General features: G+C 67.9%; 117 protein-coding genes and 1 tRNA gene (2 of these 118 running past the window's edge). 53 read left to right on the plus strand and 65 right to left on the minus strand.

Translation table 11 applies throughout. The features are described 5' to 3' along the window. Both R5H32_RS09525 and R5H32_RS09530 read right to left on the minus strand, forming a co-directional pair. On the minus strand, positions 1-361 hold the 5' portion of the coding sequence (locus R5H32_RS09525; protein ID WP_318338449.1) for a DUF2182 domain-containing protein. The gene continues 527 nt to the left of window position 1, outside the view; 361 of the gene's 888 nt are visible here — the first part of the coding sequence; the start codon lies at positions 359-361; the stop codon falls past the left edge of the window. Further along, positions 318-965: a DUF1326 domain-containing protein gene (locus tag R5H32_RS09530; protein WP_318338450.1), complete on the minus strand. Its 648-nt coding sequence runs from the start codon at positions 963-965 to the stop codon at positions 318-320. The genes R5H32_RS09525 and R5H32_RS09530 overlap by 44 nt, the downstream gene beginning before the upstream one ends. Positions 966-1,119: 154 nt before the next feature. Between R5H32_RS09530 and R5H32_RS09535 the strand changes: the two genes are divergently transcribed. Both R5H32_RS09535 and R5H32_RS09540 read left to right on the plus strand, forming a co-directional pair. Further along, entirely contained in the window at positions 1,120-1,575 is a 456-nt protein-coding gene (locus R5H32_RS09535) for a lytic transglycosylase domain-containing protein (protein WP_318338451.1), read from the plus strand. Further along, positions 1,575-2,003, plus strand: a complete 429-nt coding sequence (locus R5H32_RS09540; protein ID WP_318338452.1) for a DUF1294 domain-containing protein — start codon at positions 1,575-1,577, stop codon at positions 2,001-2,003. The genes R5H32_RS09535 and R5H32_RS09540 overlap by 1 nt, the downstream gene beginning before the upstream one ends. A gap of 9 nt (positions 2,004-2,012) precedes the next feature. On the opposite strand, the gene R5H32_RS09545 is transcribed toward R5H32_RS09540, so the two are convergent. After that, the gene (locus tag R5H32_RS09545; protein ID WP_318338453.1) at positions 2,013-2,471 is read right to left on the minus strand and encodes an Lrp/AsnC family transcriptional regulator; all 459 of its coding nucleotides are present in this window, start codon (positions 2,469-2,471) and stop codon (positions 2,013-2,015) included. Between the two features lie 139 nt (positions 2,472-2,610). Between R5H32_RS09545 and ald the strand changes: the two genes are divergently transcribed. Continuing rightward, positions 2,611-3,729 (plus strand): alanine dehydrogenase, encoded by a 1,119-nt coding sequence (gene ald / locus R5H32_RS09550; protein WP_318338454.1) that lies wholly within the window; start codon positions 2,611-2,613, stop codon positions 3,727-3,729. 125 nt (positions 3,730-3,854) lie between these two features. Here the strand turns inward: ald and R5H32_RS09555 are convergent, their stop codons facing one another. The 8 genes from R5H32_RS09555 to R5H32_RS09590 all read right to left on the minus strand — a co-directional run bounded on the left by R5H32_RS09555 (position 3,855) and on the right by R5H32_RS09590 (position 9,671). After that, the gene (locus R5H32_RS09555; RefSeq protein WP_318338455.1) at positions 3,855-4,274 is read right to left on the minus strand and encodes a nuclear transport factor 2 family protein; all 420 of its coding nucleotides are present in this window, start codon (positions 4,272-4,274) and stop codon (positions 3,855-3,857) included. 196 nt (positions 4,275-4,470) lie between these two features. Beyond that, complete coding sequence (locus R5H32_RS09560) at positions 4,471-5,238, minus strand: hypothetical protein (protein ID WP_318338456.1); 768 nt, start codon at positions 5,236-5,238, stop codon at positions 4,471-4,473. 27 nt (positions 5,239-5,265) lie between these two features. Further along, complete coding sequence (locus R5H32_RS09565) at positions 5,266-5,781, minus strand: hypothetical protein (protein WP_318338457.1); 516 nt, start codon at positions 5,779-5,781, stop codon at positions 5,266-5,268. Continuing rightward, complete coding sequence (locus R5H32_RS09570; RefSeq protein ID WP_318338458.1) at positions 5,778-5,999, minus strand: hypothetical protein; 222 nt, start codon at positions 5,997-5,999, stop codon at positions 5,778-5,780. Before R5H32_RS09570 ends, R5H32_RS09565 begins: the two co-directional genes overlap by 4 nt. Positions 6,000-6,202: 203 nt before the next feature. After that, the gene (mscL, locus tag R5H32_RS09575) at positions 6,203-6,595 is read right to left on the minus strand and encodes a large conductance mechanosensitive channel protein MscL (protein WP_318338459.1); all 393 of its coding nucleotides are present in this window, start codon (positions 6,593-6,595) and stop codon (positions 6,203-6,205) included. A 283-nt stretch (positions 6,596-6,878) separates the two neighbouring features. Continuing rightward, a complete protein-coding gene (gene trhA / locus R5H32_RS09580) occupies positions 6,879-7,535 on the minus strand; it encodes a PAQR family membrane homeostasis protein TrhA (protein WP_318338460.1) in 657 nt (218 codons plus the stop codon). A gap of 94 nt (positions 7,536-7,629) precedes the next feature. Continuing rightward, positions 7,630-8,880 carry a Xaa-Pro peptidase family protein gene (locus R5H32_RS09585; protein WP_318338461.1) on the minus strand — a complete coding sequence of 417 codons (1,251 nt, stop codon included), beginning with the start codon at positions 8,878-8,880 and terminating at the stop codon, positions 7,630-7,632. Beyond that, positions 8,877-9,671 carry a 2OG-Fe(II) oxygenase gene (locus R5H32_RS09590; RefSeq protein ID WP_318338462.1) on the minus strand — a complete coding sequence of 265 codons (795 nt, stop codon included), beginning with the start codon at positions 9,669-9,671 and terminating at the stop codon, positions 8,877-8,879. Before R5H32_RS09590 ends, R5H32_RS09585 begins: the two co-directional genes overlap by 4 nt. Before the next feature lie 95 nt (positions 9,672-9,766). On the opposite strand from R5H32_RS09590, the gene R5H32_RS09595 reads away from it, so the two are divergent. Continuing rightward, a complete protein-coding gene (locus R5H32_RS09595) occupies positions 9,767-10,651 on the plus strand; it encodes a LysR substrate-binding domain-containing protein (RefSeq protein WP_318338463.1) in 885 nt (294 codons plus the stop codon). Positions 10,652-10,777: 126 nt separating this feature from the next. Here R5H32_RS09595 and R5H32_RS09600 read toward each other — a convergent pair whose 3' ends face one another. Both R5H32_RS09600 and R5H32_RS09605 read right to left on the minus strand, forming a co-directional pair. Further along, complete coding sequence (locus R5H32_RS09600) at positions 10,778-11,095, minus strand: DUF1244 domain-containing protein (RefSeq protein ID WP_318338464.1); 318 nt, start codon at positions 11,093-11,095, stop codon at positions 10,778-10,780. 14 nt (positions 11,096-11,109) lie between these two features. Beyond that, positions 11,110-11,853: an N-formylglutamate amidohydrolase gene (locus R5H32_RS09605; RefSeq protein WP_318338465.1), complete on the minus strand. Its 744-nt coding sequence runs from the start codon at positions 11,851-11,853 to the stop codon at positions 11,110-11,112. 136 nt (positions 11,854-11,989) lie between these two features. On the opposite strand from R5H32_RS09605, the gene pyk reads away from it, so the two are divergent. The 8 genes from pyk to R5H32_RS09645 all read left to right on the plus strand — a co-directional run bounded on the left by pyk (position 11,990) and on the right by R5H32_RS09645 (position 20,957). Beyond that, positions 11,990-13,435: a pyruvate kinase gene (gene pyk, locus R5H32_RS09610; protein ID WP_318338466.1), complete on the plus strand. Its 1,446-nt coding sequence runs from the start codon at positions 11,990-11,992 to the stop codon at positions 13,433-13,435. A 132-nt stretch (positions 13,436-13,567) separates the two neighbouring features. After that, positions 13,568-13,768, plus strand: coding sequence for a 50S ribosomal protein L35 (gene rpmI, locus R5H32_RS09615; protein ID WP_263337345.1), 201 nt, complete (start codon positions 13,568-13,570; stop codon positions 13,766-13,768). Positions 13,769-13,780: 12 nt separating this feature from the next. Further along, positions 13,781-14,143 (plus strand): 50S ribosomal protein L20, encoded by a 363-nt coding sequence (gene rplT / locus R5H32_RS09620; protein ID WP_318338467.1) that lies wholly within the window; start codon positions 13,781-13,783, stop codon positions 14,141-14,143. A 158-nt stretch (positions 14,144-14,301) separates the two neighbouring features. Then, positions 14,302-16,272 (plus strand): acyltransferase family protein, encoded by a 1,971-nt coding sequence (locus R5H32_RS09625; RefSeq protein WP_318338468.1) that lies wholly within the window; start codon positions 14,302-14,304, stop codon positions 16,270-16,272. Between the two features lie 93 nt (positions 16,273-16,365). After that, positions 16,366-17,439, plus strand: a complete 1,074-nt coding sequence (gene pheS, locus R5H32_RS09630) for a phenylalanine--tRNA ligase subunit alpha (protein ID WP_318338469.1) — start codon at positions 16,366-16,368, stop codon at positions 17,437-17,439. Continuing rightward, a complete protein-coding gene (locus R5H32_RS09635; RefSeq protein ID WP_318338470.1) occupies positions 17,436-17,765 on the plus strand; it encodes a hypothetical protein in 330 nt (109 codons plus the stop codon). Before pheS ends, R5H32_RS09635 begins: the two co-directional genes overlap by 4 nt. Positions 17,766-17,769: 4 nt before the next feature. Then, a complete protein-coding gene (gene pheT / locus R5H32_RS09640; protein WP_318338471.1) occupies positions 17,770-20,187 on the plus strand; it encodes a phenylalanine--tRNA ligase subunit beta in 2,418 nt (805 codons plus the stop codon). A 59-nt stretch (positions 20,188-20,246) separates the two neighbouring features. Then, positions 20,247-20,957: an HAD-IA family hydrolase gene (locus tag R5H32_RS09645; protein ID WP_318338472.1), complete on the plus strand. Its 711-nt coding sequence runs from the start codon at positions 20,247-20,249 to the stop codon at positions 20,955-20,957. A gap of 37 nt (positions 20,958-20,994) precedes the next feature. Here R5H32_RS09645 and R5H32_RS09650 read toward each other — a convergent pair whose 3' ends face one another. Continuing rightward, a complete protein-coding gene (locus R5H32_RS09650; protein ID WP_318338473.1) occupies positions 20,995-21,888 on the minus strand; it encodes a LysR family transcriptional regulator in 894 nt (297 codons plus the stop codon). An 86-nt stretch (positions 21,889-21,974) separates the two neighbouring features. Between R5H32_RS09650 and R5H32_RS09655 the strand changes: the two genes are divergently transcribed. Then, positions 21,975-22,634, plus strand: a complete 660-nt coding sequence (locus R5H32_RS09655; protein ID WP_318338474.1) for a class I SAM-dependent methyltransferase — start codon at positions 21,975-21,977, stop codon at positions 22,632-22,634. A 72-nt stretch (positions 22,635-22,706) separates the two neighbouring features. Then, entirely contained in the window at positions 22,707-23,348 is a 642-nt protein-coding gene (locus R5H32_RS09660; RefSeq protein WP_318338475.1) for a phosphoribosyltransferase, read from the plus strand. Between the two features lie 271 nt (positions 23,349-23,619). On the opposite strand, the gene R5H32_RS09665 is transcribed toward R5H32_RS09660, so the two are convergent. The 4 genes from R5H32_RS09665 to R5H32_RS09680 form a co-directional block, all read right to left on the minus strand. Further along, complete coding sequence (locus tag R5H32_RS09665; RefSeq protein ID WP_318338476.1) at positions 23,620-24,486, minus strand: D-amino-acid transaminase; 867 nt, start codon at positions 24,484-24,486, stop codon at positions 23,620-23,622. A gap of 173 nt (positions 24,487-24,659) precedes the next feature. Then, entirely contained in the window at positions 24,660-24,863 is a 204-nt protein-coding gene (locus tag R5H32_RS09670; protein WP_318338477.1) for a DUF378 domain-containing protein, read from the minus strand. Positions 24,864-24,916: 53 nt separating this feature from the next. Continuing rightward, positions 24,917-25,414: a fasciclin domain-containing protein gene (locus R5H32_RS09675; protein ID WP_318338653.1), complete on the minus strand. Its 498-nt coding sequence runs from the start codon at positions 25,412-25,414 to the stop codon at positions 24,917-24,919. A gap of 57 nt (positions 25,415-25,471) precedes the next feature. Then, positions 25,472-25,909 (minus strand): fasciclin domain-containing protein, encoded by a 438-nt coding sequence (locus R5H32_RS09680; RefSeq protein WP_412099012.1) that lies wholly within the window; start codon positions 25,907-25,909, stop codon positions 25,472-25,474. Positions 25,910-26,137: 228 nt separating this feature from the next. On the opposite strand from R5H32_RS09680, the gene R5H32_RS09685 reads away from it, so the two are divergent. Next, on the plus strand, positions 26,138-26,728 hold the full coding sequence (locus R5H32_RS09685; RefSeq protein WP_318338479.1) for an XRE family transcriptional regulator: 591 nt from the start codon (positions 26,138-26,140) through the stop codon (positions 26,726-26,728). A gap of 16 nt (positions 26,729-26,744) precedes the next feature. Here the strand turns inward: R5H32_RS09685 and dgcA are convergent, their stop codons facing one another. Continuing rightward, positions 26,745-27,710, minus strand: a complete 966-nt coding sequence (gene dgcA, locus R5H32_RS09690; protein WP_318338480.1) for an N-acetyl-D-Glu racemase DgcA — start codon at positions 27,708-27,710, stop codon at positions 26,745-26,747. Positions 27,711-27,967: 257 nt separating this feature from the next. Between dgcA and R5H32_RS09695 the strand changes: the two genes are divergently transcribed. Beyond that, entirely contained in the window at positions 27,968-28,924 is a 957-nt protein-coding gene (locus R5H32_RS09695; RefSeq protein WP_318338481.1) for an L-malyl-CoA/beta-methylmalyl-CoA lyase, read from the plus strand. Positions 28,925-28,944: 20 nt separating this feature from the next. On the opposite strand, the gene R5H32_RS09700 is transcribed toward R5H32_RS09695, so the two are convergent. Next, positions 28,945-30,321 carry a hypothetical protein gene (locus R5H32_RS09700; protein WP_318338482.1) on the minus strand — a complete coding sequence of 459 codons (1,377 nt, stop codon included), beginning with the start codon at positions 30,319-30,321 and terminating at the stop codon, positions 28,945-28,947. Positions 30,322-30,396: 75 nt separating this feature from the next. Next, a complete protein-coding gene (locus R5H32_RS09705; RefSeq protein WP_318338483.1) occupies positions 30,397-31,620 on the minus strand; it encodes an MFS transporter in 1,224 nt (407 codons plus the stop codon). Positions 31,621-31,732: 112 nt separating this feature from the next. Here R5H32_RS09705 and R5H32_RS09710 point away from each other — a divergent pair, with 112 nt between their 5' ends. Continuing rightward, on the plus strand, positions 31,733-32,692 hold the full coding sequence (locus R5H32_RS09710; protein WP_318338484.1) for an acetyl-CoA carboxylase carboxyltransferase subunit alpha: 960 nt from the start codon (positions 31,733-31,735) through the stop codon (positions 32,690-32,692). A 99-nt stretch (positions 32,693-32,791) separates the two neighbouring features. Then, positions 32,792-33,358, plus strand: a complete 567-nt coding sequence (locus R5H32_RS09715) for a helix-turn-helix transcriptional regulator (RefSeq protein ID WP_318338485.1) — start codon at positions 32,792-32,794, stop codon at positions 33,356-33,358. 15 nt (positions 33,359-33,373) lie between these two features. Here R5H32_RS09715 and R5H32_RS09720 read toward each other — a convergent pair whose 3' ends face one another. The 3 genes from R5H32_RS09720 to R5H32_RS09730 are packed head-to-tail and all read right to left on the minus strand — an operon-like array spanning position 33,374 to position 35,681. Beyond that, positions 33,374-34,111 (minus strand): lysophospholipid acyltransferase family protein, encoded by a 738-nt coding sequence (locus R5H32_RS09720; protein WP_318338486.1) that lies wholly within the window; start codon positions 34,109-34,111, stop codon positions 33,374-33,376. Beyond that, positions 34,108-35,010 carry a cell division protein FtsX gene (locus tag R5H32_RS09725; RefSeq protein WP_318338487.1) on the minus strand — a complete coding sequence of 301 codons (903 nt, stop codon included), beginning with the start codon at positions 35,008-35,010 and terminating at the stop codon, positions 34,108-34,110. The genes R5H32_RS09720 and R5H32_RS09725 overlap by 4 nt, the downstream gene beginning before the upstream one ends. Continuing rightward, entirely contained in the window at positions 35,010-35,681 is a 672-nt protein-coding gene (locus R5H32_RS09730) for a cell division ATP-binding protein FtsE (protein ID WP_318338654.1), read from the minus strand. The genes R5H32_RS09725 and R5H32_RS09730 overlap by 1 nt, the downstream gene beginning before the upstream one ends. A gap of 207 nt (positions 35,682-35,888) precedes the next feature. On the opposite strand from R5H32_RS09730, the gene R5H32_RS09735 reads away from it, so the two are divergent. Next, complete coding sequence (locus R5H32_RS09735) at positions 35,889-36,917, plus strand: thioredoxin (protein ID WP_412099007.1); 1,029 nt, start codon at positions 35,889-35,891, stop codon at positions 36,915-36,917. Positions 36,918-36,944: 27 nt separating this feature from the next. On the opposite strand, the gene R5H32_RS09740 is transcribed toward R5H32_RS09735, so the two are convergent. Both R5H32_RS09740 and lysA read right to left on the minus strand, forming a co-directional pair. After that, positions 36,945-39,503, minus strand: coding sequence for a TIGR02302 family protein (locus tag R5H32_RS09740; protein ID WP_412099013.1), 2,559 nt, complete (start codon positions 39,501-39,503; stop codon positions 36,945-36,947). A gap of 79 nt (positions 39,504-39,582) precedes the next feature. Further along, positions 39,583-40,848: a diaminopimelate decarboxylase gene (gene lysA, locus R5H32_RS09745; protein WP_318338490.1), complete on the minus strand. Its 1,266-nt coding sequence runs from the start codon at positions 40,846-40,848 to the stop codon at positions 39,583-39,585. A 405-nt stretch (positions 40,849-41,253) separates the two neighbouring features. Here lysA and R5H32_RS09750 point away from each other — a divergent pair, with 405 nt between their 5' ends. Genes R5H32_RS09750 through R5H32_RS09765 form a run of 4 tightly spaced genes read left to right on the plus strand, consistent with a single transcriptional unit; the run spans position 41,254 to position 44,904 of the window. Further along, positions 41,254-41,898, plus strand: coding sequence for a CerR family C-terminal domain-containing protein (locus R5H32_RS09750; protein WP_318338491.1), 645 nt, complete (start codon positions 41,254-41,256; stop codon positions 41,896-41,898). Next, positions 41,895-42,848: an HlyD family secretion protein gene (locus R5H32_RS09755; protein WP_318338492.1), complete on the plus strand. Its 954-nt coding sequence runs from the start codon at positions 41,895-41,897 to the stop codon at positions 42,846-42,848. The genes R5H32_RS09750 and R5H32_RS09755 overlap by 4 nt, the downstream gene beginning before the upstream one ends. Then, positions 42,845-43,771, plus strand: coding sequence for an ABC transporter ATP-binding protein (locus R5H32_RS09760; RefSeq protein WP_318338493.1), 927 nt, complete (start codon positions 42,845-42,847; stop codon positions 43,769-43,771). The genes R5H32_RS09755 and R5H32_RS09760 overlap by 4 nt, the downstream gene beginning before the upstream one ends. Further along, the gene (locus tag R5H32_RS09765; protein WP_318338494.1) at positions 43,768-44,904 is read left to right on the plus strand and encodes an ABC transporter permease; all 1,137 of its coding nucleotides are present in this window, start codon (positions 43,768-43,770) and stop codon (positions 44,902-44,904) included. Before R5H32_RS09760 ends, R5H32_RS09765 begins: the two co-directional genes overlap by 4 nt. 171 nt (positions 44,905-45,075) lie before the next feature. On the opposite strand, the gene R5H32_RS09770 is transcribed toward R5H32_RS09765, so the two are convergent. After that, positions 45,076-46,020 (minus strand): L-threonylcarbamoyladenylate synthase, encoded by a 945-nt coding sequence (locus tag R5H32_RS09770; protein WP_318338495.1) that lies wholly within the window; start codon positions 46,018-46,020, stop codon positions 45,076-45,078. A 129-nt stretch (positions 46,021-46,149) separates the two neighbouring features. Between R5H32_RS09770 and R5H32_RS09775 the strand changes: the two genes are divergently transcribed. The 5 genes from R5H32_RS09775 (at position 46,150) to R5H32_RS09795 (ending at position 50,270) form a co-directional block, all read left to right on the plus strand. Beyond that, positions 46,150-47,841: an acyl-CoA dehydrogenase gene (locus R5H32_RS09775; RefSeq protein ID WP_318338496.1), complete on the plus strand. Its 1,692-nt coding sequence runs from the start codon at positions 46,150-46,152 to the stop codon at positions 47,839-47,841. Further along, positions 47,838-48,899: an MBL fold metallo-hydrolase gene (locus R5H32_RS09780; protein WP_412099008.1), complete on the plus strand. Its 1,062-nt coding sequence runs from the start codon at positions 47,838-47,840 to the stop codon at positions 48,897-48,899. The genes R5H32_RS09775 and R5H32_RS09780 overlap by 4 nt, the downstream gene beginning before the upstream one ends. Further along, entirely contained in the window at positions 48,896-49,348 is a 453-nt protein-coding gene (locus R5H32_RS09785; RefSeq protein WP_318338656.1) for a DUF6173 family protein, read from the plus strand. Before R5H32_RS09780 ends, R5H32_RS09785 begins: the two co-directional genes overlap by 4 nt. Positions 49,349-49,493: 145 nt before the next feature. Beyond that, the gene (locus R5H32_RS09790) at positions 49,494-49,628 is read left to right on the plus strand and encodes an aa3-type cytochrome c oxidase subunit IV (protein WP_318338497.1); all 135 of its coding nucleotides are present in this window, start codon (positions 49,494-49,496) and stop codon (positions 49,626-49,628) included. Positions 49,629-49,643: 15 nt separating this feature from the next. Continuing rightward, a complete protein-coding gene (locus R5H32_RS09795; RefSeq protein ID WP_318338498.1) occupies positions 49,644-50,270 on the plus strand; it encodes a hypothetical protein in 627 nt (208 codons plus the stop codon). A gap of 13 nt (positions 50,271-50,283) precedes the next feature. Here R5H32_RS09795 and R5H32_RS09800 read toward each other — a convergent pair whose 3' ends face one another. Continuing rightward, complete coding sequence (locus R5H32_RS09800; RefSeq protein WP_318338499.1) at positions 50,284-51,339, minus strand: hypothetical protein; 1,056 nt, start codon at positions 51,337-51,339, stop codon at positions 50,284-50,286. A gap of 33 nt (positions 51,340-51,372) precedes the next feature. Then, a complete protein-coding gene (gene greA, locus R5H32_RS09805; RefSeq protein WP_263335469.1) occupies positions 51,373-51,843 on the minus strand; it encodes a transcription elongation factor GreA in 471 nt (156 codons plus the stop codon). A gap of 353 nt (positions 51,844-52,196) precedes the next feature. Between greA and R5H32_RS09810 the strand changes: the two genes are divergently transcribed. The 3 genes from R5H32_RS09810 (at position 52,197) to R5H32_RS09820 (ending at position 56,751) form a co-directional block, all read left to right on the plus strand. Beyond that, the gene (locus tag R5H32_RS09810) at positions 52,197-53,846 is read left to right on the plus strand and encodes an electron transfer flavoprotein-ubiquinone oxidoreductase (protein WP_318338500.1); all 1,650 of its coding nucleotides are present in this window, start codon (positions 52,197-52,199) and stop codon (positions 53,844-53,846) included. 357 nt (positions 53,847-54,203) lie between these two features. Further along, complete coding sequence (locus R5H32_RS09815; protein WP_318338501.1) at positions 54,204-55,913, plus strand: tetratricopeptide repeat protein; 1,710 nt, start codon at positions 54,204-54,206, stop codon at positions 55,911-55,913. Beyond that, entirely contained in the window at positions 55,903-56,751 is an 849-nt protein-coding gene (locus R5H32_RS09820) for a 4-(cytidine 5'-diphospho)-2-C-methyl-D-erythritol kinase (RefSeq protein ID WP_318338502.1), read from the plus strand. The genes R5H32_RS09815 and R5H32_RS09820 overlap by 11 nt, the downstream gene beginning before the upstream one ends. Before the next feature lie 5 nt (positions 56,752-56,756). Here the strand turns inward: R5H32_RS09820 and R5H32_RS09825 are convergent, their stop codons facing one another. The 4 genes from R5H32_RS09825 to ilvD form a co-directional block, all read right to left on the minus strand. Beyond that, positions 56,757-57,131: a hypothetical protein gene (locus R5H32_RS09825; RefSeq protein ID WP_318338503.1), complete on the minus strand. Its 375-nt coding sequence runs from the start codon at positions 57,129-57,131 to the stop codon at positions 56,757-56,759. Positions 57,132-57,141: 10 nt separating this feature from the next. After that, on the minus strand, positions 57,142-57,930 hold the full coding sequence (locus tag R5H32_RS09830; protein WP_318338657.1) for a DUF6478 family protein: 789 nt from the start codon (positions 57,928-57,930) through the stop codon (positions 57,142-57,144). A gap of 83 nt (positions 57,931-58,013) precedes the next feature. Further along, complete coding sequence (locus R5H32_RS09835) at positions 58,014-58,673, minus strand: hypothetical protein (protein WP_318338504.1); 660 nt, start codon at positions 58,671-58,673, stop codon at positions 58,014-58,016. Continuing rightward, entirely contained in the window at positions 58,654-60,387 is a 1,734-nt protein-coding gene (ilvD, locus tag R5H32_RS09840; RefSeq protein WP_318338505.1) for a dihydroxy-acid dehydratase, read from the minus strand. Before ilvD ends, R5H32_RS09835 begins: the two co-directional genes overlap by 20 nt. A gap of 132 nt (positions 60,388-60,519) precedes the next feature. On the opposite strand from ilvD, the gene R5H32_RS09845 reads away from it, so the two are divergent. The 4 genes from R5H32_RS09845 to R5H32_RS09860 all read left to right on the plus strand — a co-directional run bounded on the left by R5H32_RS09845 (position 60,520) and on the right by R5H32_RS09860 (position 64,674). Further along, positions 60,520-61,413 carry a CPBP family intramembrane glutamic endopeptidase gene (locus R5H32_RS09845; protein ID WP_318338506.1) on the plus strand — a complete coding sequence of 298 codons (894 nt, stop codon included), beginning with the start codon at positions 60,520-60,522 and terminating at the stop codon, positions 61,411-61,413. A 75-nt stretch (positions 61,414-61,488) separates the two neighbouring features. Next, entirely contained in the window at positions 61,489-62,406 is a 918-nt protein-coding gene (gene accD / locus R5H32_RS09850) for an acetyl-CoA carboxylase, carboxyltransferase subunit beta (protein WP_318338507.1), read from the plus strand. 86 nt (positions 62,407-62,492) lie between these two features. After that, on the plus strand, positions 62,493-63,767 hold the full coding sequence (locus R5H32_RS09855; RefSeq protein WP_412099009.1) for a bifunctional folylpolyglutamate synthase/dihydrofolate synthase: 1,275 nt from the start codon (positions 62,493-62,495) through the stop codon (positions 63,765-63,767). A gap of 190 nt (positions 63,768-63,957) precedes the next feature. Further along, on the plus strand, positions 63,958-64,674 hold the full coding sequence (locus R5H32_RS09860; RefSeq protein ID WP_318338509.1) for a hypothetical protein: 717 nt from the start codon (positions 63,958-63,960) through the stop codon (positions 64,672-64,674). A 51-nt stretch (positions 64,675-64,725) separates the two neighbouring features. On the opposite strand, the gene R5H32_RS09865 is transcribed toward R5H32_RS09860, so the two are convergent. Continuing rightward, complete coding sequence (locus R5H32_RS09865; protein ID WP_318338510.1) at positions 64,726-65,625, minus strand: bestrophin family protein; 900 nt, start codon at positions 65,623-65,625, stop codon at positions 64,726-64,728. 172 nt (positions 65,626-65,797) lie between these two features. Then, positions 65,798-66,895 (minus strand): cell division protein ZapE, encoded by a 1,098-nt coding sequence (gene zapE, locus R5H32_RS09870; protein ID WP_318338511.1) that lies wholly within the window; start codon positions 66,893-66,895, stop codon positions 65,798-65,800. 159 nt (positions 66,896-67,054) lie between these two features. Here zapE and R5H32_RS09875 point away from each other — a divergent pair, with 159 nt between their 5' ends. Further along, positions 67,055-68,293 (plus strand): MFS transporter, encoded by a 1,239-nt coding sequence (locus R5H32_RS09875; protein WP_318338512.1) that lies wholly within the window; start codon positions 67,055-67,057, stop codon positions 68,291-68,293. 63 nt (positions 68,294-68,356) lie between these two features. Here the strand turns inward: R5H32_RS09875 and R5H32_RS09880 are convergent, their stop codons facing one another. The 9 genes from R5H32_RS09880 to mbfA form a co-directional block, all read right to left on the minus strand. Next, a complete protein-coding gene (locus R5H32_RS09880) occupies positions 68,357-69,268 on the minus strand; it encodes an ornithine cyclodeaminase (protein WP_318338513.1) in 912 nt (303 codons plus the stop codon). Beyond that, positions 69,265-69,888, minus strand: coding sequence for an HAD family phosphatase (locus R5H32_RS09885; RefSeq protein ID WP_318338514.1), 624 nt, complete (start codon positions 69,886-69,888; stop codon positions 69,265-69,267). Before R5H32_RS09885 ends, R5H32_RS09880 begins: the two co-directional genes overlap by 4 nt. Positions 69,889-69,952: 64 nt before the next feature. Then, entirely contained in the window at positions 69,953-70,936 is a 984-nt protein-coding gene (locus R5H32_RS09890) for a DMT family transporter (RefSeq protein ID WP_318338515.1), read from the minus strand. A gap of 54 nt (positions 70,937-70,990) precedes the next feature. Then, a complete protein-coding gene (locus R5H32_RS09895; RefSeq protein ID WP_318338516.1) occupies positions 70,991-71,437 on the minus strand; it encodes a YaiI/YqxD family protein in 447 nt (148 codons plus the stop codon). Continuing rightward, the gene (sthA, locus tag R5H32_RS09900; protein WP_318338517.1) at positions 71,434-72,867 is read right to left on the minus strand and encodes a Si-specific NAD(P)(+) transhydrogenase; all 1,434 of its coding nucleotides are present in this window, start codon (positions 72,865-72,867) and stop codon (positions 71,434-71,436) included. The genes R5H32_RS09895 and sthA overlap by 4 nt, the downstream gene beginning before the upstream one ends. A gap of 3 nt (positions 72,868-72,870) precedes the next feature. After that, entirely contained in the window at positions 72,871-73,704 is an 834-nt protein-coding gene (gene fghA, locus R5H32_RS09905; RefSeq protein WP_318338518.1) for an S-formylglutathione hydrolase, read from the minus strand. A 13-nt stretch (positions 73,705-73,717) separates the two neighbouring features. Continuing rightward, complete coding sequence (locus R5H32_RS09910; RefSeq protein WP_318338519.1) at positions 73,718-74,647, minus strand: AEC family transporter; 930 nt, start codon at positions 74,645-74,647, stop codon at positions 73,718-73,720. Positions 74,648-74,689: 42 nt separating this feature from the next. After that, positions 74,690-75,385: a nitroreductase family protein gene (locus R5H32_RS09915; protein WP_318338520.1), complete on the minus strand. Its 696-nt coding sequence runs from the start codon at positions 75,383-75,385 to the stop codon at positions 74,690-74,692. A gap of 8 nt (positions 75,386-75,393) precedes the next feature. Continuing rightward, positions 75,394-76,371, minus strand: a complete 978-nt coding sequence (gene mbfA / locus R5H32_RS09920; RefSeq protein WP_318338521.1) for an iron exporter MbfA — start codon at positions 76,369-76,371, stop codon at positions 75,394-75,396. A 166-nt stretch (positions 76,372-76,537) separates the two neighbouring features. On the opposite strand from mbfA, the gene R5H32_RS09925 reads away from it, so the two are divergent. Beyond that, positions 76,538-76,720 carry a hypothetical protein gene (locus tag R5H32_RS09925; RefSeq protein WP_318338522.1) on the plus strand — a complete coding sequence of 61 codons (183 nt, stop codon included), beginning with the start codon at positions 76,538-76,540 and terminating at the stop codon, positions 76,718-76,720. 103 nt (positions 76,721-76,823) lie between these two features. Then, the gene (locus R5H32_RS09930; RefSeq protein ID WP_318338523.1) at positions 76,824-77,456 is read left to right on the plus strand and encodes a TetR/AcrR family transcriptional regulator; all 633 of its coding nucleotides are present in this window, start codon (positions 76,824-76,826) and stop codon (positions 77,454-77,456) included. Between the two features lie 208 nt (positions 77,457-77,664). Here R5H32_RS09930 and R5H32_RS09935 read toward each other — a convergent pair whose 3' ends face one another. From R5H32_RS09935 to R5H32_RS09945, 3 genes are all read right to left on the minus strand, one after another. Beyond that, the gene (locus tag R5H32_RS09935) at positions 77,665-78,135 is read right to left on the minus strand and encodes a nucleoside deaminase (RefSeq protein WP_318338524.1); all 471 of its coding nucleotides are present in this window, start codon (positions 78,133-78,135) and stop codon (positions 77,665-77,667) included. A 267-nt stretch (positions 78,136-78,402) separates the two neighbouring features. Continuing rightward, positions 78,403-79,119 (minus strand): NYN domain-containing protein, encoded by a 717-nt coding sequence (locus R5H32_RS09940; RefSeq protein WP_318338525.1) that lies wholly within the window; start codon positions 79,117-79,119, stop codon positions 78,403-78,405. 41 nt (positions 79,120-79,160) lie between these two features. Continuing rightward, on the minus strand, positions 79,161-79,643 hold the full coding sequence (locus R5H32_RS09945) for an N-acetyltransferase (RefSeq protein ID WP_318338526.1): 483 nt from the start codon (positions 79,641-79,643) through the stop codon (positions 79,161-79,163). Between the two features lie 267 nt (positions 79,644-79,910). On the opposite strand from R5H32_RS09945, the gene R5H32_RS09950 reads away from it, so the two are divergent. Continuing rightward, positions 79,911-80,678, plus strand: a complete 768-nt coding sequence (locus R5H32_RS09950) for an ion channel (protein ID WP_318338527.1) — start codon at positions 79,911-79,913, stop codon at positions 80,676-80,678. 144 nt (positions 80,679-80,822) lie between these two features. On the opposite strand, the gene R5H32_RS09955 is transcribed toward R5H32_RS09950, so the two are convergent. Then, positions 80,823-81,950, minus strand: coding sequence for an S-(hydroxymethyl)glutathione dehydrogenase/class III alcohol dehydrogenase (locus tag R5H32_RS09955; protein ID WP_318338528.1), 1,128 nt, complete (start codon positions 81,948-81,950; stop codon positions 80,823-80,825). A 199-nt stretch (positions 81,951-82,149) separates the two neighbouring features. Between R5H32_RS09955 and R5H32_RS09960 the strand changes: the two genes are divergently transcribed. Both R5H32_RS09960 and R5H32_RS09965 read left to right on the plus strand, forming a co-directional pair. Continuing rightward, positions 82,150-83,799, plus strand: coding sequence for a DNA polymerase Y family protein (locus R5H32_RS09960; RefSeq protein WP_318338529.1), 1,650 nt, complete (start codon positions 82,150-82,152; stop codon positions 83,797-83,799). A gap of 62 nt (positions 83,800-83,861) precedes the next feature. Then, complete coding sequence (locus R5H32_RS09965; RefSeq protein WP_318338530.1) at positions 83,862-84,212, plus strand: DUF2794 domain-containing protein; 351 nt, start codon at positions 83,862-83,864, stop codon at positions 84,210-84,212. Positions 84,213-84,290: 78 nt separating this feature from the next. On the opposite strand, the gene R5H32_RS09970 is transcribed toward R5H32_RS09965, so the two are convergent. The 3 genes from R5H32_RS09970 to R5H32_RS09980 all read right to left on the minus strand — a co-directional run bounded on the left by R5H32_RS09970 (position 84,291) and on the right by R5H32_RS09980 (position 86,936). Then, on the minus strand, positions 84,291-85,130 hold the full coding sequence (locus tag R5H32_RS09970) for an NlpC/P60 family protein (RefSeq protein WP_318338531.1): 840 nt from the start codon (positions 85,128-85,130) through the stop codon (positions 84,291-84,293). Further along, the gene (locus R5H32_RS09975; RefSeq protein WP_318338532.1) at positions 85,127-86,512 is read right to left on the minus strand and encodes a leucyl aminopeptidase family protein; all 1,386 of its coding nucleotides are present in this window, start codon (positions 86,510-86,512) and stop codon (positions 85,127-85,129) included. Before R5H32_RS09975 ends, R5H32_RS09970 begins: the two co-directional genes overlap by 4 nt. A gap of 85 nt (positions 86,513-86,597) precedes the next feature. Beyond that, positions 86,598-86,936: a hypothetical protein gene (locus tag R5H32_RS09980; protein ID WP_318338533.1), complete on the minus strand. Its 339-nt coding sequence runs from the start codon at positions 86,934-86,936 to the stop codon at positions 86,598-86,600. A 191-nt stretch (positions 86,937-87,127) separates the two neighbouring features. On the opposite strand from R5H32_RS09980, the gene R5H32_RS09985 reads away from it, so the two are divergent. From R5H32_RS09985 to R5H32_RS10000, 4 genes are all read left to right on the plus strand, one after another. Further along, entirely contained in the window at positions 87,128-87,775 is a 648-nt protein-coding gene (locus tag R5H32_RS09985) for a carbonic anhydrase (protein WP_318338534.1), read from the plus strand. Positions 87,776-87,880: 105 nt separating this feature from the next. Next, on the plus strand, positions 87,881-88,858 hold the full coding sequence (locus tag R5H32_RS09990) for a sodium-dependent bicarbonate transport family permease (RefSeq protein WP_318338535.1): 978 nt from the start codon (positions 87,881-87,883) through the stop codon (positions 88,856-88,858). Between the two features lie 2 nt (positions 88,859-88,860). Beyond that, a complete protein-coding gene (locus R5H32_RS09995) occupies positions 88,861-89,172 on the plus strand; it encodes a DUF3240 family protein (protein WP_318338536.1) in 312 nt (103 codons plus the stop codon). 77 nt (positions 89,173-89,249) lie between these two features. Further along, positions 89,250-89,885, plus strand: a complete 636-nt coding sequence (locus tag R5H32_RS10000; RefSeq protein WP_318338537.1) for a tetratricopeptide repeat protein — start codon at positions 89,250-89,252, stop codon at positions 89,883-89,885. Positions 89,886-90,105: 220 nt separating this feature from the next. Here the strand turns inward: R5H32_RS10000 and R5H32_RS10005 are convergent, their stop codons facing one another. From R5H32_RS10005 to R5H32_RS10030, 6 genes are all read right to left on the minus strand, one after another. Further along, on the minus strand, positions 90,106-90,705 hold the full coding sequence (locus R5H32_RS10005) for a hypothetical protein (protein ID WP_318338538.1): 600 nt from the start codon (positions 90,703-90,705) through the stop codon (positions 90,106-90,108). A gap of 3 nt (positions 90,706-90,708) precedes the next feature. Beyond that, the gene (locus R5H32_RS10010) at positions 90,709-91,731 is read right to left on the minus strand and encodes an aspartate-semialdehyde dehydrogenase (RefSeq protein WP_318338539.1); all 1,023 of its coding nucleotides are present in this window, start codon (positions 91,729-91,731) and stop codon (positions 90,709-90,711) included. A gap of 96 nt (positions 91,732-91,827) precedes the next feature. Beyond that, positions 91,828-93,036, minus strand: coding sequence for a PLP-dependent aspartate aminotransferase family protein (locus R5H32_RS10015; protein ID WP_318338540.1), 1,209 nt, complete (start codon positions 93,034-93,036; stop codon positions 91,828-91,830). Positions 93,037-93,133: 97 nt separating this feature from the next. Next, the gene (locus R5H32_RS10020) at positions 93,134-93,754 is read right to left on the minus strand and encodes a glycosyltransferase family 29 protein (protein ID WP_318338541.1); all 621 of its coding nucleotides are present in this window, start codon (positions 93,752-93,754) and stop codon (positions 93,134-93,136) included. Further along, positions 93,751-94,803 carry a glycosyltransferase family 4 protein gene (locus R5H32_RS10025; protein ID WP_318338542.1) on the minus strand — a complete coding sequence of 351 codons (1,053 nt, stop codon included), beginning with the start codon at positions 94,801-94,803 and terminating at the stop codon, positions 93,751-93,753. The genes R5H32_RS10020 and R5H32_RS10025 overlap by 4 nt, the downstream gene beginning before the upstream one ends. 44 nt (positions 94,804-94,847) lie before the next feature. After that, positions 94,848-96,032 carry an MFS transporter gene (locus R5H32_RS10030; RefSeq protein WP_318338543.1) on the minus strand — a complete coding sequence of 395 codons (1,185 nt, stop codon included), beginning with the start codon at positions 96,030-96,032 and terminating at the stop codon, positions 94,848-94,850. A gap of 99 nt (positions 96,033-96,131) precedes the next feature. On the opposite strand from R5H32_RS10030, the gene thpR reads away from it, so the two are divergent. Then, the gene (gene thpR / locus R5H32_RS10035; protein ID WP_318338544.1) at positions 96,132-96,674 is read left to right on the plus strand and encodes an RNA 2',3'-cyclic phosphodiesterase; all 543 of its coding nucleotides are present in this window, start codon (positions 96,132-96,134) and stop codon (positions 96,672-96,674) included. 73 nt (positions 96,675-96,747) lie between these two features. On the opposite strand, the gene R5H32_RS10040 is transcribed toward thpR, so the two are convergent. Next, a tRNA-Pro gene (locus R5H32_RS10040) sits at positions 96,748-96,824 on the minus strand. A 64-nt stretch (positions 96,825-96,888) separates the two neighbouring features. Further along, positions 96,889-97,854 (minus strand): DMT family transporter, encoded by a 966-nt coding sequence (locus R5H32_RS10045; RefSeq protein ID WP_318338658.1) that lies wholly within the window; start codon positions 97,852-97,854, stop codon positions 96,889-96,891. Between the two features lie 117 nt (positions 97,855-97,971). Here R5H32_RS10045 and R5H32_RS10050 point away from each other — a divergent pair, with 117 nt between their 5' ends. After that, a complete protein-coding gene (locus tag R5H32_RS10050; protein WP_318338545.1) occupies positions 97,972-99,567 on the plus strand; it encodes a Na/Pi symporter in 1,596 nt (531 codons plus the stop codon). 81 nt (positions 99,568-99,648) lie between these two features. Here the strand turns inward: R5H32_RS10050 and leuB are convergent, their stop codons facing one another. Further along, positions 99,649-100,755, minus strand: coding sequence for a 3-isopropylmalate dehydrogenase (gene leuB / locus R5H32_RS10055; RefSeq protein WP_318338546.1), 1,107 nt, complete (start codon positions 100,753-100,755; stop codon positions 99,649-99,651). Between the two features lie 270 nt (positions 100,756-101,025). On the opposite strand from leuB, the gene R5H32_RS10060 reads away from it, so the two are divergent. Further along, a complete protein-coding gene (locus R5H32_RS10060) occupies positions 101,026-101,463 on the plus strand; it encodes a cupin domain-containing protein (protein WP_318338547.1) in 438 nt (145 codons plus the stop codon). A 58-nt stretch (positions 101,464-101,521) separates the two neighbouring features. Here the strand turns inward: R5H32_RS10060 and R5H32_RS10065 are convergent, their stop codons facing one another. The 5 genes from R5H32_RS10065 to leuC form a co-directional block, all read right to left on the minus strand. Then, positions 101,522-102,571, minus strand: coding sequence for an endonuclease/exonuclease/phosphatase family protein (locus tag R5H32_RS10065; RefSeq protein ID WP_318338548.1), 1,050 nt, complete (start codon positions 102,569-102,571; stop codon positions 101,522-101,524). A gap of 38 nt (positions 102,572-102,609) precedes the next feature. Further along, the gene (locus tag R5H32_RS10070) at positions 102,610-103,419 is read right to left on the minus strand and encodes a hypothetical protein (RefSeq protein ID WP_318338549.1); all 810 of its coding nucleotides are present in this window, start codon (positions 103,417-103,419) and stop codon (positions 102,610-102,612) included. A gap of 304 nt (positions 103,420-103,723) precedes the next feature. After that, positions 103,724-104,329, minus strand: coding sequence for a 3-isopropylmalate dehydratase small subunit (gene leuD / locus R5H32_RS10075; protein WP_318338550.1), 606 nt, complete (start codon positions 104,327-104,329; stop codon positions 103,724-103,726). A 48-nt stretch (positions 104,330-104,377) separates the two neighbouring features. Beyond that, positions 104,378-104,905 carry an HdeD family acid-resistance protein gene (locus R5H32_RS10080; RefSeq protein WP_318338551.1) on the minus strand — a complete coding sequence of 176 codons (528 nt, stop codon included), beginning with the start codon at positions 104,903-104,905 and terminating at the stop codon, positions 104,378-104,380. A gap of 27 nt (positions 104,906-104,932) precedes the next feature. Beyond that, the gene (gene leuC / locus R5H32_RS10085; protein WP_318338552.1) at positions 104,933-106,348 is read right to left on the minus strand and encodes a 3-isopropylmalate dehydratase large subunit; all 1,416 of its coding nucleotides are present in this window, start codon (positions 106,346-106,348) and stop codon (positions 104,933-104,935) included. 253 nt (positions 106,349-106,601) lie between these two features. On the opposite strand from leuC, the gene R5H32_RS10090 reads away from it, so the two are divergent. The 5 genes from R5H32_RS10090 to gpmI form a co-directional block, all read left to right on the plus strand. Next, a complete protein-coding gene (locus tag R5H32_RS10090) occupies positions 106,602-107,948 on the plus strand; it encodes a mechanosensitive ion channel family protein (protein ID WP_318338553.1) in 1,347 nt (448 codons plus the stop codon). A gap of 153 nt (positions 107,949-108,101) precedes the next feature. Next, on the plus strand, positions 108,102-108,473 hold the full coding sequence (rsfS, locus tag R5H32_RS10095; protein WP_263335551.1) for a ribosome silencing factor: 372 nt from the start codon (positions 108,102-108,104) through the stop codon (positions 108,471-108,473). Next, entirely contained in the window at positions 108,473-108,943 is a 471-nt protein-coding gene (gene rlmH / locus R5H32_RS10100) for a 23S rRNA (pseudouridine(1915)-N(3))-methyltransferase RlmH (RefSeq protein ID WP_318338554.1), read from the plus strand. The genes rsfS and rlmH overlap by 1 nt, the downstream gene beginning before the upstream one ends. A gap of 60 nt (positions 108,944-109,003) precedes the next feature. Beyond that, entirely contained in the window at positions 109,004-109,579 is a 576-nt protein-coding gene (locus R5H32_RS10105) for a hypothetical protein (RefSeq protein ID WP_318338555.1), read from the plus strand. Positions 109,580-109,700: 121 nt separating this feature from the next. Beyond that, positions 109,701-109,874: the beginning of a 2,3-bisphosphoglycerate-independent phosphoglycerate mutase gene (gene gpmI, locus R5H32_RS10110; RefSeq protein ID WP_318338556.1), read on the plus strand. It continues 1,350 nt past the right edge of the window; 174 of the gene's 1,524 nt are visible here — the first part of the coding sequence; it begins with the start codon at positions 109,701-109,703; its stop codon lies off the right edge, out of view.

Genomic DNA, 109,874 nt, shown 5'->3' on the forward strand with positions numbered 1-109,874 from the left:
TCAGGATCATCGGGAGCGCCGAGGGCAGCATCATCGCGATCATCATCGCCCACCACATCAACGCCATCAGCGCGACGTAGCGCAGGTTCCACCCCGCCGGCCCGGCGAGATTGCGGCCCATCTCCATTCCGGTCTCGGCCTCGAACCGGAGAAGATGCGGAAAGAGCGCCGCCCGGGTCATGTCCCAGGCGGTCATGCCCATACCCGCGCCCCAGAGCACCCAGAGCGCCGCGATGGCGAAGATCAGCCCGAGCGCCGACAGCAGTACCGGCCGCCCGTCCCGCGCCAGCCTCTCGAAGGCGACGAGCATCGCCGCGTCAGGCCGCGCCGCGGATGATCCCCCGCGGCCCATAGGCCGCATGGAACAGCGCGCCGTAGCACTTGTCATGCCCGAAATCGGCCAGCCCCTCGACCTTCACGTTCAGGTCCGCGCTGCCCATCTCGGCTTGCGAGAACTCGAACCCCTCCGGCAGCACGATCCGTGCCCGGTGCGGCTTGCCCGTCACCGGGTTGCGGATCGGCTCGATGTCGAGCCGCAGCATGTCGCCCACCCGGAACGAGCCCTTCCGCGCCGCCATGTCGCAGGAAAAGCTGATCTCCTCAAAGACCGGATCGAACTCCTTCTCCATCGTCGAGCCGTAAATGTTGAACATCGTGGTCGGCTCCTGCTCCTCGCCGCCGAGGATCTTGAACAGCGCCTCGACCTGTTCCGGGCTCGCGCGCTTGTCGATGAAGCCCTGGACCTCGCCCCCGCCCTCGTGCACCGCGCCGGGCCAGCGATACCAGGCCGCGACCACCAGCCCGTCGAGCGGCACATCGCCGAAATGCCCCTTCTCGATCAGATGCGCCTCGACGCCCCGGCAATAGCCCCGGCTCGGCCGCCCGTTGAACTCGCACGGGCAGCCGTAGTCGCAGCTGCACCCGGCGATCTTCGGCCCCCGGATTTCCCAGTCCACATAAGCCATGTCTTGCCCCCCTTTTCAGGCGGCACAGCGGCACGTCCGCGCCGGCGCCGCGCGGGAAACATACACCAAAACGCGCCCCGCGCCCATCCAGCCCCCCGCCCCCTTCCCCCCGCCGCGCCACTCGGCTACCACATCGCGACGGAAGGAGACCCCGATGACAGACCTGCCCCGCCGCGCCGCCCTGGCGCTCCTCCTCGCCGGCCTCGCCGGCTGCGGCTCCCGGCGCCACCGCCACCGGGCCGACGGCCCGCAGGGCAACGCCGAGGTCAACCGCCTGATCTCGAAATACGCCCGCATCTACGACATGCCTGAGGACCTGCTCCACCGCGTCGTGCGGGCCGAAAGTGGCTACAACCCCGAAGCGCGCAACGGCCCCTATTACGGGCTGATGCAGATCCATCCCCAGACCGCCCGCACGATGGGTTACCGCGGCCGCCCCGCGGGGCTGCTCGATGCCGAGACCAACCTGCGCTACGCCGGCAAATACCTGCGCGGCGCCTGGCTCGTCTCGCGCGGCAACCGCGACCGGGCGGTGATGTGGTACCGGAAGGGCTATTACTACGAGGCTAAGCGCATGGGCCTCCTCGAAGAAACCGGCCTGCGCGGTTGATGGGTGCATTCGTGGAATTAGTGCCCTGGATCGTCGGGGTTCTCGGGGTCACGAACGCATTTTCCTACCTCTTGTTCGCCATAGACAAGAAAAGGGCGCGAACCGGCGACTGGCGTATCTCCGAGCAAACTCTGTTGCTCGCCGCGTTTTTCGGTGGCGGCGGCGCGAAACTCGCGCAATACCGATTGCGGCATAAGACCAAAAAAGAACCGTTCCGCACCTGGCTCAACATCGTCGTCGTGCTTCAAATTCTCGTCGGCACAGTGCTTTTCTTCCCGCCCGCCCGAATCGCCACCAGCGAAACTGTCTCAAACCTTCTGATCCGAATTGCCGCCAGCGAAACTTTCTCAAGCCTGCTGATACGAGACGGTCAGGCCCATGAAAGTGGCCGCGTCATGCCACGGCGTTTCGGGCCGGGGAGCGACTGAACGACGACCTCAGACCGGGATCGCCGTCGTCTGCCGCACCGTCCGGAGCGCGAAGGAAGAATGCATCTGCGCGACCCCCGGCAGCCGGGCAAGGAACTGGCGGTGGATGCGGGCGAAATCCTCGGTATCCTCGGCCACGACCTTGAGAAGATAATCCGCCGACCCCGCCATCAGGTGGCATTCGAGGATGTCCGGCACCAGCTTCACCGCCCGCTCGAACTCCTCCAGCACCTCGTCGGCCTGGCCCGAGAGCGTGATCTCGACGAAGACCGTGGTCGGCCGCTTCAGCTTGCGCGCGTTCAGAAGCGCCACGAAGCCGTCGATATAGCCCTCCTCCTCGAGCCGCTGCACCCTCCGGTGACAGGCCGAGGGCGAGAGGTTCACCTGCTCGGACAGCTCGGCATTGGTGATCCGCCCCTGCTTCTGCAGAACCGTCAGGATTCGTCTGTCCGTCGCGTCGAGTTGCATATCCGCGCAAGATCCTTCGAAGAAACTTCATCTTCATCGAATCTATCACGAACAAGGGGTCGAATGACCAGAAAAATGTCAAAGCAATTTCATGCCGCCCGAGCCATCCTTCCGGGCAGGAATATTACGGGAGGACCCCATGAAGATCGGATGCCCCAAGGAGATCAAGCCGCAGGAATTTCGCGTCGGCATGACGCCGAACGCCGCGGGCGAGGCCATCGCGAATGGCCACGAGGTGGTGATCGAGACCGGCGCCGGCCTCGGCGCGGGCTTCGCTGACGCCGACTACACCGCGGTCGGCGCGACGATCCTGCCGGCCGCCGCCGATGTCTTCGCCCAAGCCGACATGATCGTGAAGGTGAAGGAGCCGCAGGCGGGCGAGCGCAAGATGCTGCGCGAGGGCCAGATCCTCTTCACCTACCTCCACCTCGCGCCCGATCCGGAGCAGACCCACGACCTCATCGCCTCCGGTGCCACCTGCATCGCCTACGAGACCGTGACCGACCGCTCGGGCGGCCTGCCGCTCCTCGCGCCGATGTCCGAGGTCGCGGGCCGTCTCGCGCCGCAGGTCGGCGCCTGGACGCTGCAGAAGGCCAATGGCGGCCGCGGCGTGCTGATGGGCGGCGTGCCCGGCGTCGGCCCGGCCAAGGTCATCGTGATCGGCGGCGGCGTCGTCGGCACCCATGCGGCGAAGATCGCGGCCGGCATGGGCGCGGATGTCACCGTGCTCGACCGCTCGCTGCCGCGCCTGCGCTACCTCGACGACGTCTTCGGCGGCACGTTCAAGACCGGCTATTCGTCGGCCGGCCTCCTGGAAGAGCTGCTGCCGCAGGCCGACATGGTGATCGGCGCGGTTCTGATCCCCGGCGCCGCCGCGCCGAAGCTCATCTCGCGCAAGCAGCTTTCGATCATGAAGCCGGGCGCCGCGCTCGTCGACGTCGCCATCGACCAGGGCGGCTGCTTCGAGACATCGCGCGCCACGACCCACCAGGACCCGGTCTACGAGGTCGACGGCATCATGCATTACTGCGTGGCCAACATGCCGGGCGCCGTCGCCCGCACTTCGACGATCGCGCTCGGCAACGCGACGATGCCGTTCATGCTCGCGCTCGCCAACAAGGGCTGGCGCCAGGCCTGCGCCGACGACGTGCATCTCCTGAACGGCCTCAACGTCCACGCCGGCAAGCTCACCTACGCCGCCGTGGGCGAGGCGCTCGGCCTCGAGACGATCACCGCCGAAGCCGCGCTGAAGATCTGACATCGCCGCTCACGCGGCACCAAAGGCCCGCCCCCGGCGGGCCTTTTCGTTTCCTCTCGGGCCGCGCCCTTTCGTCTGACCGGCGCCGGGACCGGAACCGCCGAAACTGGCCAGATCCCGCGCCGTTACTTGGGGGTAATGCGGGCGGCCATCGTATGGCTCACGATCTTCCCGTCCTGCACCGTGAAGGTATCCGCAGCGAACTCGTAGACATTGCTCGGCGACTCGGCATTCCACGTCGTGAAAGCTGTGTTTCCCTCGAACACGAGGGCTTCGGTTTCCATGGACACGTCGGCCTGGGAAAACTCGGCGAAGAAGGCCTCGAAGAAGCCGCGGATTTCCGCGGACCCGCGATAGACCTTGTCGGCCATGATGAGCGTGGCGTCGTCAGCATAGGGCGCGACCGCCTCGTCCACGTCGAGCTGGCCGACACCCCGCAGGTGGCTCATCACGACATCCTTGGTGGATCCGGTATCGGCAAAAACGGGCCCGGTAGCCAGGCCGGCAAGGATGGTGACGACCATCCACAGCTTCTTGTCGCGCATATCGACCTCCTTAGACGAAGCATCCGGCGTCGGGACGCCCAGATGGCATCTGCTTGGGGAAAGCGGAGCGCGAAGGGTAAGAGCAGGCCCGGAAGCGCGCAAGTCTGCCCGCCTGACAATGCGGTGATCGGCGCCACCGCCGATACTGCGCTGGCCGGCTTCGGGTCCGGGTCGGGTCTGGCCGTGGCGTGTTCCGCTAGCGACCGCCGCGCACCGCTTCGCCGGGATGGACGTCTGGCACCAGCTCGCCGTTGCGGATGACCGGTTGCCCGCCGACGATGACATGCGCGAAACCTTCCGACGCGAGGCTGTTCGTCCCGACCTCGTAACCCGCCCTGCCATTCACGGTTTCTGGATCGAAGATCGTGATATCGGCGACCGCGCCCGCCTGGAGACGTCCACGCTTGGCCATCGAAGGAACAAACGGTTCGAGAAACTTCGCCTGCTGGAAGGCTGTCTTGGCGATGATTTGCGGCATGGTCAGGCTGCCGTCATCAATTGCCATCCTAAGGTAGGTGCCGTAGGTTCCGGCGCTGCGCGGGTGGCCAAGACCGGCGCCGAACGGCGCGTCAAAGGGAAGGAAATTTCCATCCGCGTCCACAAGCGGCATGCCGTCGCTTGCGATGATCACGTCCGGGTGAAGCACCGCCGCCAGCATGTCCTTCTGCTTGATATGCTCCATCAGGAAGAAGCCGTCCTGCCGCTCGGCGCGATACTTGTTGAAGGTCTCCTCAGTCAGCGTCTCGCCGGTCTCCACCCACATGAGATCGCTGTAATCCATGCCCGTTCGTTCCTGCCAGCCGGGCGACAGGATCTCGGTTCCCATGAAGGTTGAGCCTTTGACATAGGGAAACGCCTCGCCGAGGATCGTCGCCCCGTTGGCGTTCGCGGCATCGATCATGTCCAGCGCGGCCGGCGTATCAGACAGCGCGTTCGTGGGCACATGGTGCAGAAGCAGCGGCACGTCGTAGGCTTGTGCGAGGGCAATGAACTATTCCTGCCCCAGCACGCCGCTGGGCGCGATATTGCTGAGATAGCGCGGGTGCGTCGTCAGGAAGCTCCCGGTTTCGGCAGCGATCCGTGCCATCCGCGCAATGCCCTCGCTGCGCGCGTTGGGATAGTAGCCGACCATGACGCCGATCCCCACGCCACCGTCCTCAACCCCCTGGCGGACCAGATCGTCGATCGCGTCGAGTTCGTCGTCCGTGGCGAGCTTTATGGACCACTGGTTACCCGTCGCCGCGGCCTTTTCCAGCGCATGGGTCATCATCGGGCTGCCGAGCGGGTCGATCCCGTCCATCAGCAGCAGCCGGGCCCCGGAATGACCGACCGACACGCCATAGTTGGACAGCGAGACCCCGGCCTTGGCGTCGAAATACGCCGAAACCGGCAAGGCACCGCCCTCCAGATCCATCTGCGTCGTTCGACCGTCGAAAATCGAAACCTTCTCGCTGTAGGGATCCTGTCCGTGCGCATGCAGGTCGATGAAACCCGGCGCGGCGATCAACCCGCCGGCGTCAATCTCATCCGCGCCGGTGATGCGTCGCGCGTGACGATGGCGATCTCATTGCCCGTAATGCCGATATTGCGCACCTGGTCCAGCATCGTTTCGGGATCGACCACGCGCGCGCCCACAATGACCAGATCATACTCTTCCTGCCCCGAGGCGGCGCCCGCAAGAAGCGCCATGGACGCCGCTACTGAAATCGCACGGATCATCATCATCCTCCAAATCTGCCAACAATCGCTTCGGCTGCCCGGCGCGAGCCCCGAGCCAATTCTCCTCAAAAAACCCGCAGCAAACGTCACTGCGGCCGCACTTTAGCCGCGTTTTTCGAACCCGCAAAGGCGTGAAGCCCGACGGACAAACGCGGTGCACGCGACGCCGACGGGCACGCAATCACGACAAGCGCCTTGCGTCCTTCCCCTCAGCCCTTCTTCAGCGCGTCGCGGATCTCGGTCAGAAGCTCGATCTCGGTCGGCCCGGACGGCGCCGGCGCCGCCTCCTCGGCCTTCATCACCGCGTCCTTGACCCGGTTGACGCCCTTGACGAGCAGGAACACGACCCAGGCGATGATCAGGAAGTTGATCAGCGCCATGATGAAGTTGCCGTAGCCGAAGACCGCCGCCCCCTCGCCCTCGCCGAGCCGGACGCCGAGGCCGGAAAAGTCGAGCCCGCCGGTGAAGAGCGAGATGATCGGGTTGATCAGGTCCTCGACGACCGAGGTCACGATCGCGGTGAACGCCGCGCCGATGATGATCCCGACGGCCATGTCCATGACATTGCCGCGGGCGATGAACTGCCTGAATTCCTGTAGCATATCCCGTCCCTGCCGATAGGTTTCGCGCCGCGCAAGCCTAGCACGGGAGATGGATCGCAAGGCAAGTCCTGACGCGCTGGCGGCCGCCCCCGTCAGCGGACTCGAGAAGCTCCGCGACCTCGGCCTCCGCCACCTTCTGGAAGGCGCGGCAATACGCGCCGGACGCGATGAACGGGCGCGGTGCCTGAAGGCAGATCACCCTGCCGGCCAAGCTTGCGAACCCCGCCGGCAACACCGGCACGAGGAGCATGATCGCCGCCGGCCCAGCCGCCCTGGGGCGGCTTCAGGCCGCGCCTTGCACGACGTGGACCGTGACGGCCGCGTAGAAGACGAGGCTCGCCGTGAGCACGAAGACGTGCCAGATCGTGTAGTGGAACGGCAACCGGTCGAACAGGTAGAACACGACGCCCGCCATGTAGAGGCCGCCGCCGATCAGGATCAGGATCAGCACCGGCCATGACAGCGCGGCCAGAAAGGAACTCCCGGCGAAGAGCCCCGCCCAGCCCATCGCGATGTAAAGGCAGATCGCCATGCGGTGGAACCGGTCGGGCGCGATGATCTTCAGCCCGATCCCGGCGACGGCCGCGCCCCAGATGCCGGCCAGAAGCCAGGCCCCGTGCCCGCCCGACAGCAGCGTGAAGGGCGTGTAGGTCCCGGCGATCTTGGCGTAGATCGCCGAGTGATCGAGCCGCTTGAGGAGCCCTTCCCAGTCAGGATGGGGAACCAGGTTGTAGAGCGCCGAGCACAGGATCATCGCGATCAGCGTGAGGCCATAGACCGAGACCCCGAAAAGCGCCGTGAAATCGCCGCGCAGAAAGGCGGTGACGGTGATCAGCACCGGGACCGCGATGAGGACGAAGAGAAGGCCGGAGGCATGGATCACCGCATCCGAAAAACGCTCGGCTCGGGAATAATCGTCGCGGGTCTCCAGCAAGGCCATGATGGTCCAAGGATAGCAGATCGCACACCGACGACCTACGCGACCTCGGTAAACACAGCGTGTCAAACGGCGGAAATCGCCACATTCCGTTACGTCACACGTCCTCCCAGGGGAAGCTGTCGAGCCGTTCCGCGCCGGTTTCGGTGATCAGCACCTGGGTTTCGAGCTTGATCGATTCTGTTCCCTTTTCCGCGATCAGGCTTTCGACGCAGAGCACCATGCCGGGCTCGAACCGCCCCGCCATCGCCCGGTTGGTCCAATCGACATGCAGCGGCACCACGGGCCATTCGTCGGCCATGCCGACGCCGTGCAAGGCCAGCGAGTAGCGGTAGTCGATATGCTTTTCCGGGATGCGCCAGCTCTTCTCGTTGAACTCGGCGAAGTCGCGGCCGGGGGCAATGAGGGCGAGGTTGTGCTCGATCTGGTCGAGCGCCGTCCGGTAGAGCCGTCGCTGCGTTTGATTCATCGGCTCATAGCCGCAGACCCAGGACCGCGAGAGATCGGCGCAGTAGCCATAGGGGCCGATCATGTCGGTGTCGAACGAGATCATCTCGCCGGCCTCGACCGGACGGTGCGAGCATTCTTTGTACCAGGGATTGGTGTTCGGTCCCGCGGTCAGGAGCTTCGTCTCCAGCCAGTCGCCACCGGAGCGGGCATTCTCGAAATGCAGATGCGCCCAGAGTTCCTGCTCGGTGACGCCGGGCAGGGAATGTTCGTAGATCCGCGCCATGCCGGCCTCGCAGACCCGGATGGTCCAGCGCATCAGCCGGAGTTCCTCGGGCGACTTGATCGCGCGGGCGGTCTCGGCCAGTTCGGCGCCGTCGACGAGGGCGATCCCGCGCGCCGCGAGCGCGGGCGGCGCGTTGATGTCGAGCTTGTCGGCCGCCAGCCGCATGTTGCCGCCGCCGTGGCTGCGGACGAGATCGGCGATCTCGTCGGCCCAGTCCTCGACGAAGCCCCGGATCTGGTCACCGCGGCTCATGAACATGTAGGTGATCGCGGTCCGCACCTCGTCGATGCCGGGCAGGCCTTGGGCGAGATGCTCGCAGCCCTTGAACTCGAAGAGGATCGCCGGGCCGCCCGCGAGGATCAGTGCGTAGCGCATCGGGTTGTGCGCGGTCCAGACCTGCATGTTCGAGACGTCGAAGGCGTAGCGGATGTTGACCGGGTCATAGAGCAGAAGCCCGGCCACGTCGTGGCGCGCGATCTGGTCGCGCAGCCGCCCGAGGCGGTAGCCACGGGCGGCGTTAAGCACGTCACCGGGGATCGGCGAGACGAGCGGCCGGTTAGAACCCTCGGAATTGAGGTAGGTCGTCTTGCGGGCGTCCTTGAACGGGCCGGTCATGCCGCGCGGCCGTAAAAGCCCCGTTGCTCCTCCTCGGTGAACCGGACGCCGGGGCGCTCGTAGAAGGAAAAGACCGTGATGATGCGCGCGCGCGCGCCCTTGACCGGGGTCACCCGGTGGGCGGTGTTCTTGCCCTTGAAGACGTTGAGCGTGCCGGCGCCGAGGGTGAGCCGCTTCAGCGCCGGGTCGCCGCCCGCGAGGAGCCGCGCCACGCCCTCGTAGTTCGGGTCGTCGTCGCTCCGGAGGTCGGAGCGGTATTCGAACTCGCCGCCCGCCTCGGGTGCCTGCAGGAGAAGCGTCGTGGTGAACTCGGACCGGTCGAAATGCCAGTTGAGCGCCTCGCCCTCGCCGTAAGCCATCGCGTTCACGCGGGCGAGCGGGTCGTCCATCGTGTGAAGCGCGGGCTTGTCCATCGCCGCGGCGAGGAACCGGGCGAAACCGGGCCAGTCGTAGAGCGCCTCGACCACGCCGCCGATCTGGTCGCCGCAGAGCGTGCGGTTGATCGTCTCGAACTCCTTGAGCGCCGGATGGTCGGGGCTGAGGCCGGGCACCTCCTTGCGAAAGTAGATGTTGTGCTTGCGGGCATGGGTGAAGCTTTCGCCGTCGAAGCGCGGGACAAGCGCGGAAACGGCGGTTCCGATCGCCTCGGGCTTGAGGAAGCCCTCGAGGTTGAACATGCCGTCGCGGGCGAGATCGGCGCGGGCGCGGTCGACGAGCGCCTGCCACTCCGGGCTCTCGGGCCGGTCGAGCGGATAACGGTCGAGATCGATGATGTCCTGCATGGTGTCCATGGCGTCCTCCCTGTCGCGCAGAGGCTGGGGCCGAAGCGCCGTTCTTGCAACGGGAGAAATTTTCGCGGAGCATAAGAAAATCTTTCGGAATCGCGATGTCCACCCTGCCGCCCCTCAACGCCCTCCGCGCCTTCGAGACCGCCGCCCGCGCCGGCAGCTTCGTCGCCGCCGGGGCGGAACTCGGCGTCACCTCGGCCGCCGTGAGCCAGCAGGTCCGCGCGCTCGAGGAGCATCTCGGCAAGCAGCTCTTCCTGAGGCAGGGCAACCGGATCACGCTCACCGATGCCGGCCGCGCGATCTATCCCCGGGTCGAGTTCGCGCTGACCGACCTCGCCGCGGTGGCGGCGGAACTCGGCGAGGGGCGGATGCGGGCGCGGCTGGTGCTCTCGGTCATTCCCTCGGTCGCCGAATGGTGGCTCGTCCCGGCCCTCGCCGGGTTCGAGGGGCGGGCCGGGATCGAGATCCGGGTCGAGGAGGATCCGGTGGCCTTCGGCCGCGAGGGCGCCGACCTGCGGCTGACCTACGGCGGCCACGCCTATCCCGACCACCAGACCGAGACCCTGTTCCGCGACCGGATCGCCGCCGTCGCGGCACCGGCGTTCGGGCTGCCCGAGGCGGGGCTCGCGGCGCTCCCCGACGCCGACTTCATCCACACCGACTGGGGCGCCTCCTACGCGACCCAGCCCGCCTGGGCGGCGTGGTTCGCGGCGAAGGGCGACACCCGCCGCCCCGATCCGAGGGCCGGGCTCCGGGTCGGCATGACCGGGCTCGCGCTCGCCGCCGCCCGCGCCGGCCTCGGCGTCGCGCTGGTTCCGGAACGTCTTGCGGGCGTCGAGATCCGCGCGGGGGCGCTCGTCAGGATCGACGCCACCGCGCTGCCGATGTCCTGGGACTACGTGCTGGTCTTTCCGCGCGCCCATGCGCGCCGGCCGCGCCTGAAAGCCCTCGTCGCGCATCTCCACGGCGCCGCCGGAGACTGACCCCGCATCGGCGTTCTTCATTGCCGAAATACCCCCGCCGGAGGCAGGCGGAGCGCCCTTCGCCCCGGCGAAGGGCGCGACAGATGGGATGCGCCCGGAACGGGCGCACTGCCGGATCGCGCCGGATCAGCCGTCCTTCGGCCCGACGTTCTCGCGGAACGCCACCTCGAACGCCGCCTTCTTCTCGTCATCCGCCTCGGTCTGGTGCTCGGCCCGCCACTGGTCGTAAGGCATGCCGTAATAGATCTCGCGCGCCTCGTCCTTGGTCATCGCGACGCCGCGCTCGCTGGCGGCCTCCTGGTACCAGCGGGCGAGGCAGTTGCGGCAGAAGCCCGCGAGGTTCATCAGGTCGATGTTCTGCACATCCGCCCGCTTTTCCATCAGGTGATGGCGCAGCGTCCGGAAGGCGGCGGCCTCGATCTCGATCCGGGTCTTGTCGTCCATGTCGTCCTCCCTGCTTAGAGATCGGTGTCGGCGAGCGCCGCTTCAAGGATCGGCGCGAGCCGGTCGGCCCAGGCGATCTGGCCGTCCTGGTGGCGGATGAGATCGTGGCGGATCTCGATCAGCACGTTGGGCCTTCCGGTCTTCAGCGCGTGGCGGTCGATCGAATCGCCGTCGAGATGACCGCCATAGGGCTCGTTCTCGCCCACGTTCAGGTCCGGCTCGGCCCGCAGCCGCTCGAGCACGGCGAGCGAGAGCTTGGGGTCGAGATGCGAATAGAGGATGCCCACCTGCCAGGGCCGGTCGCCGCGCCCGAAGAGCCGCGGCGTGAAGCTGTGCACCGCGCAGATCACGGTGTCGGCGCGCCGCGCGGCGAGGGTTTCGAGCGCCGCGTGATAGGGCCGGTGGAAGGCGTTCAGGCGCCGCTCGGTCTCCGCCGCGCCGACGTCGCGGTTCACCGGGATCACCGTGCCGTCATAGAGCTTCATCACCAGCGTCGGGTCGTCCTCGCCGCGGTTCGGGTCGATGACGAGCCGCGAGAAATCCGACAGGATCGCCGGCGCATCCAGCCGCTCGGCCAGCCGCCGGGTGACGCCGGCCGCGCCGATGTCGTAGGCGATGTGGCGCTCCATGTCCTCGGGCGCGATGCCCAGGTCGCCGCCGCCGATGCAGGGCGGCACGCGGTTCGTCGCATGGTCGCAGGTCACGAGCCAGCGGGACGGCCGGTCTTCGCCCTCGATCTCGAACGGGTGGTCTGTCATGGAGCCTTCACGTATTCCGGGATGATGTCCTTTAGATCAGCGCGCGGCAAAGCGCCAGTTGCCCGGCGGCGCGATTTGGGCGATAGAGAGGCCGACCCTTGATGATAGCGCAAACGGAAGAGACGACATGGCCCCGATGAGACGCCTCCGCAACGTGAAGATCGTGGCCACGCTCGGCCCCTCGTCGAGCGATTACGAGACGATCCGGGCACTCTTCGAGGCCGGGGCCGACGTGTTCCGACTCAACATGAGCCACGGCAGCCACGAGGAGCAGGCGGCCCGCCACGCGATCATCCGCCGGATCGAGGCCGAAACCGGCCGGCCGATCGCGATCCTCGCCGACCTGCAGGGGCCGAAGCTGCGCGTGGGCACCTTCGCGAAGGGCTCCGAGGAGCTTTCCGAGGGCGCGCGATTCCGCTTCGACCTCGACCCCGCCGAGGGCGACGCGACGCGCGTCTGCCTGCCGCACAAGGAGATCTTCGCCGCGCTCGAACCGGGCGCCTCGCTTCTCGTCAATGACGGCAAGATCCGGCTCAAGGTCGAGGATTGCGGCGCCGATTTCGCCGATTGCACGGTGACGATCGGCGGCACGATCTCCAACCGCAAGGGCGTGAACGTGCCCGACGTGGTGCTGCCGCTCGCGGCGCTGTCGGACAAGGACCGGGCCGACCTGGAGTTCGCCTGCGAACTCGGCGTCGACTGGCTCGCGCTCTCCTTCGTGCAGCGGCCCGAGGATGTCGAGGAGGCGCGCAGCCTCGCGAAGGGGCGCGCAGCGATCCTGTCGAAGATCGAGAAGCCGGCCGCGGTCAAGGCCTATCCGGCGATCCTCGCCGTCTCGGACGGGATCATGGTGGCGCGCGGCGATCTCGGGGTCGAACTGCCGGTCCATTCAGTGCCGCCGATCCAGAAGCAGCTGGTGCGCGGCGCGCGGGCGGCGGCCAAGCCGGTGATCGTCGCGACCCAGATGCTGGAAAGCATGATCGAGAGCCCGATGCCGACCCGCGCCGAGGTCTCCGACGTCGCCACCGCGATCTACGAGGGCGCGGACGCGGTGATGCTCTCGGCCGAGAGCGCCGCGGGCCAGTATCCGGTCGAGGCGGTGACGACGATGGACAACGTCGCCAAATCGGTCGAGAGCGATCCGACCTACCGCCAGGTGATCGAGGCCTCGCGCCGGGTGGAGCGGACGAGCATCGCCGACGGCATCGTCGCGGCGGCGCGCGAGATCGCCGAGGCGACCGATATCCACGCGATCTGCTGCTTCAGCCAGTCGGGCCGGACCGCGAGCCTCGTCGCCCGCGAGCGGCCGAACGTTCCGATCATCGCGCTCTCGCCGGTGACCGAGACGCTGCGGCGGCTCTGCCTGACCTGGGGCGTGCACTGCGTCGTGACCGACGAGATCGAGCGCTTCAAGATGGCCGTGGTCAGCGCCGCGCGGGCGGCGCGCGAATTCGGCTTCGCCACCGAGACGGACCAGATCGTGGTGACCGCGGGCGTGCCCTTCAACGTGAAGGGCACCACCAACATCCTGCGCGTCGCGCCCTGCGACGAGCGGCTGATCTTCCGCACCGACCCGGAGTGAGACCCGGCCTCGGGGTGGCGGCAGGGCTTGCCAATCTGCCCGAGGCGGCTTATAGGGCGCCACTCGAATACCCCGCGAGGCCGGCCAAGTGGCATTGCCGAGTCGCGCGTTCACTCTGACGAGGAGATGGAAATGCCCAAGATGAAGACCAAATCGGCCGCGAAGAAGCGGTTCAAGATGACGGCCTCGGGCCGCGTCAAGGCTGGTGTCGCAGGCAAGCGTCACGGCATGATCAAGCGCTCGACGGACTTCATCCGCAAGGCGACCGGCACGATGCTGCTGGCCGACGCGGATGCGAAGATCGTCAAGAAATACATGCCGTACAACCGCTGAGGAGAGTGACCCATGTCCCGCGTTAAATCCGGCGTCGTCACCCACGCCCGCCACCGCAAGGTGATCAAGAAGGCGAAAGGCTACTACTCCGCCCGTTCGCGCAACTTCCGCACCGCCACCCAGGCCGTCGACAAGGCGCAACAGTACGCCACCCGCGACCGCAAGGCCCGCAAGCGCAATTTCCGCGCGCTGTGGATCCAGCGGATCAACGCCGCGGTCCGGGCGATCGACGCCGAAATGACCTATTCGCGTTTCGTCAACGCGCTCGGCCTGGCCGGGATCGAGGTGGACCGCAAGGTGCTCGCCGATCTCGCCGTGCATGAGCCGGCGGCGTTCGAGGCCATCGTCGGAAAGGCGAAGGCCGCGCTCGCGTAAACTCTCTCTCCAGAGGGACAGTGTGAACCCCGCGAATGGCCAGAACGGCCGTCGCGGGGTTTTTAATTTCTGAACCGTTGTCCCGGCGACTGATATTGATCTAACCTCAAGGCACAAGGCCGCGCCACGTGCGCTGCGATGCGGCAAGCCGGTGACCGATGAGTAGATTTGGGTACCGACGCGATATCGACGGGCTGCGGATGCTCGCCATCGTGCCGGTGGTTCTGTACCACGCGGGCGTCCCCGGCTTCGGCGGCGGCTTCGTCGGCGTCGATGTCTTCTTCGTCATCTCGGGCTTTCTCATCACCGGGATTCTACGGCGTGAGATCGAGGACGGCCGCTACTCCATCACAGCCTTCTACGAACGACGGGTCCGGCGCATCGTCCCGGCGCTGATTGTCATCATCTTCGCATGCCTCGTCGCGGGCTTCGTGTTTCTTCTGCCGCGCCAATTCGACGATCTCGCGAAGAGCGCGCTCGCGACGCTTCTCTTCGCGTCAAACGTCTGGTTCTACGTCCAGTCGGCCGATTACTTCGCCCCGGCCGCCGAAACGCAGATGCTGCTGCATACCTGGTCTCTGGCGGTGGAAGAACAGTTCTACATCATCTTTCCGCTGCTGATGTGGTGGCTGATGTCAAGGACGCGCAGGGCGCTCGGCCTTATCGTCCTTCTCTGCGGCGCCTCATTCCTGTTGTCCGTTTTCCTGACCCACACGCGACCCACTGCGAGTTTCTATCTGATGCCCGGCCGCTTCTGGGAGCTTGGAGTCGGTGCCGCACTCGCCTTGATGGCACCGCAACGGCGGGCGCCCCCCCTGTTGCGCGAAGCCGCGGCTGCGATCGGCTGCGCGATGATTGCGATCTCGGTTGCGCTTTACTCCGACCAGACGCCGTTTCCGGGTGTGGCCGCGATGCTGCCCTGCCTCGGGGCCGCGCTCATCATTTGGGCCGGTGGGCTGGGGACGACACGGGCAGGCCGGCTCTTGTCCGCGCCTCTGCCGGTCGGGATAGGCCTGATTTCGTACTCTCTTTATCTCTGGCACTGGCCGGTTCTCGTGCTGTTCTGGCTCCGCTTCGGATCAAGCGATCTGCCGCCTGCAGCCACTGCCGCGGCGGTTGCCATCGCGACGGGCGCAGCCTGGGCAAGCTGGCGTTTCGTCGAGAGGCCGTTCCGGCGGCGCGGGCGCGTGGCGGCGACCCGCGCACGCGTCTTCGGTGTGGCCGGGCTGGCGAGCGCGGTTCTGGGCGTCGCCTCTTTGGCCATCGTGGCGATGCAGGGGCTGCCGGGCAGGCTGCCCGAGGCGGTTCAGCGCGTTCTCGCGGTCGCGGATGAAGAGATAACCGGCTCCGAAAACTGCGCCACCGAACGCACCGCCGGCATTCTCTGCGATCTCGGCCTTCCCACTCCGGGTCGGCAGGACGTGCTGCTGTGGGGCGATTCCCATGCCGGGGCGCTCTCGCACGGGCTCGACCGGCTGTTGCGCGACGAGGGGCGGTCCGGCGCGCTTGCCTATCGGCTTGCCTGTCCACCGATCCTCGGCGTCGAACGGCTCGACGGCGGATTCGTGAAGGGCTGTATCGAGTTCAACGACCGGGTGATCGCCGAGCTCCGGTCGCGCAGCGACCTTCAAACCGTCATCCTTTACAGCCGCTGGCGGCTCAATTCAGAGGGTCGCGGCGCATGGCCCCGCGCGCTCCTGCGGGAGGAGGGGCACGTCGACAAGAGCGGTGGCGAGGCGGCCAATTTCGCGGTCTTCGAGGCCGCCTTCACACGGACAATCGCGGCGATTACGGCAACCGGCCGCAGGATCATCGTCATCGAGGGGACGCCGGAATTGGTGAGCGAACTGCCCGTCGTGATCGCAAGGAATATGATGAGCGGCACGCCGATGCCGGACATGCCTGACGCCGCGAACGTCCATGCCCTGAACGAACGGACGAACCGCGTGATCGAGGCGACCGCAGAGCTCGGCGACGTGACGGTGCTCGATCCGGTGCCGATCCTCTGCGATCCGGTCTGCCGGATCGCGGTCGATGGCATTCCCCTATACTTCGACAGTGATCATCTGAGTTCCCAGGGGGCCGACTTCCTTGCGCCGCGCCTCCTGGGCGAAGCTCTCCACAACTGAGATCGCGGCGCCGGCGGCCCGCCGACGTCACCGAAACTTGTCGGCCCCGCGCGGATGCGCTAGCTACGGCGCAAGTTTCGGAGTGGGAAGCGAATGGACGAGCTGAAGCAGAAGTATCTTGGCGCCATCACGGATGCCGCCGACGAACAGGCGCTTGAAGACCTGCGCATCGCCGCTTTGGGCAAGAAGGGCGAGATCTCGCTGAAGATGCGCGAGCTTGGCCAGATGGACCCCGCCGTGCGGCAGGCCGCCGGGGCGGCGCTCAATCGGCTCAAGGACGAGATCGACGCGGCGCTCCGCGCGAAGAAGGCGGCGCTGGCGGATGCGGCCCTCGACGAGCGGCTGAAGGCCGAATGGCTCGACGTGACGCTGCCGGGGCGGCCGCGGCGGATGGGGACGATCCATCCGGTGAGCCAGGTGACCGAGGAAGTCACCGCGATCTTCGCCGACATGGGCTTTGCCGTGGCCGAAGGCCCGCAGATCGAGTCGGACTGGTACAATTTCGACGCGCTCAACATCCCGCCCGAGCATCCCGCGCGGCAGGAGCATGACACGTTCTTCATGGCCCGCGCGGAAGGCGACGACCGGCCGCCGCATGTCTTGCGCACCCATACCTCGCCGGTGCAGATCCGGGCGATGCAGACCCATGGCGCGCCCTTGCGGGTGATCGCACCGGGCCGGGTCTACCGGATGGACATGGACCAGACCCACACGCCGATGTTCCACCAGGTCGAGGGGCTGGCGATCGACCGCGACCTGTCGATGGCGAACCTGAAATGGGTTCTGGAGGAGTTCTGCCGCGCCTTCTTCGAGGTGGATCAGGTCGAACTGCGCTTCCGCGCCTCGCATTTCCCCTTCACCGAACCCTCGGCCGAGGTCGATATCCGCTGCTCCTGGGAGGGCGGACAGCTGAAGATCGGCGAGGGCGACGGCTGGATGGAGATTCTGGGCTCCGGCATGGTGCATCCGAAGGTGCTGGCCGCCGGCGGGATCGACCCGAACGAATGGCAGGGCTTTGCCTTCGGGCTCGGCATCGACCGGCTGGCGATGCTGAAATACGGGATCCCGGATCTGCGGGCGTTCTTCGAGAGCGATCTCAGGTGGCTCAGGCATTACGGGTTTGCGAGCCTCGACCTGCCGACGGTGCATGGGGGGTTGAGCAGGTGAGCTATACATTTGCAGACATACGCGACCTTCTACGGCGCGCGTCGACTAAGCCCCACGACCTGCTGGCGGACGTGCCGGATGTTGCCAATACACATGACTTAGCAAAGAAGCTCATATCGTTGGAATACTTGGTCTCCCAAGCTGTGGTCGTCGATGGTTACGGAATCGATCTGACAGAAAAGGGCAGGCAGCTACTTTCTGAGCTCAAGGAAATGCCGGTTGGAACTGGCCTTCTCATGTACTCAATTGAGAAGGCTTCAAACGAAACGACCTCCATCGAGTTGCGACCAGAAGTTAGAAACCTCATCCAGGTATGGGCGGAGTAGACCAATGAAATTCACCCTCTCCTGGCTGAAAAAGCATCTCGACACCGCGGCCTCGCTCTCCGAGATCACCGAGGCGCTCACCGATCTCGGGCTCGAGGTCGAGGAGGTCGTGGACCCGGCCGAACGGCTGGGCGCGTTCCGCATCTGCCGCGTGATCGAGGCGGTGCAGCATCCGAATGCCGACAAGCTGCGGCTCTGCCGCGTCGCCACCTACCCGGACGGCCCCGGCGGCCGGATGGAGGAGGTGCAGGTGGTCTGCGGCGCGCCGAATGCGCGGACTGGGCTTTACGGTGTCTTCGCGCCCGTCGGCACCCATGTGCCGGGCACCGGGGTGGACCTCAAGCCGGGCGTGATCCGGGGCGTCGAGAGTAACGGGATGCTCTGTTCGGAGCGGGAACTGATGCTCTCGGACGACCACGAGGGCATCATCGACCTGCCCGAGGATGCCGAGCTTGGCGCGCGCTACATCGACTGGAAGGGTCTCAACGACCCGATGATCTACATCAAGATCACCCCGAACCGGCCCGATGCCCTGGGCGTGCGCGGGATCGCGCGCGACCTCGCGGCGCGGGGGCTCGGGCGGCTCAAGCCGCAGGTGGTGGAGCCGGTCGCGGGCAGCTTCAAGAGCCCGATCGGCGTGACGATCGACGACGGTCTCAAAGCGAAGGGCTGCCCCCTCTTCGCCGGGCGGGTGATCCGCGGCGTGAAGAACGGGCCGAGCCCGGAATGGCTGCAGCGGCTCCTCTTGGAAACCGGGCACCGGCCGATCTCGGCGCTGGTGGACATCACCAACTACTTCACCTTCGACCAGAACCGGCCGCTGCACGTCTTCGACGCCGACAAGGTGAAGGGGGACTTGCGGATCCATCCCGCGACGGGCGGCGAGGAACTGGAAGCCTTGGACGAGAAGACCTACCGCTTCCAGCCGGGGATGATGGTGATCTCGGACGACGAGGGGCCGGAGAGCATCGCCGGCGTGATGGGCGGGGCGCCGACCGGCGTGACCGAGGAAACCGTCAACGTCTTCCTTGAAAGCGCCTACTGGGACCCGATCACCATCGCGACGACGGGCCGGGCGCTGCGCATCCATTCCGACGCCCGCTACCGGTTCGAGCGCGGCGTGGACCCGGCGTTCACCCTGCCGGGGCTCGAGATGGCGACCCGGATGATCCTGGAGCTTTGCGGCGGCGAGGCCTCGGACGTGGTGATGGACGGCGCGGTGCCGGACACGGCGCGGGCCTACCGCTTCGATCCGAAGCGGGTGGTCAGCCTCGTCGGCATGGACATTCCCGAGGGCGCGCAGCGGGGCACGCTGGAGGCCCTCGGCTTCACGCTGGACGGCGGGATGGCGAGCCCGCCGTCGTGGCGGCCGGACATCCTCGGCGAGGCCGATCTCGTGGAGGAGGTGGCGCGGATCGCGTCGCTGACGAAGCTCGAGGGCAAGCCGATGCGGCGGGCGCGGCCCGGCGTGCCGAAGCCGGTGCTGACACCGATGCAGATGCGCGAGAAGGCGGCGCGGCGGATGCTCGCCGGGCTCGGCTACAACGAATGCGTGACCTATTCCTTCATCGACGCCGAGGCCGCGACCTTGTTCGGCGGCGGCACCGAGGCGACGCGGGTGGAGAACCCGATCTCCTCGGAGATGACGCATATGCGGCCCGATCTTCTGCCGGGGCTGCTGGCGGCGGCGGCGCGCAACCAGGCGCGGGGCTTTGCGGATCTGGCGCTCTTCGAGGTCGGGCCGGCGTTTGCCGGCGGCGAGCCGGGGGAACAGTCGCTTCATGCGACCGGGCTTCTGGTCGGCGCCTCGGCGGCGCGCGATCCCTATGGCTCGCGCCGGGCGGTCGATCTTTACGACGCCAAGGCGGATGCGGAGGCGGTGCTGTCGGTCCTCGGCGCGCCGGCGCGGATGCAGGTCAGCCGCAAGGTGGCGGGCTGGTGGCATCCGGGACGCGCGGGCGTGATGGGGCTTGGCCCGAACGCTTTGTGCGCCTTCGGCGAGGTGCATCCGAAGGTGCTGAAGGCGATGGGCGTGAAGGGCCCGGCGGTCGCCTTCACGGTCTTCGTCGAGAAGGTGCCGTTCCCGAAGGCGAAATCCGCGACGCGGGCGGCGCTGGGGATCTCCGACCTGCAGGCGGTGGAGCGCGACTTCGCCTTCGTCGTCGACAAGGGGGTCGAGGCGCTGACGCTCGTGAACGCCGCGCAGGGCGCCGACAAGGCGCTGATCGAGGCGGTGTCGGTCTTCGACCAGTTCACCGGCGAGAAGGCCGAGGCGCAGATGGGCGCGGGCAAGAAGTCGCTCGCGATTTCGGTGCGCCTGCAGCCACGCGACAGGACCCTCACCGACGAGGAGATCGAGGCGGTTTCCGCGAAGATCGTCGAGAAGGTCGCCAAGGCCACGGGCGGGGTGCTCCGGGGCTGATTCCGGATTGTCCGTCCCGGTCGCCGGTGCGATCCTGCACCAGCGACCGGGAGGGTGGCATGCAGGTCAGGGCGCTTCTCTTCGATATCGGCGGCACGGTGTTCGACTGGCACACGCCGATTGTTACGACCTTGCGGCGGCACAGGGAGTTCGCGGGTCTCGATCATGCGGCATTCGCGCGCGCCTGCCGGGCGGCATTCCTCGACGAAGCGGGGGCCGCGGCCGAGGGCGTCTCCGGCCGGCGCGGCTCTGACGAGATGCTCGCGGGCGTGATGGACACCCTTCTGGCGCGATCCGGCCTGGTGCCGGACGCCACGGTGCGGCGCGATCTCCACCATGCGTGGCGGAGGATGCCGGCCTGGCGCGGCGCCCGAGACGGCCTTCGCGCGCTGCGCCTGACATACCCGGTCCTGCCGCTGACGATCCTCAGCTGGCCGATGGCCGCCGGTTCGTCGCGGGTGAGTGGCCTCGAATGGGACGGGTTTCTCTGCTGCGAGATGATCGGCAGCTACAAGCCCGATCCGAACTGCTACGCCCGTGCGGCGGAGATCGTCGACTGCCGCCCCGAGGAGATCGCCATGGTGGCCGCGCATCCGAGCGATCTGCGCGCGGCGAGGCTGTGCGGATATCGCACCGTCTACGTCTTGCCGCAGATCGAGGATCCGGGCGAGGACTACCACGCGGACGGGCTTGGGGACGAGTTCGATCTGGTCGCCTCGGATTTCGGCGATCTCGCCACCAGGCTGTCGCCGGGCGCTTGGCGCGGCTGATACGCGCTGTTCGTGCGATGCGATGGCGGGCGCGCCTTCAGGTTGCCTGCCCCAGAAAATCCGCGAGAAGGTCGAAGACCAGCCGGATGCGCCGGCTGGTGTGGAGCTCGCGGTGGGTGGCGAGCCAGATCGGGAAGACGATCGGCGGCAGTTCGGGCAGGATCCGCTCCATGCCGGGATCGCGGCGGGCAAGCTCGTCCCACATCGGCGCGATGCCGAAACCCTGGCGCGCGAGTTCCCAGGCGACGATGCCGTTTTCCGAGCCGATGCGGAAATTCGCGGTCGTCAGCGGCATACCGAGTGGCTTGAGGTAGTCGAGCATCCGTTCATTGTCGCCGAAGCCCACGAAATCGTGCCGGGCGAGGTCGGCGAGACTCTGCGGCCTTCCGCGCGCGTCGAGATAGGATCGGGCGGCGTAGAAATGCGCCTCGGCCTCGCGCACGAGGCGGGCGACGAGGTCGGGTTGCTCGGGGCGGACATGGCGGATCGCGATATCGGCCTCGCGCCGCATGAGATCGCGGATGTCGTCGGCGGCGACCACGTCGATCTCGAGCCGCGGCGCGGCCTCCCTGAGGCGCTTCAGCGCGGCCGGGAGGACATAGGCCGACATGCCCTCGCTCGCGGTGATCCGCACCCTGCCCTCGATCGCCTGCGACTGTCCCGCGGCGGCGAGCGCCACGCGGTTCGCGGCCTCGCCCATCGCGCGGACATGGGCCAGAAGCTCACGCCCCGCGCCGGTCAGCTGCAGCGAGCGGCCGATGCGTTCGAAGAGGAGGAGGCCGAGATCGTCCTCGAGTGCCGCCACCTGGCGGCCGAGCGTCGGCTGGGTGAGGCCGAGAACCCGCGCGGCGGCCGAAAGCGAGCCCTCCTCGGCGGTGGCGAGGAAGGCGCGGACATGGTTCCAGTCGAAGCGGTCGGGACGGTCATTCATGCGTATATGTATAAGCGAACTGCGTATTTCGGCAATTCCCCGATGGGAAACGCATGGGTATATCTTTGCGGCAAAGGAGACACGACATGCAGACAGCCGCGAAGTTCTGGGATGGCATCGCCGAGAAATATGCGAAGTCGCCCATCCGGGACATGGAGTCCTACACCTACACGCTGGAGCGGACCCGCTCCTACCTCTCGCCGGACGACCGGGTGCTGGAGCTTGGCTGCGGCACCGGCTCGACCGCGCTTCTTCTGGCGCCGCGCGTCGGCGAGATCACGGCGAGCGACGTCTCGCCGGCGATGATCGCGGTCGGGCGGCGGAAGGCCGCGGCGGAGGGAGTCACGAACATCCGCTTCACCGCCGCCGATGTGCTCGACGAGGCGCCGGGCGAGGGGCTATATGACGCGGTTCTCGCCTTCAACCTCCTGCATCTCCTGCCCGATCCGGAGCGGGCCCTGCGCCGGGTCGCCGCGCGTCTGAAGCCGGGCGGGCTTTTCATCTCGAAGACGATCTGCCTGCCGGAACCGGGCTCGGGCTGGACGCGGGAACGGCTGGTCCTGACGCTGATGCGGGGGGCGCTGCCGGTCATGCAGCTTTTGGGCAAGGCGCCCTTTGTGCGGATCACGCGGATCGCCGAGCTGGAGGCGATGGTGACGGCGGCCGGGTTCAAGATCATCGAGACCGGCAACCATCCCGCCCAGCCGCCGCGCCGCTACATCGTGGCGCGGAAGGTGGCGGGCTGACCGGGGCGCCGCGCTTGGCCGGGGCGGGCGGTTCTGGCAGACTGGGGCGGTTCCGATCGGAAGGAGGGCCGCATGTTCACCGACCGCGTCGAGGCCGGGCGGAAGCTGGCCGACGAGATCGAGGCGCTGGCGCCGGAAAAGCCGGTCGTGCTGGCGCTGCCGAGGGGCGGCGTGCCGGTGGCGGCGGAGATCGCGGCGCGGCTCGGCGCGGCCCTGGGGCTGATCCTCGTGCGCAAGATCGGCGTGCCGGGGCACGAGGAGCTGGCGGCGGGTGCCGTGGCCGAAGGCGGCGCGCCGGTCTTCAACCCCGATGTGCTGGCGTCGATCCGGCGGGGACCGGAGGATTTCACCGATGCCGTCGCGGCCAAGCGGCGCGAGATGGCGGAGCGGCGGCGGATCTATCTTGGCGACCGGCCCGAGCCCGACCTCGCGGGCGCGACGGCGATCGTCGTCGATGACGGCATCGCCACCGGCGCGACGCTTCGGGCCGCGCTCGGGGCGCTGAGGGCGGCGGGGCCGGCGGCGATCGTGCTCGCCGTGCCGGTGGCGCCGGAGGAGGCGCTGGCGGAGTTCGCCAAGCTCGCCGACCGGGTGATCTGCCTTCAGACGCCGCGCCCCTTCATCGCCGTCGGCGCGCATTACCGCGCCTTCCCGCAGGTGGCGGACGCCGAGGTCGTGGCGCTGCTCGATGCCGCCGACCGGGGCGGCGGCTAGCGCGGACGGGCCAAGGTACGGCCCATGTCCCGCACCGGGTCTCCGATCCCGGGGAATCATGCAGCCATACGGCGACCGCGCGTTTCCTCCGCGACATTGAGCCGGGAGCCAAGCTTCAAGCCCGAGACGGCGGCGAGGTGATGCAAGCGTGTGATCGTCGAGGGTCCGCGGACCGGGCCGAAGACGCCATGCTCGCCGCTTCCGAGCCCGGCGGATGGGGCAACCGTGGTCGCCTTCCGGCGGGCCGCCCCGGTCGCCGCGCGCCCCCGGCTCAGATCGCCGCCTTGCGGCTTTCCTCCAGATAGATCTCCCGAAGCCGCCGCGTCACCGGCCCCGGCTCGCCGGACCCGAGCGCCACGCCGTCGATCTCCACGACCGGCATCACGAAGGCCGAGGCCGAGGTCACGAAGGCCTCGTCCGCCGCCTGCGCCTCGGCGACGGTGAAGGCCCGCTCCTCGACCACCATCTGCGCCTCGCGCGCAAACCGCAGGATCGCGGCGCGGGTGATGCCGTGCAGGATGTCCTCGCTCAGCTGCCGGGTGACGATCTTGCCGCCTTTGACGATATAGGCGTTGTTCGAGGTGCCCTCGGTCACCACGCCCTCGTCCTCGACGAACCAGGCATCGTCGCAGCCCGCCTTCTTCGCCATCATCTTGCCGATCGAGGGGTAGAGAAGCTGCACCGTCTTGATGTCGCGCCGGCCCCAGCGGATGTCGGGGATCGAGATCACCTTCATGCCGACCTTCGCCGCCGGGTTGTCCGCAAGGCCGGGCTTCGACTGCGTGAAGAGCACGATCCCCGCCTTCACCTGGTCCGGGTCCGGGAAGGCGAAATCGCGGTCGCCGGGATTGCCGCGCGTGACCTGCAGATAGACGAGCCCGTCCTCGATCCCGTTCCGTGCCACCAGCTCGCGGTGGATCGCCAGCAGCTCCTCGTCCGTCACCGGCTGGCGCATGTCGAGAAGCGCCAGCGACCGGTGCAGCCGCTCGGCATGGCCCGCGAAGTCGATCAGCTTGCCGCCGAGGACGCTCGTCACCTCATAGACCGCGTCGGCCATCAGGAATCCGCGGTCGAAGATCGAGATCTTCGCTTCCTCTTCGGGCAGATACTCCCCGTTCACATAGACGGTACGGCTCATCGCGGCGCTCCTCTCGGCTGTCGCCCCTCTCATCGGGCCTCGGCACCGTTACGTCAAGCGGTTCGCCCCGGGCAGAGGCCGCTTGCGCGCCGAAACCGACTGCCCGCCTCACATGAGTCCGGCGCGGCCCATCACTGGACCGCGCCGGACCGCCTGTCCTGGCGCTGAGAGGATCAGGCGCGCAGGGTCGCCACCATCCACGCTGCACTAGCCTGATACACACCGGACAGGCCTACTAGTAAGTAAACGAGGCGCGACAGCAGGCTGCCGTCCCCCATGATCGCGGCGACTGGATCGAAATTCGCAAGGCCGACAAAGCCCCAGTTCAAGGCACCTATGATGACGAAACCGAGTGTGATGCGGTTGAGAACGGACATGTCGTGTCTTTCATGCTTCCGATGCCCGGCCGCACGGGCCGGGCGCTGTCAGGTCAGTTCGGTGGCAGCAGGACGGAGTCGATGACGTGGACGACGCCGTTGGTCGCCATCACATCCACGCCCGTCACGTTGGCGTCGTTGACGCGAACGCCATCGCGCGCGTCGACCCGCAGCGAACCGCCCTGGACGGTCGCGACGTCGAGGCGCTGGCCCGCGATCTGGCTCGAGGTCACGTTGCCGGGCACGACATGGTAGGTGAGAACCGACACGAGCTTATCCTTGTTCTCCGGCTTCAGCAGGTCATCGACCGTGCCGGCCGGCAGCGCGGCGAAGGCCGCGTTCGTCGGCGCAAAGACCGTGAAGGGTCCGTCGCCCCTCAGCGTCTCTTCCAGCCCCGCCGCCCGGATGGCGGCAACCAGTGTCGAGAAATCCTCGTTGGTAGCCGCGACCGTGACCACGTCCGGCCCGCTGCTCTGCGTCGTCGCGCAGGCGGAAATCATTGCGATTGCCGTCGCCGCAACGAGGGCGCGCAAGGCATTGCGTCTCATCATCATGTCCTCTCCTTCCGTGAGGTAAGGAGGGGGCGCACCGCCCCCTCCGATTGGGGGTCACATCGGCGGCAGGATGACCTTGTCGATGACGTGGATGACCCCGTTCGTGGCTTCGACATCGGCGGCCGTGACGCTCGCGTCGTTCACCTTTACGCCGCCGTCGGTCATGATGGTCACGTCGGCACCATTGACGGTTGCTGCCTGCATGCCGTTCGTCAGGTCGGTCGACATCACCTTGCCCGGCACGACGTGGTAGGTCAGAACGGCGGCCAGCTTGTCCTTGTTCTCGGGCTTGAGGAGGTCTTCGACCGTGCCCTCGGGAAGCGCCGCGAAGGCCTCGTCGGTCGGCGCGAAGACCGTGAACGGCCCCTCGCCCTTGAGGGTGTCGACCAGGTCGGCGGCCGTCAGCGCCGCCGCGAGCGTGCCGAAGTCACCGGCCGCGACCGCCGTATCGACGATATCGACGGTTTCGGATAGCGCCGGCATGGCGGTCATGGTCAAGGCCGCAGCCAGCGAGATCGCGGGCAGAAAAGGCTTACGGAATTTCATGGTTCATCCTTTCGTATCGAGCCGCCTCGGGACTTGATTGGAACGGCGACGGATATTTTAATGACACGACAAAGTTTGTCGCGTCACGCACTTTTGCGTGATATGCACAATTATTTAACTATGCGAAAATACCGGCAGGTGTATTTTCGTGAGACGCAAAGAGGGAGCAGGAAAATGCTGTCCGAAACGCTGAATGACCGGCTGGAAGCCTACCGAATCGGTCAGAAGGTCCGGGGTCTGAGGACGGCGAAGGGGCTGGGGCTGGAGCAGCTCGGCGAACATTCCGGGCTCTCGGCCGGGATGCTCTCGCGCATCGAGCGGGGACAGCTCTTTCCGACGCTGCCGACGCTGATGCGCATCGCATTGGTCTTCGGCGTCGGCCTGGAGCATTTCTTCGCCGAAGGTGAAGTCGTGCCGATCGTCGAGATCGTGCGCCAGAAGGACCGGCTGCGGCTACCCAACACGCCCACGGGCGAGCCGACCTTCCACTTCGAAAGCCTCGACTTCCCCGTCACCGATCGCCGGATGGAGGCCTATCTGGCAGAGTTCCCGCCCGGCGCCCCGGCGTCCGCGCCCCATTCCCATGCCGGCGTCGAGATCGTCTACGTGATGAGCGGCAGCCTCGGCATCGACATCCACGGCTCGGTGCGCCGGCTCGATGCCGGCGATTCGATCTATTTCGAGTCGGAGTTCGAGCACAGCTATCTCTGCCTCGGCGACGCGCCCTGCCGCGCGCTCACCACCGTCACGACGGAGCCGTCCTAGGGGCGCTGACCCCGTCTCAGCCCCAGAGCGCCGCGACCGGCGGCATGAGCACGGAGCCCTCGTAGTCCAGCCCCGGGTCGCGGTCCCGCGCGAGCAGGAGCGGTCCGTCGAGATCGACGAACGCCGCCCCCTCCGCCACCACCGCCGCCGGCGCCATCGCGAGCGATGAGCCGACCATGCAGCCGACCATGATCCCGAATCCCGCCGCCCGCGCCGCCTCCCTCAGCGCCAGCGCCTCGGTCAGCCCGCCGGTCTTGTCGAGCTTGATGTTCACCAGGTCATAGCGGCCCCTGAGCGCGGCGAGCGAGGCACGGTCGTGGCAGCTCTCGTCGGCGCAGACCGGCACCGGCCGGGCGATCTCGGCGAGCATCGCGTCATCGCCGGCGGGCAAGGGCTGCTCGACCAGCACCACCCCGAGCCGGAGGAGATGCGGCGCGAGCTCCGCGTAAAGCTCCGCCGTCCAGCCCTCGTTGGCATCGACGATGATCCGCGCCGCCGGCGCGCCCGTCCGGACCGCTTCGAGCCGCGCCATGTCGCCCTCGCCGCCAAGCTTGATCTTCAGGACCGGCCGCTGCGCGGCCCGCGCCGCCGCCGCCCGCATCCGCTCCGGCGTATCGAGCGAGAGCGTGAAGGCGGTGACCATCGCCCCCGGCGCGGCGCAGCCCGCGATCTCCCAGGCCCGGCGGCCCGCGCGCTTCGCCTCCCAGTCCCAGAGCGCGCAATCGACCGCATTGCGCGCCGCGCCGGGCGGCAGCGCCGCCTGCAACGCCGCCCGGCCGATGCCCTCGGGCAGGCTCGCGATCTGGTCCGCCACGCTCGCGACGCTCTCGCCGTAGCGGGCGTAGGGCACGCATTCGCCGCGGCCGGACACGCCGTCGCGGCTGACGGTCGCGGTCAGCACCCGCGCCTCGGTCTTCGACCCGCGCGAGATGGTGAAGACCTCCGCCAGCGGGAAGGTGTCCTCGGTCAGGCTCAGCGTCATGGGCGGTCTCCGGAACGGCCCCGGACCGGCTCCGGGGCCCTTTGTGTCGCGCCGCCCCGGCCCGCCGTCAAGCCGGTCCGGCGGCGGCGCGCGTCGGTACGGCATCTGTACGCGGGCGGTACGCGGGGCATACGGACATCACACCCGTGGCCCCCCGCGAATTTCTGCACCTGCAAAAGCATGCTTGCGCAGCGCAGCGCAATATTCTATCCGAACACATAGACTTCACGAAACTTCCTTGCCGAAGGATTTTGCCGATGAGCTTCCGCCTCCAGCCCGCCGCCCCTGCCCGCCCGAACCGCTGCCAGCTCTTCGGCCCCGGCTCGCGTCCGGCGATCTTCGAGAAGATGGCGGGCTCGGCGGCTGACGTGATCAACCTCGACCTGGAGGATTCGGTCGCCCCCGACGACAAGCCCGAGGCGCGGAAGAACATCATCCAGGCGATCGGCGACGTGGACTGGGGAAACAAGTATCTCAGCGTCCGGATCAACGGTCTCGACACGCCCTACTGGTACCGCGACGTCGTTGATCTTCTTGAACAATCCGGCGACCGGCTCGACCAGATCATGATCCCCAAGGTGGGCTGCGCCGCCGATGTCTACGCGGTCGACGCGCTGGTGACGGCGATCGAGGCGGCGAAGGGCCGCAGGAAGCGTATCTCGCTGGAAGTCATCATCGAATCGGCCGCCGGCATCGCCCATGTCGAGGCGATCGCGGCCTCCTCGCCGCGGCTTCAGGCGATGAGCCTCGGCGCTGCCGACTTCGCCGCCTCGATGGGGATGCAGACCACCGGGATCGGCGGCACGCAGGAGAACTACTACATGGTCCGCGAGGGCCAGAAGCACTGGTCCGATCCCTGGCACTGGGCCCAGGCGGCCATTGTCGCGGCCTGCCGCACCCACGGCGTTCTGCCGGTCGACGGCCCCTTCGGCGACTTCTCCGACGACGAGGGCTTCCGCGCCCAGGCGCGGCGCTCGGCGACGCTCGGCATGGTCGGGAAATGGGCGATCCACCCCAGGCAGGTGGCTCTCTGCAACGAGGTCTTCACGCCTTCCGAGGCCCAGGTGACCGAGGCGCGCGAGATCCTCGCCGCGATGGAAAAGGCCAAGTCCGAGGGCGCCGGGGCCACCGTCTACAAGGGCCGGCTGGTCGACATCGCCTCGATCAAGCAGGCAGAGGTGATCGTGCGTCAGGCCGAGATGATCGCGGGCTGAGCCAGTGGCGGCGGGCCCGGTCACACCCTGACCTTGACCTTCCCCATCATGTCGCCCGAGCGCGCGATCCGCTCCACGATCTCCACTTCTACCCGGATTTCAGTCACGCCCAGCCGACCGAGCGCAGAGGCCACCGACGACCGGAGCGCATCGGCAAGCCGCACACGGTCCGCAGATCCTCTCGGCACGACACGCACGAGCAGCCAGTCCGGCGCGGCGCTGTACTGATATTCGGTCACGTCGGGGTTCTGGGCGATGGCGATATGGATGACGAGCGGCGGCACGCGGACCGGCTCGCCATCCGCCGCCCGGAAGGCGATGACGTCCTCGGTTCGACCGCCGATCTCGGCCAGCACCGGGAATGGCCGCCCGCAGGGGCAGGAAAGCGGGCTCTGTGTGATCAGGTCCGTCAGCTCGTAGCGGATGATCGGCTGCACGAACTTGTGCAGGTTGGTCAGCAGAACCCGGTGTCCGGGCGCGCCGGGGGGAACCGGATCGTTGTTCTCGTCAACGATCTCGATGATCGACATGTCGGCGAAATGGTGAAGCCCTTCGTGCCGCTCGCAGTCGGCGGCGATGGTGATCTGCTCGGCCGCCCCGTAATGGTTGAAGGGCGTCACCCCCCAGGCCCGCCGCGCGCGGTCGACCCGCTCTTCCCCAAGCATTTCGCTGAAGGTCGCGACCATGTCCGGGGCGATCTTAAGTCGGCCTTCGATCTGCTCGATCGCCAAAAGGCTGATGACGGACGCGTAGCCCATCAGCAGTTCCGGCTGGTAGTCGTTCAGCCCCCTGACGATCTCGTCAAGCGGCGCTGTTGCGTCCAGCAGCAGGAGGTTGCGCAGACCCAGCCGCATGCTCTGCCCCAGCCGCGACGTCGGATGGCTCGGCTTGTCGGCCTTGATGGAGGCCAGCCGCTTATGGCTGAGTTCGAAGGGCGACACGCCGAACATCTCCGCCCAGCGCAAAGCGGCGGCGATCACGACCTGCCATTCGGCCCGGTCATAGACGAAGATCCCCCGCAGCCCGCTCGACCCGCTGGTGGACGCGATGCGGTACTCACCAAGGAAATACTCTTCCCCGGGATCGGTGGCGATCTGACGCTCCAGATCGGCAAGCCTTAGCCGGGGATCGGTGACCCACTGGTCGAAGTTCTCCATCATCTCGCGTTTGCCGGTGATCGGCAGGTCCCGCAGCGAGAATGCGCCGGACAGGTCCAGATGCGAGCACAAATCGCGGTAATAGGGTGAATGCGTGGCGGCATGGCGCACGACCAGCCTGAGTCTATCCTCCTGATATGCCGCCAGATCCGCGGCCGTACCCCTCTCGATCCTCTGGAACAGCCGATGGAGCCTGAAGGCGCCGGCGAGATCCCGGAGTTCCTTGAACGGATGTCGCATGACCCATTTCCCCCCTGCCCGGAATTGCACCTGAGAGCACGCTAACAGACACGGCTTTTACGGGGATGAGCGCGATCAATCGCGAAGTCCCATCGCCGTCAGGCGAGGGCGCGTTCGCATGAGAACGGTAAGAACGATGGCGAGGTTCACGAGGTTCCAGCCGATGCCGTTGACGAAGGCCATCCGGTAGGATCCGGTGAGGTCGTAGATCCAGCCCGACATCCAGCCGCCGAGCGCCATGCCGACGATCGTCGCCATCATCACGAAGCCGACCCGCGCACCGGCTTCCTTCGCAGGGAGGTATTCCCTCACGATGACCGCGTAGGAGGGCACGATGCCGCCCTGCGCGAGTCCGAATACGAGGCTGACGACATAGAGCGGTGTGAGTCCCGCGGAGGGGAGGTAGAGCACGAGCGCGATCGCCTGCAGCGCCGAACCGACAAGAAGCGTGCGCACCCCGCCAAGGACATCAGCCATCAAACCCGAGACGAGTCGCGAGGCGACGCCGCCGAGGAGCATCAGCGACAGCATCTCGGCCCCGATCGCGGCGCCGAAGCCGAGATCGACACAGTAGGCGACGATGTGGACCTGCGGCATCGACATCGCCACGCAGCAGCCGACGCCCGCGATCGCAAGAAGCCATTGCAGCGCCCGGGGCGACAGCCCGGTCGTCGCGGCGCGCTCGGCGGCAATGCGGGTCGTGTGCTCTGCCATGTCTTCCGGCAGGCGGCGACGGAGCAGGAGCGCGAGCGGTATGACCACCGCGAGCGTTAGCACCGCCAGCACGAGATAGACCGCGCGCCAGCCCTGCGTCTCAAGCAGGCCGGAAAGCGCCACCGGCCAGATCGCACCGGAAAGGTAGTTGCTGCTCGCCACGAGCGCGACGGCGATACCGCGGCGCCTGAGGAACCATTGCGAGACATCCGCGATCAGCGGCCCGAAGCTCGCCGCCGAGCCGAAGCCGACGAGGAAATGCACCGCCGAGAGCGCGGCCATCGAGCCGCTCGCCGCCGCCAGCGCGTAGCCCGCCGCGATCAGCAGCGCCGATGCGACCAGCGCGGCGGCCATTCCGAAGCGGTCGACCGCGCGGCCGATCTGGTAGTTCCCAAGCGCGAATCCCACCATCGTCAGCGTGTAGGGCAGCGCGGCGGCTGCCCGGTCGGTGCCGAACTCCGCCTCGACCGCCGGCATGACGAGGATCACCGCCCACATGCCCACGTTGCCCACCACACCCGCCAGCAGCGCGATGGCGAGGCGGGTCCAGGAAGCGCGGCTGTCGAGGGCGATCGGGACGGACATGATGGGCGCGACGCTAAGGCCGCCCCTCGCGCTTGTCCACGCGGGAACGCATGGAGTTGCATAAGCCGGCGCCTGTCGGCATATAGACCGCTGACCCTTGAGAGAGAGCGCCATGAACTACCTCGAATTCGAAAAGCCGCTGGCCGAGATCGAAGGCAAGGCCGAGGAACTTCGGGCGCTCGCCCGCAAGAACGAAGGAATGGACGTCTCCAAGGAGGCCGCCGCGCTCGACAAGAAGTCGGCGGACCTCTTGAAGGATCTCTACAAGAATCTCGATCCCTGGCGGAAATGCCAGGTCGCGCGCCACCCCGACCGGCCGCATTGCAAGGACTACATCGACACGCTCTTCACCGAGTTCACGACGCTCGCCGGCGACCGCAACTTCGCCGATGACCACGCGGTGATGGGCGGCCTCGCACGGTTCGACGACCAGCCGGTGGTGGTGATCGGGCAGGAGAAGGGCTCCGACACCAAGACCCGGATCGAGCGCAATTTCGGCATGGCCCGGCCCGAGGGCTACCGCAAGGCGATCCGCCTGATGGACCTCGCCGACCGCTTCCGGCTGCCGGTGATCACGCTCGTCGACACGCCCGGCGCCTATCCCGGCAAGGGCGCGGAGGAGCGCGGCCAGTCCGAGGCGATCGCTCGTTCGACCCAGAAATGCCTGGAAATCGGCGTGCCGCTGATCTCTGTCGTGATCGGCGAGGGCGGTTCGGGCGGGGCGGTGGCCTTCGCCACGGCGAACCGGGTCGCGATGCTGGAGCATTCCATCTATTCGGTGATCACGCCCGAGGGCTGCGCCTCGATCCTGTGGAAGGACGCCGAGCGGATGCGCGAGGCGGCGAACGCGCTGCGGCTGACGGCACAGGATCTCCTGAAGCTCGGCGTGATCGACCGGATCATTCCCGAGCCGCTCGGCGGCGCCCAGCGCCAGCGCGACGAGGCGATCCGGAGCGTCGGCACCGCGATCGGCGCGATGCTCAAGGAGCTCGGCGACATGAAACCGGCAGAACTCGTGAAGGACCGGCGCGAGAAGTTCCTCAAGATGGGCTCGAAGGGTCTGACGGCCTGAGCCCGGCGACGGACGGACAATCCCGCTCGGCGAGGCCGTGTCACGATATCCGTGAGGCCGGAAACATGGTATCATGCAGATGCCATGAAAGGAGGAACGATGCGACGTCCTCTCCTCTTCGCCTGCCTAGCGGGTGCGCTATACGCAACCCTTTTCACAGTCGAGCATATCCGTGCGCCCGATCCGTTCGATCCGGTGACCCTGGCCGCCGACATCGCCGAACTGCTCTTGCTGATCGGCGCTGTCGCCTTCACAGCGAACATGCTGGTCGAGGCGCGCGACATGCGTCTGGAGCGCGCCGCGCTGATGGAGGGGCTGGTGCGGGCGCGGCGCGACAGCGAGCACTGGCGCAAGACGGTGCGGGCGCATGTCGAAGGGCTGTCGCGGGCCATTGCCACGCAGTTCAGCGCATGGGATCTGACCTCGGCCGAGGTCGACGTCGCGGGGCTCATGCTCAAGGGCTTGTCGCACAAGGAGATCGCGGCGCTTCGCGACAGCACCGTCGCTACCGTCCGCCAGCACGCGGCGAGCGTCTACCGCAAGTCGAACCTCACCAACCGCACCCAGCTCATCGCGTTCTTCCTCGAAGACCTGCTGATGCCCGATACCAGTGCCGACAGCGCCCCACCGAACGTCTCGATTCTGCGGCAGCCGAAGCTCGACTGACCCGCCGGTAGCCGCCTATCGGCGGCCGGATGGAAACCCGGCCTCGGCCATCAGGCGATTCGAGGCGCCTTCGATCTCGGGTTCGATCCGTTCCATGAAGGCCTCGACCGGCAGCCCGGCCGGAATCCGCGGCAGGAACTCGACAACGGCAAGGCCGGGCTTGCGCAGCAGGCCGTGGCGCGGCCAGAAGACGCCGACATTGGTGGCGGCGGGCACGCAATCCTGCCCGAGCTGCGAATAAAGTACGCCGACCCCGACCTTGTATGGCTTGGCCGCGCCGGCCGCGACGCGGGTGCCCTGGGGATAGATGATGATCTGGCCGGGCCAGGCGATGCCCGCCTGCACCGCGGCGACCATCATCTTGATCGCCTTGCCGCGCTTGCCGCGATCGACCGGGATGCAGCCGAGCTTCTTGGCGTACCAGCCGACGATCGGCGCCCAGAGCAGTTCCTTCTTCATGATGAATTTCGGCCGCGGCAGCACCGAGACCATCAGGATGATGTCGAAAAAGCTCTGGTGCTTGGCACCGATCAGCACCTCGTCCGAGGGAACCTCGCCGCGGATTTCCGATTTCAGCCCGACCAGCACGGCGGCCGAGGTGCGGACCCAGCGGCAATAGGAATGGACCGCGTCGAAGACCGCCTCGCGGCGCAGCATCACGAACGGGGTCCAGAAGAGCGCGAAAAGCGCCATCGCGAGGTACATCTGGACGATGAAGATCACCGACAGCAGGTATTGCAGCGCCAGCCTCATTGCACCTCCCGAAGCATCCGGAACGCCGCGGCGCGCGTCGCCCAGAAGGCCACGATAGCCGCCACGGGCGGAATTGCCAGCGGCCAGAGCCACTGGGCACCCGAGAAGCCGAGCCCGGTGAGGAACCCGCCCGCCTCGGATGCCGCGGGCAGGAGCGCCACCGCCGCCATGCCCGGCAGCGTGCCGGCGAGGGCTCCGAAAAAGGCGCGGAGCGTGAACCGGCGCACGAAGGCGCGGCCGATGTAGGCGTCGCGCGCGCCGATCAGCCGCAGCACGCGGATCACCTGCCGGTTCGCGGCGAGCGCGGCCTGCGCGGCGAGCGTAACCATAGCCGCCATCCCGGCGCCGGTCAGGCCGAGCGCTAGAAATCCCAGCGCCCGGATCCACCCCGCCGCCTCCACCAGCGGCTTGCGCCAGCGCATGTGGTCGTCGAGCGTCGCGCCGGGCGCCTCTGCCTTGAGCCGCAGCGACAGCCCCTCGGCGTCGAAACCGCCGGCCGTCTCGGTCACCTCGATGAGCTGCGGGATGGGCAGGCTCTCGACCGGCAGATCGGGGCCGAACCACGGAGCGAGCAGCGCCCGCGTCTCGGCCGGTTCGATGGCGCGGGCGTCCGCGACGCCAGGTGTCGTGGCAAGAATGTCGAGCACCTGACGGGTCTGCGCTTCCATCCGCTCCTGCGGCGCCGTGATCCGCACCGTGGCGCTTTGCGAAAGCGCGCCGGACCAGCGCTCCGCCAGCCGGCCGGTGGCGAGCGTCAGCGCCAGCGCGAAGACCGCGAGCAGCGCCATCGCGGCGGCGGCAAGCACGGTCAGCCAGGCTGCCGAACCCGAGGGGGGAACCACCTGGGCGGAGCGGGAGTCGCCGGTCAGGAGCGCCGCGACGCGGTTGAGACGGACCATCACAGCTCGGCCCCCGCCAGCAGCAATCGCCGGTCCTTGATTCTCAGGACGCGGGCCGAGACCTGCGGCTTCGCGGCACGGATGAGGTTGAGATCATGGGTCGCGACGACGATCGTCTTGCCCATCCGGTTCAGCTCCACCAGAAGCGACAGCAGGCGCAGCGACATCTCCCAGTCGAGATTGCCGGTCGGCTCGTCCGCGAGCAGCACGTCGGGCGACATGATCACCGCGCGGGCCAGCGCCGCGCGCTGGCGCTCGCCGCCGGAAAGCGCGGGCGGCAGGCTCTTGAGCCGCCCTGTCAGCCCGACCCAGGCGATGAGCTCGCGCAGTTCGTTCGGATCGGCCTCGCGGTCCGAGACGGTCAGCGGCAGGGCGACGTTGTCGGCCAGCGGCAGATGGTCGAGAAACTGGCAGTCCTGATGGACGACTCCGATCCGCTGGCGCAGGCGGGCGATATCGTCGCGCGACATCGCGTCGAGCTCCTGGCCGAAGAGCGCGATCCGCCCGGCGACCGGCGCCAGTTCGCCGTAGCACAGCTTTAGGAAGGTGGACTTGCCCGCGCCCGAGGGTCCGGTGAGGAAGTGGAACGACCCCGGCGCGAGGCTCAGCGTGACCTCCGACAGGAGCGGTCCGCCGCCATATCCATGTGCCACGTTCTCGAATTCGATCACCGCCTGCCCCTGTTCGCTCATGGCAGTTGTGCCATGCCCCGCATCTGATTTTACGTTCCGCGCCACTTGTGCTTGGACGATGTGCCGTTGCTTGCTACAACAGGCTCATAACAATGGCCAGAACGGCCTTGCACGGGAAATGCGGCGGGTGAAACGGGTAGGATCGACATGCGGCTGACGTGCCCCAGTTGCGGCGCTCAATACGAAGTGGACGAAAGCGCCATCCCTGAATCGGGACGTGACGTCCAATGCTCGAATTGCGGCCATGCGTGGTTTCAGGTCTCGGCCGAAAGGCTGAAAGCCGAAGCCGAAGGCCAGACCGCCGCTGCCGCGGCGCCGACCGAAAGTGCCGCGGAGCCCGAGACCGATCCGACCACCGTAGCCGAGCCGGTCGCCGAGACCGAAATCGAAGAAAGCCCCGCCCTAGCGGCGCATGACGAGCCCGAAGCCGCCGGGTCTGAAACGGAACCATCGTTTTCCGGGGATCCGCTGGACGACGCTGGACCAGAGACGTCGCCGGCTTCCGAAACCTCCGACCGCGAAACCGAGCTTGTCAGGGCGGCGCTGGCTGGCGCGGCCGATGACGAGGTCCGTCGCGCTCCGCCGGCCGGGGCAGAGGAGCCGACGGCCGAGGAGCCTGAGGATTCGCCCGCGATGCGCATGGCCGCCGACCGGCGGCGCATCCTCGACGACGCGGTCCGCAACGTTCTGCGCGAGGAAGCCGAGCGCGAGGAAATGGCGCGGCAGTCCGAAGGCTCCGCTGTCGAGCCCCATCACGGCCCCGCCACCTCCGCCGCGCCTGCCGAGGCCCACGTCCCGCCGCGAATCGAGCAAACCGCCGAGCGGATGGCGCGGATGCGCGGCGATGACGACGACGCCGATGACGATGCGCTCGTCTCCCGCGCTTCGCGGCGCGAGCTTCTGCCGGATATCGAGGCGATCAACTCGACGCTCCGCGCCACCTCCGAGCGCGGCGACGAACCGGCCTCGATCGACGCGCCCGAAACCCTGCGACGCCGCCGCTCGGGCTTCCGGCTCGGGTTTTCCACGGCGCTCTTCGCGGCACTCCTGCTGATGTTTCTCTACGTCGCCGCGCCGCCCCTTGCACAGAGCGTGCCGTCGCTGGAACCCGCGCTATCGAGCTATGTCGCCGGGGTCGATTCCGCGCGGATCTGGCTCGATACCCAGATCCAGTCGCTGACCGCATCCCTGCAGCGGAACCCCGAGGGCAGCTGACCCCCGGGCGCCCCGGCGCCGGCCGGTTCAGAACCGGTCGAGAAGACGTTTCAGATAGTCGAGTTCGTCGGCCGGGCGGGTCTGATCGCCCGAGCGGCGACGGATCTCGTCGAGAAGGTCGCGCGCGCGGCGGTAGATATCCGTGCCCTGCAGCATGTTCTCGTCGGTGCCAATACGGCCCGACTGCCCGGCCATACGGCCGAGAGGATCGCGCGGCATCTGCTGGTTCGCATCGCCGAACGCCTCGCCCTGATTGCCGGGCTGACCCGGCTGGTTCTGCGCCAGCGCCTCGCCGAGGTTGCGCAACCCCTCGCGCAGGTTCTCGATCGCCTCGGCCTGGCGGTCGATCGCCTCGGGCAGGTCGCCGCGCCGCAGCGCCTCTTCGGCCCCGTCCATCGCGCGCCCGGCCTCGTCAAGGGCGCGCCGCGCCGCCTCGCGCTCATCGGAGGGAGAGCCGGGCAGGTTGCCCTCCTGCTGGCGCAGGGCGTCGCGTAGAGACCGCTGGCGCTCGGCAAGGCTGCGCTCGCCACTCGGGCCCTCGCCGGTCCCGTCGGGCGTCTGGCCGTCCTGACCCTGCTGCGCCTGGCCTTCGCCCGGCTGGCCGTTCTGGCCCTGCTGGCCTTGCTGACCCTGCTGCCCCTGCTGGTCGCCGAACTGCTGCTGCAGGTCCCGGAACGCCTCGTCCGACAGGCCCTGCTGGTCACGAAGCGTCTGGCGCAGGTTCTCCATCGCCTGACCGCCCGGCCCCTGCTGCCCCTCGCCGTTCTGACCCTCGGTGACGCGCAGGTTCTCCATCATCCGGCTGAGCTGGTCGAGCAGCTCCTGCGCCTCGGCCATGCGGCCTTCCTCCATCAGCCGCTGGATCTCGTCCATCATCTGCTGAAGCTGGTCGCCGGTGATCTGCTGGTTGTTCTGGGCCTGCTGGCTCGGCTCGTCCGCGCCCTGCCGCTCCATGTTCTCGGCCAGCTTGCGGATGTAGTCGTTCGTCGCCTGCCGGAGCTCGTCCATCAGGCGCTGGATCTCCTCGGGCGAGGCACCGCGGCGGATCGCCTCCGAGAGCCGTTTCTGGGCCTGGTGCATCCGTTCGAGCGCATCGGCGAGCCCGCCGTCCTCGATCAGCTCGGCGATCTCCCAGAGCGCCTCGGCAAGCTCGTCGCGCATGGCCTCGCTAAGCGGCCCCTGGACAAGCGCCGCATCGAGCCGGCGCATCGCGACACGGATCATCAGGTAGGCGCGTTCGTTGCGCAGCAGGCCCTCGGGGCGGTGGGTCAGCGCATGCAGGATCTGGCTGACGCGGCGGGCGTTGTCGCGGGTCCAGAGCAGGTCGCGGCGCAACTCGATCATCGCGGCGGCGACCGGATCGAAGAACCGCCGCCCCGGCAGCACCAGCGCCTCGGTCTCGCTCGTGCCGGTCTGGTCGCGGCCATCGACGACCTCGAAGGTCATCTTCACCGGCAGGTTGGCCCACGCATGCTTGGAGGCATCCTCGACCAGCGCCTCGGCGAATTCGGCGCGGCTTCCGGTGATCGGCATCGGCAGGTCGTAGATCAGCACCTCGCGCGGTTCGGGATCGGGGCCGAGCCCGTGACGGCGGTCGACAGCGCCGAGATCCAGCTCGATCAGAGCGCGCCCCGCCGTAACGGCGTAATCGTCGCTCGCGGTGAAGGGCTGCGACATCGTGCCGTCGGCCTCGCGCATGACCTTGCCGGTGATCGCCACCGTGGGTGGAGCATCTGGCAGCACCGTCAGCCGCCATTCCCGCCCGCCCGAGCCGGTGATTGCGAGGCGGCCGCTTTGCACCGCCTCGAAGTCGATCGCGCGGACGCTCGCGGTATCGACCGGAGCTTCGCCCGTCTCGGGCGACGGTGCGCGGCCCGAGACGGTTTCCTCGACGCCGAGATCGCTGGCCGCGCCGTATAGGCGCAGCGTGACGCGGCTGCCTTCCGGCAGCTCGATTGTCCCGGCGTCGATGGTGTTGAGATAGAGGCTCGGACGCCCGGTATAGGCGGGCGGCTCGGCCCAGGCTTCCCACGAGGGGCCGCCGGCAGCCATCGCCTCGCCGCCCGGCGCGGCGAGCCCCGGCACCTCGGCGATCCGCCAGAGCGACCCGAAGAGGAGTGCTGCGACGAAGGCGGTAAGCGCGGCGTAACGCAAGGCAAAGGGATCGCGGGCGGCGACGCGCAGGTCCGGCGCGGCGGCGCGGGCGGTTGCGGCGCGGGCGGCCATGCGGGCGATATGGGCGCGCCAGACGGTGCGCGACCCGTCATCCTCTGTGCCGAGCGCCAGGGCATCGCCAAGCGCCGAGATCGGGCGCCCCGGCAGGGTCAGGTCGAGCCGCGCCAGCGCCTCGGCGCGGGTGGGCCAGCGGAACTTCAGGATGCCGCGCAGCAGCGCCCAGCCGAGCCCGCCGAGCGCGATCACGCCGCCGATCCACAGCGCCTCGACCGGCAGCGTCTCGTGCAGGCCGAAGGCCAGCGCGGCGATGAGCGTGAAGAGGATGGTCCAGACCGGCCAGAAGCCGCGGGTGATGCGTTCGGCCACCATTCCGGCCCGCGTCAGGCGCACGGGCCATCTGAGGTGCCTCAGCACCTCGTGCGGAAGGGGCTTGATCCTGGTCACACCGGCCGCCGGTCTCCGTTCCGCCCCGACCGCGCGGACATGCGCGTCAGAGCCACGAAGGGAGAGTATCGCGGTTTATCATCTCGTCATAGGTCGGACGGGCGCGAATTACGGCGAATTGATCCCCGTTCACCAGAACCTCGGGAATGAGCGGGCGCATGTTGTATTCCGAGGCCATCGCGGCACCATAGGCGCCGGCAGACCGGAAAGCGATGAGGTCGCCGGCCTTCAGCGGCGGCAGCTGGCGCTGCTTGGCGAAAGTGTCGCCGGTCTCGCAGACCGGGCCGACGATGTCGTAGGGCTTGGTCTCGGTGCCGGGCGCCGGCTCGATCACCGGGACGATGTCGTGATGCGCGCCGTACATCGAAGGTCGCACGAGATCGTTCATCGCCGCGTCGACGATGAGGAACTCGCGTTCCTCGCCGGACTTCACGTAGATCACCTCGCTGACCAGGAGCCCGGCGTTGCCGGAGATGAGCCGCCCCGGCTCGATCTCGATCTCGCAGCCGAGATCGCCAACGGTGCGCTTGATCACCGCGCCGTAGTCGAGAGGCAACGGCGGCGCCGCGTTCGACCGCTCATAGGGGATTCCGAGCCCGCCGCCGAGGTCGAGCCGGCGGATGTCGTGGCCGTCGGCACGGAGCAGCTTCGTCAGCTCGGCGACCTTGAGATAGGCCTGCTCGAACGGCTCCAGGTCGACAAGTTGGCTGCCGATATGGACGTCGATGCCGACCACCTCGATCCCCGTCAGCGCCGCCGCCTCGGCATAGACCGCGCGGGCGCGGCTGATCGGGATGCCGAACTTGTTTTCCTTCTTGCCGGTGGCGATCTTCTCGTGCGTCTTCGCATCGACATCCGGGTTCACCCGGATCGTGATCGGGGCGCGCAAGCCGAGCGAGGTCGCGACCTCGTTCAGGGCCAGAAGCTCCGGCTCGCTCTCGACGTTGAACTGGCGGATGCCGCCTTCGAGCGCGGTCCGCATGTCGGTCCGGGTCTTGCCGACGCCGGAAAAGACGATGCGTTCGCCCGGCACGCCGGCGGCCTTTGCCTTGAGGTATTCGCCGACCGAGACGACATCCATCCCGGCGCCGAGCCCGGCAAGCGTGCGGATCACCGCAAGGTTGGCATTCGACTTCATCGCGAAGCAGACGAGATGCGGCAGCGGCGACAGCGCCTCCTCGAAGAGCTTGTAGTGCCTTGTCAGCGTCGCGGTCGAATAGACGTAGAACGGCGTGCCGACCGCGGCCGCGATCTCGGCAATCGCCACGTCCTCGGCATGAAGCGCGCCGTCGCGATAGAGGAAATGGTCCATGTCAGAAGCGCCTTACGCTGCGTCCATCCGTTCGCGCCGATGTAGAGCATCGCGGGGGGCAAGGAAAGCCATTCTCCGGCGGGGCCGGGGTCGGCGGATCGGCTTTGCGGTTGCTGGGGGGCAGCGCGCCGAAAGTCGGGCAGTGCCCGACCGCGGGTGGGCGCCGCGCGGCCCGAGGTCTGCGCTTTATCCCGACGTTTCGCCGTTCCGGTGATCCACGCGGGACGGCGACGAAGCGCCCGCCCGGGGGGCGGTCGGGCGCTGCCCGGCGGCGCGCGTTCCGCGCGCCTTGGTTCCGGGCGTGTGCATAGTTCCAAAACGGAGTCTCTGCTGCTCATGCTGTTTCAAATTGAGTTTAATCAAACGATTGATTAAACTCAATCAAGCGACTCACCCGTGGCCCCCATGACCGATGCCCCCAAAGTTCCCGAAGGCACCGCCGCCGACCTCCTCGCGGCCGCCCTGCACCTTTTCGGCCACAAGGGCTTCGCGGCCACCTCGACGCGCGAGATCGCCGCGCGGGCGGGCACCAACGTCGCCTCGATCGCCTATCACTTCGGCTCCAAGGAGGGCCTCCGGACCGCTTGCGGCGCCGAGGTGGCACGCCGCATCGGCACCGTCATCGCCGCCGCCACTTCGGCCACACCGGGCAGCGCCGAACAGGCCGCCCGGCAGATGGAGGCGATCCTGCGTGCCATGGTCGGCTTCGTCGCCGGCGCGCGCGAGGCCGAGGACGTCATCACCTTCATGCTGCGCGAGGTGGCCGAGGACGGCGCGGTGCTCGACGCCGTCTATGGCGCGATGATCGAACCGATGCACCGCCGCTTCTGCGCGCTCTGGGCCGCCGCCACAGGACGGGAACCGGAAAGCGAGGCGACACGGCTCATGGTCTTTTCGCTTGTGGGGCAGGTTCTCTATTTCCGCATCGGCCGCCCGGTCGTCACCCGGCGCATGGGTTGGGACCGGCTTGGCCCCGCCGAGGCCACGCGGATCGGCGACCTCCTCGCCGCCAATCTCCATTCGCTCATCGCAAGGGAGCGCCTGCCATGACCGCCTTCATCTGCACCGTACCGCTCCTCTCAGCTCTCTTCTCCGTCTGCGCACCGCCGCCCCCCTTCGCCACCGGCTATGTCGAGGGCGAATACGTCCTGATCACCCCGGTGGCGACCGCACAGATCGAGGCCTTGAACGTTGCCCGCGGCGACCGGGTCGAGCCCGGCGCGGTACTGGCGGAGATGGAGCGCCGCGACGCCGAGATCGCGCTGGCGGAGGCTCGGGCTGCGCTGGCGCAGGCGGAGAGCCAGCTCGCCAACCTCCGCGAGGGCCGCCGGCCGGAGGAGATACGCGTCATCGAGGCCACGCTCGCCTCGGCCCGGGCGCAGGCCGAGGAGGCCGACCGCGCCGCGGACCGGCTCCGGAGCCTCGCGCAACGGGGTGCCACCACCGCGACGCAGGCCGATGACGCCGCCACCGCTGCGACCGTCGCCCGCGCCCGCGTGGCCGAGGCCGAGGCCAGTCTCGCCGTCGCCCGACTGCCCGCCCGGCCGCAGGAGATCGCCGCCGCCGAGGCCGCGGTGAAGGGCGCGACGGCGGCACGGGCGCGGGCCGAATGGAACCTCTCGAAACGCCGGCTCATCGCGCCCGCGGCGGGCAGCGTCTTCGACGTGATCCGCACGCCGGGCGAGCTTGCCGGCCCCTCGGCGCCGGTCCTCTCCATGCTGCCCGACGGCGCGGTCAAGCTCAGGCTTTATGTCCCCGAGGCGCAGATCTCGGCGATCGCCCAGGGCTCCACGCTCGCGGTCAATTGCGACGGCTGCGCGCCCGGCCTTGCCGCCACCGTCACCTTCATCTCCGACGCGCCGGAGTTCACCCCGCCGGTGATCTACTCGCTCGAGAACCGCCAGAAGCTCGTCTACCTGATCGAGGCCACGCCCGAGGACGCGCCCGGCCTGAAGCCGGGCCAGATCGTCGACGTTCGCCTGCCCGGAGCCGAAGGGTGAACGGCGAAGCCGCCATCGAGGTCCGCGGCCTGACCAAGCGCTACGGCGGGCGGGCGGTCGTGGACGACGTCTCGCTCACCGTAAGGAAGGGCGAGATCGCGGGCTTCCTCGGCCCCAACGGTTCGGGCAAGACGACGACGATCCGGCTCATGTGCGGGCTCCTGACGCCCGATTCCGGCGAGGGCCATGTCCTCGGCCACGACATCCGTCGCGCCGGACGGGCGATCAAGCGCGAGGTCGGCTACATGACGCAGCGGTTCTCCTTCTACGAGGACCTGACGATCGAGGAGAACCTCAACTTCGTCGCCGGTCTCTACGGTCTCAAGCCGGCGCGGAAGCACGTCGCCGACACGCTCGCCGGCCTCGGGCTGACCGCGCGCCGCCACCAGCTCGCCGGGGCGCTGTCGGGCGGCTGGAAGCAGCGTCTCGCGCTCGCCGCCTGCATCATGCACGCCCCGAAGCTCCTGATGCTCGACGAGCCCACCGCCGGGGTCGACCCCAAGGCGCGGCGCGAGTTCTGGGACGAGATCCACCGGCTCGCCGCCGACGGGCTCACGGTGCTGGTCTCGACCCACTACATGGACGAGGCCGAACGCTGCCACCGGATCAACTACATCTCCGCGGGCCGGCTCGTCGCCAAGGGCACCGTCGCCGAGGTGGTGCGCGATGCGGGCCTGACGACGGTGGTCCTCGAAGGCGAGGCCCTGGCGGAGGCGGCGCGGCGGCTTCGCGGCGCAGCTGGCGTCGATCAGGTCGCGCCCTTCGGCGCGACGCTGCATGTCGTCGGCCGCGACGGCGCTTCCTTGCGCGCCTCCGCCGAACGGGTCGCGGCCGAGACCGGCAGCCGGATGAGCGCGGCCGAGACGAGCCTCGAGGACGTCTTCATCCAGTTGATGGGCGATGCGAAGGATACCGGGCGATGAGCCGCTATTTCTCCCTCGGCCGGCTGATCGCGCTCCTTGCCAAGGAGGTGATCCAGATGCGGCGCGACCGGATCACCTTCGCGATGATGCTGGGCATTCCCCTGATCCAGCTCGTGCTCTTCGGCTTCGCGATCAACTCCGATCCGAAGGGCCTGCCGGCGGCGCTGGTGGCGCCGACGCAGGACCGCTACACCCGCGCCATGGTCACGGCGCTGGAGCTGACGGGCTATTACCGCTTCACCCACCCCGCCGCCTCCGCCGCCGAGGCCGAGGCGCTGATCACGCGGGGCGAGGTTGCCTTCGTCGTCACCGTGCCGTCGGATTTCGGCCGCCGGGTGGAACGCGGCGACCATCCGCAGATCCTGATCGAGGCCGACGCCACCGATCCCTCGGTCGCGTCCGGCGCGATCTCCACCCTCGGCACGGTCGCGGCCGAGGCCCTTTTGCGCGAGAGCGGTGGCGAGGCCGCCGCCGCCGAGGCCTCGGCCGCCGGAATCGAGGTCGTCGTGCACGAACGCTACAACCCCGAGGGCATCACCCAGTACAACATCGTGCCGGGGCTCCTCGGCGTGATCCTGCAGATGACGATGGTGATGATGACCTCGATGGCGCTGACGCGCGAGATCGAGCGCGGGACGATGGAGAACCTCCTGTCGATGCCGGCAACGCCGCTGGAGATCATGCTCGGCAAGGTGCTGCCCTATCTCGGGGTGGGGGCGGTGCAGGTCACGGTCGTCCTCGTCGCGGCAAAGCTGATCTTCGACGTGCCCTTCGTCGGGGCGTTGCCGCTTCTGCTCCTCGGGGTATTCGTCTTCGTCGCGGCACTGGTGATCCTCGGCTACCTCATCTCCACCGCCTCGCGGACGCAGATGCAGGCGATGCAGCTCACGTTCTTCTTCTTCCTGCCGTCGCTCCTCCTGTCGGGTTTCATGTTCCCCTACCGCGGAATGCCGCACTGGGCGCAGGTGCTAGGCGAGATATTCCCGCTCACGCATTTCCTGAGGCTGATCCGCGCGGTGATGTTGAAAGGGGCCGACCATGCCGGCGTCGCACAGCCGATGGCGGCGCTCATCCTCTTCGTTCTCGGCCTCTCGGCGCTGGCGCTGATGCGGTTCCGCAGGACGCTCGACTAGCCCACAATCCGGTATGAGAAGACACACCAAGGTCCAGCGCCTCCCCTTTCCCTCGTGGGGAGGGGATGGGGGTGGCCCCCCCCTCCCTCTCCCTCCCCCACGAGGGGGGAGGGAAGCGCCCGGCGCCATCCGGTATGCCCGGATCAAGTCATGTTTCCAATAGCAGAACCGCTACCCCCGCGGCGCGGCGGCGCGGCGCAGGCGGTCGTTGATCGCGCGCCCGAGCCCCTTTTCCGGCACCGGCGAGACCGCGATCGCGCCCTTTGCCCGCGCATCCGCCTCGCGCAGATAGTGAAAGAGGTTCGCCGCCGCCTCGACCAGATCGCCATTCGGCGACAGATTGAGATCGGCCACCGCCGCCTCGGGCCCGAAGCCGAGCCAGAACTCCCCGGGTTCCGGTCGCGTCACCTCGAGCCGCACCCGAGCCGAGGGCGCGTAATGCGAGGCGAGCTGGCCCGGCGCGGAGGGCTTTGCGGCATCTCCCCCGGTCGCGAGCGGGCGACCAAGGCAGGCTTCAAGCGCCTCGGCCGGGATGCCCCCCGGGCGCAGGATCACCGGTTCGCCCGCCAGCCCGAGAATCGTCGATTCGAGCCCGACCTCGCAATGGCCACCATCGACCACGGCGGCGATCCGGCCCTGAAGCCCCGCCAGCACATGCTCCGCCCGCGTCGGGCTGACCCGGCCGGAGGGATTGGCCGAGGGCGCCGCAACCGGCCCGCCGAAGGCGCGCAGAAGCTGCTGCGCCACCGGATGCGCCGGCACCCGGATCGCGACCGAGGACAGGTCGGCGGTGACGAGCGGCGAGAGCCGCGCCGAGGGGCGGAGCGGCACGACCAGCGTCAAGGGCCCCGGCCAGAAGGCCGAGGCGACGCGCTCGGCCACGTCGTCAAAGACCCCGACCGCGTGGGCGGCGTCGAGATCGGGCAAATGCACGATCAAAGGATTGAAGCGCGGCCGCCCCTTGGCTTCGAAGATCCGCGCCACCGCGATGTCTGAGCGCGCATCGCCACCGAGCCCATAGACCGTCTCGGTCGGAAAGGCGACCAGTTCCTCGGCCTTGAGGAAGCGCGCGGCGCGGGCAAGTCCGTCGGGCGTCGGGGCAAGGATCTCTGTCACGGCCTCTCGCGCCTTTCGTGACGCAGCGTTCAGGTTGAAGGGGGCTGACGTTGCGGCAATCATGCGCCCCGAACCAAGGACATACGCGCCGCGGCCGGACTTGCCAAGCCGCGGGATCAGGAGTGCCCCATGCCCTACCGCTCGCCCGTCGCCGATATTCGCTTCATCCTCGACCATGTCGTGCCGCTGGCGCCCATCGCCGCCACCGCCCGCTTCGGCGAGGCGACGGGCGATCTCGCCGAGGCAATCCTGACCGAGGCGGCGAAGCTTTGCGACACCGCCCTCGCCCCGGTGCAGCGGGCGGGCGACCTGGCGCCGGCGCGGCTCGAGAACGGCACGGTCCGGACCTCTCCGGGCTACGCCGAGACCTATGCGGCGATCCGCGAGGGCGGCTGGGTCTCGGTCTCGGCTCCGGCCGAGCATGGCGGGATGGGCTTGCCGCAGACACTCAACATGGCGATCCATGACATGATGTCGGGGGCCTGTCTCTCGCTGCAGCTCCTGCCCCTCATGACACAGGGCCAGATCGAGGCGCTCGACCACCATGCAAGCGATGCGCTGAAGGCGCTCTACTTGCCGAAGCTCGTCTCCGGCGAATGGGCCGGCACGATGAACCTGACCGAGGCGCAGGCGGGCAGCGATGTCGGCGCGCTCCGGACCAAGGCCGAGCCGAACGGCGATGGCACCTATGCCGTCACCGGCCAGAAGATCTTCATCTCCTGGGGCGACAACGACTTCACCGGCAATGTCTGCCACCTCGTCCTCGCCCGCCTGCCCGGCGCGGTCGCGGGCACCAAGGGGATCAGCCTCTTCCTCGTGCCGAAATACCTCCCCGACGCCGACGGCAATCCGGGCGCGGCGAACGCCGTCAAGGTCGTCAGCCTCGAACACAAGATGGGCCTCCACGGCTCGCCCACCTGCGTGATGTCCTACGAGGGCGCGACCGGCTGGCTCGTCGGCGAGGAGCACCGGGGCATGGCGGCGATGTTCACCATGATGAACAACGCCCGGCTCGGCGTCGCGATGCAGGGGATCGGCGTCGCCGAGGCCGCCTGCCAGGCCGCGACCGACTACGCCGCCGAGCGCCAGCAGTTCGGCCCGATCATAGAACACGCCGACGTGCGCCGGATGCTGGGCGAGATGCGCGCCGACACCTTCGCCGCACGGTCGATCGCGCTCGCCTGCGCGCAGGCGAGCGACATGGGCACCGCGACCGACGAGGCGGACTGGGCCGCGCGGGCCGCGTTCCTCACCCCGATCGCCAAGGCCTTCGGCACCGCGACCGGGATCCGCGTCGCGGAGACCGCGATGCAGGTTCACGGCGGCATGGGCTTCATCGAAGAGACGGGCGTGGCGCAGTTCTACCGCGACGTCCGCGTGACCGCGATCTACGAGGGCACGAACGGCATCCAGGCGATGGACCTCGTCGGCCGCAAGCTCGCCGATGGCGGCGAGGTGGCCTTCCGGCTGCTCGAGGAGATCGAGGCCGGCGCCGAAGCCGCCCGCGGCGATCAACCCGACCTTGCCGGCGCGGTCTGGGCGGCCGCCGAGACGCTGCGCGAGGCGACCGAGTGGATGGTCGGGCGCGAGGGCGCGGACCGCAATGCCGGCGCGACCGCCTACCTTGAGGCCTTCGCCCGCGTGCTCGGCGCGCATTACCACCTGAAGGCGGCGATGGCCGAGGGCGGGGCCGGTCCGCGCGCGGCGCTCGCCCGGTTCTACATCGGCAGCCGCCTGCCGCTCTACGCCGCGCATCTCGCCGCGGCGCGTGACGGTGCCGATGCGGTCCTTGCGCTGACACCAGAGGCGCTGACCTCGTGACCGCGATTCCCGCCATCGCGACTGACGGCATCCGCTACCCCTTCGACCGCGCGCCCGGAACGGGCGAGGCGGTCGAGGTGGCCGAGGGCGTCCTCTGGCTGCGGCTGCCGCTGCCGATGGCGCTCGATCACGTCAACATCTACGCGCTCGACGACGGCAACGGCTGGACGCTCGTCGATACCGGGCTCGACACCCGCCGCACCCGCGCGGCGATGGAGGCCGCGCTCGCCGGCCCGCTGAAAGGCAAGCCGGTCCGACGGGTCGTGGTGACGCATTACCACCCCGACCATGTCGGCCTCGCCGGCTGGTTCCAGGCGCGGGGGGCGGAGCTTCTGACCACCCGGACCTCCTGGCTCTTCGCGCGGATGCTGACGCTCGACGAACATCCGGTCCCGGTGGCCGAGACGCTCGATTTCTGGCGCGCCGCCGGGATGGCCCCCGACCTCTTCGCGGCCCGCGCCGCCGAACGGCCGTTCAACTTCTGCGATGTCGTGGCGCCCCTGCCGCTGGGCTATACCCGGATTGCCGAGGGCCAGCGGCTGAGGATGGGCGGGCGCGACTGGATCGTCCGCATCGGCCACGGCCATGCGCCCGACCACGCCACCTTCTGGGAGGTTGACGGCGATCTCGTCATCGGCGGCGACCAGCTCCTGCCGTCGATCTCGGCCAATCTCGGCGTCTACGCCTCTGAGCCCGGCGCCGACCCGGTCGCCGAGTGGATCGCGAGCTGCGAGGCCTTCCGCCCCCATGCCCGCGCGGACCAGCTCGTCCTGCCCGGCCACAAGCTGCCCTTCACCGGCCTGCCCACACGGCTCACCCAGATGATCGAGAACCATACCGGCGCGCTTGCCCGGCTTCAGGCGCATCTCGCCACGCCGCGAACCGCCGCCGAGTGCTTTTCCCCGCTCTTCAAGCGCCCCATCGGCGAGGGTGAATACGGGCTCGCGCTGGTTGAAGCGGTGGCGCATCTGAACCATCTTCTGCATGCGGGCCTTGCGGTGCGCGCGAAACGCGAAGACGGAGCCTGGCTGTGGCAGACCACGAACCCACCGACATGATCCATACCTCGGCCGAGGTTCACGAAGCCTCCGCCCTTCCCTGCGCGAGGGTCGTGCACACCGCGCCGGACGCGCCGAAGACGGCCGAACTGGAGCCCCTGCCCCATAGCGTCGCCTCCCAGCCGATCGAGGACAAGAGCCCGGCCCAGTGGGCCTATGAACGGCTGATCCTGTACATCAAGAATTTCGAGGCCCAGCTCGACAACGAGCACGAGGTGGCGATGGGCTTCACCGGCGGCGATGCCGGGGTGCTCCGGATCGAAGGGATCGGCTATTTCGACCCCGACATCGTGACCTTCTACGGCCGCGACGATGCGGGCAGCCGCAACCAGCTGATCCAGCATGTGAGCCAGCTGAACGTCATGCTGCGGGCCCTGCCCAAGGCTCCGGAGGTCGAGGAACCGCGCCGGATCGGCTTCCGGCTGGCCGCCGATCTCGACCGCAAGTGAAACGGCCGCCGCCCGGAGCAAAAAAATCCATACGGATTTTTTCCAAGAAAATTGGAATTTTCTTGGCCCCAGCATTATGGGTAAGGCGTGACAGGCCGCGTTGAATCGGCTATTCGGGCCAAGACGCGAACGCAGGAGCGACGAAATGGCCGAACACAAGCCCGGAACCATGGATATCCGGACCCAGGAAAAGACCTTCGACGGCTTCGTCCGCTTCGTTACCTGGGGGGCCGTGATCTCGATCCTCGTGCTGGTCTTCCTCGCGCTCGCAAACGCCTGATTCCGCCGCCTCCGGATGCGCCGGTCAGCCCTCGCCCTCATTCTGCCGATTGCCCTCGCGGCCTGTGGCGCCGAACCCGTCTGGGCTCCGGACGAGGCGGTGACGCGCGCCCGCTTCATCTCGGGCCAGCCGCCCTCGATCACGCTTTATACGGTCGTGCGCAAGAACGGCGGAACGGGTGAGCATTCGGGCCTCCTGATCGACGCGAGCCAGCGGGTGATGTTCGATCCGGCCGGCACCTGGCACCACCCCTGGGTGCCCGAGCGCAACGACCTGCACTACGGCATCACCGAGAAGATGCGGAAGTTCTACATCGACTACCACGCGCGCGAGACCTACGACGTGATCGAGTACCGCGTCCCGGTCAGCCCCGAAGTGGCCGAGATGGCGCTCCGCCGGGCCGAATCCTACGGCGCGGTCAACAAGGCCTTCTGCGGCAATTCGGTGAGCGACATCCTGACCGGCCTGCCGGGCTTCGAGACCATCCCGCGGACCTTCTTTCCCAACAAGGTCATGCAGGCCTTCGCCGAGCTTCCCGGCGCGACGATGAAGGTGCACCACGACGGCGACCCGGACAACAATTCCGGCGTCCTCCTGGTGCAGGCGAAATCGACCGTGGAAATCCAGAACATCAACAACTGAGCCCCGGCCGGGCTCAGTCGAAGATTCCGGTCACCCGGCCGAGCAGCATGAACGCGCGCGCGGTCCGGGTCTCGGCCAGGGCCGTGATCTCGGCATCGCTCGCGTTCTTCTCGAATTCGGTGACGGTCCGGTCGAACTGGCGCAGGAAGTGGTGCGCCGCGTCGCGAAAGATCGTGTCCTGCCGCATCCGCCCCGCGGTCAGGGCAAGGCTCGACCGGTCGCGCACACCTCCGAGGCCGGCGATGGCGCGGCCGCGCTCGCCTTGCGCGAAGCGGCGCCAGGTCTCTGGTCGCGGCTGCTCGGGCACGAGGTCGTCCATGTAGATACCGTCCTGGCTCAGGAGCGTCAGGACGTCCTGCGCGGCACGGATCAGCTTGGCGAGCCCGCGATCATCGAGCGCCCGGCGCAGCGCCCGGAATCCCTCCTTATCGTTCGGGCCTTCCGGGAAGTTCATCGCCCGAACGAAATCCGCGACCGAGACCGGGGCCGCGAGCGCCTCGGCTGGCGTGCCGAGCGCCAGCGCCGGCTGATCGTCCGCCGCGGCGGCAGGCTTCGGCGTGCGAAGCGCCGCCTTGCGGTCGACCGCAGGCTCGGGCGCGCGCCCGTCGCGGCTCGAGGCGAAGGTGGCCACCGCGCCCTCCGGCTGGCGCGTGGTTGTCACGATCTCTTCCAGCCGCCGCTCGCCCGCGCCGCGCGCGATCCCGCCGGCCTGGACCTGGCTGACATAGGTCTGGCGCATCGCATCGACCGCCGCCTGAAGCCGCTGCGTCTCGGAGCGCATCTGGCGCGCGGTCCTGAGCGAGATCGCGGCGATCCAGATTAGCGCGATCGGCAGGAAGATCGCGACCAGCACCATGATCGAGCCAAGCGCGCCACCCGAGCCCGCCGTTTCGCCGGCGAACAGGTAGAAGCCGCCCACCAGGGCCAGCCAGACCAGGCTGAGCGCCCCCGCCACGATGTCGCCGGGCGCGATGCCGCGATCCGACTGGAGCCGCGAGTAGATCCCGAAATCGGCGGGGGCATCGGCCGGAGACTCGGTCCCCGCCGTGCTATGCTGCTCTTCTGACATCTGGTGTCCCTCCGCGTCCCGCCCGGGCCCCGATCAGACGTAGCGGATGCTCAGGACTTCGTAGCTCTTCTCGCCGCCGGGCGTGCGCACCTCGACGCTGTCACCGGCGTCCTTGCCGATCAGAGCGCGCGCGAGCGGCGAACGGATATTGAGAAGGCCGCGCTCGATATCGGCCTCGGCCTCGCCGACGATCTGATAGGTCCGCTCCTCGTCGCTGTCCTCGTCGACGAGCGTCACCGTGGCGCCGAACTTGATCGCACCCGAGAGCTTCGCCGGGTCGATGACCTCGGCGCGGCTGAGAATCGCCTCAAGCTCCTTGATCCGCCCCTCGACGAAGCTCTGGCGTTCACGGGCGGCGTGGTATTCGGCGTTCTCCGACAGGTCGCCATGCTCGCGCGCCTCGGCAATGGCCTTGATCACGGCGGGGCGCTCCACCGTCTTCAGGGCCTTCAACTCCTGGTCGAGCGCGGCATGCCCCGCGCGGGTCATCGGTATCTTTTCCATCTTCGCCCGTAATAGAACAATGGCCAACAAAGCCGGCGCGCTGCGCAACACTAAGCTGTAAACCCGGTTCGCCGCCGTAAAGTCAATAGCCGGGCGCCGACCCGTCGGAAAGGCAGCGAGAAAACGCGGCGGGTGCGCGGGCCGGATCTGGCCCGAACCCGACGGCGGCGGCGCGAATCCTGCCGCTTTTGGCGCGTTTCCCAATGCGCAGGCGCACTATTGTCGGCGCCGAACGGCAGGGCGGACGGCGCGCGGATTCTGCGCGGCGTCATTGTTGCGTCATGCCACTCGGTAAGCTAACGATCTTGCGCGACGGATGAGGCGCTCAGGCAGGCGCAGGGAAAGGAACAGGAATGGCCCAGATCGAACGGGAATCGATGGAATATGACGTGGTGATTGTGGGTGCCGGCCCGGCAGGGCTTTCGGCCGCGATCCGCCTCAAGCAGCTTGACGCCGACCTCAATGTCGTCGTGCTGGAAAAAGGCTCCGAGGTCGGCGCGCATATCCTGTCAGGTGCGGTTCTCGATCCCGTGGGCCTCGACGCGCTCATTCCCGACTGGAAGGAGAAGGGCGCGCCGATCAAGACCGAGGTCAAGGCGGACAACTTCTACATGCTCGGCGAGGCCGGCAAGATCCGCATCCCGAACTGGCCGATGCCGCCCCTGATGAACAACCACGGCAAGTACATCGTCTCGATGGCCAATGTCTGCCGCTGGATGGCCGAGCAGGCCGAGGGCCTCGGCGTAGAGATCTTCCCGGGCTTCGCGGCCTCCGAACTCGTCTACGGCGAGAACGGCGAGGTGAAGGGCGTCGTCGCGGGCGTGATGGGGTTGAATTCGGACGGCACGCCGGGCCCGAACTTCGAGCCGGGCATGGAGCTTCACGGCAAGTACGTCTTCCTTTCCGAAGGCGTGCGCGGCTCGCTCGCCAAGGAGATCATCGCCAGGTACGACCTTTCGAAGGGCCATTGCCCGCAGAAGTTCGGCATCGGCATGAAGGAAATCTGGGAGATCGACCCGGCCAAGCACCGCGAGGGCACGGTCACCCACACGATGGGCTGGCCGCTCGGCAAGAACGCCGGCGGCGGGTCGTTCATCTACCACCTTGAAAACAACCAGGTCTATGTCGGCTTCGTGGTGCACCTGAACTACCAGAACCCGCACCTCTATCCCTACATGGAGTTCCAGCGCTTCAAGCACCACCCGATGGTCGCGGAGCTTCTGAAGGGCGGCAAGCGCGTGGCCTACGGCGCCCGCGCGATCTCCGAGGGCGGCTGGCAGTCGATCCCGAAGGTCGTGGCGCCGGGCGTGGCGCTTCTGGGCTGCTCGGCCGGCCTCGTGAACGTGCCGCGGATCAAGGGCAACCACAACGCGATGCTCTCGGGCATGGCCGCGGCCGAAGCGGCCCACGAGGCGATCAAGGCCGGGCGCGCGGGCGACGAGCTTGCCGCCTACGAGACCGAGCTGCGCAGCGGCCCGATCGCGAAGGACCTCAAGAAGGTGCGCAACGTGAAGCCGATGTGGTCGCGCTGGGGGATGATCCCGTCGCTGGTATTCGGCGGCTTCGACATGTGGACCAACAACCTCTTCGGCGTCTCGCTCTTCGGCACGCTGAAGCACGGCAAGACCGACGCGGCCGCGACCGGCGAGGCGTCGAAATTCCCGGTGATCGACTACCCGAAACCCGACGGGGTTCTCTCGTTCGACCGGCTCACCAACGTCTCCTTCTCCTTCACCAACCACGAGGAGAGCCAGCCGGCGCATCTGAAGCTCAAGGACCCCTCGGTTCCGGTCTCGGTCAACCTGCCGAAATTCGCAGAGCCGGCGCAGCGCTATTGCCCGGCGGGCGTCTACGAGATCGTCGAGAAGGACGGCAAGCCGGAATTCGTGATCAACTTCCAGAACTGCGTCCACTGCAAGACCTGCGACATCAAGGACCCGAGCCAGAACATCAACTGGACGACGCCGCAGGGTGGCGACGGCCCGAACTACCCGAACATGTGACCACCAACTCCCGCCGCCGGAACGGCGCCGCCGTCGTCGGGAAGCATCCCGACGGGCGTCAACGTCCCGGCGGTGTCGACCGACATTTCCAAGCTCGCCGGCCGAACGTATCGGCCGGAGTTGCTTGGCCGGTCGGTGTCGGCCTCGACGCCGTTTCGCACGCCGAGTGATTCGCCCGAATCGTCCTTGTCGGCCGACGCGCGCCGCGTGCGGGCGCCGGACCGAGCGAAACGCCGCCGCGTCACTGCAATGGCAATCGAAACGACATAATCCCTGTCCGATTATGGCAATCCAGCCGTTGCCTTGAGCGTCGCGGGCCACTACTTTCTCGTGACGATCGTCCGGAAGGAGACCCACGTGCCTCTTGCGCGCCCCCTGCCCCTCGTCATCGCCTTTGCCATCAGCTTCGGTGCCACTCAGCCGGCCTTCGCGGCGGATGGCGTGGCGGGCCCGTACCTAGCCGGTCGGATCGCCAGCCGGGTGTCGGACTATGAGGCGGCGGCGGAGTATTTCAACCGGGCTCTGCTCTCGGATCCGACGGATTCCGGGCTGCTCGAGAACGCGATGGTTGCCCAGATCGGGCGCGGAGCAATCGACAAGGCGCTGCCGATGGCGCAGCGGCTCGACGAGGCCGGCATGCCGAACCAGATCGGCGACCTTGTGGTCCTGGCCGATCTCGCCCGAAACGGGCAGTTCGAGGCCGCCCTGGACGAGCTCGATGGCGGCCGGAGCGGCGGCCCGCTGGTGGACGGGCTGTTCCGCGCCTGGTCACTGGTCGGCATGGGCCGGATGGCCGATGCGACGGCGGCTTTCGACGCGGTCGCGGGCAACGAGGGCTCGCGCGCGTTCGGCCTCTATCACAAGGCGCTGGCGCTCGCCTCGGTGGGCGATTTCGAGGGGGCCGACCACATCTTCTCCGGCGAGGCCGACGGCCCGCTGCGCGCCACCCGCCGCGGCGTCATCGCCCATGCCCAGGTTCTCAGCCAGCTTGAGCGCAATGCCGACGCAGTCGATCTAATCGACGCGATCTATGCCGAGACAAGCGATCCTTCCTTCTTCGCGCTGCGCGATGAGCTCGCGGCCGGCAAGCCGGTCTCCTTCACGGTGATCCGCAACGCCACCGACGGCCTGGCCGAGGTATTTTATACCGTGGCGAGTGCTCTCAACACCGAGGCGGCCGACGTGAACACGCTGGCCTTCGCCCGCCTCGCCGAGTTCCTCGCACCGGACCAGTCGGAATCGGTACTGCTCTGCGCCTCGATCCTCGAGGCCCAGGGCCAGTTCGCGCTGGCGAACGAGGCGTTCAACCGCATCTCGCGAGACGATCCCGCCTATGTTGCGGCCGAACTCGGCCGCGCCGACGCGCTGATCGCGGGCGATCGGACCGATGCCGCGATCGAGGTGCTGCAACAGCTCAGCCGCGACCATGCCGATCGCATCGACATCTGGGCCGCGCTCGGCGACACGCTGCGCCGCCAGGAACGCTTCGGCGAGGCGGCCGCCGCCTATGACAAGGCCGTGGCTCTGTTCACCGCCGACGATCCCGCCCAGTGGGTGATCTACTACACCCGCGGCATCGCCTACGAGCGCGAGAAGGAATGGCCGAAGGCCGAGGCCGATTTCCGCAAGGCGCTGGCGCTCAATCCCGACCATCCCTCGGTTCTGAACTATCTCGGCTACTCCTATCTCGAGATGAACACCAATCTCGACGAGGCGATGTCGATGATCGAACGCGCGCTGGCCCGGCAGCCCGACAGCGGCGCGATCACCGACAGCCTCGGCTGGGCGCTCTACCGGCTTGGCCGCTACGACGAGGCGGTCGGCCACATGGAGAACGCGGTCGAGCTGATGCCGCTCGACGCCGTGGTCAACGACCATCTCGGTGACGTCTACTGGGCGGTCGGACGCAAGCGCGAGGCCGAGTTCCAGTGGAAGCGCGCGCTTTCGCTCGAACCCGCGACCGAGGACGAGGCCCAGCGCATCCGCCGCAAGATCGAGGTCGGGCTCGACATCGTGCTGCAAGAGGAAGGCGCCGACCCGCTCAAGCTCACCAAGAATGGCGATTGAGTCCTTCGCCGCGGCGAAGGTCAATCTCGCGCTGCATGTCACCGGCCGGCGGGACGACGGCTACCACCTGCTCGACAGCCTCGTGGTATTCGCCGGCACCGGCGACTTTATCCGCGTCGCCGCGGACGAGACCCTCGGGCTGACGATCACCGGCCCAGAGTGCGCCGCGCTCGGGGCCGGAGCGGAAAACCTCGTGCTTCGCGCGGCGCGCGCCTTCGGCACCGAACGCGGCGCGGCGATCGAGCTCGACAAGCGGCTGCCGGTTGCCTCGGGCATCGGCGGCGGTTCGGCCGATGCGGCGGCGACTCTGACCGCGCTCTCCCGCCTCTGGAACCTGCCGCTGCCGGCACCCGACGCGGTGCTCGCGCTCGGCGCCGACGTGCCGGTCTGCCTCGCCGGCAGGCCGGCGCGGATGCGCGGCATCGGCGAGCGGCTAGACCCGGTCGGGGGACTGCCCGAGGGGCTGGCGCTCGTGCTTGTCAATCCCCGTGTCGCCGTACCCACGCCCGCCGTCTTTGCCGCGCTGGAGCGGCGGGACAATCCGCCAATGGCCGAGATGCCCAAGGGCTGCGATGCGCCCGGATTCGCGCACTGGCTCACGGCCCAGCGCAACGATCTCGAAACGCCCGCCATCGCCATTGCGCCGGTGATCGCGGAGGTTCTGGCCGCGCTTCGCGCCTGCGATTGCCTGATGTCGCGGATGTCGGGATCGGGTGCCACCTGCTTCGGCCTTTACGCAGACCTTGCCGCGGCCGAACATGCCGCGCACCGGATCGGCGCGGAAAGACCCGGCTGGTGGACCAAAGCCGCGCCGGTGCTACCCGCGCCGGCAGCCTGAACGGTTCAGCCGGTGGTCTCGACGCAGTGCCGCCGGAACGCTTTCTTCAGGAGATCGAGTTCTGCCCTGAGCAGGTCGAGTTCGGCGCGGATATCGTCCTCGATCGCGACGCCCGCGATGATCGTGAACTGGCCAAGCCGGGCGCCGGTCGCGGCGTCCTGCACGAGGAAGGTCTGCACCCCGTCGGACAACTCCGCAACCGGGATCGGCACCGACACCATCCAGGTGCCGGCCTGCGCCGCCACGACGGCGGTGACCCCGTCGAGCTGGCGCTCCCGGTGCCAGATCTCGATCCGCGGCGGGGTCGGGCCGGAACCCTTCAGCTCCGCCTCCCAGCGACCGGCGCTGATCCGTCCGCCGCTCAGAACGGCTTGCGTCATCGTCCCACCCTCACATTTCGGCCCGCGGGCGCCGGCTCAGCGTCACGTCGCGCAGCACGAACTGGTTCATCTCCGGTTTCTCGAAGATCAGGTCGATCCAGGCCCGCTCCAGCCGCTTCTCGTTCATCTTCGTGTAGGCGAGATCGAATTCCGCCACCATCGCGCGCTCACCGGGCGACACCCCCTGCACCATCTGCTCGGTGTTGGGCCCGTGCTTCAGGTTCAGCCGCACGAAGATCTTCCGGGGGGTCTCCACCTCAACGGCGGCTTCCAACCGGACGATGTGGTGAAGCGTCAGCCCCTCGACCGCCGCCGGCGGCAACTCGATCACCAGCGACAGAAACGATCCCTCGAACCCGAGCACGTCCAGCTTCAGCCCGTAGGGCGGAAGATCCGCACCGCCGGCGTTCCGGATCTGGCGCAGCGCCACCTCGCGGGCCGGGCAATCGTGAAAGACCGTTGCCTCCGATCCGAACGCGCTGCGCGGCTCGGCCGGGGCGATGCCGCCCGGTGTTACGGGAGCGCGCCAGATCTCCGGCCGCCAGGCCCAGTCGCTCATAGGCGGACGGCGGATCGCCCGCGCGCCGCTCTCCGCCTGCGCCAGCCGCCCGTCGACCACCCGCAGCAGCCGGTCGAGTTCGCTCCGAATCTGGCGGGCCGGGCCGCGCAGGCGCCGCAGCACCGAGAAATCCGCCGTCTCCGCACGCGACGCGATGCGCTGCCAGCGTTGCAGCGTGCGCCTGAAGAGCACTTGCTCCAACAGCCTGTCGTAGATCCGGGTCATCGCCTGCGTGGCCATCGTCAACTTGTAGTTTCGGTGAAGCTGCTCTTCTTATCGTTGTGTTTGCGGCACGGGGCAACCCTGCCCGACCCCGCGACGGTTCAGGAGGCCGGATCGGCAGCGGTCGCGCCCGTCGACGCGTTGACCGACTGCATTTGCGCGACAAAACCTTCGAGGATCTGGCGCTTTTCTTCCGCCGACAGCGGCCGGTCCTGAAGGCTGAGCGCCGAGAGCGTCACGATCCGTCCCTTGAGGGCGAGAATCGCACGCCAGTATTCCGGCTCGACCGCACGGCCCTCCGCCGCCGAGACATCGCGGAGCCGAAGATAGAGAACCTCGCCCGCGGTCGTTGCCTCCTCCACCGTCACCGTCTCCGCCTTGCCCGAGCGGCTGAGCGCGGCGCGGCCGGGGTCAGACCGGAAGAAGGCGGCGAGCCCCTCGAAGCTCTCTGCCATCGGCGCCGAAAGCGGCGCGCCGGGCAGGACCGAGGCCGTCAGCACCGCCGGCCGCGCCGGCTGTGCCACGGCCCGCGATCCGGAGATCGCGGCACAGGTGCCAAGAAGTACGAAGGCGCCCTCGGCCCCGTCGCGGCTGACACTCCTGTCGATGCAGTAGCCGGACGGCCCGGCCACCGTCACCTCGCCACCGGCGACGATGATCGCGCGGCTCGCGCCGCCGAAGCCTCCCTTCGCGCAGGCCGCGAGCCCGAGGCAGGCGGCCAGCGCGAGAGCGGTTCTGGTCTTACTGGTCCATGTAGACATGACGCTCGGCCTTGGCGCCGGGATGCGTCACCGCGCCCTTGCGCGCGCCGCCGACGAGCTGAGCGTATTTCCAGAGCGCGCCGGTGGCATATTGCGTCTCGCGCGGGCCTGTCCACGCGGCCTTGCGGCTCGCCAGCTCCTCGTCGGAGAGCGCAACCGACAATTCGCCGGTGATCGCGTTCAGCGTGATCATGTCGCCGTCCTTGAGAAGCGCGATGGGCCCGCCATGCGCAGCCTCGGGACCGACATGACCGACACAGAAGCCGCGCGTGGCGCCCGAGAAGCGGCCATCGGTGATCAGCGCCACCTTCTTGCCCATGCCCTGGCCGGACAGCGCCGCCGTGGTCGCCAGCATCTCGCGCATCCCCGGCCCACCCGCCGGACCCTCGTTGCGAATGACGATGACCTCGCCCTCCTTGTAGGCGCGCGCCTTCACCGCCTCGAACGCATCCTCCTCGCATTCGAAGACCCGCGCCGGGCCGGTGAAGACCTGCTCTTCCGGCTTCATGCCCGCGACCTTCACGATGGCGCCGTCCGGCGCGAGGTTGCCCTTCAGGCCGACGACGCCGCCGGTCTTGGTGATCGGGCTCGCCGAGGGATAGATCACGCGGCCATCGGCCTCGCGGGTGATGAGGTCAAGCTCCTCGCCCATCGTCTTGCCGCTCGCGGTGATGCAATCCTCGTGGATCATGCCGGCCTTGCGCAATTCCTTCATCACCACCGGCACGCCGCCCACCTCGTAGAGGTCCTTGGCGACGAACTGGCCGCCGGGCTTGAGGTCGACGAAATAGGGCGTGTCGTGGAAGATGTCGCAGACATCGAAGAGGTCGAAGTCGATCCCGGCCTCATGCGCGATCGCCGGCAGGTGTAGGCCCGCATTCGTGGACCCGCCGGTGCAGGCCACGACCCGCGCCGCGTTCTCCAGCGCCTTGCGCGTCACCACGTCGCGTGCACGGATGTTCTTCTCGATCAGGTTCATCACCGCCTCGCCCGAGGCCATGCCGTATTCGTCGCGGCTTTCGTAAGGCGCGGGCGCACCCGAGGAGTTGAGGAGCGCAAGCCCGATCGCCTCGGAAACGCAAGCCATCGTGTTCGCCGTGAACTGGCCGCCGCACGCGCCCGCCGAGGGGCAGGCCACGCGCTCAAGCACCGCGAGCTCGGCATCCGAGTAGTTGCCGGCCTGGTGCTTGCCGACCGCCTCGAACACGTCCTGAACGGTCACGTCCTGGCCATTTAGCCGGCCCGGCAGGATCGAGCCGCCATAGATGAAGACCGACGGCACGTTGAGCCGCACCATCGCCATCATCATCCCCGGCAAGCTCTTGTCGCAGCCGGCAAGCCCCACCAGCGCGTCATAGCAATGGCCGCGCATCGTCAGCTCGACCGAATCCGTGATCGCCTCGCGCGAGGCGAGCGAGGAGCGCATGCCCTCATGCCCCATCGCGATCCCGTCGGTGACGGTGATCGTGGTGAACTCGCGCGGGGTGCCGCCGCCGACCTTCACGCCCTGTTTTACCGCCTGCGCCTGACGGTTCAGCGCGATGTTGCACGGCGCCGCCTCGTTCCAGCAGGTGGCCACGCCCACCCAGGGCTGGTGGATCTCCTGCTCGGAGATGCCCATCGCGTAGAAGTAGGACCGGTGCGGCGCCCGCGCGGGCCCTTCGGTCACATGGCGGCTGGGCAGTGCGGACTTGTCGAAACGGCGGTTCTTCATGGGCTGGCCTCCCGTCAAATGTCGGCCCTGCAATAGGCGAGCGCGGCGCGGGACACAAGGAGCCCGCGCGCGGGCGGGCGCCGATTCCGCCGATTGTGGGCGCCGCCGACAGCGGCTAGCCTCGCGGGAACCATGATCCGCGCCTACGCTCCCCATGAGGACTATGTCGCGCCCGCCCGCCGACGGCCGGCGCTCTGGCGGCTCTTGCCCGCATCAGCGCTGATCGCGGCCCTCTACCTCGCGCCGATCCTCGGCCTGAGCGCGTGGCTCACCGGGCAATTCGGCCAACCGATCGCCGACGCGATCGTGCAGCGCATGCTGACGGGCGAGACGCCGGGCGGGATGCTCATGCTCCTTTGGTCGTTCCTCGGCCTCGCGCTCGGCCCAGTGGCCGCAGTCCGCCTGCTCCATCGCCGGACTGCAGGCACGCTGATCGGACCCTCTCTGGAACGCGCGATGCGTGACTTCGCCCGCGTCCTTCTACCCATCCTCGCGCTTGAGATCCTGCTTCTTCCCGTCGCGCTCCTCGGCCTCGAGGTCCGCCCCGGCCTTGGCCTGCTGGCCTTCCTCGGCTACCTCCCGTTCGCGCTTCCCGGCATCCTGATCCAGACCGGGGCTGAGGAGCTGGTGTTCCGCGGCTACCTCCAGCAGCAGCTCGCTGCGCGCTTCCGCTCGCCCCTTATCTGGATCGGCATCCCCTCTGCACTCTTTGCGTGGGGCCACTACCTGCCCGAGGACTTCGGCCCGAACGCCGGGCTGGTCGCGCTCTGGGCCGCGGTCTTCGGCATCCTCGCCGCCGACCTCACGGCGCGCACCGGCAATCTCGGCGCGGCCCTCGGCTTCCACGCCGCCAACAACATCTCGGCGCTTCTCATCGTCGGGCTCGCCGGCAATCTCGACGGGCTCGCACTCTGGGCGGTGGTCTTCGACCCGGCCGACCCCGACGCCGCGCGCCCCGCGCTCCTGCTCGATTTCGCGGCGATGGCGATCGCCTGGCTGGTCGCCCGCCTCAGCCTTCGGGTCTGATTGCAATTCCCGCGCGCCCGGACTATCTGGAGGGCTTGACCGGCGCCCCGCCGACCCGAGCCCAAGGCAGATGCGATGAACTGGATCACCAACTACGTCCGGCCGACGATCAATTCGCTGTTCTCGCGGCGCGAAGTGCCCGACAACCTGTGGACCAAGTGCCCCGAATGCGGGACCATGCTGTTCCACCGCGAGCTGACCGAGAACCTCAACGTCTGCACCAACTGCGACCACCACCTCGCGATCAGCCCCCGCGACCGCTTCGCCACGCTGTTCGACGGCGGCATCTTCAGCGAAGTGAAGGTGCCCGAACCGATCGCCGACCCGCTGCATTTCCGCGACCAGAAGAAATACCCCGACCGCCTCAAGTCCGCCCAGAAGGCGACCGGCGAGAAGGAGGCGATGCTGGTCGCCGAGGGCGAGATCGGCCGCACGCCGATCGTCGCCGCCGCGCAGGACTTCGCCTTCATGGGCGGCTCGATGTCGATGTATGTCGGCAACGCGATCATCGCCGGCGCCGAACGCGCGGTGAAGCTGAAGCGCCCCTTCGTGCTCTTCTCCGCCGCCGGCGGTGCGCGAATGCAGGAGGGCATCCTCGGCCTCATGCAGATGCCGCGCACCACGATCGCGGTCGAGATGCTGAAGGACGCGGGCCTTCCCTACATCGTTGTCCTGACCCACCCGACCACCGGCGGCGTCACCGCCTCCTACGCGATGCTCGGCGACGTCCAGATCGCCGAGCCGAACGCGCTGATCGGCTTCGCAGGCGCCCGCGTCATCGAACAGACGATCCGCGAGAAGCTGCCTGAGGGCTTCCAGCGGTCCGAATACCTCCTCGACCACGGCATGCTCGACCGCGTCACCCACCGCAAGAAGCTGAAGGACGAACTCACGGGGATCCTCAGGATGCTCACCCGCCAGCCCCCCGCGGTGAAGGGCGACCTGCCGAAGCCCGAGGCGAAGCCGGCCCCGAGCAGCGTCGCCGCGAAGTAACCTTCATCTTGCCGGAAATATCCTCGGGGGGTCCGGGGGGCAGACAGCCCCCCGCTCCGACGCCCGACCCCAGCGCCAGCGAGGCCATGATGTCCCAAGGTTCCGACCTGATTCTTGCGCGCATGTTCGCGCTGCATCCCAAGATCATCGACCTGACGCTCGACCGGGTCTGGCGCCTCCTCGAAGCCCTCGACCATCCCGAACGCAAGCTGCCGCCGGTGATCCACATCGCCGGCACCAACGGCAAGGGCTCGACCCAGGCGATGATCCGCGCGGGGCTCGAAGCGATGGGCGACACGGTCCACGCCTATACTTCGCCGCATCTCGCCCGCTTCCACGAACGCATCCGGCTCGCGGGCGAGCTCATCTCCGAAGACCACCTGACCGAGATCCTCGCCGAATGCGAAGACGCGAACGGTGGCATCCCGATCACCTATTTCGAGATCACGACCTGCGCCGCCCTTCTCGCCTTCGCGCGCACCCGGGCCGACTGGACGCTGCTCGAGGTCGGCCTCGGTGGCCGCCTTGACGCGACAAACGTCGTCGATCAGCCGCGGCTCTCGATCATCACCCCGGTCTCGATCGACCACCAGCAGTACCTCGGCGAGACGCTGCCCGAGATCGCCGGCGAGAAGGCCGGCGTGATCAAGCGTGGTGTGCCGTGCGTCGTCGGCCCGCAGGAGCCCGAGGGCCTCGCGGTGATCGAGGCGAAGGCCGCCCGCCTCGGCGCGCCGCTCCTCGCCCACGGCCAGCACTGGAATGTCTGGGAGGAACGCGGCCGGCTGATCTTCCAGGACGAGAACGGCCTTCTCGACCTGCCGCTGCCGAACCTGCCCGGCCCGCACCAGATCGACAATGCCGGAGCGGCGCTCGCGGCCCTGCGCCATCTCGGCGCGACCGAGGCCGCCTGCGAGGCCGCGGTGACGAAGGCCTACTGGCCCGCCCGGATGCAGCGCCTCGGCCACGGCCCGCTCGTCGATGCGGCGGGGGCTTGCGAGCTCTGGCTCGACGGCGGCCACAACCCGGCGGGCGGCATCGCCGTCGCCGCCACCCTCGCGCGGCTTCCGGCGAAGCCCACCCACATGATCCTCGGCATGCTCAACACCAAGGACATCGCGGGCTACCTGCGCCCGATCGCCGCCGCCGCGAAGACGCTGACCGCCGTCTCGATCCCCGGCGAGGCCAACACGCTGACGGCTGAACAGACGCAGGAGGCCGCCGCCAGGGCCGGGATCGAGGCCGGCACCGCCGAGACCGTGCTGGCCGCCGTGCAGGCGATCGCCGCGAAGGATCCGGGCGCCCGGATCCTGATCTGCGGCTCGCTCTACCTCGCCGGGGGCGTGCTGAGGGAAAACGGCTGAGGCGGCCGGGCGGCCCGGTCAAGCGAGCGTTCGGTCAATGCCCCGTCATCACTGACGGGGCATCAGGGGCTTGACAGATCGCGCCGCTCGCGCCCTGATATATAGAACGTCAGCCTATTCTCCCATGTCGTGTGCCCACCGCAGAAGAACGGCACTCGGCCCGCAGGTTCTCACAAGGTCGGCTTTTGGGTTGCGTTTCGTCATCCTCCTCCTCGGCGTCGTCCTGGTGTCCCTTTCCGCGGCACGCGCGGACACCATCAGAAACGGGACCGACACCCTGGTGACGCTCGGAACGCGCACTTTCGATCTGCGCGAAAGGTCAGCAACTCTGGATCTGCAGGTTGAGAACGAATTCGTCTCCCTCTCCGACGTCAACTGGATCGACGATCTGACACGCACCGATCCAAATCTGCACTCCACGGTCATCCACATTAAAGATCAGACGAGCATGAATCGCGGCGCCGAACCGTATTGGGCTCCGAATGAAACGTCACGCTTTCATCCAGATCCGACGCTGCCGCCGATCTTTCATCTCGATAATTACGAGGTCGGCTGGCTGGGCCAGCATGCGGCGCCCGTGCGCGGTGACATCCTCATCTATCCCAGACAAGATCCGAAACGCTTCTTCGCGCTTTGTGGTTTCGATCGTGAAGATGCCGGCCCAATATTTTGTTCGGTAAATTTTCGCTACGGTCCAGATCGAAATCTCTTGGTTACGACACGCATCTACCGGGTGACGGCGCCGCTGAACGACTTCGCCGAGATCGCGGCGCGGGTCGAGGCGCTGGTGAGATGTCTCGACGTCACCGAGGCACTTCGCGCGGGCGAGACGATCCCGAGAATCCCCAACCTCGTGCCCGCCGATCTCGCGGCGGGCGGTCGGTGCCGGTTGATGCCGTCGAGTTGAACCTCCGGACCGGTATCGCAAGCCGCGCCGATAGCGCAGCCCCGCGGCACGTCAGCTGAGGACGCCGTCCACCGGGCGCAAAGGTTCCGGCGGCTCGCGGCCGAGCGCCTCGGCGGCGGCGATCTCGATCACCCGGCACATCGCTTCGAGGGGCAGGCCGTTCGCGGCGTCGCGGAACGGGTGTTCGAGCTCGTCACTGACCGCGTTGAGGCCGAAGAAGACATAGGCGACAGCGGCCGCCACGGCGGGCGCGAAGCCGCCCGCGTTCTCGATCAGGGCGAAGGGCAGGATCAGGCAATAGAGGTAGCTCGTGCGGAGCACGAGCAGCGAATAGACGAAGGGGATCGGTGCCGAGGCGAGCCGCTCACAGCCCGCCTGCGCGAGCGCGATCCCCGAGAGCCGCTCGGCGAGCGCGCGCTGCCCCATGGCGGAGAGCCGCCCGGCCTCGGCCTCGGCGCGCAGGACGGCCGCGATGGCGCGCAGCGCCGCGTCGGGCGGGTTGCGGCGGCTGGCATGGTCGGGGGCGGCGGGATCCCAAGCGGCGGCGGCAGCGATGGCGTCGGTGCCGCGCAGCCAGCCGCGGTGGAGATGGGCGAAACCGGCGAGGCCCTCCATGACCGCCGCGCGCGCGGGTCCCGCCCCGAGGAACAGTTGCGTCTCGCGGCCGAGGCTCCGGGCATCGGCGATGAGCTGGCCCCAGAGCTTGCGCGCCTCCCACCAGCGGTCATAGGCGGCGTTGTTGCGGAAACCGAGGAACAGCGACAGCGCCACCCCGAACACGCCCATCGCCGGGATCGAGACATGCGGCAGCGCGACAAGTTGGCGGTCGACGAGGAGCACGCCAAGGGCGAAGAGCGCGAAGGCCAGGATACGGCCGGCGATCTTCGGCACGATCGAGCCCTGCATGACGAGGAGAAGCTGGATGAGGCTCGGCGTGTCGCGGACGATCATCAAGGCCCTCCGGGGCGCGGCGGTTGCGGACGGCCCTTGGTGCCGCGGCGCGAGCGGAGCCGCGCGCACGAAGGCGACATCGCGGCGGCGGCGACCGGCGTTCCGGGGGCGGCCGTCCGGACGGGCGTCGAGCCCGCCCGGACGGCGCTGCCGCGGGACATACCCGGCCGGGCTACTCCGCCGCCCGGCCGAGCCCCCAGTCCGCGCCCTGAATCTCCCTGAGCCGGCTCGCGGTGCGCTCGAACTCGAAGGCGCCCTCGCCCTCCACATAGAGCCGTTCCGGCGTGTCGGCGGCCGAGGCGACGAGCCGCACCTTGGCCTCGTAGAGCGCGTCGATCAGCGTCACGAAGCGCTTGGCCTCGTTGTAGTTCTCGGCCGAAAGATGGGGGATGTCGTCGAGGATCAGCACCCTGACCGCATTGGCGAGCGCGAGGTAGTCGGCGGGCCCGAGCGGCCGGCCGCAGAGCTCCCAAAACGAGGCCCGCGCCACCCCGGCATGGTAGTCCTTCAGAACAAGGTCGCGGCCCTTGATCCGGAGCCGCAGTTCGGCATCGGCACCTCCGCCGGTGAGCTCGGTCCAGATCCGCGCGATCGCCGCGGCGGCCTCGGGCCCGGCGGGGGTGAAGTAGACCTGCGCCCCTTCCAGCCGGTGCTGGCGGTAATCGGTCTCGCTCTCGATCTCGCGCACCTCCATCCGGGTCTTGAGGAGCGCGATGAACGGCAGGAAGAGCGGCCGGTTGAGCCCGTCCTTGTAAAGGTCGTCCGGCACCCGGTTCGAGGTCGTCACCACGGTCACGCCGCGGTCGAAGAGCATCTGGAAGAGCCGGCCGACGATCATCGCGTCGGCGATGTCGGTGATCTGCATCTCGTCGAAGGAGAGAAGCCGCAGGTTCTCGGCGATTTCCTCGGCGACGGGCAGGATCGCGTCGTCGACACCGGTCTTGCGGACCTCGTGGAGGCGCGACTGCACCTCCTGCATGAAGGCGTGGAAATGCACCCGCCGTTTCGCCGTGATCGCGACATTTTCGTGAAAAAGGTCCATGAGCATCGACTTGCCGCGCCCGACCCCGCCCCAGAGATAGAGGCCCTTCACCCCCTCGGCGGGTTTCGCGAAGAGCCCGGCGAGGAGCCCCTTCTTGCGCCCGGTCGTCGATTCCAGCGCCGCGCGGATGCGCTGCAGTTCGGGCAGGAGCGCGCGTTGGGCGGCATCCTGGCGCAAGGCGCCCGAATGGGTCATCCGGTCGTAGATCTCGGTCAGAGTCTCGCTCATGGGGATTCGATAGCCTGCAAGCCGCGCCCTGAAAAGCCCACTTGGCCGGTCCGCGCTGCGCGGACACCTTCACGCGGCGGAATTGTCGCGATCACAATTCTCGATTTGACCGCGCGGGTTGGCTCGGTCAGGGTCGCCCCGCGCCGAACAGGAGCCGCCATGACGCCCACCCCTCGCCTGATCACGCCGGTACTGATCGCCGGCCTGCTGATCCTCCTGGTCTCGAACGCGATCCGCTCGAGCTTCGGGGTGTTCCAGATCCCCGTCGCCACCGAGTTTGGCTGGCCGCGGTCCGAGTTCAGCTTCGCCATCGCGGTCCAGAACCTTGCCTGGGGGATCGGCGCGCCGCTGTTCGGCGCGATCGCCGAGCGGTTCGGCGACCGCAAGGCGGTGATCCTCGGCGCGCTCTGCTACGCGGCAGGGCTGGTCCTCTCGGCGCGGGCGGTCAGCCCGGAGGCCCATCAGATGCTCGAGATTCTCGTCGGCTTCGGCATCGCCGGGACCGGTTTCGGCGTCGTCCTCGCGGTGGTCGGCCGCGCCGCCTCGGACGAGAACCGCTCACTCGCGCTCGGGCTTGCCACGGCGGCGGGATCGCTCGGCCAGGTGCTCTCGGCGCCGGTGGCCGAGATCCTGCTGTCGCACTTTCCGTGGCAGACGGTGTTCCTGATCTTCGCGGCTGCAATCCTCTCGGTGATCGCGGTGCTGCCGCTGATGCGGGCGCCGGAGCGGTCGGTGACACCGGGTGCCGACGTTTCCATGACCGCAGCCCTGCGCCAGGCGTTCCGCGATCCGAGCTTCACGCTGATCTTCCTCGGCTTCTTTTCCTGCGGCTACCAACTCGGGTTCATGGTCGCGCATTTCCCGGCGATGGTGACCGAGATGTGCGGGCCGATCTCGCCGGCGAGCCCGCTCGCGGCGATCGGCATCACCTCGACCTCGGCGCTCGGCGCGGCGGCGATCGCGCTGATCGGGATCGCCAATATCGCGGGTACGCTGACCGCGGGCTGGCTCGGGCGGATCTACCCGAAGAAATACGTCCTCGCCGGGGTCTACGCCGGACGGACGCTCTTCGCAGCACTCTTCATCCTGTTCCCGATCACGCCGCTGACGGTGGTGCTGTTCTCGCTCGGCATGGGGGCGCTCTGGCTTGCCACGGTGCCGCTGACCTCGGGGCTTGTCGGCCACATCTACAGGCTGCGCTACATGGGCACGCTCTACGGCATCGTGTTCCTGTCGCACCAGATCGGGTCCTTCATGGGCGTCTGGCTCGGCGGAAGGTTCTACGACACCTACGGCGACTACACGCTGGTCTGGTGGGTCGGAGTGGCGGTGGGCGCATTCTCGGCGATCGTGCATCTGCCGGTCCGGGAGCGGCGCATGGTGGCCCTGCCGGCGTGAGCGCGTCGAGGCCGGGGGCGCTGCCCCCGGACCCCCGGAGTATTTCCGGACAGAAAGTGAGAGTTAGGTCTGCGCGGCGTCGAGGACGTAGCGGGCGGTCATCAGGTCGAGATGGGCGCCGCCGCCGTTCTTCGAGAGCGTGATCTCGTCGTCGGATCTTCGGGTGAAGGCGCCGGAGGCGAGGTCGTAGAAATCGGCAACGACATCGGCCTCGGTGATCGCGCCCTCGGCGATCGGCACCATCAGTTCGCCGATATGGTTGATCGTCGTGGCACGCGCGTCGACGAAGACGCGGGCACGGGCGAGGGTCTCGCTGTCGGCCTCGCGCATGTCGGGGCGGTAGGCGCCGATCAGGTCGAGATGGGTGCCGGGTTTCAGCCAGGCGCCGCGGATCATCGGTTCGGTCGCCATCGTCGCGGTGGCGATCACGTCGGCCTTGCGCACCGCCGCCTCGAGGTCGAGTTCCGGGGTGGCGCCGGTCGCATCGGCGAAGGCGCGGGCGCTTTTCTCCGACCGGGTCCAGACGTGGAAGCGCGCCTTCGGGAAGGCGGCGGAATAGGCTTCGACCATCGAGGCGGCGACGGTGCCTGCGCCGACGATCAGGAAGGTCTCGGCATCCGGCCGCGCCAGGTGCCGCGCCGCGAGGAGGCTGTCGGCGGCGGTCTTCCACTTGGTAACGAGGCCGAAGTCGATATAGGCCTCGGGCAGCCCGGTCGCGTCGGCGAAGAGCGCCACGACGCCATTGAGATTGGGCAGGTCGAGACGGTGGTTCTCGGGGTAGATCGTCGCGGCCTTGACCGCGAGCCCCATGCCGTCGATCCAGGCCGAACGGGTCAGCAAAGTGTCGGCGCCGCGTCGGAGCACCGTATCGCCGACCTCGGCCTTCGGAAGCAGGTGGCCGGCTTCCAGTGCCTCGGTCAGCTTGATCCAGTCGAGCTTCGCCTCGACCTCGGGTCCGATGATCGCGATCGTCATGCCGCCTCCTCCTCGTTCAGCAATCCCAGTGTGACGAGCCGGGCGGCGAAGCCCGCCGGCCCGTCGAAATGATGCACCTGCCAGCCGCGCCTCCGCGCCGCCTCGATGTTTTCCGCGCGGTCGTCGGCGAAGAGCAGCTGGCCGGGCGCGATGCCGCTGTCTTCCTCGACGATCGCGTAGATCCTGGGATCGGGCTTGGTGACCTTGAGCCGGCCCGAGACGTAGAGCCGGTCGAACTCGGCCAGGAACGGGTAGTGCGGCACGGCGTGGGCGAAGGTGTCGTCGCCGAAATTCGTGAGCGCAAAGACCGGCACGCCGCGCGCCTTCAGCGCCCGCAGGAGCCGCACCGACTGCGGGATCGCGGGCGAGGCCATGTCGAGCCAGTTGTCGTGCCAGAGCCGGATCTTGTCCGTCCATTCCGGATGACGCGCCGCCCAGTCGTAGATCGTGGCGCGGAACGGCGCGCCGGCGTCGACCGCCTCGTTCATCGCGTGAAGGTCGATCTCGGCGAACATGCGCGTGCGATCGCCGGGCGACATCACGGTGTCGTAGAACCGTTCCGGCTGCCACTGGATCAGCACGTTGCCGATATCGAAGACCACCGCCTCGGGCCGGGTCATCCGCGCCTCCTCGTTTCGTGATGCCGCCGACACTAGCGGGCCGTGCGTGAAAGGGAAGCCCCGCTCATCGCAAAGGTGGCGGCCGGCGCACCGCGATCCGTCGCCGCGCCATGGCTTCGCGCAGGAACATGTAAAGCCCGCCGCCGAGGATCAACGCGATCCCCGCCCAAGCCATGCCGTCGGGCCACTCGCCAAAGACGACAGCGCCCCAGAAAACGGCGAGCGGCATCGCGACATATTCGAATGGCGCGATCAGCGCCGCCTCGGCCAGCCGGTAGGCCTGGCTGACCAGAAGCGCGGCCAGTCCATTTGCCACACCGAGCGCGACAAGGACCAGCCAGTCAGAACCCTGCGGCCAGACCCATTCGCGAAACAGGAAGGCTATCGGGCCGCTACCGCCATCGGCGAGCCGGCCATCACCGAAGGCCAGGCCCATTGCCGACGAGACCAGGATGAAAACGAGCTGGATGTAGACTGCCATCGTGATCGCGCGCTCGGTGCCGCCGATCTTCCGTGTCAGGATGGCGAGCATCGCATAGGCCGCCGCGGCCGCGATCGGCAGGATCGCGGCAGGCTGAAACGCCGCGCTGCCGGGCCGCAGCATCACGACGACACCGGCAAGGCCAGCGATGACCGCAACCCAACTCCGCGCACCGGCCCTCTCGCCCAGAAGGACGACCGAGAGGACGGTGATCAGGAGCGGGCTGATGAAGAAGATCGCCACCGCGTCGGCGAGCGGCAGCACGGCGAGGCCGGCGAAGAACGCGCTGTTGGCGACGACCACGCAGAGCCCGCGCAAGCCGTGCATTCCGAGCCGCCGGGTCCGGAGCATCCGGTAGCCGCCACCGAGCGGCACGATCACGCCGAGCAGCATCGCCAGCGCGACGAGGGAGCGCACCAGAACCACCTGGTGGAGCGCGTAATCGCCGCTCAGGAACTTGATCGTCATGTCGTTGATCGAGAACAGGACCATCGCGCCGATGACGCAGGCGATGCCCATTACCCGAAGCTCGGTCTGACGGGCTGTATCGGTTTCGGCAAGGCTCATGATCCCATCTCGCCGGCGCGGCCGCGTCCTGTCTCGCCTACCCGCGACATCGCCCTAGCGCGCGGCGGCGCGCATCACCCGGTCGAGCGCGTCGAGAAAGCGCGAGCGGTCCTGTTTCGAGAAGGCCCGCCCGCCGCCCTGCCGGAACGGGTCGGCGGCGCGCAGGTCGGCCATCAGGTCGCGGGTGGCGAGCACGTTGCCGATATTGGCCTCGGTCAGCGCCTCGCCGTTGTGCTTGAGGACCCGCGCGCCGGCGGCCACGCATTTCGCCGCGAGGGGAATGTCGCCGGTCACGACGACATCGCCTTTCCCGGCGCGTTCGGCGATCCACTTGTCGGCCTCGTCGGGGCCTTCGGTGACGAAGACCGTCTCCACCAGCGGATGCGCCGAGGGCCGGATTCCGCCGTTGCAGACCATGTAGACCCGCGCGCCGAGCCTTTCGGCGACGCGCAGGCATTCCTCCTTCACCGGGCAGGCATCGGCATCGACGTAGAGGCTCACGGCTTGGCCTTCGCCTTCGCCCGCGGCACCTTGTATTCCTCGGGGATCGGCATCCGGTTGAAGGCGTCGAGCCCGGCGATGCGGTAGGCCTCGGCGAGGGTGGGGTAGTTGAAGGTGTTCTCGACGAAATAGTCGACGGTGCCCTTCAGGTTCAGCACGGCCTGCGCGATGTGAATGAGCTCCGTCGCGCCCTCGCCGACGATCTGCACCCCGAGGAGCCGCCGCGTCTTGAGGCTGACGAGCATCTTCAGCATCCCGTGCTCGAGCCCCATGATGTGCCCGCGCGAGGTTTCGCGGAACCGCGCGATGCCGACCTCGTAGGGGATGCCGCGGCCCTGCGCCTCTTCCTCGGACATGCCGCAGGTGGAAATCTCCGGCACCGAGTAGATCCCGTAGGGGAACCACGGGCTTTCCGGCAGCGTCGGCGTCTCGAGCGCGTGGCAGGCCGCGACCCGGCCCTGCTGGAGCGAGGTGGAGGCCAAAGACGGGTGGCCGATCACGTCGCCGGCGGCGTAGATATGCGGCACCGCGGTCTGGTAGGTCTTGCGATCCACCGTCAGCCTGCCGCGATGGTCGGTCTCGAGCCCGACCGCCGCGAGGTTCAGCGCGTCGGTCGCGCCGTTCCGCCCGGCGGCGTAAAGCAGCATCTCGGTCCGGACATGGCGGCCATTGGCGAGGCTTACCTCGACATGGGTGCCCGCATCCTCGATCTTCTCGATCGCCGATCCGAGCCGCAGGTCGAGACCGTTTTCGCGCACCTGATGGGTGAATTCCTGGATCGTGTAGCGGTCGATGAAGTCGAGGAAGGTCTCGCGCGGCTCGATCAGCGTCACGCGCACGTCGAGTGCCGTGAACATCGTCGCGTATTCGACCCCGATCACGCCCGCGCCGATGACGCAGAGCGAGCGCGGCAACTGGCCGAGTTCGAGGAACTCGTCGCTGTCCACCACGGTCCGCCCGTTGAAGGGCACATCCTTCGGCCGGTAGGTCTTGGTGCCGGTGGAGATCAGGAACTTGTCGGCCGTGAGTTGCACCGTCTCGCCGGCCTGGGTCGCCACCTCGATCTCGTGCGGGCCGATGAACTTCGCCGAGCCGAGCAGCGTCTCGACATGGTTGCGGTTGAACTGGTGCTCCAGCACGTCGACCTCGTAGTCGAGCGTCTTGTGCAGCCGGTTCTTGAGGTCGTCGGAACTGATGTCGTCCTTCACCCGGTAGGAGCGGCCGTAGAACGACCGCTCGCGCCAGCCCGAAAGATTCAGCACCGTCTCGCGCAGGGTCTTGGACGGGATCGTGCCGGTATGGACCGAGACGCCGCCAAGGCGGTCCTTGCGGTCGATGACCAGCACCTTGCGCTTGAGCTTGCCGGCCTGGATCGCCGCCGCCTTCCCGGCCGGACCGGAGCCGATGATGATCAGATCGTACTGCGACATGGCTCAGTTCCCGTAGAGCGCCTCGGCATGGAAGGCGATGTGGTCGTGCATGAAGCTCGAGACGAAGAAGTAGCTGTGGTCATAACCCGGCTGCATCCGGAACGTGCCGTTCTGGCGCCGTTCCATCATCGCCTGCGCCAGCGCCTCGGGCTTCAGCAGTTCGAGGAACTGGTCCTTGGATCCCTGGTCGATCAGCACCGGCCCGTCGAAGCCTAGCCGCTTCATCAGGAGCGTCGAATCGTGCGGCGCCCAGAGACTCTCGTCGGCGCCGAGATAGGCGGTGAGCTGCTTCCGGCCCCAGTCCGACTGGGTCGGATTGGCGATCGGCGCGAAGGCCGAGACCGAGCGGAACCGCCCCGGCAGCCGCATCGCCATCGTCAGCGCGCCATGCCCGCCCATCGAATGGCCGGTGATCGCCTGGCGATCCTCGGCGATGGCGAAGTTCGCGGTGATGATGTTGGGCAGTTCCTCGGTGACGTAGTCCCACATCCGGAAATGCGGCGCCCAGGGTTTCTCGGTCGCGTTGACGTAGAAGCCCGCGCCCTTGCCGAGGTCATAGGCCTCGTCGTCGGCCACGCCCTCGCCGCGGGGGGAGGTGTCGGGGAAGACGAGCGCGATGCCGGCCTCGGCGGCCCAGGCCTGCGCGCCGGCCTTCACCATCGCGTTCTCGTGGGTGCAGGTCAGGCCCGAGAGGTACCAAAGCACCGGCACCGGCCCCTCCGCCGCCTGTTCGGGCAGGAAGAGGCCAAAGGTCATGTCGCAGCGGCAGGCGTCGGAGGCGTGGCTGTAGACCCCCTGGATGCCGCCGTGGCACTTGTTTTCCGATACCGTCTGCATGGGTCTTCCTTTCTTACCCGCCGGTGATCCAGCCGATCACCAGTGAAACCGTCACGATGCTTGCCATCGTGGAAATCAGGATCGAGGCCGAGACGCGCTGCGGCGCGACCCCGTAGTGGCGGGCGAGGATGTAGACATTCCCCGCCACCGGCAAGGCCGCCGCCGCGATCATCACCCCCGCCGCCTCGGGATCCACCCCGAAGACGAGAAGCGCCGCGACGGCCACCGCCAAGGGATGCAGTACCAGCTTCGCGGTGGAAAGCCAGACCGCAACAGACATCCTTTCGGCCGTTTTGGACACGAGCGATGCGCCGATCGCGAAAAGTGCGCAAGGCGTGGCCGCGGCGCCGAGGAGCGTCAGGAACTCCTCGACCGGCGCGGGCAGCGGCAGATGCGCGGCGGAAAAGGCGATGCCCGCCGCCATCGAGACGATCATCGGGTTCTTCATCAGGCCAAGCGCCAGCACGCCCCCGATGCGCGGCGAGACCTTGCCCTCGCGCGAGGCGGTGATGATCAGGGTGATCAGGCTCGAGAAGACGATGAGGTCGATCGCAAGCACCATGAGCACCGGCCCCGCCGCCTTCGGCCCGAGGATCGCGGTCAGCATGGGCACGCCGAGAAAGCCGGTATTGCCGATCACCGCGCACTGCGCCTCGACCGCGGCCTCGGTCACCGGCCGGCCGCGGGCCCGCGCGACGAGCGTGGCGAGGAGGTAGACCGCGAGGCAGCCGGAAAGATAGGCGGCCGCGAACCGCGCGTCGAAGATGTCCGCCAGGGGCAGGGTCGCGGCGAAGCGGAACAGCATCGCCGAGAGCGCGAAGTAGAAGACGAAGCGCGTCAGCCACTCGCTCGCGGCCTCGGGAAAGACCCGCAAGCGCCCGGCGGCCCAGCCAAGGCCGATCAGCGCGAAGAAGGGCAAGGTCTTGAGAAAGATCGCAAGCATCGCCTTCGCGCCTAGCACGGGCTGCGAACGGTCGCCAGCACCTCAGCCGCGCCGCACAGTCAGGATCCCGGCGAGCGGCTTCTTGATCTTTGCCGCCGCCGGCACCGTCGCCTCCGCCGCCGGATGGCCGACCGCGAGGATCATCACCGGCTTCTCGCTCTCCGGCCGGTCGCAGAGCGCGTTGAGGAACCGCATCGGGTTGGGCGTGTGGGTCAGCGCCGAGAGCCCGGCATGGTGCAGTGCCGCGATCAGGAGGCCGGTGGCGATGCCGACGCTTTCGGGAACGTAGTAGTTCTTGTAGCGCTCGCCCTCCTTCGTCACGCCGTACCGCTGCGCGAAGACGACGATCAGCCAGGGCGCGATCTCCAGATGCGGCTTGGAGGCGCCGGTGCCGATCGGCTCCAGCGCCTTCAGCCATTCCTCGCCGCCACCGCCGGCGTAGAAGCTCTCCTCCTCGGCCTCGGCGGCGGCGCGGATCTCGGCCTTCATCGCCGGGTCGGCGATGGCGACGAAATGCCAGGGCTGGTGATTGGCCCCCGAGGGCGCGGTGCCGGCGGCAGCGACACAAGCCGCGATCACCGCCTCGGGCACCGGATCGGGGCGGAAGTCGCGCACGGTGTGGCGCTTGGCCATGTAGGCGCGAAACGCCTCGGCCGCCTTCAGCGCCTCGGCCTCCGGCAATTCCACCCGGTCCGGGAGCGGCAGGGGCTCGTAGCGAAGCTGGTCCTTGGAATACATCGCGCGCCCTATCCGCCGCCGATCAGTACGCCCGCCGCGAAGACCAGCGCGCCGCCAAGCACGACCTGGAAGGTCGCGCGAAAGAACGGCGTCTCCATGTAGCGGTTCTGGATCCAGACGATCGCCCAGAGCTCGACGAAGACCACGGCGATGGCGATGAAGGTCGCGGTCCAGAAATCCGGGATCAGGTAAGGCAGCGCATGGCCGAGCCCCCCGAGGGCGGTCATCACCCCCGAGGCGACGCCGCGCTTCCACGGCGCGCCGCGCCCGGACAGGACGCCGTCGTCATGCACGGCCTCGGTGAAACCCATCGAGATGCCGGCGCCGACCGAGGCGGCGAGACCGACGAGCAGCGTGGTGTGCGGGTCATGGGTCGCGAAGGCCGTGGCGAAGATCGGCGCGAGGGTGGAGACCGAGCCGTCCATCAGCCCGGCCAGCCCCGGCTGCACCCAGGTCAGCAGGAACTGCCGGTGCGCGGCGCGGTCCTCCTCGCCCCGCGCCTCTTCATCGAGATGCGTCTCGGCAAGGTCGCCCGCCTTCTTCTCGTGCTTGGCCTCGGCGGCCGCGAGATCGCCAAGGAGCTTGCGCGTCTCGGCATCCTGCGTCGAGGCGGCGGCGCGGCGGTAGAAGGCCTCGGCCTCGCGCTCCATCGCCTCGGCTTCGGTCCGCATCCGCTCGAGCCCGAGGTTTTCCACCAGCCAGACCGGCCGTCGGGCGTAGAACCCCGCCACATGCTCGCGGCGAATGAGCGGGATGACCTCGCCGAACCGCGCGCGGTGGCGCTCGATCAGCCAGTGGCGGTGCTTGTCTTCCTCGCGCGCCATCGCCTCGAATATCTCGGCCGAGGCCGGATAGTCGGTGCGCAGCCGCTCGGCATAGGTCCGGTAGATCCGCGCATCGTCCTCCTCCGACGAGATCGCGAGCGCGAGCACTTCCTGCTCGCTCAGGTCCGAGAATCTGCGGCGGTTGGCGAGGCCGGGGATCATGACACACTCCTCTGGAACGTGAACAACCTAGGCGGGGCCGGCGGGGGCGGCAAGACGGGGCGTTTTGCATGTACTGAACGGTTTGGTTCATTTAATTCTTGAAAAACTGTACACATCAGTTTAGAAAGTACCCACGAAACGAAACCGTTCAGTTCGGAAAGATTCGATGTCCCGTTTCCGCCCCGCACTTACCGCCTTCGCCTTTGTCCTGACGGCCACGCCCGGCCTCGCCTTCGGCGTCTCCGTAGACCTGCCGCGGCTCGACTTCCCGACCGCACCGGCCGAGACCACGCGCGGCTGCGCAACCGTCACGGCGCCCTTCGGCACGTCCTGCGTTCAAGGCGGCTGATGCAACGCTTCGACGGCGCGACGGGCGATCCCGCCCGTCGCACTCCTCCCCGCCTTGCCGCCGCGATGCGGCGCGGTCTATCATCCGGGCCCGGAGGAGAAGAATGGTAGCGACACCCGAAGCCGTGACCGTCAAGCGCGGGCGCAAGTTCGACCAGGTGCTTGAAGGCGCCCGGAAGGTTTTTCTGCGCGACGGGTTCGATGGCGCGAGCGTCGATGACATCGCCGCCGAGGCGGGCGTTTCCAAGGCCACGCTCTACAGCTACTTCCCCGACAAGCGGATCCTGTTCATCGAGGTCGCCAAAGGCGAATGCCACCGCCAGCAGCAGGAGGCCGAGGCGCTCGCCAACCTCACTGCGCCGCCGGAATGCGTCCTGCCCGAAGCCGCACGGCGGATCATCGACTTCTCGGTCTCGGAGATCGGCCGCGCCGTCTTCCGCATCTGCATCGCCGAGGCCGAGCGCTTTCCCGAGCTTGGCCGCCAGTTCTACGAAAGCGGCCCGGCACGGGTGCGCGAGCGTCTCGCGGCCTATTTCAACGGCGCGGTGGCGCGCGGCGAACTCGCGATCGAGGACGTCTATCTCGCCGCCGACCAGTTCGCCGAACTTTGCAAGGCCGATATTTTTACCCTGGTGAGCTTCGGCATCAAACGCGACTTCACACAGGCCGACCGCGAGCGTGTCGCGAAAGGTGCGGTGGAGATGTTCCTCGCCCGCTACGGCGTAAAGCGACCCTAGTGCGCGCGGAGGTCCTGGTCGCGCCGATCCGAACTTGGCAGATCCCGAGAACCGGATCGGAACCTTGGATCATGTGCATGATCGACCGGCGGCGAGCGGTGTCCTTGATCTCGCGACAACCGCCGTAACGACTCCATAGGACTGGACTTGACGTCGCCGCCAAGTCGACGGCCGAAGAATCAAGATTGGTCCTTTATGCCGGAGGCCGTCACCAGAAGCCCTTGTGATCCTTCACGATCTCTTCTTCAAGCTCAGGGAAAGGGCCACGGATGGCAACCTGGCGCTGTCCGGCCGCAAGGACCTGATGACAGCTCAGATCGAGAGTCAGATTCTCCGGATTGTCTCCGGTCAGCTCTGCCAACCGCTTTTCGCTGAGCCCGTAGACCACGGTGCCGATGCCGGCCCAGTAACAGGCCCCGGCGCACATGCAGCACGGCTCGACCGAGGTCACAAGCGTGCACTGTTCAAGAAATGCCGGGTCATATTGCTGCGCGGCCGCGCGGGCCACGTTCGCCTCCGCGTGACCAACGCCGCGGTCCCGTCCGTAGGTGTTGCCCGAAGAAAGCAGCACGTCGCCCTTCGGCCCGACCAGAAGCGCCCCGAAGGGATGATTTCCGCTGGCCCGGCTCTCGCGGGCAATCTGGACGGCGAGACGCAGGTATTCGGTGTCGCTCCTCATGGCTGCCTCCCTGAATACCGATCCGCAACCGCATGCAGCGGCTGTCGCAAGGGGTATTTTCAGCGAGCGTCTGGAAGTTGTCCAGACATCGGCATCGAGTTCATGGCCATGATGCGCAGCCAAAAGGCCGGGCTGCGTCCGATCGCTCCGGCAGCCGATCGGGATGCTCGACCGCCCGCCCGCGCGGCTCGATGCAGGCGGATCACGACCGCGACGCCCTCATCCATCGTGCCAACATCATGAACGGCAGATGGATCTCGGCAGGCCCTAGTCCACCCGCCGAACGTACACGTGGTTGCCCTCGCGCTTGGTCTCGAAGCGCTTGAGATCGGCAACGAGGTCGGAGAGCTTGCGCTTGCCGTAGGTCCGGGTGTCGAAATCGGGATTGTCGGCGGTGATGCGCTGGCCGATGAGGCCGAGGAGGTACCAGTCGTCCTCCTGGTCGATCTTGTCCATCGCCCTGACGATCAGGTCGATCGCCTCGATCGGCGGCCGCTTGGCCTCCGACTTCGGTGCGGCGGCGCCCTTCGCCGGCGGCTCCTCCTCGACGATGTTCTCGATGAAGACGAAGCGGTTGCAGACGTTGCGGAGCGCCTCCGGCGTCTTCGCCTCGCCGATGCCGATAACCTCGAGCCCGTCCTCGCGGATCCGGCTCGCGAGCCGCGTGAAGTCGCTGTCGGACGAGACCAGAACGAAGCCGTCGAACTTGCCGGCATGGAGGATGTCCATCGCGTCGATCACGAGGCCGATGTCGCTCGCGTTCTTGCCCTTGGTATTGGCGGATTGCTGGTGGGTGACGAGGCCCAGCGCCCGCGCCTTCTCCTTCCAGCCGCCGAGCTGGGGATTGGACCAGTCGCCATAGACGCGGCGCAGGGCCGGCTCGCCGTAGGCGGTGATCTCCTTCAGGATCGCCTCGGCATGGCGGGCGACGACGTTGTCGGCATCGATCAGGACGGCCAGAAGCGGAATCTCGGCGCGGGCCATCAGAACTGCCTTTCGGGGGAATGTGTCATCGCGGCACCCTGTCACAACTCGCGGTACATCACCAGCGCATCGACATAACCGTCGCGTGGATGCAGGAAGGCGCCGGGCAGGCGCCCGACGGTGGCAAAGCCCGCGCCCTCCCAGATCGCGATTGCACGGGTGTTGGTCGCGACGACGAAGTTGAACTGCATCGCCCGGAAGCCCCGCCGGCGGGCCTCCTCGAGCGAATGCTGCAGCAGCGCACGCGCGACGCCGCCGCCTCGGGCCGCCGGGGCCGTGCAGTAGCCGGCGTTGCACACATGTGCGCCGCCTCCCTTCTGGTTCGGCTTGAGATACGATGTGCCGACCACCTGCCCCTCGGCCTCGGCGACGAAGTTGACCGCTCCGGGCGGGCGCCAGTAGGCGAAGGCGCCCTCGCGCCCGCCGGCCGGGTCGGCGGTGAAGGTATCGCCCGCCTCGATCGCGGGCCGCAGGATCGCCCAGATGGCGTCGTCGTCGGCTGGGGTAGCTGGTCTGATGTGCATCTGTCCGGGCTCATGACTAGGCGCTTCCATGATCGACCGCCCGGTGCGCGGCCGCAAGGGCTCCTCCGCGCGCCGATCCCGGAACCGGCGACACGTCGCGCCGGTCCGGGGCGCGGGCGAAGCGGTCGGCAATCGCACGTCACCGCATGGATCTTCGGCAGCGACATCAAAGGATTTCCGTGACCCGGACTCCGGGTTCTGTACTGTGTACCGACGGGCAGGTCGCGGGTGCGCTGGTACAGCCTGACCCGGCAAGGAGAACGCAGCATGGAGCAGCTGAAGGCCCGCGTGATCGAACTCTACACTGGCCAGTCGCCGGCCGCGCGGCGGCTGCGCTACGGCCTGATCCTGTTCGACCTCGCCACCGTCGTGTATTTCATCATCACGGTCCCGCTGCCCGCGACGCCGTTGCTGCGTGCGGTCAACATGGCGCTTGCGCTTGTAATCGCGGTCGATTTCTTCTTCAGGTTCTGGATCTCCGACAACCGCTGGCGCCACCTTGGGCGCATCTATGTGCTCGCCGATCTTGTGGTGCTTCTGTCGCTGCTCCTCGACCCGCTGCTGCACCTCGACCTCACCTTCCTGCGGATCCTGCGCGGCATCCGGCTGGGCCGGTCGGAATACCTGCTGCGGGACTTGCGGCGCGATTGGCGGTTCTTCCGCGAACACGAGGATGCGTTGGTGGCCTCACTCAACCTGATCATCTTCGTCTTCGTGACGACCTCGGCGGTTTTCGTGTTTTTCGCAAATCGCGGCGGTTCCGCGGCCTATGTGGATTCGCTCTACTACACGGTCACCACCCTGACCACGACCGGCTATGGCGACCTGACTCCGGACACACCGGTGGAAAAGCTGGCGGCGGTTGCGATCATGGTGATCGGGGTCTCGCTGTTCCTGCGCCTTGCCGGCGCGGTCTTTAAGCCGTCGCGCGTACATCACCCCTGCCCGAGTTGCGGGCTGACGCGGCATGACCCGGACGCGGTTCATTGCAAGCATTGCGGCGACTTGCTGAAGATCGAGACGCACGGCGGGTGAGGCGCGGTTGCCGAAGGCGAGTCGACTTGGCAGCGCGGGTCGGCCTTGAGATCAAGGCCCGGCGACAGTGCATCGCCATATGCTGAGGCGGGGCATTCGGTGCCCCGCCTTCGCATCATGGCTGACCGGGACGGTGCAGCGGCCTCAGTAGACCACGACCGAGCGGATCGACTCGCCCGCATGCATCAGGTCGAAGCCCTTGTTGATCTCGTCGAGCTTGAGCTGGTGGGTGATCATCGAGTCGATCTCGATCTTGCCCTCCATGTACCAGTCGACGATCTTCGGCACGTCCGTCCGGCCCCGCGCGCCGCCGAAGGCGGTGCCTTTCCAGACCCGCCCGGTGACGAGCTGGAACGGCCGCGTCTCGATCACAGCGCCTGCCGGGGCGACGCCGATGATGATCGACTGGCCCCAGCCGCGATGGGTGCATTCGAGCGCGTCGCGCATCACCTTCACGTTGCCGGTGCAGTCGAACGAGTAATCCGCGCCGCCGATCTGGTCGAACGGGGTCTTGGTGATGTTGACGATCTCCTGGACGACGTTCTCGCAGTCCTTCGGGTTGACGAAATGGGTCATCCCGAACTTCTCGGCCATCTCCTTCTTGCCCGGGTTGAGGTCGACACCGATGATCTTGTCGGCGCCCGCGAGCCGCAGGCCCTGGATCACGTTGAGACCGATGCCGCCGAGGCCGAACACCGCAGCCGTCGCGCCGATCTCCACCTTGGCGGTGTTGATCACCGCGCCGATGCCGGTGGTCACGCCGCAGCCGATGTAGCAGATCTTGTCGAAGGGCGCGTCCTCGCGCACCTTGGCGAGCGCGATCTCGGGCAGGACCGTGTAGTTCGAGAAGGTCGAGCAGCCCATGTAATGCAGGATCGGGTCGCCATCGAGCGTCGAGAAGCGCGAGGTTCCGTCCGGCATCACGCCCTGTCCCTGCGTCGCCCGGATCGAGGTGCAGAGGTTCGTCTTCTGGGAAAGACAGGACGGGCAGGCCCGGCATTCCGGCGTGTAGAGCGGAATGACGTGATCGCCCTTCTTCAGGCTGGTGACGCCGGGGCCGACATCGACGACGATGCCCGCGCCCTCATGGCCGAGGATCGCCGGGAAGAGCCCCTCCGGGTCGGCGCCCGAGAGCGTGAATTCGTCGGTGTGGCAGATGCCGGTGGCCTTGATTTCCACCAGGACCTCGCCAGCCTTCGGCCCGGCGAGGTTCACTTCCATTATTTCCAATGGTTTTCCGGCCTGAACGGCCACGGCGGCACGAGTCTTCATCGTCTCCACTCCCTGATTTGCGTTGCCGGACCATCGGCGAAAGTCCGGTTTGACGCAAGGGTAAGCAAGTCGGCGGCGGCTGCCGCGCCGCCGCGCGACGTCGTTTGGCACTCAGGCGACGTCTTGTCCGGCCGGACGGACTCGACTCGCCGCCGCAGGCTGGCTATTTTGGAACATATAAAGAACATTTGCTGCCCCCATGGTCCAACGCCGGATTCTCTCGCTCTGGTTTCCCCGCCTCGGCGCCGAACGGTTCGTGCGCCAGATGCGCGGCATGCCGGTCCCGGCCTTCGCCGTCGTCGGCGAGGAGGCGAACCGCCAGGTCCTGATCTCGCTCACCGCCGCCGCCGAGGCCGAGGGGCTCTATCGCGGCCAGCCCCTGCGCGATGCGCTGGCGATGCACCCGGCGCTTGTCACCCGGTTCCGCAATCCCCGCGCCGAGGCGCAGTTCCTCACCGCGCTCCGCCGCTGGGCCGGCAAGTTCAGCCCCTGGGTCGCCGAGGAGCCGCCCGAGGGGCTGGTGATCGACCTGTCCGGCGCGGCGCATCTCTTCGGCGGCGAGGAGGGCGTGCTGGGCGCGGTGGCGGAGGATTGCGCCGGGCTCGGCCTGACGGTCGAGGCCGGTATCGCCGACACGGTGGGCGCGGCCTGGGCGCTCGCGCGCCATGCCGGGCGCGAGGCGGCGCCGGTCAGGAACGGCGACGCCATCGACCAGGAGGCACGGGCGACACGGTCACGCTCGGCCAAGCGGCACTGGATCCGCGGCGGTCCGGCGCCGGTGGCGGAGATGCCGCCGGTGCCGCAGGCCCGAATCTCGCCCCCCGGCCAGCTCCGCCAGAGCCTCGCGCCGCTGCCCATGGCCGCGCTCCGCATCGACGACGACACGGTCAATGGCCTCGCCCGGCTCGGGCTGCGCCATGTCGGCGACATCATGGGGATGCCGCGCGCCGCGCTGTCGCGGCGCTTCGGCCTCGGCCTCATCCGCCGGCTCGACCAGGCGTTGGGGGTCGAGACCGAGCCGGTCTCGCCCGCCCGCGCGCCCTTGCATTTCGCTGTGCGGCTGACGCTGCCCGACCCGATCGGGCTGGCGGAGGACATCATGGCCGGGATCGACCGGCTCTTGCCCGCGCTCGCGGCGCGGCTCCGCGACAAGGGCCGGGGCGCGCGGCGGGTGCGGCTGCAGCTGTTCCGCGCCGACCAGTCGATGCAGGAGATCGAGCTCGGCCTCGCCCGGCCCTCGGCCGATCCCGGCCGGCTCCGCCCGCTCCTGATGCTGAAGCTCGACGAGGTCGACCCCGGCTTCGGCATCGACATGCTGCGGCTCGAGGCGCATGTGACCGAGCCGGTCCATGCCCGCCAGGTCCGCGGCCCCAATGATCCCGGCGATGCGCCGGGGCGCAGCGCCGCCGAAACCGCGCTCGACGACTTGATCTCGAAGCTCGGGGCGCGGGTGGGGATGGAGGCGATCACCCGGCTCGCGCCGGCCGACAGCCACATCCCGGAGAAATCGGCGAAGGTCCTGCCCGCCGCCTGGTCGGAGCCCGCCGGCGACTGGCCGCCGCCCCGCACCCCGCGGCCGCTGGTGATCTTCCGCCCCGAGCCGCTCACCGCGCCCGAGGATCCAATGCCGCCCGCGCGGTTCCGCTGGCGCCGCCGCGACCTCGTCACCGCCGCGGCCACCGGGCCGGAGCGGATCGCGCCGGAATGGTGGCTCGACGAGCCCGACTGGCGCTCGGGCACGCGCGACTACTGGCGGGTGGAGGTGGAGACGGGCGAGCGGCTCTGGCTGTTCTTCGCCCATGGCGGCGCGGTCTCGGGCGGCTGGTACTGTCAGGGCACATTCCGCTGAGCGCGCGGCGCCGAAGCGCCGGCAGGCTTGATTTGTTGCCAAACGAATGTAACATTTCTCTTATGACGGTCCAGACGCCGACCCCGTTCCGCGCCTCCCCTTCCCCGCCCGAGCAGGTTTCATTTGATCGTCTGGAGCTTGGCCATATCCTCGGTCTCTATGGGCGCATGGTGGCGGCGGGCGAGTGGCGCGACTACGCGCTGTCCTTCCTGCGCGACATGGCGGTGTTCTCGGTCTTCCGTCGCGCCGCGGAGTTCCCGATCTACCGGATCGAGAAGCATCCACGGCTCAGGGGCCGCCAGGGCATGTATTCGGTCATCGGCATGGACGGGCAGGTTCTGAAGCGCGGCCATGAACTGCCCGTGGTGCTTCGGGTGCTCGAACGCAAGCTGATCCGTCCCGTGGACGATTGACCCCGGCGCGCGGGTGGCGGCTGAGAGAGCCTCCGGCGGGGATATTTTCGGCAAGATGAAAGCAATGGGCGCACCCGGTCAGCGGCGGGCCGCGAGCCGTTTCACCGTGCTGGGGCGGCCGTCGCCCTGACGCGCGATGCGGGCGATCGCCTCGGCGATCCCCTCGCGGGCCACCGCCATGTGGAAGGCATTTGCGTGGATGAGGTGGGTTTCGCTGACCGCCATCGCGACATGGCCCTTCCAGAAAAAGAGGTCGCCGCGCCGGTATCCGGCATTCTCGGGCAGCGGCGCGCCGAGGGCCGCCTCCTGAAGGTCGCTGTCGCCCGGGCAGGCGATGCCGCAGGCGAGAAGCGCGGCCTGGACAAGGCCCGAGCAGTCGATCCCGGACCGCGAGTTGCCCCCCCAGAGATAGGGGGTGCCGGTCAGGCTTTCCGCCACGCCGGCAGGGTCGTCCGCCCAGTCGCCGAGCGGTTTAAGATGCATCCGCGGCACGAAGAGCCCCTCGGCGGTCTCGAGGAAAGCGGGGCGCTCGGCCGTGACGGTCAGCCGCGCGCCGAGCGTGAGGTTTGCCACCTCGGGCCGCTTGATGTCGGGTTCGCGGTAGAGATGGGTCGCGGGGGCCGAAACCCAGTGGGTCGCGGCGCGGTCGGCGCCGATCACCGGCTCGGCAAGGTAGCCGCAGTAGCCGTCCTTCTCGGCCTGGACGAAGGCGACGCCGTCTTGCCGGTCGAGGACCAGCACCCGTTCGCCCATCAGCACCTGGCGGTCGCGCGGCCCGTCCGGCCGGGCGAGGAGGTCGGCGAGCGGTGCCGCGATCCGCGCCCAGTCGCCCGAAACGTAGCGGTCGGCCGCAACCTGGCCTTCGAGCGCGACATGCGCGACGCGGCCGTTCGCCGGGGTGAGGCGGCGGTCGCTCACAGCCCGAGCACTCCGGGCAGCGCCTCCAGGAGCGCCCGCGCGCCCTGGCCGACGCCGCCCTTGGGCCGCGCCGGTTCGGCCTTAGGTTGCCAGCCGTAGATGTCGAAATGCGCGTAGCGGGGCGTTTCCGTGACGAAGCGCCGGAGAAAGAGCGCGGCCGTGATCGATCCGGCCATGCCACCTGCGGGCGCATTGTCGAGATCCGCGATGCCGGGCTCTATCATGGTCTCGTAGGGTTCCCAGAACGGCAGGCGCCATAGGGGATCCGCGACTTTCGCACCCGCCGCCGACAGCGCCGCCGCGACGCCTTCATCGTCGCAGAAGTAGGGTGCCAGGTCGGGGCCCACCGCCACCCGGGCCGCGCCGGTGAGAGTCGCCATCGAGACCATCAGATCGGGCTTCTCCTCGTCGGCGAGCGCCAGCGCATCGGCAAGGACAAGCCTCCCCTCTGCGTCGGTGTTGTTGATCTCGACGGTGAGGCCCTTGCGGCTTTCGAGAATATCCTGCGGCCGGAAGGCATTGCCGCCGACCGCGTTCTCCACCGCCGGAACCAGCACCCGGAGCCGGAGCTTCAACCCGAGCGCCATGATCATGTGGGCGAGCCCCATCACGGTCGCCGCGCCGCCCATGTCCTTCTTCATCAGCCCCATCGACGCGGCCGGCTTGATGTCGAGCCCGCCGGTGTCGAAGCAGACCCCCTTGCCGACGAGCGTCAGCCGCGGCCCCGCCTCGCCCCAGTTGAGGTCCAGTAGCCGCGGCGCGCGGTCCGAGGCGCGGCCCACCGCATGGATCATCGGGAAGCCCTGCGCGAGAAGATCGTCGCCGCGGATCACCCGGATCTCGGCGCAGAAGCGCTGGCCGAGCGCGGTGAAGGCATTCTCGAGTTCCGCCGGCCCCATGTCGGCGGCGGGCGTGTTGATCAGGTCGCGGGTCAGCGCCTCGCCCTCGGCGATCGCGAGAAGCCGCGCGGCGTCGACACCCGCCGGCGCCTTCAGCCGCGCGCCCGGCGCCTTCGCGGATTTGTAGCGCGCGAAGCGATAGGTCGCGAGCAGCCAGCCGAGCGCGGCCTCTTCGGCCTCCCGGGGATCGAGGTCGCCTTCGAGATGCCAGTCACCGGCCGGCAGGTCGGCGACCGCGCGCGCGATCTGGAACCGCCCGCGCCGCCGCGCGGCCGCGTTGCCCCGGCCGAGCACCGCGCCCGCCGGCGCCCCGTCGGCGCCCGGCAGGAGATGGAACTGGCCAAGCGCCCCGGTGAAGCCCAGCGCATCGAGCCAGGCACGTTCCGCGTCGCCGCGCGCGGCGATGAACGCGGCGGCTTCCGCCGCCTCCACCAGGTGGAGAGGACGCGATGAGGCGGCGGGATCGGCGAAGGAAAACGGCATTCGGGCCTCGAAGCTGGTGCCCCGCCAGACTAGCCGCCTCCGCGGCGCCCGCAAGGGGCGCCGCGGGGGCGGGTGCCGATCACGCTCAGACCGTCAGGTCGCGCAGGTCGCAGACCGCGTTCAGCGAACGGTCGCCGATCCGGATCAGCCGCGCCAGCGTCGCCGCCTGCGCGGCATTGTCGCCCGCCTCCGTCGCCCGCACGACATCGTCGGCGACACGCGCGAAGCTCGGCATGCCGATCTGTTCGGCCACCTTGATCAGGAGCCGCGCGCTGCGCGTAAGCTGCGCGGTGCGGCCCTCATCGACGAACCGCTGCATCTCGGTCAGCCGCGCGTTCAGTTCTTCCATCGCCCGGCCGAGAACCCGTTCGGCCCCCACCTCTCCCAGTTCGGCATACAGCGCCACGAGGCAGTCGGGATCCACCCTGACTCCTTCCTCGTGGTGCAAAACTGCAAGTTTCGTCACCCTTCACCCTCCGATGTCACGCCCCACGCGTGCGCTCAACGTGCGACCGGTCCCTCAAGAATTTCTTGATGCGGCTCCGAAAAAAGTCTCGAATTCGAAACGCCTCGCGGCTATCCCGGAACACGTCGCAATTCACGAGGCGAGGACAAATGCAAAACGCGAAACCGCTGCCCTCCTACCTGGTGCATCGTTACCACGGCTGGAAAGCCACCACCTGGTCCGAGAACCGCGCCTGGTACCGCCGTCTTGCCGATGAAGGCCAGCGCCCGCGCGCGATGGTCATCTCGTGCTGCGACAGCCGCGTACACGTCACCTCGATCTTCGGCGCCGACCAGGGCGAGTTCTTCATCCACCGCAACATCGCAAACCTGGTGCCGCCGTACAATCCGGACGGCGAATATCACGGCACCTCTGCCGCCGTGGAATACGCGGTCGCGACGCTCAAGGTCGCCCATGTGATCATCGTCGGCCATTCGCTCTGCGGCGGCGTCAAGGGATGCCATGACATGTGCACCGGCCACGCGCCTGCCCTCGAGGAGAAGACCAGCTTCGTGGGTCGCTGGATGGATATCCTGCGTCCTGGCTACGAGCGGGTGAAGGACCTGCCCGAGGCCGAGCGCCTGCGCGCCCTTGAAAAGGAGGCCGTGCTGGTCAGCCTCGAGAACCTGATGACCTTCCCCTTCGTGCGCTCCGCGGTCGAGGAAGGCGAGATGACGCTGCACGGGCTCTGGAACGACATCGGAGAAGGTACGCTCGAGCAGTACGATCCGACAACCCACAGGTTCGTTCCGATCTGACGCACGGAGCCTGCGGCCGGACTTTATTTCGAACCGGCCGCGCCTTGCCCCTTGTGTTGGACGCCTTTCCGTCTATCTACGCCCGAGTTTCAAACGGGGGTGGTGGTGGACGCGATTCTTTCGGTCATGGGACAGAACCTGCTGTCCCCGATCATCCTGAGCTTCGCGCTCGGTCTTGCCGCGGCGCTCGCAAGGTCCAGCCTCTCGGTTCCCGAGGCCGCCGCGAAGGCGCTGTCGATCTACCTTCTCTTCGCGATCGGCTTCAAGGGCGGCGCCAGCGTCGCCGCGCACGGGCTTGACGCGCGCCTCGCGCTCGCGCTCGTCGCCGGGATCGGCCTCAGCTTCGCGATCCCGGTCGTGGCCTTCACGCTCCTGCGCAGCCTGACCCGGATGTCGCGCGTGGATGCCGCGGCCGTCGCCGGCCATTACGGCTCCATCTCGATTGTCACCTTCGTCTCGGCGACCGCGATCCTGACCAGCCGCGCCATCGACTACGAGGGCTACATGGTCGCCGTCGCCGCCGCGATGGAGGCGCCCGCCATCGTCGCAGCACTCTGGCTCGCCGCGCGCGGCGGCTCGGGTGTGAAGATGGATGCCGAGCTCTGGCGCGAGGTGCTGCTGAACGGTTCCATCGTGCTTCTCATCGGCGCCTTCCTGATCGGCGCGGTGACGGGCGAGCGCGGCCTGGCCGAGATCGAAAGCTTCATCGTCTCGCCGTTCAAGGGCGTGCTCTGCCTCTTCCTGCTCGACATGGGGCTCGTCGCGGGGCGCGGGCTGAAACAGTCGCGCGGGCTGCTCTCGGCCGGCGCGCTGGCCTTCGCCGGGCTGATGCCGCTCATCGGCGCGGCGATGGCGCTGCCGGTGGCGCTGATGCTCGACTTCTCGGCCGGCGGCACCGCGCTGATGATGACGCTCGCGGCCTCGGCCTCCTACATCGCGGTGCCGGCCGCGATGCGGGTGGCTCTGCCCGAAGCCAATCCCTCGATCTACCTGACGCTGTCCTTGGGCGTCACATTCCCCTTCAACCTCGCGCTCGGCATCCCGCTCTACGTCGCGATCGCCGGGCTTGTCACCGGAGGCTGACCATGCAGACCCATCAGGCAAAGCGCGTCGAGATCATCATCGAGGCCCCGCTCGAACACCGGCTGACCGACGCCATCGTCGCGGCCGGCGTCACCGGCTTCACGATCCTGCCGGTGCTCGGCGGTTCCGGCCGTTCCGGGCAGTGGAGCCGCGACGGTCAGGTCTCGCTCGCGGGCGGCATGGTCGCGGTGGTCTGCATCGTCCGCCCCGAGCGGGTGGAAACGCTCCTCGACGCCGCATTCAAGGTGGTCGAGCGCCATATCGGCGTCGTTTCCGTCAGCGATTGCGAAGTGCTGCGCGCCGAGCGTTTCTGAACCCTCCCGGTGCCCGCAACGTGACCCTCCGTGTCCGCGCGCCGTGCTAGACTGCGGCGCGACAGGAGGCTCTTGGCATGTACAGATCCCGCCCTGCGCTCCTCGCGGCAGGCATCTCGGTGGCCATGATCCTGCCGCCGGACCCGGTTTTCGGGGGCCACCGCTACGGCCACGGATACGTTTACGACTTTGGCGGCTATTACCTCTATGAGCGGCCCCGCCCCGCGCCGCGCATCGTCCCTCCGAGCTATTCCCGCGCCCTCTCCCTGTTCCAGCTGCGCGATTATGACGCCGCCCGGCGTGAGCTTCGCGCCCTCGTCGACACCGAGCCGGTCGATGCGGACGCCTGGGACCTCCTTGGCCTCGCGAGCCAAAGGCTACGCGACTATGGCGGCGCCGAAAACTATTACGCCGAAGCGCTCAGGCTTGATCCCGGCCATCGCGGCGCGTTGCAGCATCAGGGCGAACTCTACATTACCCAGCGCCGCTACGAGGCGGCCAAGGCCAATCTCGCGCGGCTCGACGAGCTTTGCGGCGGCTGCGCCGAACAGGACGAACTCGACCGCGCGCTGGTCCGCGCCGGCCAGTCCACGGAAAGCGGGCCGCTGCTCAGGGCGCCGGGCGACGCCGCGGCCGGCGTGCGGCGCCTGCGGGTGCCGGAGGCGCCGGCTGACGGACCAAGGCGCCTCACGGCGCCGGGCGGCGGTTCGTGACGCGACGCCGTCAGGCCACCAGCCTCCAGCTTTGGCCGCGCGTCGAAGCCCGCACATGGCCGACGCAGAGACTGGCCCTCTGGCGGCCCGAGCACCCGCTTCAGCGTGCCGCTGAGAAAGTCGCGGCCCCGCCAACAGCGAGCCAGAAATTCTGTACAGTTCGGGCCGAGAATAGGCGATGCACCATCGGGAAATGGATGCCCGATCGCCGCGGTCCTGCTCAGAAGGCGCTGCGCAGGCCGACAACCACCCCGTTGGACGAGGCGCCGGGCCCGATGAGACCGTAGCCGTCCGAACGATGATGCAGGCGCAGGAACACGCTCCTGTCGGCCTCGCCGTCCAGATCGTGCGCAAGCTCGAAATGCCAGTAGATCAGGTTCTGCACGGCTTCGCCGTCGCCGCGCTGCGCTTCGAAGGCCGGCACCTTGGAGGCATGCGACGGGCCGATGCCGAAGGCGAAGCTGTCGATCACCCAAAGGAAAGGCCTTTTTGTCTCCAGGCGGGCGACAACCGGCAGGTTGAACTCCCAGTGGCTCTGGAGGTTGAAGTGGCGGACCACTTGCGGCTCAAGCCAGAAGGAAAACTCGCCCATACGGGTCGAAAGCGGGTCGAAGAGACGGAAATGCGCCGCCACGCCCACGAGGCCGGGCTCCTGGTACTTGGCGTTCCACGGGGTGAAGACCACTTCTTCCCAGGGGTTGTCGGTAAGGATGCCGCCGAAGACGCTGAGCTCACGCCGCGTCTCCGCCTGTGCCGGCTGTTCCCCTGCGATCAGACCCAGCGCAACCAGCAGTATGGCGGTGCGCAAGGTCAGTCGCATGTGTCACCCCTTCTTCAGGCAGCGGTTGCCGAGCGTCTCGGCGATCTGAACCGCATTCAGCGCCGCGCCCTTGCGCAGGTTGTCCGAGACGCACCAGAGATTCAACCCATTGTCGATGGTCGAATCCTGACGGATCCTGCTGATGAAGGTCGCATAGTCGCCCACGCATTCCACCGGCGTGACGTAGCCGCCCGGCTCGCGCTTGTCGACGACCATGACGCCGGGCGCCTCGCGCAGGATGTCGCGCGCCTCGTCCTCGTCGAGGAAGTCCTCGAACTCGATGTTCACCGATTCCGAGTGACCGACGAAGACCGGGACGCGGACGCAGGTCGCGGTGACCTTGATCGTCTTGTCGAGGATCTTCTTGGTCTCGGCGACCATCTTCCACTCTTCCTTGGTCTGGCCGTCCTCGAGGAAGACGTCGATATGGGGAATGACGTTGAAGGCGATCTGCTTGGTGAACTTCTTCGGCGCCACTTCCTGGCCCGGCACATACATGCCCTTGGTCTGGTCCCAGAGTTCGTCGATGCCTTCCTTGCCCGCGCCCGACACCGACTGGTAGGTCGAGACGACGACGCGCTTGATCCTGGCGCGGTCATGCAGCGGCTTCAGCGCCACCACCATCTGCGCGGTGGAGCAGTTGGGGTTCGCGATGATGTTCTTGTTCTTGTACATCTCCACCGCGTCCGGGTTGACCTCCGGCACGACCAGCGGGATTTCCGGGTCGTAGCGGTAGAGCGAGGAGTTGTCGATCACGACGCAGCCCTGCGAGGCCGCGATCGGGGCATACTTCTTCGTCGCCTCCGAGCCGATGGCAAAGAGCGCGATATCCCAGCCGGTGAAGTCGAAACCCTCGATGTCCTTGGTCTTCACGGTCTTGTCGCCGAACGAGACTTCGGTGCCGAGCGACCTGCGCGAGGCAAGTGCGGCGATCTCGTCGACGGGGAATTCCCGCTCGGCGAGGATGTTCAGCATTTCGCGGCCCACATTCCCCGTGGCGCCGGCGACAACGACCTTGTAGCCCATTGGGGTCTCCTAACGTTAAGGACGAGGCCCCTTAGCCGATTGCGTCCCTCAGTTAAAGGCCCCGCCGCGCCGCAGCGTGGAAAAAACACCGTCGGATCACAGCACCCGCGCCAGATCGGCGATCAGGTCCTCGGCATCCTCGAGCCCGACCGAGAGCCGGAACACACCGTCGCCGGCAAAGGCGCGGTAGCTCTCCCGTGCGGCGCCCGCGAGCCGGAACGAGCTTTCCATCAGGCCGTCGGTCTCCATCCAGAAGATAAGGCTCCGGTGGTGGCCGAGCGAGACCGCGTAATGGATGATCTCGAGCCGGTCGATGAAGTCCTGCGCCAGCGCCCGGCCCCGGGCCGCGTCGCCGACCTGGAACGAGATCATGCCCGACGTGTTGGTCATCTGCCGCCGAGCGAGTTCGGCCTGGGGATGCGAGGCGAGGCCAGGGTAGATGACGCGGGTCACAGAGGGGCGGGTTTCCAGCCATTCGGCGATCCGGCGCGCGTTCCGCTCATGCGCCTGCATCCGCAGGGGCAGCGTCGCCATGCCCCGTGCGATCAGCCAGGCGTTGAAGGGCGAGAGGATCCCGCCGTGATGGATCGCCGCCTCGGCCCTGAGCTTAGCGACAAGCTCGTTGCTGCCCGCCACCGCGCCTCCCACCGCGTCGCCGTGGCCGCCGATATACTTCGTCACCGAATGCATGACGAGGTCGACGCCGAGCCCCCGGCTGTCCTGCCCCAGAGGCGAGGCGAAGGTCGCGTCGCAGGAGAGAAGCGCCCCGGCATCATGGGCGAGCCGCGCCACCGCCGCGAGGTCGGTCAGCCTTCCGATCGGGTTCACCGGCGTTTCGGTATGGACGAGCTTCGTCTCCGGTCGGATCGCCGCCGCCACCGCGTCGAGGTCGGACATGTCGGCCAGCGTCACCGCGATGCCTAGCCGGGGCAGCGTGTCGCGCGCAAGCTCCGCGACCCCGGCATAGGAGACATCCGAGACGACCGCGTGATCGCCGGCCGAGAGGAATGTCAGGAAGATCGCCGTCGCGGCGGCCATGCCAGAGGCGAGGCAGAGGCAGTCCTCGGTCCCCTCGAGCGCCGCGATCTTGCGCTCCAGCATCGCGACGGTGGGATTGCCCCAGCGGGTATAGAGGAACCCGGCGTCGTCGCGGAGGTCATGGGCGGAAAAGCCGGCCACCTGATCGGTCACGAATGTCGAGGACATGTGCAGCGGCGGCGCCGAGGCGCCGGTCGCGGGGTCAGGTCCCTCGCCCGCATGGATGGCGGTGGTGTTCGGGCCGAGCGATGTGTTGCGATGGTCCATGGCGATCCTCTCCGGTTCTCCCGAAGCCTCGCCGCGATTTCCCGTCCGCGCTTCCCCGATTGCGACATGCGCAGGGCGATTCCCGAGCGCCGCCCGCTCAGACCCCGGCCTGGCTCACCCGGTCGTCCTCGGTCATGAGCCGCTCGACGAAAGCCTTCTCGGCAGCGAAGTCATGCGGCACCTGGTCGGCGCGGCGCGATCCGGTGAGCGAGAGCGAGGCGAAAAAATCGAAGCCGTGAAGGCGCAACGAGGCGAGCCCGCTCGCCGCCAGCAGGTCGATCATCATCGCCCCGGTGGTCGGCGGCGCGCCGAGCCGGTCGCGCAGCGCCACCCAGTCGCCGAGCGGATGCAGGTAGAAGCCGGGAGACGTCGCCACGCTCCACGGCAGGCGCTTGCGCTTGTGCGACATCCAGAGGATGCGGCTTGCGCCGATGCGCTGCAGATCCTCGGCGCCGATCGAGGTGGCGAGCGCCAGCCAGTCGGTGCGCCGCCCGTGCGTGCGCGAGGCCGGCATCGGCGCCCGGTTGATGCGGATCACCAGATCGGCGGCGTCGATCTCGAACCCCTCGTCGCGCTCCGCGAGCGAGCGGGCATTGCCGACGAGCGCCACGCGTTTGCCGTCAAGCTCTGCGAAGAGGTCGGCTCGCGTCACCGACAGCGCCGAGAGCGGCGCCTCGCGCCGGAGCGTCCGCGCGAGGTAGAAGCCCGCCCGGCTCACCAGCTTTCTCCTGCCAGAAGCCGCCGGTAGAGCGCGACGATGGACGCCGCCTCGTCCTCGATCCGAAACGTTTCCCGCACCCGCGCAAGCGAGGCAGCGCCGGCTTTCGCCCGCATCTCCGCATCATCGAGGAACGGCGCCATCGCCGCCGCGAGCGCCGGAATGTCGCCGGGCGGTACCAGCGCGCCGGTCTCCTCCGTCACGATCTCCTCGAAGGCGCCGACACGGGTCGCCACCACCGGTACGGCGCAGGCCATCGCCTCGATCGGCGTGAGGCCGAAGCCCTCCCAGCGTTGCGGCGCAACATAGAGGTCAAGCACCCTGTACCAGTCGGCAATCTCGTGGACCGGCACTTCCGGCAGGAAGCGGATACGATCGGCGAGGCCGGCCGCCGCGACCTTCTCCTTCAGCCCGGTCAGAAAGCCGTCATGTCCCTCGGTCGCCCGCCCCATCACCAGCGCGGTGACCCTCGGTCTGTCGGGCAGGAGCGCCAGCACCGCCTCGACGAAGGCGTCGGTCCCCTTCTGCGCCCGGATCCGGCCGTAGCAGCCGAGGATCACCTGATCATCGGGCAGGCCGAGCCTGCGCCTCAGCGCGGCGCGGTCCTCCGGCGGCGAGAACGCCTCGGTGTCGATCCCGTGCAGGATCACCTCTGCCTTGCGTTCGAGATAGGCGGCCGTCTTCCGCGAGGTGGCGATCACCCCGTCCATCCGGCCGATGAGCCAGCGGGTATAGCCGGTGTGCTTGCGCTGCGAGGCGGAGGTGAAGAGCAGTCTCAGCCGGCGCCGGAAAAGGCTACGCAGAATCAGTCCCAGCAGCATCTCGGTATTGCGCCGCGCATGCCAGACCCGGAGACGGTCGCGCGGCATGAGGAAAAGCCGCGACAGGGCGACATGCGGCACATGAGGGGGCAGGCCCGGCCCGGTCGCGGCGATGCCGATCATCTTCGCCTGCAACGGCACCAGCCGCACGATCGTCGCCGTCACCCCCGATAGCCGCCGCTTCAGGTTCGGTGCGATCACCTCGATGTCGTGGATGTCGGGGGCCATGTGCTCTCCTTCGCGGGATGGTTAGCCCATGGGGCGCAGCATTTCTAGCCCGTCGCGTCGCGGCTGAAGAGGTAGAGAACGAGGCCGATGAGCAATGGCACGAGGAAGAAGAGAAAAAGCGCGGCGAAGGGCGCCTCTGGGCTCGCGGCGCCCGCCTCCATCGCCTGGTGGAACCGGCCACTGGTGAATTGCAGGATCCCGGCGCCGCCGATCCCGAACATGTTGAGGAAAGTCACGCCGCGCCCGACGAGATGGGGCGGAAAGAAGCTCCGCCCATGCGCCATGATCGCCGGGAAGGAGGAGCCGAAGAAGCCAATGGCGGCGAGAAGTGCGGTCGCCGCCCAGAACCCCGCGCCGGGCGCGAAGGCGAGGACCCCGAGCGCCACGGCCCCGGCTGCATTGCCCCAGAAGACCACCCATTTCCGCGTGCCGAAGATCCGGTCGAGCGGCCCGTAGGCGAAGTTCCCCGCGACCATGGCGAGCGCCATGACGAGCGTCACCCGCCCGATCGCGAGCGCGTCCGCGCCGAAGACCTCGGCGAGATAGGGCCCCGCCCAAAGCCCCCTTATCGCCGCGGCCGGCGCATAGGCGACCGCCATCAGGGGTAGAATTGCCCAGAGGCCGGGAATGCGGAGGAGATCGACGACCGATCCGCGCCCGGTTTCCGGCGGCGCCACCCTTTCGGGATCGCGCACGAAGACCCAAAGCGCCAGCGCCACCGCGACCGTCACCGCGGCGAGCCCTGTGAGCGCCGGCCGCCAGCCGATCTGCTCGACGAGCCAGGCCAAGGGCGCCGCCCCGGCGATGTTGCCGAGCGAGCCCACGCCGATGATCGCGCCCGCAAGCGTGCCGAAGACGGCCGGCCGGTAGATGCGCGCGAAGATGTAGTAGGAAGCCATCAGGACCGGCGAGCAGCCGATACCGATCAACGCCATCGCGAGATGCACCGCCCCCGGCCCTTGCGCGAACGCGAAGACGAGCGCCCCGCCGCCGCCGCCAAGGCCGAGCAGGACCGAGGCCGTGGCCCTCGGCCCGATCCGGTCGAGCGCCGCGCCCACCGGCATCTGCATCACCGCGAAGACGAGAAACCAGATTCCCGAGGAGAGCGCGAGATCCCCCGGCGCCGCGCCGATCTCGGCGCCGAGCACGGGTGCCAGCACCGCGAGGAATGCGCGGTAGAACTGGCTCAGCACGTAGCCCGCCACCAGAAAGATGAGCCCTGCCCGCATGTTGCCCCGTTCTGCCCCGATGGCCGCGACCCTGCGGCAGAAACCGCGCCTGCGCAAGGCTGGTCTTGGATCGGCCCGCCCGCCGTCCTACAAGGCCCCATGCGCGCGTTTCTCGCCATTCCCCTGCCCGAGAGCGTCATCGACGCGCTCGAGGATCTGCAGGCCGACCTGCCGTTCGGCCGTATCGTGCTTCCCGAGAACCTGCATCTCACGCTGGCCTTTCTTGGCGAGGAGCCCGACGAGGTGATCGAGGCGGTGCATGAGGCGCTGCTGCCGTTCCGCGCTTCCGGCTTCGAACTGGAACTCGCGGGGCTCGGCACGTTCGGCGGCCGTGAGCCGGCAAGCCTGCACATCGCGGCCACCCGCAGCCCGGCCCTGCGCGACCTTCATGCACGGCTCCGCAACCGGCTCCACGGCGCGGGCCTGATGCTGCCGCGCGAACGCTTCGCGCCGCATGTGACGCTTGCCCGGTTCCGCCGCAACATACCCGACGCCGGCCGCCAAAGGCTCGGCGCCTTCATTGCGGCACGAGGCGAGACCCGCCTCGCCCCCTTCCCGGTCACGCATTTCTCGCTTTACCGCTCGACCCTCGGCACCGATGCGCCGGTCTATGACGAGCTTGCCCGCTACATGCTGGATTGAGGACGCCCGATCGCGGCGGCGACGAACAGGCGCAGGTGCCTGAAATCCGTTCTTTCCGGGAATGTCGCGAAATTGGTCGGAGCGAGAGGATTCGAACCTCCGACCCCCTGCTCCCGAAGCAGGTGCGCTACCAGGCTGCGCTACGCTCCGACCGTGCCGCGGGGGTTACCGATTCCCGCGGCGTTTGGCAAGGGAGAAAGGAGAGGATTTCGGTTCAGCCTGCGCGCTTCCGCCGCGCCAGGATCAGACGCTGCAGAAGGCCCGGCCGCAATGTCGTCACCGCCTCGTCACGACCCCGTGTCTCGAGGACCGGCTTGTGCCGCGAGGCGCCGGTGCGGCTCTCGCGGAATACGATGTAGAGACCCGAGCCGATGATTATCGCGGCACCGATCACGGTGGCACTGTCGAGGCGCTCATCGAACAGCAGGTAGCCATAGCCGGTCGCCCAGATGATCTGCGAATACTGCATCGGCGCCACCACGACGGCCTCGGCGGCGCGATAGGCCAGGATCAGCAGCCAGGAGGCGCCGATCCCGAACACCGAGATCACCGCCATGAGCCCGAGATGCGTAACCGGCATTGGCACGTATACGAAGGGAAGCGCGAGGCCCATCGCGACGAAACTGCCGATGAGCGGGTACATCAGGAGCACGATGGAACGTTCGTCCTTGCCGACCTTGCGCACGATGATGGAGGCGATCGAGTTGGCAAGCGCGGCGATCAGCGCCGCGGCATGGCCAAGCGTGAGTTCGGACTGGCCCGGCCTCAGGACGATCATGACCCCGGCGAGCCCGACGACCACTGCCGCCCAACGCCGCGCCCGGACCTTCTCGCCGAGCATCGGAATCGCGAGGATCGTGATGACGAGCGGCGCGGAAAACAGGATGGCATAGACCTGAGCGAGCGGCAGGGTGGCGAAGGCGTAGAAGGCGCTCGCGGAGGTGATCACCGAAAGCACCGTCCGCACCGCGTTCCAACCCTTGTGGCGCGGCCGCAGGTTGTCCGCCTCGGCGTCGGTCAGGAGCGCGACCGTCAGGACCGGGAAGCTGAGCAGGGCCGCGAAGAACACCGTCTGGAACGGCGCATAGAAGCCACCGAGATACTTGATGACGACGTCATGGGTCGCGAAGACCCCCATCGCCGCGAGCGCCAGAATCGCGCCACGGGCATTGCTCGAGATCATGTCGGCCATGCCGCCTCCAGCTGGCGTTGCGCCGACTTGATCGCCCGCTGCCAGTGGTTTTGCAAGGGTTGGTGAATGGTGTAGGTCTTTTGCAGCATTGACGGCATGGGCGGCATGCAGGGCGACATTCTCACGCTTCTCGGCGGCATCGGCATGTTCCTTCTGGGAATGCGCCTGATGACCGAGGCACTCGGCCAGCTCGGCAGCCGCCAGCTGCGCGCGGTGCTCCGGCGGCTCACGACTTCGCCGGCCACCGGCGCGGTGGCCGGGGCCGTAACGACCGCGGCGATCCAGTCGTCGAGCGCGACGATGCTGATGACCATCGGCTTCGTGGGCGCCGGGCTCCTTACCTTTTCCCAGGCGGTCGGCGTTGTCTTCGGCGCCAATGTCGGCACCACCGTCACCGGCTGGATGGTTGTGCTGCTCGGGTTCAAGCTGCACCTCGCGACCGCGGCGCTGCCGCTGCTCTTCGCGTCCGGCCTCCTCGCGGCGCTGGGGCGCGGGCACTGGGCGCGGATCGGCGCGATGGTCGCCGGCTTCAGCCTGGTGTTCCTCGGCCTCGACATGATGCAGGACGGTGCCGAAGGGTTCGGCGAGATGATGATTCCAGAGGCGTTGCCCGCCGACACGCTGGCGGGGCGGCTCACGCTTCTGGCACTCGGGATCGCGGTGACGCTGGTGATCCAGTCTTCAAGCGCCGGTGTGGCGATGACGCTCGTTCTTCTCGGCTCGGATGCGATCACGCTGCCACAGGCGGCGTCGATGGTCATCGGCATGGACATCGGCACCACCTTCAAGTCTGTCGTCGCCACGATGGGCGGGTCGCGCGACATGCGGCGCACGGCCATGGCGCATGTCGCCTACAACCTCGTCACCGGAGCGGTCGCCTTCGCCGTCGTGGGCGTGACGGTGCCGATGCTCGACCGTGCCTTCGGCGGCGACGGTCCGGCTGCGCTCGTGGCCTTCCACACGCTGTTCAACCTGTTCGGCACCATGCTCATGCTGCCGGTCGCCGCGCCCTTCGCGCGCCTGATCGAGCGGCTCATCCCCGGCAGCGGCGCCGCCCTCGCCGAGCCGCTCGACCGCCGCCTGCTGGCTGATGCCGAGGCCGCGCTCGATTCGGCCCGCGGGGCGACCTCTGCCGTCGCCACTGCGCTTTTCGCTGCACTCGGCGCGCGGCTCATGCGGGGCGGGACCGATGCGGCGCTCCGCGATCTCGCGCCGCGGATGACGCCGGTTCTCGATGACATCGGGGATTTCCTGACCCGTATCCGCGTGCCCGAAGGAAAGACCGACACGCTCGCGCGGCGCACGGCGCTCCTGCATCGGTTCGACCACCTGCAGCGGCTCTGGCACCGGGCGCGTCAGGAGGACCGGTTGCGGACACTGATCGCCGATCCGGGTTTGCGGCGCCCAGCCGATGCGCTTGGCGCGGCGCTACGGCTCGCGTCGGTCGCGCCCGACAGCGCGTCGAACGACGCGCGCATGCGGCGGATCAACCGGCTGATCGGAGAGCGCACGGGACGGCTGCGGCGCTCGGCGCTTCTGGCCGAACATGCCGGCCTCGTCAGCCCCTCCGGCGTGTTCGAGCGCACCGATGCGATCCGCACCCTTCAGCGCAGCGCACATCATGCCGAGCGCGCGATCCATTACGGCCTTGCGGCCGCGGGCGAGGCGCAGGAAGCGTCCCAGGCAACTGAGCCAAGCTGATCTTTCCGCCCCCACCGGAAGCAAGAAGGGGCGCCGAGGGCGCCCCTTTCGCACGGCGTCGCGCCGCTTCGTAGGGAAGGATCAGAGCGAGGCGTCTAGTGCAGCGACGATCGCGTCGCCCATCTCCGCGGTCGAGACCGGCTTGCCGCCTTCGGGCCCCATCAGGTCGGCGGTACGCACGCCATCGGCGAGCACCTTCTCCACGGCCTTCTCGAGCCGGTCGGCCTCCGAGCCTTGGTCGAAGGAGTAGCGCAGCGCCATCGCGAACGACAGGATGCAGGCGATCGGGTTGGCCTTGCCCTGCCCGGCGATGTCGGGCGCGGAGCCGTGCACCGGCTCGTAGAGCGCCTTCGGCCGGCCGCTCGCCATCGGTGCGCCGAGCGAGGCCGAGGGCAGCATGCCGAGCGATCCGGTGAGCATAGCCGCGGCATCCGACAACAGGTCGCCGAAGAGGTTGTCGGTCACGATCACGTCGAACTGCTTCGGCCAGCGGCAGAGCTGCATCGCGCCGGCATCGGCGTACATGTGGCTGAGTTCGACGTCGGGATATTCCTCGTCATGCACCTTCTGGACGACCTCGCGCCAGAGGATGCCCGATTCCATCACGTTGGCCTTCTCCATCGAGCAGACCTTGTTCGACCGCCGCCGCGCCAGTTCGAAGGCGGAACGTGCGACGCGGGCGATCTCGGATTCGGTGTAGCGCTGGGTGTTGATGCCCACCCGCTCGTTGCCCTCGGTGAAGATGCCGCGCGGCTCGCCGAAATAGACGCCCGAGGTCAGTTCGCGCACGATCATGATGTCCAGGCCCGCGACGACTTCCTTCTTGAGCGATGAGAAATCCGCCAGCGCGTCGAAGCACTGCGCCGGGCGCAGGTTCGAGAAGAGGTCCATCTCCTTGCGGAGCCGGAGGAGCCCGCGCTCCGGTTTCACCGAAAAGTCGAGCTTGTCGTATTTCGGCCCGCCGACCGCGCCGAGCAGCACCGCGTCGGCCTCCTGCGCCTTCGCCATGGTCGCATCCGCGAGCGGCGTGCCATGCGCGTCATAGGCCGCACCGCCGACGAGATCCTCGCTGACGTCGAAGCGAAGCCCGCGCTTGTCGCCGTACCAGTCGATGATCTTCTTCACTTCGGCCATGACTTCGGGACCGATCCCGTCGCCGGGCAGGATGAGGAGGGAAGGATTGGCCACGTCAGGACTCCTGAGGCTGAAAAGGGTCCCCGCCCGCCTAGCCAAAGCCCGCCGCTGGGTCAAGCGACGGCAAGGCGCCAAGGCCCGCTGGCGGACAGTTTTGCACCGGTGCGTTTGTGCTTTTCCGGGCGCGATGTTACCCTCGGGCCCGAGCGCGCCGGTCAGCGGCGGCCTAAATCAGGGGCAGAAAGCGTCTACGGCCAAGGCTCAATGAGGGCATCCAGTTCGATCCAACCCGTCGAGTGAACCAAGCGGAATTGGGAGGACATGATGAAGATCACAAAGACCACCCTTGCCGGAGCGGCTCTGTTTCTTTGTGGCGTGCTGATCGGAAAACTCGATATTGCAACTGGACAGGCGCAGGAAGCCTACCCGACGGAGCATGTCGGGATCGGCATCACGCAACTGGGTGTCGTGCCGGAAGACTCCATGGTCCGACAGATCGGAATCGACGGTTACTTTCTGCAGCTGCGCCTTGCCACGCTGGAACCCGGCGGACAGGTCGCCCGGCATCAGCACGACACCCGTCCGGGTCTCGTCTACACGCTGGAAGGCTCATGGATCGAGGGACGGCCGGACGGCGAGCGGGAGTATCCGGCGGGAGAGGGAATCGCGCTCGTCGAGGATGCCGAAACGGATCATTGGTTCTATAATCGAAGCGATGAACCGGTGAAGGTTCTGATCTGCGACATGGGGATCGCCGAGTGATTGTGTGTGCCTGGCGAAAGTGTGCCGCAAAGCGGGGATGGCGGTGATCCCCACCGGCTCAGGGCAATTCGATGTCGACCCAGACGAGCCGATGTCGCGAGGCCGCCGCCGCGGTTTCGGCGCCGCTCTCTCCTTCGGGCGGCCACCAGACACCCGCATCGCGAATGCGAAGATCCGCGGACGGAAGCACATAGTCGACGCGGAGATTTCCGGGTCCCGGCGCGTCGCGCCAGTCGGTGGTGTCGAAACTGGGATCGCCGCGCTGGCCGACATTCGCGCCGCCCTGGACCGCCGCCGCGCTGACCGCGCCGGCGCTTGAGGGTGCCGGGTCCTGCAGCCGGTGATCCGACAGCATCGCGTCGAGCGCCTCGGTGCGTCCATCGCCATCCACCGGGTCGAGATTGGCGTCGCCGAGGATCGCCCAAGGCGCGGCCGGCGGTGCGAAGGGCAGGTCTCCGTCGATGAGCCGCAGCCAGAACGCCGTCTCGTCATGGTTCCGGCGCCCGTTGCGGTCCTCCGGCCCGTCGAAGACCGGCGGCGTTGCATGAAACGCAAGAAGCGTGAGCGGCCGTCCGTCGGAAAGCAAAACCGGCACCGCCCAGTGCCCGGTCGTCGAGAGGCGCTGAACAGCGGCTGCTTCCCTCGAGAGATCCGCGCCGCCGATCAGGGTGCCGGGCAGGTCGCGCCAGAGGAATTCGGAGTAGTCCTTCACCGACGAGGCGTCGACCGGCAGGCGCGACAGCACCGCCATGCCGCCCTCGCCCGCGAACCGGCCAAAGCCCTGGCCGTCGCCCGGCCCGCCGAGCCTGCCGTCTCCGTCGAGGTCGATGCCGCTCGCCCACCCGGTATTCGGTCTGAGCGCGAAACGGTGCGGATAGCCCGCCCCGTGCGCCGCGATCCGCTCTGCGAAGGCACCAAGCGCCGCCCCGTCGAGGTCATAATCGAATCCGGCAAGCAGGATCACGTCGGGCCCAGCCCTTGCGATCACCTCGGCCGCGGCCTCGACTTGGCGGTCCTCGCCGGTCTGTATGTCGCGCAACAGAAGTCCCGGCCCCTCGCGCGTCAATTCGGTATTGAAGGTTGCGATCCGCAGCGTCTCAGCCTTCACCGGCGCGGCGGCGAGCGAGGTCAGGATGGCGGCGGCGATCAGACGGGAAGCAGCTCGGCCTCTGCGGCCATGTGGTTCTGCCTCCGCTTCTCGGCGATCATCCCGGCGATACGGCTCATCGCGATGCCGCGCATGAGGAGGGAGGCAGGAAGGAACGCCCATGCGGTCATCGTCCAGATCAGGGTCTGCGGGCTTTCCAGCGTCACCGGCGCAAAGGCTAGCGACGCGAGCTTCACCGCAATGGGAACCAAGAAGGGTAGAAGGATACCGAGAAGGATATTGAACCGTGCGTCTCGCTGCAGCCGGCCGACGACATCGCCGCCGCGGGTCGGATCGAAGGTCGGCAGGTTGATCCAGACGTTGAATGCGCCGATCCGCGCCGGCCAGCCGATCAGCCGCATCGACGTAACGAAGGCGATCAGCGTCAGGAGCGAGATCATGTAGCTGATCCCCGAGGCCGTGCGCACCAGTTGCAGATGCTTGTAGCTCATGTCCTCGGGCAGCATCAGCACGACGAGCCGCACCGGGCTGTAGGGCACGTCGATCGCCTCGCCAAGACGGCTGCCGAGCACCTCGATGAAGGTTGTCAGCGTCGTCGGCTGGCTCTGGCCGCGCACGAGGGTCGAGAGGAGCAGAACCGTCGCGAAGAGCGACAGGAACCGCAGCCGGTTGAACGGCGGCGCATCGCGGAACTCCACCACTCCGGGATAGGTCGAGGCATATTCGAAGAAGGTCAGCGCCGCAGCGAAAAGGGCAACCAGGGCAACGATCTGCGTCGTGTCGCTACTCACATGGGGCAGCATGAGCGAGGGCGTCGCCACTAGCACCATTATCAACACTGCGCGCACCAGCGCACCTGTGAGCTGCGAAATCACTGCCCTACGTCCCCTGTCCGGCTGAAGCCGGTTCTTTGCCTCGCCTTGCGATCGGCGTCACTCCGCCAATCGTGGCGCTTGGCCTCAATTGTGACCGATTCTTGCCCAAATCGACCTCCACAACAACCAATGAAGAGGTAGACCAAGGCTTTCGGACCTTTTCGTGGTGCAAGTGGTGCGACATTGCATCATTTCATGAGCAAGAATCCGCCGAGAATGGTTCAAAAATAAGGCCGCCCAAGTGGGCGGCCGAAATTTCTTCGTGTTCACAGTGGGTTCACACCCAGGGCCGGGCCTGTGCCGCGCCGGTTTCGAACGCGTCGATCGCCGCGGCTTTTTCAAGCGTCAGCCCGATATCGTCGAGTCCGTTCAGCAGGCAGTGCTTGCGGAAGGCATCCACCTCGAAACTGAAGCTGTGCCCGTCGGAGCTCGTCACGGTCTGCGCCTCGAGATCCACGGTCATGCGCGCGTTGGCGCCCTTGCGGGCATCCTCCATCAGCACGTCGACGGCATCCTGCGGCAGGACGATCGGCAGAATGCCGTTCTTGAAGCAGTTGTTGAAGAAGATGTCGGCGAAGCTCGTGGAGATCACGCAGCGGATGCCGAAGTCGAGAAGTGCCCAGGGAGCGTGCTCGCGCGAGGAACCGCAGCCGAAGTTGTCACCCGCGACGAGTATCTGCGCGTCGCGGTAGGCCGGCTGGTTCAGCACGAAGTCGGGGATCTCCTTGCCGTCCTGCGTATAGCGCATCTCGTCGAAGAGATTCTTGCCGAGGCCCGACCGCTTGATCGTCTTCAGGAACTGCTTGGGGATGATCATGTCGGTGTCGATGTTCACGAGGGGCATCGGCGCCGCGATCCCGGTCAGGGTTGTGAATTTGTCCATGCTTGTCTCCGTCGGAACCGGGCACCGCCCGCGTTCCGGTTCATTGTTTCACTTGAGCCGTCCGCCCATCGCTCGGAGGAAGAACGCCATCACGACGAACCCCGCCCCGTTGAAGAGCAGTTCGATACCGAGAAGGATCCCGAGGATGTTGACCGAAGCGGTGGCGAAATTCGCCAAGATGTAACCACCGAGCAGCACCGATAGGGCTCCCGAAATCAGCATCGGCCAGAAGAACCGCGTGCCCTGCATCCGCCACGAGAAGACGATCCGCACGATCCCGCTGCTGATCAGCAGGATCACGATCAGGAACGCCAGCGAAATCACTCCTTCCAGCGGATTGAACAGGAACGACACACCCAGAAAGGCCATCAGCGCCCCGAGAAGGATGCTGAAGAATTTGCTGGCCGCGCCCTCGGCCGAGAAGCCGCCGACGATCTGGAACGCGCCGCTGACGAGGAACACGGCACCGGTGAGAGTGGTGACCGCCAGGGACGCCGCGAAGGTGTTGCCCAGGACGATCACGCCGAACACGACCGACAGAACTCCCAAAAGGAGGTATTTCAGCCATTCTTTCATCGGAACCCGCTCCTCGTACGTTGCACTTCAGGCATAGGTTAGCATGAAGTCCCGCACGTCTGTCAGGTGTCCCGTCACCGCCGCCGCCGCCGCCATCGCCGGCGACATCAGGTGGGTGCGTCCGCCGCGGCCCTGACGGCCCTCGAAGTTGCGGTTCGAGGTCGCCGCGCAGCGTTCACCCGGCGAAAGCTGGTCGGGGTTCATCGCAAGGCACATCGAGCAGCCCGCGAGCCGCCATTCGAACCCGGCGTCGATGAAAATCTGCGCCAGACCTTCCTCTTCCGCCTGCGCGCGCACGAGACCGGAGCCCGGCACGACCATCGCCCGGATCCCGGCGGCGATCTTCTTGCCCTTGAGGATCTCGGCGGCCGCCCTGAGATCCTCGATCCTGCCGTTGGTGCAGGAGCCGATGAAGACCGTGTCGATCTTGATGTCAGTCAGCTTCTGGCCCGGCGTCAGGCCCATGTACTCGATCGACCGCGCCGCGGCCTCGACCTTGCCCCCCTTGAAGTCTTCGGGCGAGGGCACGGCGCCGGTGATCGGCAGCACGTCCTCGGGGCTCGTGCCCCAGGTCACGACCGGGGCGATGTCCTCGCCCTTCAGCGTCACGACCTTGTCGAAATGCGCGCCCTCGTCGGTCTTGAGCGTCTTCCACCAGGTCAGTGCGGCTTCCCACTGCGCGCCCTTCGGCGCGTGGGGCCGGCCCTTCACATACTCGAAGGTCTTCTCGTCCGGCGCGATCAGGCCGGCCCGCGCGCCGCCCTCGATCGCCATGTTGCAGACGGTCATGCGGCCTTCCATCGACAGGTCGCGGATCGCCTCGCCGCAATATTCGATGACATAACCGGTGCCGCCGGCGGTGCCGGTCGCGCCGATCACCGACAGGGTGATGTCCTTGGCGGTGACGCCCGGCCTGAGCTTGCCGGTGATCTCCACCTTCATGTTCTTCGACTTCTTCTGGATCAGCGTCTGGGTGGCGAGCACATGCTCCACTTCCGACGTGCCGATGCCATGCGCCAGCGCTCCGAAGGCGCCGTGCGTCGCGGTGTGACTGTCACCGCAGACCACGGTCATCCCCGGCAGGGTCCAGCCCTGTTCGGGACCGACGATATGGACGATGCCCTGGCGAATGTCGGACACCGGGTAGTAGTTGATGCCAAAATCCTTGGCGTTCTTGTCGAGCGCCTCGACCTGGATGCGGCTTTCCTCGTTCTCGATCCCCTTCTCGCGGTCGAGCGTCGTCGGCACGTTATGGTCCGGCACGGCGATGGTCTTTTCCGGCGCACGCACCTTGCGGCCGGTCATGCGCAGGCCCTCGAAGGCCTGCGGCGAGGTCACCTCGTGGACGAGGTGGCGGTCGATATAAAGAAGGCAGGTGCCGTCGTCCTGAGTGTCGACGACATGTGCATCCCAGATCTTGTCATAGAGGGTCTTGGGGGACATCGGTCCGCTCCCGTTGAACTGTTGATAGAAGGGCAGTGACTGTTGCGCCGAGCGCGCGATCAGGCGCGGGCAAGCACGCTGAGCGTAGCTCCGAAGAAGCGCCAGGGCAGGCGCGCACGGTCATCCATGTCGAAAATGCGCTTCATGCGCGCAGGAGATACACTTTGGCCCCGAGTCCCGCAAGCGAAAGCGCGAGCCTTGCCACCGCCGCCGCGATGCTGGCACAAAAGGACAGGTCGAGGGAAAGGGCCAGATGGAAGGCGAACTCGAAACGATCCTGTCCGGCCTCGAAGAACTGTGGTCGATGCTCTGGCTCAACCTGCGGCTCCTGTCGTTGCCGAACCAGCTTGGCCAGGTGGCAACGATCCTCAGCTGCGTTGCCCTGGCCTGGCTCCTGGACCGCCGGATCGGCCCGCGGTTCGAGGACTGGATCCGGTCTCTGGAGGGCCGGCCGAAATGGCAGCTGCGCTGGCTCATCGTGCTGCGCAACCGGATGGCACTGGCCTATTTCGCGGCGTTTTGCTGGCTCGCGTCGGGCGCGTTCTCGGTCATCTACACCTTCCCGTCGCGGCGTTACCTGCTCACGCTTGCCGCAACCATCGCCACGGCGTGGCTCTTCATCCGCATCGCGGCCCAGGTGGTGCGCAACCGCTTTCTCAGGCGGCTGACGGTCTGGGGCCTGACGATCTACGCGACGCTCTACTATCTCGGCCTCGTCGACGAAGCGGCGGTCCTCCTCGACGATATCTCGATCGAGTTCGGCGACTTCAAACTCAGCGTCCTGGCGATCCTCAAGGCGATCATCGTCACCGCATTGCTGGTGATCGCCGCGCGGACGGCCTCGCACACCGCCGCGAGGCGGATCGGCGCGAACGAGGACATCAGCCCCTCGATGCGCGTGCTGACGGTGAAGTTCCTGCAGATCACGCTCTATTCGGCCGCCTTCTTCATCGGCCTGAAGGCGGTGGGCTTCGACCTGACCGGGCTCGCGGTGCTGTCAGGCGCCATCGGCCTCGGCCTCGGCTTCGGCCTGCAGAAGGTGGTGTCGAACCTCGTCTCGGGCGTGATCATCCTGCTCGACAAGTCGATCAAGCCCGGCGACGTCATCTCGCTCGGCGACACCTTCGGCTGGATCGAGGAGCTCGGCGCGCGCTACGTCTCGGTCGTCACCCGCGACGGCAAGGAATACCTGATCCCGAACGAGGACCTGATCACCGGCCAGGTCGTGAACTGGTCCCATACGAACCAGTTCGTCCGGATCGACCTCTTCTTCGGTACCGCCTACGGCGACGATCCCCATCTGGTACGCAAGATCGCGGTCGAGGCGGCCCATTCGGTGAAGCGTGTGCTGGGCTCGCGCCCCGCCGTCTGCCACATCACCGGCTTCGGCGACAGTTCCGTCGATTACATCCTGCGCTTCTGGATCTCCGACCCGGCCGAGGGGCTGACCAATGTGCGCGGCAATGTCTATCTGGCGCTCTGGGACGCGTTCAAGAAACACGGGATCTCGATCCCCTTCCCGCAGCGCGAGGTCACGGTGCTGAAGGGCTCGGAACTGCGAACCGAGACCGTCCGGCCACGCCCCGACACCGGAAGCTGACCCCCGGCCCGGCCGTCATTGAGCTTTCCCCCCCGCGATGTTACCTTGGGATCATGCCCAGCGCCGGGGTCGGGTCGGCGCGCAACCCAGGAGGACGATGTCCTGTTTCATACTGCAAAGGCGGCCGCGTCTCAGGCCGCAGGGCCGGCGCCAATGACGGCAGAGCCCACCGAGATCCAGAGCGACGTACTGCTCGCCCGGATTCTCTCCTCCCTCGATGACGACAAGGCCGAAGACGTGGTGACGATCGATCTCCGCGGGCGGTCCTCTGTCGCCGATTACATGGTGATCTGCTCAGGGCGCTCCTCGCGCCAGGTCGCGGCGATCGCCGAGAAGCTGGTGGAACGGCTGAAGCACGAGTTCGGCCGCAACTGCAAGATCGAAGGCAAGGATGCCGGCGACTGGGTGCTGATCGACAGCCAGGACGTCGTGGTTCACGTCTTCCGTCCGGAAGTGCGCGAGTTCTACCAGCTCGAGAAGATGTGGATGCCCGCCGGCGCGGGACTGGCCTCGCGCCAGAACTGATGCGCCTGCACATCTGCGCCGTGGGCCGGCTCCGTGCCGGACCCGAACGTGCGCTGGTCGATGACTACCTGACACGGTTCGACAGGACGGGCCGGGCCTTGGGCCTCGGCCCGGTTTCCGTTCACGAGGTCGAGGACAGGAAGGGCGGCGGCATGGAGACCGAGGCGCCGCTCCTGCGCCGCGCGGTTCCGGCGGGCGCGCTTCTCGCCATCATGGACGAACGCGGCCGCACGATGTCCTCGCCGGATTTCGCCGAGATGCTGGCGCGCTGGCGCGACGCCGGCCGGCAGGACGTGGCCTTCCTGATCGGCGGCGCCGACGGGCTCGCGCCGGGCCTGCGGGCCGAGGCGGACCAGGCGATCTCTTTCGGGGCGATGGTCTGGCCGCACATGCTGGTCCGGGTGATGCTGGCCGAACAGCTCTACCGCGCCGCCTCGATCCTCGCCGGCGCGCCCTATCACAGGGTATGACCAGCGGTTTCGTCTCTTTTCGCCCGCGTGGTCGGCTGCGGGAAAGGAAGGAACGCGACAATGCCCCCAGCTCTTCGCCTGCGCCGGATCCTGCTGGCTCTATGCCTCCTCGCCGCCCTCGCCGCACCGTTCGAGCCCGCCGCGGCACAGGACGCGAAGGAAGCCGCGCGGATGCTCGGTGCCGACGAGCGCCGGATGGACGCCATCTACACGCTCGACTACGCGATGCGCGAACTGATGTGGCACCAGAGCATGGCGATCCTCGCGGCCTATGGCGGCTACAACTCTTATGAGCGCGCTGATGGCAGCGCGAATTCCGGCGACCTCCGGCGGCTTACGAACCGCATCGGCCTGAACCGCGAAAGCCTAGCCGATTTCCGCCGCAGCTTCGCCCGGGACCGAGACCTGCCGGAAGCGGATACCGGGCTGGTCACCGGCGTGGTTGAGGATTACGAATACTTCCTCGCCGCAGCCGAGACTGTTGCGGAACATCTCGACGCGGGCGATGCAGAGGCCGCGAATATCGCCTATCGCGATGGCTCCGTGCCGGTTGCCAAGTCGATTGGCGCCGATCTCTACACGCTGCGCCGCGCCGCCCGCGACCGGTTCCAGAAGACGGCACGGGCGCAACGCTGATCACGGCCCCACTCAAAACCGGACCGCCCGGCCCGCCGGAAGGCGGTGACCTTGCCCGCGCCCTGTTGCGGAGGCGCCCACGCCGTCCTAGAAGGTGCGGCACAAGAGGAAGGATCCGCCAATGCCGAACCCCCGCCCCGTCGTCCTCTGCATCCTCGACGGCTGGGGCCTGCGTTCCGAGACCGAGGGCAACTCGGTCGCGCTCGGCCAGACCCCGGCCTTCGACCGGATCATGGCCTCCTGCCCGAACGCGCGGCTCGTCACCCACGGGCCGGACGTCGGGCTGCCCTCGGGC

Source organism: Defluviimonas sp. D31, from assembly GCF_033436765.1.
Lineage (GTDB): Bacteria > Pseudomonadota > Alphaproteobacteria > Rhodobacterales > Rhodobacteraceae > Albidovulum.

What these genes read in the sequence shown, in the direction of transcription:
- R5H32_RS09625 (WP_318338468.1), top strand. Translation starts at nt 14,302, where the DNA reads ATGAGTAGATTTGGGTACCGACGCGATATCGACGGGCTGCGGATGCTC.
- R5H32_RS09935 (WP_318338524.1), bottom strand. Translation starts at nt 78,135, where the DNA reads ATGAGGAGCGACACCGAATACCTGCGTCTCGCCGTCCAGATTGCCCGC.
- R5H32_RS09675 (WP_318338653.1), bottom strand. Translation starts at nt 25,414, where the DNA reads ATGATGAGACGCAATGCCTTGCGCGCCCTCGTTGCGGCGACGGCAATC.
- R5H32_RS09930 (WP_318338523.1), top strand. Translation starts at nt 76,824, where the DNA reads ATGGTAGCGACACCCGAAGCCGTGACCGTCAAGCGCGGGCGCAAGTTC.
- R5H32_RS09570 (WP_318338458.1), bottom strand. Translation starts at nt 5,999, where the DNA reads ATGATGATGATCCGTGCGATTTCAGTAGCGGCGTCCATGGCGCTTCTT.
- R5H32_RS09885 (WP_318338514.1), bottom strand. Translation starts at nt 69,888, where the DNA reads ATGACCCGGCCCGAGGCGGTGGTCTTCGATATCGGCAACGTGCTGATC.
- R5H32_RS09880 (WP_318338513.1), bottom strand. Translation starts at nt 69,268, where the DNA reads ATGACGATCGCGATCATCGGACCCGAGGTCGAGGCGAAGCTCGACTGG.
- pheS (WP_318338469.1), top strand. Translation starts at nt 16,366, where the DNA reads ATGGACGAGCTGAAGCAGAAGTATCTTGGCGCCATCACGGATGCCGCC.
- R5H32_RS09680 (WP_412099012.1), bottom strand. Translation starts at nt 25,909, where the DNA reads ATGACCGCCATGCCGGCGCTATCCGAAACCGTCGATATCGTCGATACG.
- rlmH (WP_318338554.1), top strand. Translation starts at nt 108,473, where the DNA reads ATGCGCCTGCACATCTGCGCCGTGGGCCGGCTCCGTGCCGGACCCGAA.
- R5H32_RS09790 (WP_318338497.1), top strand. Translation starts at nt 49,494, where the DNA reads ATGGCCGAACACAAGCCCGGAACCATGGATATCCGGACCCAGGAAAAG.
- R5H32_RS10050 (WP_318338545.1), top strand. Translation starts at nt 97,972, where the DNA reads ATGCAGGGCGACATTCTCACGCTTCTCGGCGGCATCGGCATGTTCCTT.
- R5H32_RS09975 (WP_318338532.1), bottom strand. Translation starts at nt 86,512, where the DNA reads ATGCCGTTTTCCTTCGCCGATCCCGCCGCCTCATCGCGTCCTCTCCAC.
- R5H32_RS09925 (WP_318338522.1), top strand. Translation starts at nt 76,538, where the DNA reads ATGTCCCGTTTCCGCCCCGCACTTACCGCCTTCGCCTTTGTCCTGACG.
- R5H32_RS09645 (WP_318338472.1), top strand. Translation starts at nt 20,247, where the DNA reads ATGCAGGTCAGGGCGCTTCTCTTCGATATCGGCGGCACGGTGTTCGAC.
- R5H32_RS09950 (WP_318338527.1), top strand. Translation starts at nt 79,911, where the DNA reads ATGGAGCAGCTGAAGGCCCGCGTGATCGAACTCTACACTGGCCAGTCG.
- R5H32_RS10105 (WP_318338555.1), top strand. Translation starts at nt 109,004, where the DNA reads ATGCCCCCAGCTCTTCGCCTGCGCCGGATCCTGCTGGCTCTATGCCTC.
- R5H32_RS09585 (WP_318338461.1), bottom strand. Translation starts at nt 8,880, where the DNA reads ATGACCGGCCCGTTCAAGGACGCCCGCAAGACGACCTACCTCAATTCC.
- zapE (WP_318338511.1), bottom strand. Translation starts at nt 66,895, where the DNA reads ATGAGCGAGACTCTGACCGAGATCTACGACCGGATGACCCATTCGGGC.
- R5H32_RS09955 (WP_318338528.1), bottom strand. Translation starts at nt 81,950, where the DNA reads ATGAAGACTCGTGCCGCCGTGGCCGTTCAGGCCGGAAAACCATTGGAA.
- dgcA (WP_318338480.1), bottom strand. Translation starts at nt 27,710, where the DNA reads ATGACGCTGAGCCTGACCGAGGACACCTTCCCGCTGGCGGAGGTCTTC.
- R5H32_RS10015 (WP_318338540.1), bottom strand. Translation starts at nt 93,036, where the DNA reads ATGGACCATCGCAACACATCGCTCGGCCCGAACACCACCGCCATCCAT.
- R5H32_RS10025 (WP_318338542.1), bottom strand. Translation starts at nt 94,803, where the DNA reads ATGGCCCCCGACATCCACGACATCGAGGTGATCGCACCGAACCTGAAG.
- trhA (WP_318338460.1), bottom strand. Translation starts at nt 7,535, where the DNA reads ATGGCCTTGCTGGAGACCCGCGACGATTATTCCCGAGCCGAGCGTTTT.
- R5H32_RS10030 (WP_318338543.1), bottom strand. Translation starts at nt 96,032, where the DNA reads ATGCGGGCAGGGCTCATCTTTCTGGTGGCGGGCTACGTGCTGAGCCAG.
- R5H32_RS09800 (WP_318338499.1), bottom strand. Translation starts at nt 51,339, where the DNA reads ATGTCAGAAGAGCAGCATAGCACGGCGGGGACCGAGTCTCCGGCCGAT.
- R5H32_RS09750 (WP_318338491.1), top strand. Translation starts at nt 41,254, where the DNA reads ATGACCGATGCCCCCAAAGTTCCCGAAGGCACCGCCGCCGACCTCCTC.
- R5H32_RS10000 (WP_318338537.1), top strand. Translation starts at nt 89,250, where the DNA reads ATGTACAGATCCCGCCCTGCGCTCCTCGCGGCAGGCATCTCGGTGGCC.
- R5H32_RS09590 (WP_318338462.1), bottom strand. Translation starts at nt 9,671, where the DNA reads ATGGACACCATGCAGGACATCATCGATCTCGACCGTTATCCGCTCGAC.
- R5H32_RS09700 (WP_318338482.1), bottom strand. Translation starts at nt 30,321, where the DNA reads ATGCGACATCCGTTCAAGGAACTCCGGGATCTCGCCGGCGCCTTCAGG.
- leuD (WP_318338550.1), bottom strand. Translation starts at nt 104,329, where the DNA reads ATGGACAAATTCACAACCCTGACCGGGATCGCGGCGCCGATGCCCCTC.
- R5H32_RS09650 (WP_318338473.1), bottom strand. Translation starts at nt 21,888, where the DNA reads ATGAATGACCGTCCCGACCGCTTCGACTGGAACCATGTCCGCGCCTTC.
- R5H32_RS09710 (WP_318338484.1), top strand. Translation starts at nt 31,733, where the DNA reads ATGAACTACCTCGAATTCGAAAAGCCGCTGGCCGAGATCGAAGGCAAG.
- R5H32_RS10010 (WP_318338539.1), bottom strand. Translation starts at nt 91,731, where the DNA reads ATGGGCTACAAGGTCGTTGTCGCCGGCGCCACGGGGAATGTGGGCCGC.
- ald (WP_318338454.1), top strand. Translation starts at nt 2,611, where the DNA reads ATGAAGATCGGATGCCCCAAGGAGATCAAGCCGCAGGAATTTCGCGTC.
- R5H32_RS09795 (WP_318338498.1), top strand. Translation starts at nt 49,644, where the DNA reads ATGCGCCGGTCAGCCCTCGCCCTCATTCTGCCGATTGCCCTCGCGGCC.
- R5H32_RS10060 (WP_318338547.1), top strand. Translation starts at nt 101,026, where the DNA reads ATGAAGATCACAAAGACCACCCTTGCCGGAGCGGCTCTGTTTCTTTGT.
- R5H32_RS09845 (WP_318338506.1), top strand. Translation starts at nt 60,520, where the DNA reads ATGATCCGCGCCTACGCTCCCCATGAGGACTATGTCGCGCCCGCCCGC.
- R5H32_RS09915 (WP_318338520.1), bottom strand. Translation starts at nt 75,385, where the DNA reads ATGTATTCCAAGGACCAGCTTCGCTACGAGCCCCTGCCGCTCCCGGAC.
- R5H32_RS09940 (WP_318338525.1), bottom strand. Translation starts at nt 79,119, where the DNA reads ATGGCCCGCGCCGAGATTCCGCTTCTGGCCGTCCTGATCGATGCCGAC.
- accD (WP_318338507.1), top strand. Translation starts at nt 61,489, where the DNA reads ATGAACTGGATCACCAACTACGTCCGGCCGACGATCAATTCGCTGTTC.
- thpR (WP_318338544.1), top strand. Translation starts at nt 96,132, where the DNA reads ATGCGCGCGTTTCTCGCCATTCCCCTGCCCGAGAGCGTCATCGACGCG.
- R5H32_RS09830 (WP_318338657.1), bottom strand. Translation starts at nt 57,930, where the DNA reads ATGGCCACGCAGGCGATGACCCGGATCTACGACAGGCTGTTGGAGCAA.
- greA (WP_263335469.1), bottom strand. Translation starts at nt 51,843, where the DNA reads ATGGAAAAGATACCGATGACCCGCGCGGGGCATGCCGCGCTCGACCAG.
- lysA (WP_318338490.1), bottom strand. Translation starts at nt 40,848, where the DNA reads ATGGACCATTTCCTCTATCGCGACGGCGCGCTTCATGCCGAGGACGTG.
- R5H32_RS09945 (WP_318338526.1), bottom strand. Translation starts at nt 79,643, where the DNA reads ATGCACATCAGACCAGCTACCCCAGCCGACGACGACGCCATCTGGGCG.
- R5H32_RS09835 (WP_318338504.1), bottom strand. Translation starts at nt 58,673, where the DNA reads ATGTCTACATGGACCAGTAAGACCAGAACCGCTCTCGCGCTGGCCGCC.
- R5H32_RS09595 (WP_318338463.1), top strand. Translation starts at nt 9,767, where the DNA reads ATGTCCACCCTGCCGCCCCTCAACGCCCTCCGCGCCTTCGAGACCGCC.
- R5H32_RS09865 (WP_318338510.1), bottom strand. Translation starts at nt 65,625, where the DNA reads ATGATCGTCCGCGACACGCCGAGCCTCATCCAGCTTCTCCTCGTCATG.
- mscL (WP_318338459.1), bottom strand. Translation starts at nt 6,595, where the DNA reads ATGCTACAGGAATTCAGGCAGTTCATCGCCCGCGGCAATGTCATGGAC.
- R5H32_RS09665 (WP_318338476.1), bottom strand. Translation starts at nt 24,486, where the DNA reads ATGAGCCGTACCGTCTATGTGAACGGGGAGTATCTGCCCGAAGAGGAA.
- R5H32_RS09545 (WP_318338453.1), bottom strand. Translation starts at nt 2,471, where the DNA reads ATGCAACTCGACGCGACGGACAGACGAATCCTGACGGTTCTGCAGAAG.
- R5H32_RS09910 (WP_318338519.1), bottom strand. Translation starts at nt 74,647, where the DNA reads ATGCTTGCGATCTTTCTCAAGACCTTGCCCTTCTTCGCGCTGATCGGC.
- R5H32_RS09695 (WP_318338481.1), top strand. Translation starts at nt 27,968, where the DNA reads ATGAGCTTCCGCCTCCAGCCCGCCGCCCCTGCCCGCCCGAACCGCTGC.
- R5H32_RS09755 (WP_318338492.1), top strand. Translation starts at nt 41,895, where the DNA reads ATGACCGCCTTCATCTGCACCGTACCGCTCCTCTCAGCTCTCTTCTCC.
- R5H32_RS09995 (WP_318338536.1), top strand. Translation starts at nt 88,861, where the DNA reads ATGCAGACCCATCAGGCAAAGCGCGTCGAGATCATCATCGAGGCCCCG.
- pyk (WP_318338466.1), top strand. Translation starts at nt 11,990, where the DNA reads ATGAGACGCCTCCGCAACGTGAAGATCGTGGCCACGCTCGGCCCCTCG.
- rplT (WP_318338467.1), top strand. Translation starts at nt 13,781, where the DNA reads ATGTCCCGCGTTAAATCCGGCGTCGTCACCCACGCCCGCCACCGCAAG.
- R5H32_RS09855 (WP_412099009.1), top strand. Translation starts at nt 62,493, where the DNA reads ATGATGTCCCAAGGTTCCGACCTGATTCTTGCGCGCATGTTCGCGCTG.
- R5H32_RS09725 (WP_318338487.1), bottom strand. Translation starts at nt 35,010, where the DNA reads ATGGTCCGTCTCAACCGCGTCGCGGCGCTCCTGACCGGCGACTCCCGC.
- ilvD (WP_318338505.1), bottom strand. Translation starts at nt 60,387, where the DNA reads ATGAAGAACCGCCGTTTCGACAAGTCCGCACTGCCCAGCCGCCATGTG.
- R5H32_RS09535 (WP_318338451.1), top strand. Translation starts at nt 1,120, where the DNA reads ATGACAGACCTGCCCCGCCGCGCCGCCCTGGCGCTCCTCCTCGCCGGC.
- leuC (WP_318338552.1), bottom strand. Translation starts at nt 106,348, where the DNA reads ATGTCCCCCAAGACCCTCTATGACAAGATCTGGGATGCACATGTCGTC.
- R5H32_RS09670 (WP_318338477.1), bottom strand. Translation starts at nt 24,863, where the DNA reads ATGTCCGTTCTCAACCGCATCACACTCGGTTTCGTCATCATAGGTGCC.
- R5H32_RS09985 (WP_318338534.1), top strand. Translation starts at nt 87,128, where the DNA reads ATGCAAAACGCGAAACCGCTGCCCTCCTACCTGGTGCATCGTTACCAC.
- mbfA (WP_318338521.1), bottom strand. Translation starts at nt 76,371, where the DNA reads ATGATCCCCGGCCTCGCCAACCGCCGCAGATTCTCGGACCTGAGCGAG.
- R5H32_RS10005 (WP_318338538.1), bottom strand. Translation starts at nt 90,705, where the DNA reads ATGCGACTGACCTTGCGCACCGCCATACTGCTGGTTGCGCTGGGTCTG.
- fghA (WP_318338518.1), bottom strand. Translation starts at nt 73,704, where the DNA reads ATGCAGACGGTATCGGAAAACAAGTGCCACGGCGGCATCCAGGGGGTC.
- R5H32_RS09530 (WP_318338450.1), bottom strand. Translation starts at nt 965, where the DNA reads ATGGCTTATGTGGACTGGGAAATCCGGGGGCCGAAGATCGCCGGGTGC.
- R5H32_RS09605 (WP_318338465.1), bottom strand. Translation starts at nt 11,853, where the DNA reads ATGACAGACCACCCGTTCGAGATCGAGGGCGAAGACCGGCCGTCCCGC.
- rsfS (WP_263335551.1), top strand. Translation starts at nt 108,102, where the DNA reads ATGACGGCAGAGCCCACCGAGATCCAGAGCGACGTACTGCTCGCCCGG.
- R5H32_RS09660 (WP_318338475.1), top strand. Translation starts at nt 22,707, where the DNA reads ATGTTCACCGACCGCGTCGAGGCCGGGCGGAAGCTGGCCGACGAGATC.
- R5H32_RS09705 (WP_318338483.1), bottom strand. Translation starts at nt 31,620, where the DNA reads ATGTCCGTCCCGATCGCCCTCGACAGCCGCGCTTCCTGGACCCGCCTC.
- R5H32_RS09655 (WP_318338474.1), top strand. Translation starts at nt 21,975, where the DNA reads ATGCAGACAGCCGCGAAGTTCTGGGATGGCATCGCCGAGAAATATGCG.
- R5H32_RS09890 (WP_318338515.1), bottom strand. Translation starts at nt 70,936, where the DNA reads ATGAGCCTTGCCGAAACCGATACAGCCCGTCAGACCGAGCTTCGGGTA.
- R5H32_RS09715 (WP_318338485.1), top strand. Translation starts at nt 32,792, where the DNA reads ATGCGACGTCCTCTCCTCTTCGCCTGCCTAGCGGGTGCGCTATACGCA.
- R5H32_RS09875 (WP_318338512.1), top strand. Translation starts at nt 67,055, where the DNA reads ATGACGCCCACCCCTCGCCTGATCACGCCGGTACTGATCGCCGGCCTG.
- R5H32_RS09810 (WP_318338500.1), top strand. Translation starts at nt 52,197, where the DNA reads ATGGCCCAGATCGAACGGGAATCGATGGAATATGACGTGGTGATTGTG.
- R5H32_RS09825 (WP_318338503.1), bottom strand. Translation starts at nt 57,131, where the DNA reads ATGACGCAAGCCGTTCTGAGCGGCGGACGGATCAGCGCCGGTCGCTGG.
- R5H32_RS10080 (WP_318338551.1), bottom strand. Translation starts at nt 104,905, where the DNA reads ATGAAAGAATGGCTGAAATACCTCCTTTTGGGAGTTCTGTCGGTCGTG.
- R5H32_RS09685 (WP_318338479.1), top strand. Translation starts at nt 26,138, where the DNA reads ATGCTGTCCGAAACGCTGAATGACCGGCTGGAAGCCTACCGAATCGGT.
- R5H32_RS09785 (WP_318338656.1), top strand. Translation starts at nt 48,896, where the DNA reads ATGATCCATACCTCGGCCGAGGTTCACGAAGCCTCCGCCCTTCCCTGC.
- R5H32_RS09960 (WP_318338529.1), top strand. Translation starts at nt 82,150, where the DNA reads ATGGTCCAACGCCGGATTCTCTCGCTCTGGTTTCCCCGCCTCGGCGCC.
- R5H32_RS09965 (WP_318338530.1), top strand. Translation starts at nt 83,862, where the DNA reads ATGACGGTCCAGACGCCGACCCCGTTCCGCGCCTCCCCTTCCCCGCCC.
- R5H32_RS09775 (WP_318338496.1), top strand. Translation starts at nt 46,150, where the DNA reads ATGCCCTACCGCTCGCCCGTCGCCGATATTCGCTTCATCCTCGACCAT.
- rpmI (WP_263337345.1), top strand. Translation starts at nt 13,568, where the DNA reads ATGCCCAAGATGAAGACCAAATCGGCCGCGAAGAAGCGGTTCAAGATG.
- R5H32_RS09765 (WP_318338494.1), top strand. Translation starts at nt 43,768, where the DNA reads ATGAGCCGCTATTTCTCCCTCGGCCGGCTGATCGCGCTCCTTGCCAAG.
- R5H32_RS09720 (WP_318338486.1), bottom strand. Translation starts at nt 34,111, where the DNA reads ATGAGGCTGGCGCTGCAATACCTGCTGTCGGTGATCTTCATCGTCCAG.
- sthA (WP_318338517.1), bottom strand. Translation starts at nt 72,867, where the DNA reads ATGTCGCAGTACGATCTGATCATCATCGGCTCCGGTCCGGCCGGGAAG.
- R5H32_RS10090 (WP_318338553.1), top strand. Translation starts at nt 106,602, where the DNA reads ATGGAAGGCGAACTCGAAACGATCCTGTCCGGCCTCGAAGAACTGTGG.
- R5H32_RS09600 (WP_318338464.1), bottom strand. Translation starts at nt 11,095, where the DNA reads ATGGACGACAAGACCCGGATCGAGATCGAGGCCGCCGCCTTCCGGACG.
- R5H32_RS09540 (WP_318338452.1), top strand. Translation starts at nt 1,575, where the DNA reads ATGGGTGCATTCGTGGAATTAGTGCCCTGGATCGTCGGGGTTCTCGGG.
- R5H32_RS09820 (WP_318338502.1), top strand. Translation starts at nt 55,903, where the DNA reads ATGGCGATTGAGTCCTTCGCCGCGGCGAAGGTCAATCTCGCGCTGCAT.
- pheT (WP_318338471.1), top strand. Translation starts at nt 17,770, where the DNA reads ATGAAATTCACCCTCTCCTGGCTGAAAAAGCATCTCGACACCGCGGCC.
- R5H32_RS09555 (WP_318338455.1), bottom strand. Translation starts at nt 4,274, where the DNA reads ATGCGCGACAAGAAGCTGTGGATGGTCGTCACCATCCTTGCCGGCCTG.